113 protein-coding genes and 2 tRNA genes (1 of these 115 running past the window's edge) are annotated in these 115,343 nt (G+C 45.6%); 49 read left to right on the forward strand and 66 right to left on the reverse strand.

What is annotated here, in order from left to right:
* Positions 1-392: 392 nt before the first annotated feature.
* Positions 393-710 carry a ferredoxin family protein gene (locus tag NWE95_10425; GenBank protein MCW4004313.1) on the forward strand — a complete coding sequence of 106 codons (318 nt, stop codon included), beginning with the start codon at positions 393-395 and terminating at the stop codon, positions 708-710.
* A 71-nt stretch (positions 711-781) separates the two neighbouring features.
* On the opposite strand, the gene NWE95_10430 is transcribed toward NWE95_10425, so the two are convergent.
* On the reverse strand, positions 782-1,396 hold the full coding sequence (locus NWE95_10430) for a superoxide dismutase (protein ID MCW4004314.1): 615 nt from the start codon (positions 1,394-1,396) through the stop codon (positions 782-784).
* Positions 1,397-1,552: 156 nt separating this feature from the next.
* Between NWE95_10430 and NWE95_10435 the strand changes: the two genes are divergently transcribed.
* On the forward strand, positions 1,553-2,056 hold the full coding sequence (locus NWE95_10435) for a rubrerythrin family protein (GenBank protein ID MCW4004315.1): 504 nt from the start codon (positions 1,553-1,555) through the stop codon (positions 2,054-2,056).
* 53 nt (positions 2,057-2,109) lie between these two features.
* On the opposite strand, the gene NWE95_10440 is transcribed toward NWE95_10435, so the two are convergent.
* On the reverse strand, positions 2,110-3,309 hold the full coding sequence (locus NWE95_10440) for a flavodoxin domain-containing protein (GenBank protein ID MCW4004316.1): 1,200 nt from the start codon (positions 3,307-3,309) through the stop codon (positions 2,110-2,112).
* Between the two features lie 166 nt (positions 3,310-3,475).
* On the opposite strand from NWE95_10440, the gene NWE95_10445 reads away from it, so the two are divergent.
* Together NWE95_10445 and NWE95_10450 are read left to right on the forward strand one after the other, a co-directional pair.
* The gene (locus NWE95_10445; protein MCW4004317.1) at positions 3,476-4,123 is read left to right on the forward strand and encodes a thioredoxin family protein; all 648 of its coding nucleotides are present in this window, start codon (positions 3,476-3,478) and stop codon (positions 4,121-4,123) included.
* A gap of 12 nt (positions 4,124-4,135) precedes the next feature.
* On the forward strand, positions 4,136-4,957 hold the full coding sequence (locus NWE95_10450) for a DUF166 family protein (GenBank protein ID MCW4004318.1): 822 nt from the start codon (positions 4,136-4,138) through the stop codon (positions 4,955-4,957).
* Here NWE95_10450 and NWE95_10455 read toward each other — a convergent pair.
* The 6 genes from NWE95_10455 to NWE95_10480 all read right to left on the reverse strand — a co-directional run bounded on the left by NWE95_10455 (position 4,954) and on the right by NWE95_10480 (position 11,765).
* The gene (locus NWE95_10455) at positions 4,954-5,142 is read right to left on the reverse strand and encodes a YHS domain-containing protein (protein ID MCW4004319.1); all 189 of its coding nucleotides are present in this window, start codon (positions 5,140-5,142) and stop codon (positions 4,954-4,956) included. The two genes, NWE95_10450 and NWE95_10455, sit on opposite strands and share 4 nt — an antisense overlap.
* A 2-nt stretch (positions 5,143-5,144) precedes the next feature.
* Complete coding sequence (locus NWE95_10460) at positions 5,145-7,301, reverse strand: heavy metal translocating P-type ATPase (GenBank protein ID MCW4004320.1); 2,157 nt, start codon at positions 7,299-7,301, stop codon at positions 5,145-5,147.
* 133 nt (positions 7,302-7,434) lie between these two features.
* On the reverse strand, positions 7,435-7,710 hold the full coding sequence (locus NWE95_10465) for a peptidylprolyl isomerase (protein MCW4004321.1): 276 nt from the start codon (positions 7,708-7,710) through the stop codon (positions 7,435-7,437).
* Between the two features lie 447 nt (positions 7,711-8,157).
* Complete coding sequence (locus tag NWE95_10470; protein MCW4004322.1) at positions 8,158-8,340, reverse strand: 4Fe-4S binding protein; 183 nt, start codon at positions 8,338-8,340, stop codon at positions 8,158-8,160.
* A 68-nt stretch (positions 8,341-8,408) separates the two neighbouring features.
* The gene (locus NWE95_10475) at positions 8,409-10,214 is read right to left on the reverse strand and encodes a hypothetical protein (protein MCW4004323.1); all 1,806 of its coding nucleotides are present in this window, start codon (positions 10,212-10,214) and stop codon (positions 8,409-8,411) included.
* A gap of 99 nt (positions 10,215-10,313) precedes the next feature.
* Positions 10,314-11,765, reverse strand: a complete 1,452-nt coding sequence (locus NWE95_10480) for an asparagine synthetase B (GenBank protein ID MCW4004324.1) — start codon at positions 11,763-11,765, stop codon at positions 10,314-10,316.
* Between the two features lie 94 nt (positions 11,766-11,859).
* On the opposite strand from NWE95_10480, the gene purB reads away from it, so the two are divergent.
* The gene (gene purB, locus NWE95_10485; protein MCW4004325.1) at positions 11,860-13,194 is read left to right on the forward strand and encodes an adenylosuccinate lyase; all 1,335 of its coding nucleotides are present in this window, start codon (positions 11,860-11,862) and stop codon (positions 13,192-13,194) included.
* Here purB and NWE95_10490 read toward each other — a convergent pair.
* The 6 genes from NWE95_10490 to NWE95_10515 form a co-directional block, all read right to left on the reverse strand.
* Positions 13,191-15,422, reverse strand: a complete 2,232-nt coding sequence (locus NWE95_10490; protein ID MCW4004326.1) for a DEAD/DEAH box helicase — start codon at positions 15,420-15,422, stop codon at positions 13,191-13,193. The genes purB and NWE95_10490 overlap by 4 nt on opposite strands.
* Before the next feature lie 139 nt (positions 15,423-15,561).
* Entirely contained in the window at positions 15,562-16,494 is a 933-nt protein-coding gene (locus NWE95_10495; protein ID MCW4004327.1) for a methylenetetrahydrofolate dehydrogenase, read from the reverse strand.
* 463 nt (positions 16,495-16,957) lie between these two features.
* Positions 16,958-18,412: a B12-binding domain-containing radical SAM protein gene (locus tag NWE95_10500; protein ID MCW4004328.1), complete on the reverse strand. Its 1,455-nt coding sequence runs from the start codon at positions 18,410-18,412 to the stop codon at positions 16,958-16,960.
* 64 nt (positions 18,413-18,476) lie between these two features.
* Complete coding sequence (locus tag NWE95_10505) at positions 18,477-19,478, reverse strand: cobalamin biosynthesis protein (GenBank protein MCW4004329.1); 1,002 nt, start codon at positions 19,476-19,478, stop codon at positions 18,477-18,479.
* Positions 19,479-19,881: 403 nt separating this feature from the next.
* Positions 19,882-20,904 carry an adenosylcobinamide amidohydrolase gene (locus tag NWE95_10510; GenBank protein ID MCW4004330.1) on the reverse strand — a complete coding sequence of 341 codons (1,023 nt, stop codon included), beginning with the start codon at positions 20,902-20,904 and terminating at the stop codon, positions 19,882-19,884.
* A 23-nt stretch (positions 20,905-20,927) separates the two neighbouring features.
* A complete protein-coding gene (locus tag NWE95_10515; protein MCW4004331.1) occupies positions 20,928-21,146 on the reverse strand; it encodes a 4Fe-4S dicluster domain-containing protein in 219 nt (72 codons plus the stop codon).
* A 60-nt stretch (positions 21,147-21,206) separates the two neighbouring features.
* On the opposite strand from NWE95_10515, the gene NWE95_10520 reads away from it, so the two are divergent.
* Positions 21,207-22,091, forward strand: a complete 885-nt coding sequence (locus tag NWE95_10520) for a hypothetical protein (GenBank protein ID MCW4004332.1) — start codon at positions 21,207-21,209, stop codon at positions 22,089-22,091.
* Here the strand turns inward: NWE95_10520 and NWE95_10525 are convergent.
* Positions 22,078-22,830 carry a carbon-nitrogen hydrolase family protein gene (locus NWE95_10525; protein MCW4004333.1) on the reverse strand — a complete coding sequence of 251 codons (753 nt, stop codon included), beginning with the start codon at positions 22,828-22,830 and terminating at the stop codon, positions 22,078-22,080. The two genes, NWE95_10520 and NWE95_10525, sit on opposite strands and share 14 nt — an antisense overlap.
* A gap of 220 nt (positions 22,831-23,050) precedes the next feature.
* Here NWE95_10525 and NWE95_10530 point away from each other — a divergent pair, with 220 nt between their 5' ends.
* Entirely contained in the window at positions 23,051-24,034 is a 984-nt protein-coding gene (locus tag NWE95_10530) for an asparagine synthase C-terminal domain-containing protein (GenBank protein ID MCW4004334.1), read from the forward strand.
* A 33-nt stretch (positions 24,035-24,067) separates the two neighbouring features.
* Here the strand turns inward: NWE95_10530 and NWE95_10535 are convergent, their stop codons facing one another.
* Entirely contained in the window at positions 24,068-24,901 is an 834-nt protein-coding gene (locus NWE95_10535; GenBank protein ID MCW4004335.1) for a PKD domain-containing protein, read from the reverse strand.
* A 140-nt stretch (positions 24,902-25,041) separates the two neighbouring features.
* On the opposite strand from NWE95_10535, the gene NWE95_10540 reads away from it, so the two are divergent.
* The 4 genes from NWE95_10540 (at position 25,042) to NWE95_10555 (ending at position 28,522) form a co-directional block, all read left to right on the forward strand.
* The gene (locus NWE95_10540; GenBank protein ID MCW4004336.1) at positions 25,042-26,097 is read left to right on the forward strand and encodes a zinc metalloprotease HtpX; all 1,056 of its coding nucleotides are present in this window, start codon (positions 25,042-25,044) and stop codon (positions 26,095-26,097) included.
* A gap of 95 nt (positions 26,098-26,192) precedes the next feature.
* Complete coding sequence (locus NWE95_10545; GenBank protein ID MCW4004337.1) at positions 26,193-26,399, forward strand: hypothetical protein; 207 nt, start codon at positions 26,193-26,195, stop codon at positions 26,397-26,399.
* A gap of 88 nt (positions 26,400-26,487) precedes the next feature.
* Positions 26,488-27,306: a molybdopterin-binding protein gene (locus NWE95_10550; protein ID MCW4004338.1), complete on the forward strand. Its 819-nt coding sequence runs from the start codon at positions 26,488-26,490 to the stop codon at positions 27,304-27,306.
* Between the two features lie 52 nt (positions 27,307-27,358).
* The gene (locus tag NWE95_10555) at positions 27,359-28,522 is read left to right on the forward strand and encodes a hypothetical protein (protein MCW4004339.1); all 1,164 of its coding nucleotides are present in this window, start codon (positions 27,359-27,361) and stop codon (positions 28,520-28,522) included.
* 223 nt (positions 28,523-28,745) lie between these two features.
* Here NWE95_10555 and NWE95_10560 read toward each other — a convergent pair whose 3' ends face one another.
* From NWE95_10560 to hypA, 5 genes are all read right to left on the reverse strand, one after another.
* Positions 28,746-30,803, reverse strand: a complete 2,058-nt coding sequence (locus tag NWE95_10560) for a FixH family protein (GenBank protein ID MCW4004340.1) — start codon at positions 30,801-30,803, stop codon at positions 28,746-28,748.
* 200 nt (positions 30,804-31,003) lie between these two features.
* Complete coding sequence (locus tag NWE95_10565) at positions 31,004-31,906, reverse strand: hypothetical protein (protein ID MCW4004341.1); 903 nt, start codon at positions 31,904-31,906, stop codon at positions 31,004-31,006.
* Positions 31,907-32,221: 315 nt separating this feature from the next.
* Complete coding sequence (locus tag NWE95_10570; GenBank protein ID MCW4004342.1) at positions 32,222-32,956, reverse strand: HAD family hydrolase; 735 nt, start codon at positions 32,954-32,956, stop codon at positions 32,222-32,224.
* Between the two features lies 1 nt (position 32,957).
* The gene (locus NWE95_10575; GenBank protein ID MCW4004343.1) at positions 32,958-33,704 is read right to left on the reverse strand and encodes an Mrp/NBP35 family ATP-binding protein; all 747 of its coding nucleotides are present in this window, start codon (positions 33,702-33,704) and stop codon (positions 32,958-32,960) included.
* Positions 33,701-34,105, reverse strand: coding sequence for a hydrogenase nickel incorporation protein HypA (gene hypA, locus NWE95_10580; protein MCW4004344.1), 405 nt, complete (start codon positions 34,103-34,105; stop codon positions 33,701-33,703). Before hypA ends, NWE95_10575 begins: the two co-directional genes overlap by 4 nt.
* A gap of 159 nt (positions 34,106-34,264) precedes the next feature.
* On the opposite strand from hypA, the gene NWE95_10585 reads away from it, so the two are divergent.
* The 3 genes from NWE95_10585 to NWE95_10595 all read left to right on the forward strand — a co-directional run bounded on the left by NWE95_10585 (position 34,265) and on the right by NWE95_10595 (position 38,369).
* Positions 34,265-35,560 carry an endonuclease Q family protein gene (locus tag NWE95_10585; protein MCW4004345.1) on the forward strand — a complete coding sequence of 432 codons (1,296 nt, stop codon included), beginning with the start codon at positions 34,265-34,267 and terminating at the stop codon, positions 35,558-35,560.
* A gap of 75 nt (positions 35,561-35,635) precedes the next feature.
* Positions 35,636-37,021 carry a TldD/PmbA family protein gene (locus NWE95_10590; GenBank protein MCW4004346.1) on the forward strand — a complete coding sequence of 462 codons (1,386 nt, stop codon included), beginning with the start codon at positions 35,636-35,638 and terminating at the stop codon, positions 37,019-37,021.
* Complete coding sequence (locus tag NWE95_10595; GenBank protein ID MCW4004347.1) at positions 37,008-38,369, forward strand: TldD/PmbA family protein; 1,362 nt, start codon at positions 37,008-37,010, stop codon at positions 38,367-38,369. The genes NWE95_10590 and NWE95_10595 overlap by 14 nt, the downstream gene beginning before the upstream one ends.
* On the opposite strand, the gene NWE95_10600 is transcribed toward NWE95_10595, so the two are convergent.
* The 4 genes from NWE95_10600 to NWE95_10615 form a co-directional block, all read right to left on the reverse strand.
* Positions 38,370-39,575 carry a glycosyltransferase family 4 protein gene (locus NWE95_10600; GenBank protein ID MCW4004348.1) on the reverse strand — a complete coding sequence of 402 codons (1,206 nt, stop codon included), beginning with the start codon at positions 39,573-39,575 and terminating at the stop codon, positions 38,370-38,372.
* Positions 39,565-40,194 carry a glycosyltransferase gene (locus NWE95_10605; protein MCW4004349.1) on the reverse strand — a complete coding sequence of 210 codons (630 nt, stop codon included), beginning with the start codon at positions 40,192-40,194 and terminating at the stop codon, positions 39,565-39,567. The genes NWE95_10600 and NWE95_10605 overlap by 11 nt, the downstream gene beginning before the upstream one ends.
* A 7-nt stretch (positions 40,195-40,201) precedes the next feature.
* Positions 40,202-40,453 carry a hypothetical protein gene (locus tag NWE95_10610; protein ID MCW4004350.1) on the reverse strand — a complete coding sequence of 84 codons (252 nt, stop codon included), beginning with the start codon at positions 40,451-40,453 and terminating at the stop codon, positions 40,202-40,204.
* Between the two features lie 64 nt (positions 40,454-40,517).
* A complete protein-coding gene (locus NWE95_10615; protein MCW4004351.1) occupies positions 40,518-42,065 on the reverse strand; it encodes a DUF5752 family protein in 1,548 nt (515 codons plus the stop codon).
* 190 nt (positions 42,066-42,255) lie between these two features.
* Here NWE95_10615 and NWE95_10620 point away from each other — a divergent pair, with 190 nt between their 5' ends.
* On the forward strand, positions 42,256-43,548 hold the full coding sequence (locus NWE95_10620) for a winged helix-turn-helix domain-containing protein (GenBank protein ID MCW4004352.1): 1,293 nt from the start codon (positions 42,256-42,258) through the stop codon (positions 43,546-43,548).
* A 27-nt stretch (positions 43,549-43,575) separates the two neighbouring features.
* On the opposite strand, the gene NWE95_10625 is transcribed toward NWE95_10620, so the two are convergent.
* The 8 genes from NWE95_10625 to NWE95_10660 all read right to left on the reverse strand — a co-directional run bounded on the left by NWE95_10625 (position 43,576) and on the right by NWE95_10660 (position 49,491).
* Positions 43,576-44,304 (reverse strand): winged helix-turn-helix domain-containing protein, encoded by a 729-nt coding sequence (locus NWE95_10625; GenBank protein ID MCW4004353.1) that lies wholly within the window; start codon positions 44,302-44,304, stop codon positions 43,576-43,578.
* A 70-nt stretch (positions 44,305-44,374) separates the two neighbouring features.
* Positions 44,375-45,250 carry a TIM barrel protein gene (locus NWE95_10630; GenBank protein ID MCW4004354.1) on the reverse strand — a complete coding sequence of 292 codons (876 nt, stop codon included), beginning with the start codon at positions 45,248-45,250 and terminating at the stop codon, positions 44,375-44,377.
* 58 nt (positions 45,251-45,308) lie between these two features.
* Positions 45,309-46,097 (reverse strand): energy-coupling factor transporter transmembrane protein EcfT, encoded by a 789-nt coding sequence (locus NWE95_10635; GenBank protein MCW4004355.1) that lies wholly within the window; start codon positions 46,095-46,097, stop codon positions 45,309-45,311.
* Positions 46,094-46,921 carry an energy-coupling factor ABC transporter ATP-binding protein gene (locus NWE95_10640; GenBank protein MCW4004356.1) on the reverse strand — a complete coding sequence of 276 codons (828 nt, stop codon included), beginning with the start codon at positions 46,919-46,921 and terminating at the stop codon, positions 46,094-46,096. Before NWE95_10640 ends, NWE95_10635 begins: the two co-directional genes overlap by 4 nt.
* Positions 46,918-47,769, reverse strand: coding sequence for an ATP-binding cassette domain-containing protein (locus NWE95_10645; protein MCW4004357.1), 852 nt, complete (start codon positions 47,767-47,769; stop codon positions 46,918-46,920). The genes NWE95_10640 and NWE95_10645 overlap by 4 nt, the downstream gene beginning before the upstream one ends.
* Before the next feature lie 51 nt (positions 47,770-47,820).
* On the reverse strand, positions 47,821-48,816 hold the full coding sequence (locus NWE95_10650; protein MCW4004358.1) for a DHH family phosphoesterase: 996 nt from the start codon (positions 48,814-48,816) through the stop codon (positions 47,821-47,823).
* Positions 48,813-49,100 carry a DUF3194 domain-containing protein gene (locus tag NWE95_10655; GenBank protein MCW4004359.1) on the reverse strand — a complete coding sequence of 96 codons (288 nt, stop codon included), beginning with the start codon at positions 49,098-49,100 and terminating at the stop codon, positions 48,813-48,815. Before NWE95_10655 ends, NWE95_10650 begins: the two co-directional genes overlap by 4 nt.
* A 16-nt stretch (positions 49,101-49,116) precedes the next feature.
* Positions 49,117-49,491 (reverse strand): prefoldin subunit beta, encoded by a 375-nt coding sequence (locus NWE95_10660; protein MCW4004360.1) that lies wholly within the window; start codon positions 49,489-49,491, stop codon positions 49,117-49,119.
* Positions 49,492-50,516: 1,025 nt separating this feature from the next.
* Between NWE95_10660 and NWE95_10665 the strand changes: the two genes are divergently transcribed.
* The 3 genes from NWE95_10665 to NWE95_10675 are packed head-to-tail and all read left to right on the forward strand — an operon-like array spanning position 50,517 to position 51,175.
* The gene (locus tag NWE95_10665; protein ID MCW4004361.1) at positions 50,517-50,648 is read left to right on the forward strand and encodes a hypothetical protein; all 132 of its coding nucleotides are present in this window, start codon (positions 50,517-50,519) and stop codon (positions 50,646-50,648) included.
* Between the two features lie 44 nt (positions 50,649-50,692).
* The gene (locus NWE95_10670; protein MCW4004362.1) at positions 50,693-50,905 is read left to right on the forward strand and encodes a hypothetical protein; all 213 of its coding nucleotides are present in this window, start codon (positions 50,693-50,695) and stop codon (positions 50,903-50,905) included.
* A gap of 3 nt (positions 50,906-50,908) precedes the next feature.
* A complete protein-coding gene (locus NWE95_10675; protein ID MCW4004363.1) occupies positions 50,909-51,175 on the forward strand; it encodes a type II toxin-antitoxin system RelE/ParE family toxin in 267 nt (88 codons plus the stop codon).
* 56 nt (positions 51,176-51,231) lie between these two features.
* Here NWE95_10675 and NWE95_10680 read toward each other — a convergent pair whose 3' ends face one another.
* Both NWE95_10680 and NWE95_10685 read right to left on the reverse strand, forming a co-directional pair.
* A complete protein-coding gene (locus NWE95_10680) occupies positions 51,232-51,669 on the reverse strand; it encodes a PIN domain-containing protein (GenBank protein MCW4004364.1) in 438 nt (145 codons plus the stop codon).
* Positions 51,666-51,920 carry a hypothetical protein gene (locus NWE95_10685; protein ID MCW4004365.1) on the reverse strand — a complete coding sequence of 85 codons (255 nt, stop codon included), beginning with the start codon at positions 51,918-51,920 and terminating at the stop codon, positions 51,666-51,668. The genes NWE95_10680 and NWE95_10685 overlap by 4 nt, the downstream gene beginning before the upstream one ends.
* A gap of 140 nt (positions 51,921-52,060) precedes the next feature.
* Here NWE95_10685 and NWE95_10690 point away from each other — a divergent pair, with 140 nt between their 5' ends.
* Together NWE95_10690 and NWE95_10695 are read left to right on the forward strand one after the other, a co-directional pair.
* Entirely contained in the window at positions 52,061-53,299 is a 1,239-nt protein-coding gene (locus NWE95_10690; GenBank protein ID MCW4004366.1) for a molybdopterin molybdotransferase MoeA, read from the forward strand.
* Positions 53,299-54,549 carry a molybdopterin-binding protein gene (locus NWE95_10695; GenBank protein ID MCW4004367.1) on the forward strand — a complete coding sequence of 417 codons (1,251 nt, stop codon included), beginning with the start codon at positions 53,299-53,301 and terminating at the stop codon, positions 54,547-54,549. The genes NWE95_10690 and NWE95_10695 overlap by 1 nt, the downstream gene beginning before the upstream one ends.
* A gap of 2 nt (positions 54,550-54,551) precedes the next feature.
* Here the strand turns inward: NWE95_10695 and NWE95_10700 are convergent, their stop codons facing one another.
* Positions 54,552-54,899: a hypothetical protein gene (locus NWE95_10700; GenBank protein MCW4004368.1), complete on the reverse strand. Its 348-nt coding sequence runs from the start codon at positions 54,897-54,899 to the stop codon at positions 54,552-54,554.
* A gap of 121 nt (positions 54,900-55,020) precedes the next feature.
* On the opposite strand from NWE95_10700, the gene speB reads away from it, so the two are divergent.
* Complete coding sequence (speB, locus tag NWE95_10705) at positions 55,021-55,920, forward strand: agmatinase (GenBank protein MCW4004369.1); 900 nt, start codon at positions 55,021-55,023, stop codon at positions 55,918-55,920.
* A gap of 12 nt (positions 55,921-55,932) precedes the next feature.
* A complete protein-coding gene (locus tag NWE95_10710; GenBank protein MCW4004370.1) occupies positions 55,933-57,156 on the forward strand; it encodes an acyltransferase in 1,224 nt (407 codons plus the stop codon).
* A gap of 248 nt (positions 57,157-57,404) precedes the next feature.
* Here NWE95_10710 and NWE95_10715 read toward each other — a convergent pair whose 3' ends face one another.
* Positions 57,405-58,436, reverse strand: a complete 1,032-nt coding sequence (locus tag NWE95_10715; GenBank protein ID MCW4004371.1) for a glycosyltransferase family 2 protein — start codon at positions 58,434-58,436, stop codon at positions 57,405-57,407.
* Between the two features lie 126 nt (positions 58,437-58,562).
* Between NWE95_10715 and NWE95_10720 the strand changes: the two genes are divergently transcribed.
* Positions 58,563-59,990 carry a radical SAM protein gene (locus NWE95_10720; GenBank protein ID MCW4004372.1) on the forward strand — a complete coding sequence of 476 codons (1,428 nt, stop codon included), beginning with the start codon at positions 58,563-58,565 and terminating at the stop codon, positions 59,988-59,990.
* Positions 59,983-60,945, forward strand: a complete 963-nt coding sequence (locus NWE95_10725) for a DUF362 domain-containing protein (GenBank protein MCW4004373.1) — start codon at positions 59,983-59,985, stop codon at positions 60,943-60,945. Before NWE95_10720 ends, NWE95_10725 begins: the two co-directional genes overlap by 8 nt.
* Here NWE95_10725 and NWE95_10730 read toward each other — a convergent pair.
* Genes NWE95_10730 through NWE95_10740 form a run of 3 tightly spaced genes read right to left on the reverse strand, consistent with a single transcriptional unit; the run spans position 60,942 to position 63,815 of the window.
* Positions 60,942-62,138 carry a glycosyltransferase family 4 protein gene (locus NWE95_10730; protein ID MCW4004374.1) on the reverse strand — a complete coding sequence of 399 codons (1,197 nt, stop codon included), beginning with the start codon at positions 62,136-62,138 and terminating at the stop codon, positions 60,942-60,944. The two genes, NWE95_10725 and NWE95_10730, sit on opposite strands and share 4 nt — an antisense overlap.
* Positions 62,138-63,127: a glycosyltransferase gene (locus NWE95_10735; GenBank protein ID MCW4004375.1), complete on the reverse strand. Its 990-nt coding sequence runs from the start codon at positions 63,125-63,127 to the stop codon at positions 62,138-62,140. Before NWE95_10735 ends, NWE95_10730 begins: the two co-directional genes overlap by 1 nt.
* A 4-nt stretch (positions 63,128-63,131) precedes the next feature.
* Positions 63,132-63,815: a glycosyltransferase family 2 protein gene (locus NWE95_10740; GenBank protein ID MCW4004376.1), complete on the reverse strand. Its 684-nt coding sequence runs from the start codon at positions 63,813-63,815 to the stop codon at positions 63,132-63,134.
* Between the two features lie 99 nt (positions 63,816-63,914).
* Between NWE95_10740 and NWE95_10745 the strand changes: the two genes are divergently transcribed.
* Both NWE95_10745 and NWE95_10750 read left to right on the forward strand, forming a co-directional pair.
* Entirely contained in the window at positions 63,915-64,472 is a 558-nt protein-coding gene (locus NWE95_10745; protein MCW4004377.1) for a hypothetical protein, read from the forward strand.
* Positions 64,456-65,571, forward strand: a complete 1,116-nt coding sequence (locus tag NWE95_10750; protein ID MCW4004378.1) for a histidinol-phosphate aminotransferase family protein — start codon at positions 64,456-64,458, stop codon at positions 65,569-65,571. The genes NWE95_10745 and NWE95_10750 overlap by 17 nt, the downstream gene beginning before the upstream one ends.
* A 100-nt stretch (positions 65,572-65,671) precedes the next feature.
* Here NWE95_10750 and tmk read toward each other — a convergent pair whose 3' ends face one another.
* Complete coding sequence (gene tmk / locus NWE95_10755) at positions 65,672-66,289, reverse strand: dTMP kinase (GenBank protein ID MCW4004379.1); 618 nt, start codon at positions 66,287-66,289, stop codon at positions 65,672-65,674.
* A gap of 367 nt (positions 66,290-66,656) precedes the next feature.
* Between tmk and NWE95_10760 the strand changes: the two genes are divergently transcribed.
* From NWE95_10760 to NWE95_10780, 5 genes are all read left to right on the forward strand, one after another.
* Complete coding sequence (locus tag NWE95_10760) at positions 66,657-69,560, forward strand: PQQ-binding-like beta-propeller repeat protein (protein ID MCW4004380.1); 2,904 nt, start codon at positions 66,657-66,659, stop codon at positions 69,558-69,560.
* A 156-nt stretch (positions 69,561-69,716) separates the two neighbouring features.
* Positions 69,717-71,033, forward strand: a complete 1,317-nt coding sequence (locus tag NWE95_10765; protein ID MCW4004381.1) for an HD domain-containing protein — start codon at positions 69,717-69,719, stop codon at positions 71,031-71,033.
* Between the two features lie 69 nt (positions 71,034-71,102).
* Complete coding sequence (locus NWE95_10770; protein ID MCW4004382.1) at positions 71,103-71,633, forward strand: hypothetical protein; 531 nt, start codon at positions 71,103-71,105, stop codon at positions 71,631-71,633.
* 71 nt (positions 71,634-71,704) lie between these two features.
* Positions 71,705-71,779: transfer RNA gene (locus NWE95_10775), tRNA-Glu, on the forward strand.
* Between the two features lie 95 nt (positions 71,780-71,874).
* On the forward strand, positions 71,875-72,684 hold the full coding sequence (locus NWE95_10780) for an SDR family oxidoreductase (protein MCW4004383.1): 810 nt from the start codon (positions 71,875-71,877) through the stop codon (positions 72,682-72,684).
* A 29-nt stretch (positions 72,685-72,713) separates the two neighbouring features.
* Here NWE95_10780 and NWE95_10785 read toward each other — a convergent pair whose 3' ends face one another.
* Both NWE95_10785 and NWE95_10790 read right to left on the reverse strand, forming a co-directional pair.
* Positions 72,714-72,932 carry a C2H2-type zinc finger protein gene (locus tag NWE95_10785; protein MCW4004384.1) on the reverse strand — a complete coding sequence of 73 codons (219 nt, stop codon included), beginning with the start codon at positions 72,930-72,932 and terminating at the stop codon, positions 72,714-72,716.
* Positions 72,933-73,037: 105 nt separating this feature from the next.
* Positions 73,038-73,694 (reverse strand): DUF996 domain-containing protein, encoded by a 657-nt coding sequence (locus NWE95_10790; GenBank protein ID MCW4004385.1) that lies wholly within the window; start codon positions 73,692-73,694, stop codon positions 73,038-73,040.
* A gap of 188 nt (positions 73,695-73,882) precedes the next feature.
* Here NWE95_10790 and NWE95_10795 point away from each other — a divergent pair, with 188 nt between their 5' ends.
* Positions 73,883-75,415 carry a carboxypeptidase M32 gene (locus NWE95_10795; GenBank protein MCW4004386.1) on the forward strand — a complete coding sequence of 511 codons (1,533 nt, stop codon included), beginning with the start codon at positions 73,883-73,885 and terminating at the stop codon, positions 75,413-75,415.
* Here the strand turns inward: NWE95_10795 and NWE95_10800 are convergent.
* Positions 75,403-75,594: a hypothetical protein gene (locus NWE95_10800; GenBank protein MCW4004387.1), complete on the reverse strand. Its 192-nt coding sequence runs from the start codon at positions 75,592-75,594 to the stop codon at positions 75,403-75,405. The genes NWE95_10795 and NWE95_10800 overlap by 13 nt on opposite strands.
* A gap of 415 nt (positions 75,595-76,009) precedes the next feature.
* Here NWE95_10800 and NWE95_10805 point away from each other — a divergent pair, with 415 nt between their 5' ends.
* Positions 76,010-77,245 (forward strand): bifunctional 5,6,7,8-tetrahydromethanopterin hydro-lyase/3-hexulose-6-phosphate synthase, encoded by a 1,236-nt coding sequence (locus NWE95_10805; GenBank protein MCW4004388.1) that lies wholly within the window; start codon positions 76,010-76,012, stop codon positions 77,243-77,245.
* Positions 77,246-77,286: 41 nt separating this feature from the next.
* On the opposite strand, the gene NWE95_10810 is transcribed toward NWE95_10805, so the two are convergent.
* Positions 77,287-78,510 carry an MFS transporter gene (locus NWE95_10810; protein MCW4004389.1) on the reverse strand — a complete coding sequence of 408 codons (1,224 nt, stop codon included), beginning with the start codon at positions 78,508-78,510 and terminating at the stop codon, positions 77,287-77,289.
* Positions 78,511-78,651: 141 nt separating this feature from the next.
* On the opposite strand from NWE95_10810, the gene NWE95_10815 reads away from it, so the two are divergent.
* Both NWE95_10815 and NWE95_10820 read left to right on the forward strand, forming a co-directional pair.
* Positions 78,652-79,029: a 30S ribosomal protein S6e gene (locus tag NWE95_10815; GenBank protein ID MCW4004390.1), complete on the forward strand. Its 378-nt coding sequence runs from the start codon at positions 78,652-78,654 to the stop codon at positions 79,027-79,029.
* Between the two features lie 102 nt (positions 79,030-79,131).
* On the forward strand, positions 79,132-80,382 hold the full coding sequence (locus NWE95_10820; protein ID MCW4004391.1) for a translation initiation factor IF-2 subunit gamma: 1,251 nt from the start codon (positions 79,132-79,134) through the stop codon (positions 80,380-80,382).
* 2 nt (positions 80,383-80,384) lie between these two features.
* On the opposite strand, the gene NWE95_10825 is transcribed toward NWE95_10820, so the two are convergent.
* Complete coding sequence (locus NWE95_10825) at positions 80,385-80,816, reverse strand: NUDIX domain-containing protein (GenBank protein ID MCW4004392.1); 432 nt, start codon at positions 80,814-80,816, stop codon at positions 80,385-80,387.
* Between the two features lie 132 nt (positions 80,817-80,948).
* Here NWE95_10825 and NWE95_10830 point away from each other — a divergent pair, with 132 nt between their 5' ends.
* From NWE95_10830 to NWE95_10865, 8 genes are all read left to right on the forward strand, one after another.
* Positions 80,949-81,374, forward strand: coding sequence for a DNA-binding protein (locus NWE95_10830; protein MCW4004393.1), 426 nt, complete (start codon positions 80,949-80,951; stop codon positions 81,372-81,374).
* Complete coding sequence (locus NWE95_10835) at positions 81,375-81,965, forward strand: DNA-directed RNA polymerase (protein ID MCW4004394.1); 591 nt, start codon at positions 81,375-81,377, stop codon at positions 81,963-81,965.
* A gap of 19 nt (positions 81,966-81,984) precedes the next feature.
* Positions 81,985-82,170 carry a DNA-directed RNA polymerase, subunit E'' gene (locus tag NWE95_10840; GenBank protein MCW4004395.1) on the forward strand — a complete coding sequence of 62 codons (186 nt, stop codon included), beginning with the start codon at positions 81,985-81,987 and terminating at the stop codon, positions 82,168-82,170.
* 53 nt (positions 82,171-82,223) lie between these two features.
* Positions 82,224-82,751, forward strand: coding sequence for a DUF359 domain-containing protein (locus NWE95_10845; protein ID MCW4004396.1), 528 nt, complete (start codon positions 82,224-82,226; stop codon positions 82,749-82,751).
* Positions 82,752-82,794: 43 nt separating this feature from the next.
* Positions 82,795-83,103 carry a 30S ribosomal protein S24e gene (rps24e, locus tag NWE95_10850; GenBank protein MCW4004397.1) on the forward strand — a complete coding sequence of 103 codons (309 nt, stop codon included), beginning with the start codon at positions 82,795-82,797 and terminating at the stop codon, positions 83,101-83,103.
* The gene (locus NWE95_10855) at positions 83,103-83,360 is read left to right on the forward strand and encodes a 30S ribosomal protein S27ae (protein MCW4004398.1); all 258 of its coding nucleotides are present in this window, start codon (positions 83,103-83,105) and stop codon (positions 83,358-83,360) included. Before rps24e ends, NWE95_10855 begins: the two co-directional genes overlap by 1 nt.
* A 46-nt stretch (positions 83,361-83,406) precedes the next feature.
* A complete protein-coding gene (locus NWE95_10860; GenBank protein MCW4004399.1) occupies positions 83,407-83,835 on the forward strand; it encodes a hypothetical protein in 429 nt (142 codons plus the stop codon).
* Between the two features lie 126 nt (positions 83,836-83,961).
* The gene (locus NWE95_10865; GenBank protein MCW4004400.1) at positions 83,962-84,564 is read left to right on the forward strand and encodes a hypothetical protein; all 603 of its coding nucleotides are present in this window, start codon (positions 83,962-83,964) and stop codon (positions 84,562-84,564) included.
* 81 nt (positions 84,565-84,645) lie between these two features.
* Here the strand turns inward: NWE95_10865 and NWE95_10870 are convergent, their stop codons facing one another.
* The 5 genes from NWE95_10870 to ilvD form a co-directional block, all read right to left on the reverse strand.
* Positions 84,646-85,878: a phosphoglycerate kinase gene (locus NWE95_10870; protein MCW4004401.1), complete on the reverse strand. Its 1,233-nt coding sequence runs from the start codon at positions 85,876-85,878 to the stop codon at positions 84,646-84,648.
* A 77-nt stretch (positions 85,879-85,955) separates the two neighbouring features.
* Positions 85,956-86,975: a type I glyceraldehyde-3-phosphate dehydrogenase gene (gene gap, locus NWE95_10875; protein MCW4004402.1), complete on the reverse strand. Its 1,020-nt coding sequence runs from the start codon at positions 86,973-86,975 to the stop codon at positions 85,956-85,958.
* A gap of 92 nt (positions 86,976-87,067) precedes the next feature.
* Positions 87,068-87,550 carry a hypothetical protein gene (locus tag NWE95_10880; GenBank protein ID MCW4004403.1) on the reverse strand — a complete coding sequence of 161 codons (483 nt, stop codon included), beginning with the start codon at positions 87,548-87,550 and terminating at the stop codon, positions 87,068-87,070.
* A gap of 151 nt (positions 87,551-87,701) precedes the next feature.
* Positions 87,702-88,283, reverse strand: a complete 582-nt coding sequence (locus tag NWE95_10885) for a hypothetical protein (GenBank protein ID MCW4004404.1) — start codon at positions 88,281-88,283, stop codon at positions 87,702-87,704.
* A 150-nt stretch (positions 88,284-88,433) separates the two neighbouring features.
* On the reverse strand, positions 88,434-90,062 hold the full coding sequence (ilvD, locus tag NWE95_10890; GenBank protein MCW4004405.1) for a dihydroxy-acid dehydratase: 1,629 nt from the start codon (positions 90,060-90,062) through the stop codon (positions 88,434-88,436).
* 184 nt (positions 90,063-90,246) lie between these two features.
* Between ilvD and NWE95_10895 the strand changes: the two genes are divergently transcribed.
* Positions 90,247-90,324, forward strand: a tRNA-Val gene (locus NWE95_10895).
* A gap of 259 nt (positions 90,325-90,583) precedes the next feature.
* A complete protein-coding gene (gene proS, locus NWE95_10900; GenBank protein MCW4004406.1) occupies positions 90,584-92,026 on the forward strand; it encodes a proline--tRNA ligase in 1,443 nt (480 codons plus the stop codon).
* A gap of 3 nt (positions 92,027-92,029) precedes the next feature.
* On the opposite strand, the gene NWE95_10905 is transcribed toward proS, so the two are convergent.
* Positions 92,030-93,868, reverse strand: coding sequence for an aldehyde ferredoxin oxidoreductase family protein (locus NWE95_10905; GenBank protein ID MCW4004407.1), 1,839 nt, complete (start codon positions 93,866-93,868; stop codon positions 92,030-92,032).
* Positions 93,869-93,885: 17 nt separating this feature from the next.
* On the opposite strand from NWE95_10905, the gene NWE95_10910 reads away from it, so the two are divergent.
* A complete protein-coding gene (locus NWE95_10910; protein MCW4004408.1) occupies positions 93,886-95,271 on the forward strand; it encodes an aminotransferase class I/II-fold pyridoxal phosphate-dependent enzyme in 1,386 nt (461 codons plus the stop codon).
* Positions 95,272-95,277: 6 nt separating this feature from the next.
* Here NWE95_10910 and ilvE read toward each other — a convergent pair whose 3' ends face one another.
* From ilvE to NWE95_10960, 10 genes are all read right to left on the reverse strand, one after another.
* Positions 95,278-96,162, reverse strand: a complete 885-nt coding sequence (ilvE, locus tag NWE95_10915) for a branched-chain-amino-acid transaminase (GenBank protein ID MCW4004409.1) — start codon at positions 96,160-96,162, stop codon at positions 95,278-95,280.
* Positions 96,163-96,245: 83 nt separating this feature from the next.
* On the reverse strand, positions 96,246-98,147 hold the full coding sequence (locus tag NWE95_10920; protein MCW4004410.1) for a threonine--tRNA ligase: 1,902 nt from the start codon (positions 98,145-98,147) through the stop codon (positions 96,246-96,248).
* A gap of 12 nt (positions 98,148-98,159) precedes the next feature.
* Complete coding sequence (locus NWE95_10925; GenBank protein MCW4004411.1) at positions 98,160-98,360, reverse strand: hypothetical protein; 201 nt, start codon at positions 98,358-98,360, stop codon at positions 98,160-98,162.
* A 43-nt stretch (positions 98,361-98,403) separates the two neighbouring features.
* Positions 98,404-99,330, reverse strand: coding sequence for a carbohydrate kinase family protein (locus NWE95_10930; protein MCW4004412.1), 927 nt, complete (start codon positions 99,328-99,330; stop codon positions 98,404-98,406).
* A 109-nt stretch (positions 99,331-99,439) separates the two neighbouring features.
* Positions 99,440-100,219, reverse strand: a complete 780-nt coding sequence (locus NWE95_10935) for an alpha/beta hydrolase (protein MCW4004413.1) — start codon at positions 100,217-100,219, stop codon at positions 99,440-99,442.
* Between the two features lie 127 nt (positions 100,220-100,346).
* The gene (locus tag NWE95_10940) at positions 100,347-101,693 is read right to left on the reverse strand and encodes an FAD-dependent oxidoreductase (protein MCW4004414.1); all 1,347 of its coding nucleotides are present in this window, start codon (positions 101,691-101,693) and stop codon (positions 100,347-100,349) included.
* A 19-nt stretch (positions 101,694-101,712) separates the two neighbouring features.
* Positions 101,713-102,132: a glycine cleavage system protein GcvH gene (gene gcvH, locus NWE95_10945; GenBank protein MCW4004415.1), complete on the reverse strand. Its 420-nt coding sequence runs from the start codon at positions 102,130-102,132 to the stop codon at positions 101,713-101,715.
* A gap of 81 nt (positions 102,133-102,213) precedes the next feature.
* Entirely contained in the window at positions 102,214-103,299 is a 1,086-nt protein-coding gene (locus NWE95_10950) for an inositol-3-phosphate synthase (protein MCW4004416.1), read from the reverse strand.
* A gap of 271 nt (positions 103,300-103,570) precedes the next feature.
* Entirely contained in the window at positions 103,571-104,674 is a 1,104-nt protein-coding gene (locus NWE95_10955; protein ID MCW4004417.1) for a radical SAM protein, read from the reverse strand.
* Positions 104,675-104,811: 137 nt separating this feature from the next.
* A complete protein-coding gene (locus NWE95_10960) occupies positions 104,812-105,270 on the reverse strand; it encodes a hypothetical protein (protein ID MCW4004418.1) in 459 nt (152 codons plus the stop codon).
* A gap of 270 nt (positions 105,271-105,540) precedes the next feature.
* Here NWE95_10960 and NWE95_10965 point away from each other — a divergent pair, with 270 nt between their 5' ends.
* Together NWE95_10965 and NWE95_10970 are read left to right on the forward strand one after the other, a co-directional pair.
* A complete protein-coding gene (locus NWE95_10965) occupies positions 105,541-106,923 on the forward strand; it encodes an RnfABCDGE type electron transport complex subunit D (protein MCW4004419.1) in 1,383 nt (460 codons plus the stop codon).
* Between the two features lie 153 nt (positions 106,924-107,076).
* Positions 107,077-107,835: a hypothetical protein gene (locus NWE95_10970; protein MCW4004420.1), complete on the forward strand. Its 759-nt coding sequence runs from the start codon at positions 107,077-107,079 to the stop codon at positions 107,833-107,835.
* Between the two features lie 148 nt (positions 107,836-107,983).
* On the opposite strand, the gene NWE95_10975 is transcribed toward NWE95_10970, so the two are convergent.
* From NWE95_10975 to NWE95_10990, 4 genes are all read right to left on the reverse strand, one after another.
* Positions 107,984-109,270: a coproporphyrinogen III oxidase family protein gene (locus NWE95_10975; GenBank protein MCW4004421.1), complete on the reverse strand. Its 1,287-nt coding sequence runs from the start codon at positions 109,268-109,270 to the stop codon at positions 107,984-107,986.
* 354 nt (positions 109,271-109,624) lie between these two features.
* Positions 109,625-111,022 carry a cobalamin-dependent protein gene (locus NWE95_10980; protein MCW4004422.1) on the reverse strand — a complete coding sequence of 466 codons (1,398 nt, stop codon included), beginning with the start codon at positions 111,020-111,022 and terminating at the stop codon, positions 109,625-109,627.
* A gap of 151 nt (positions 111,023-111,173) precedes the next feature.
* Complete coding sequence (locus NWE95_10985; GenBank protein ID MCW4004423.1) at positions 111,174-113,411, reverse strand: PQQ-binding-like beta-propeller repeat protein; 2,238 nt, start codon at positions 113,409-113,411, stop codon at positions 111,174-111,176.
* 81 nt (positions 113,412-113,492) lie between these two features.
* Positions 113,493-114,545 carry a radical SAM protein gene (locus NWE95_10990; GenBank protein MCW4004424.1) on the reverse strand — a complete coding sequence of 351 codons (1,053 nt, stop codon included), beginning with the start codon at positions 114,543-114,545 and terminating at the stop codon, positions 113,493-113,495.
* Positions 114,546-115,060: 515 nt separating this feature from the next.
* On the opposite strand from NWE95_10990, the gene NWE95_10995 reads away from it, so the two are divergent.
* Positions 115,061-115,343: the 5' portion of a PQQ-binding-like beta-propeller repeat protein gene (locus NWE95_10995; GenBank protein MCW4004425.1), read on the forward strand. 2,054 nt of this gene lie beyond the right edge of the window; the window shows 283 of its 2,337 coding nt (coding positions 1-283); the start codon lies at positions 115,061-115,063; its stop codon lies beyond the right edge, outside the window.

Below are 115,343 nucleotides of genomic sequence, written 5' to 3' on the forward strand. Positions count from 1 at the left end.
CGTCAGTCCACAGCCAGAAGCCACTGCCGCGCCCACAGAAACGCCGCCATCAGTAGCTGACATGTACTTTGTGCCCGCAATGGCCGGAGTAATAATCGCAATCATAGTAGTTGGCGCAATCCTAGCACTACTACTGCTCAAAAAACGACCATAAAAAACACACAACAAAACAACCCTTCCCCTTTTTTAGTCAATTAATGAAGTAAAGTTGGGCTGAATAGGCTCTGGTTAACAATTCGCGATGGAATCATAGTCATCGTGATTTGCATTCAAATCTCCCTAAATTTGGTGCCAGAGCCTCAGCAAACCAAGTGAAAAATTCTATCCTGAAATATGAATTTCTTTAAGAAAGCATTAATATTGGCTCCGCTTAGGATTACTTGGTGAAGTTTTTGCCTATTGACCCTGATTTTCAAACCAAACGCCAAGTCGTTGGCGAACATAACGGTCACAAGGTCTGGGGACCAGTTGAACCCCCACAGAAGCTTGGAATTCACGGAACAACCAGCGCTGTTGACTGGGATGTCTGCGTAGGAGACGGCGTCTGCATTGATGTTTGCCCTGTTTCGCTCTATGATTGGGCTGATTCGCCGGGGCATCCGCTTTCTGAGCGGAAATCTGACCCTGTGCGTGAACAGGACTGTATACAGTGCTTAGCGTGTGAGACGCAGTGTCCAGAGCAGGCGATAAAAATAACTCCGCTCACGTAAGCAAGCGTTAATTTATTAAAAAAAGTAAAAGCTGATTGATTTTTTGATTAGCAAAGAAAGTGGTGGCTGGCTTACTTTACTAGGTTATAGTTTTTGTTTACTTTGTCCCAGTTGACGACGTTCCAGAAGGCGTCAATGAACTTGGCTCGTTCGTTCTTGTAGTCAACGTAGTAGGCGTGTTCCCAAACATCCAAAACCATCAGCACTTGAAAGCCTGGGTAGAGGTTTACGTTATGTTTTTCAATCTGCATAATCAGCGGTCTTGCGATGCATGGTTGAGCAACCAGCGCTGCCCAACCTGAACCTTCAACGGTTGCAGCGGCTTTTGAGAACTCTTGCTTAAACTGCTCAAAACCACCAAATTCATTGTTAATTGCATCGGCTATGGCTCCGCCTGGTTGACCACCACCGCCCTTGCCTGCTGGCGCCATGTTTTCCCAGAAAGTCGTGTGCAATAGGTGACCACCAATGTTGAATGATAGCTCTTTTAGAAGCGCTTTCACGTCTAAGTCGGCTTTTTCGCTGTGTGCTTTGTCGAGTTTTTCAAAAATCGCGTTAGCGCCGTTCACGTAGGCTTGGTGGTGCTTGTCATGGTGCAGTTTTAGCTGCTCCTCGGACATGTAGGGTGCTAGGGCATTGTAGTCGTAGGGTAGTTTTGGCAGAGTAAACTTTTTTACTTTCTCCATAAAATTCACCAAAATCTAACAATTCCATAGAAAAAAACAATTAATATACTTTACTTAAAAGCGCTAACACGCAAGCTTCAATCGCCTATAGAGCGCGATAGTTCAAACATCAGGCTTATAACCCTGCACGTTTAATTATTTTTACAGTGATTCTTTATGACTAAAACTGATGAAAACCTAAAGGTTGCTTTTGCAGGCGAATCCCAAGCTAACAGGATGTATTTGGCGTTCGCCAAGAAAGCGGAAGAGGAAGGCTTGCCTCAAATCGCTAAACTTTTCAGAGCCGCGGCTGAAGCGGAAACCGTCCATGCACTAAACCATCTGAGAGTGATGGGGCAAGTGAAAACGACGGCTGAAAACTTGAGCACTGCTGTTTCAGGCGAAACCTACGAGTTCAAGAAAATGTATCCTCAGATGATTGAAGACGCAAAAAGCGAAGGCAACAAGCAAGCCAAAGTAAGCTTTGACTGGGCAAACAAAGTTGAGCAGATTCATGCGAATCTGTATCAGAAAGCAATCGACACCTTAAAAACCCAAAAAGACATGCCTAAAGCTGATATTTCTGTGTGTCCAGTGTGCGGAAACACGTTTGAGGGGTCAGCCCCAGACATTTGCCCAATCTGCGGAACACCAAAAGAAAAATTCATCAAAATGGCCTAAACGTAATTTCATTTATTTTTATTTTTGTTGATTGTTGCCAACAAAGGGAAAAGTTAGGCTTTGATTTTTTGGGCGATTTGTTGCCCGAACTCAAAGCATTTCTTGAGCTCTTCACTGGTCGGAACCCACTTCAACTCTAGTCCAGGCTCGTTTACGTCGAAGCCTGTTTCTTTTGCCATCTTAATCATGCTTCGGACTGCGCCGCCTCCCCAGCCGTAGGAGCCAAAAAAGTACCATAGTTTGCCTTTGGGTTTGAGTCCACTGATGTATGTTAGGAATGTGCCTAGTGAAGGGAACATGCCATTGTTCAGCGTTGGTGAACCCACAAGAACCGCTTTGGCATCCACGATTTCAGTGACTACGTCAGTGTTGTCATTGGAGCGAAGTTTTAGCAGTTTAACTTCGACGCCTTCGCTTGCTATGCCGTCTCCGATTGCTCGCGCCATTTTGTCCGTGCTACCCCACATAGTGTCGAAAACTATGACTACCTTTTTCTTCACAGTTTTACCTGTGCACCAGTCCATGTAGGCGGTAACGATTTTCATCGGGTCCTTGCGCCAGATGATGCCGTGGCTGGGTGCGATAATGTCGATGGGCAGTTTCATGGCGACGACTTCCTGAATCTTCTTAACTATAAGAGGCGAAAAAGGCGTGAGAATGTTTGCGTAGTATGTGACGGCTTCTTCCATGAGCACATGCTGATCCACTTCGTCATCAAACCGCTCCGAGCTCGCAAAATGTTGCCCAAACGCGTCGTTAGGCATCAAAATCTTATCCTCCACCAGATAAGTGAACATGCTGTCAGGCCAATGCAACATCGGTGCCTCCAAGAATGAAAGCGTCTTCTTTCCAAGTTTTAGTTTGTCGCCTGTTTTTACGGCTTCAACTCTTTTGAATTCTGCGCCGTAGTGTTTGATGAGTTCTTCTCTGCCTCGTGCAGTGGCAAGGATTTTTGCGTTTTTCACCAGTTTAGCGATAGTTGGGAGGCTACTTGAGTGATCCATTTCCACGTGGTTGACTATTATGTAGTCAATTTTGTCTAGGCTGGTTAACTCTGAGATGTGTTCGATTAGTTCGTTGCAGAACGGCGCTTTTACAGTATCTATTAAGGCGGTTTTCTCGTCCTGTATCAAGTATGCGTTGTACGTAGTGCCTCGGCCTGTGGTGTAGCCGTGGAAATCTCGTATGTTCCAGTCAACTACTCCAACCCAGTGTACTCCATCCTTTAAGGCAACTTTAACCAATTCATTCATTCTCCAAAACATCTGACGAAGAATAGTTATTACAGAAGTTCCCGCGAAAGCTCTTATAACATTTTCGTTGCGCCAAGCCCAAACAAGCTGTAGGGTTATATGTTGGAAACACCAAAGTTAACTACAGAAGCCACTTTGCTGGCGACGTGTTTGTGAGGGCGAAAAAGTGAGTTTACTTCCTGATGATAAAAAAGAACTCTTAAAGAATGATTTCAAGGAGAAACTGGTTGACCCAGTAAAAATCGTTATGTTTACTCAAAAGGTTGAGTGCCGATTCTGCTCTGACACCAGAAAACTAGTTGAAGATATAGCCACTCTAAACGATAAGATAAAAACTGAAATTTACGATTTCGTGGCAGACAGCGCTAAAGCCAAAGAGTATGGAATCGACAAAATTCCCGCATTAGCGATAATTGGCAAGAAAGACTATGGTGTGCGAATCTACGGCTTGCCTTATGGTTACGAGCTTCAAACCTTGATTGAGGCAATCGTCAACGTTTCGAAGGGTACAACTGACTTGTCCGACAAAACCAAGCAGATACTTTCGGATGTGAAATCACCTGTTGATATCAAAGTGTTCGTTACCTTAACCTGTCCGCATTGTCCTGTCGCGGCTACTGTGGCGCATAAATTAGCCATCGAAAACGACATGATTAGGGCAGAAGTAATTGATGCCACAGAGTATCCTGATTTAGCAATGAAATACAATGTCATCGGCACACCAAAAATTGTTATTAACGAGAAGATAGAATTTGTCGGAGCCTTTAACGAGGACTTATTTGCAGAGCACGTTGTATTAGGAGCACTTCAGTGAGGGCAACTGCAAGTGAGCGATAAAACCAATTTAGAATTAGTTTTCGTTTACAGCAAAGACTTCATGGAACGTGTCATACGCAACCTAATCAACGACCCGTGCTTTTGCCAATCTTGCGGGCTTTACTGTGAATCATGCAAATATAACGTCTACAGCTTCGTCAAAAACGTTCGAGCCGCCATCCAACTGCCAAGCGCCTCTGACTTGCCAGCGTTCATCGATAACCCAGAAGAGTTTATGCCGAAAAAAATGCCGCCAGCCGACATCTGCCTAGCGTCAGGGCTTCACAAAGATTTGTTGCTGGAATTGCCAAACCAGATTGTGAAGGCTGGTATTAAGGCGTTGATTGTTCCAATTGAGGATTGGATTGAAGTGCCTTCAGGCGTGCGAAAACAAGTCGAAGACAAATGCAAAGAGTTGGGGATTGAATGTGCTTTTCCTAAGCCGTTTTGTACGCTTGAGCCTGAAGCGGATAAGCCCACGATTGCCCGTTTCATCGAGGAAACTAGGGTTGGGCGTCCAGTGCTGGAAATTACGCTTGCAATGGTGGATAAACGAGAGGTTATTGAGTGCGCAGTGGTTAGGCGGAGCGCGCCGTGTGGTTCAACATGGTACATCGCGCGGAAACTTGCGGGAGTATCAACCAAGAAGGAAGAACTCTATGACGCCATCGCAAAAGCGCACCACAGCTATCCCTGTACGGCAACCATGAACACTGACCCAGAAACCAAAGAGCCAATTTTACATATTGGCGGTTTTACAATTCGAGAAGAAGTGGATAAAGCGATAGAGAAAGAAAGAGAACGAATTAAAAAAGAAAAAAGTTCGGTTTAGTGTCCTCCACAACAACAGCAACCGTGTCCTGGTTTCCCAGAACCACCAGCGTATTTAGCTGGATTCTTATCAAAGGTTGCTTTGCATGAGGCGGCGCAGAAATAAAATTTCTTGCCCTCATAGTCAGAGGTATATTTTGCGTTTTTCTCATCAACCATCATACCGCAAACTGGGTCTTTAGCCATGCTTACTTCACCTCCTTTTCGCTGTCGGTTTTTTTGTCGTTAAACTTTTCGTACTTGAACTTGGCTAACCTCAAAGTTGCCGAGTTTCCAACTACTGTTAAGCTGCTGATAGCCATGGCGGCTGCCGCGTACATTGGGCCATTAACTCCTAGTAGTCCTGCTGCGGCGATTGGTATCATTACTGTGTTGTATGCGAATGCCCAAAACAGGTTGGTGTTGATTTTGCGCATTGTTTTCTTGCTAAGCTCCACGCCTAACGCTACATCCCGCAAATCGTCTTTTATGAGCACGATGCCGCCTGTTTCTTTGGCAATGTCTGTTCCGCTTCCTATGGCGATGCCGATGTCTGCTGTTGCCAGCGCGGGAGCATCATTGATTCCGTCTCCAACCATTGCCACAACTTTGCCTTCGCTTTGCAACTTTTTGATGGCTTCTTCTTTTTGCCACGGCAACACATTCGCTATGACGCTTTCGATGCCCAGTTGTGACGCTATGGCTTTTGCTGTTCGCTCATTGTCGCCTGTAAGCATTGCAACTTCCAGTTTCAGACTTTTCAAATGTTCGATAGCTTCCATCGCGTGCTCTTTTGGTGTATCCATCACTGCAACCATACCTGCTACTGTGCCATCAACTGCCAGTATCATTGCGGTTTTTCCTTGGCTCTCCAGATTTGCCATGTCCTCTTCGAGTTCTGCTACTGGTATGTTTTGTTCTTGCATGAGCTTTCGATTTCCAAGAAAAACCCTGCGGTTTGCAACGATACATCTGACTCCGCGGCCAGGCAAAGCCTCGAAGGCTTCTGCAGCAATAATCTGTACTTGGTTGCTTTGTGCATACTTTACTATTGCTTCTGCTAAGGGGTGCTCTGAGCCTTTTTCAGCTGAACCTGCAAATGTTAAGACATCTTTTTCTGTGAAGCCGTTGTAAGTTTTAACGTCAGTTACTGAGGGTTCTCCTTTTGTCAGCGTTCCTGTTTTATCAAAGACAACCGTGCTGAGTTTTCTTGCTTTCTCTACGTACTCTCCGCTTCTTAGCAAGATGCCGTATTCAGCGCCTTTTCCGACACCAGCTAAAACAGCGGTTGGAGTTGCAATCCCCATGGCGCAGGGGCAAGCTATGAGCAACACTGAGAGAAGCGCAAAGAATGCCGCTTGAACGCTGACAGTTAAGCTTAGAACAGTGAACGATATTGCGGCAACCGTGAATACGATGGGTACGAATCTTTCAACAACTTTATCGGCGAACTTTTGTATCGGCGCACTTGAGGCTTGAGCTTCTTCGACAAGACGAATTATCTGAGAGAGGGCTGTGTCCTCGCCGACTTTTGTTGCCTTAAACTTGAGGACGCCTGTTTTGTTCATGGTTGCTCCTATGACTTCACTGCCGACATTTTTCTCTACAGGGATGCTCTCGCCTGTGAGCAGTTTTTCATCAACTGAAGAATACCCCTCAATCACTACGCCGTCAGTGGGAATTTTTTCGCCTGGCTTCACAATTATAACATCGTCAATTTGCAACTCTTCCGCTGTGATTTGCATTTCTTGCCCGTCACGGATGACAGTTGCAGTTGTAGGCTGAAGTTCAAGCAGTTTCCTCACCGAGGCGGCTGACCGACGGCGTATCAGTTCCTCTATGTACTTTCCAAGCAGTACAAAGGCAAGAATTCCGATGGCTACTTCTAGATAGCCAAACTCTGCTATTTCCACTGACCCTGCAATTTGGGGAAAGAAAGTTGTAATTGCACCGTATGACCAACCAGCAAGAACTCCAACTGTGACTAGTACGTCCATGTTTATTTTGCGGTTTTTAAGCGAGAAGAACGCGCCTTTGTAGATGCTAAAGCCTGCAATCCACACAATAGGCGTAGAGACGAGGAATATGGCTAATCCATATACTGAGAGTCCGCCTGCTATTTGTAAATACATTACTGCGGCAACAATGCCAAACAGAGTAATGACACGTAGTCCAAGTGCTGCCATTACGCCTATTAACGTGAGGGAAACTCGGCGTTTCATAGCCTTTAGTTCGCGTTCTGGTTGCTCGTAAATTGCTGCGCATGATTCCGAGCAGAAATAGTAGTAGCGGTCGCCGATTTTGCGCTCGATGGCGGTTTCCTTGTCGATGACCATGCCGCATACAGGGTCTCGTACTTTAGTCACAAGTAGGTCTCCTTACAATTATTAATCTAGACCTTTGCGGCTTTAAACATTTAAATGTATCTGAATAAGACATATCTTTTTTCGATAAAAACAAGCAAAAATCAACTATCAAACAAGAAAATAAAAAAAGAGGTCACTCTAACCGTTTAATTATATGGTACCCGAACTGAGTTTTAACAGGATCAGAAACCTGCCCTTTTTCAAGCGAGAAAGCAGCTTTCTCAAACTCCTTAACCATCTTGCCCCTTGTGAAAGTTCCAAGGTCTCCGCCTTTCTTTCCTGAGGGGCAAAGAGAAACGGCTTGGGCTATGGCGCCGAATTTTTCGCCCTTGTCTAATCGGGCTTTTATGTTCTTGGCTTCTGTTTCTGTCTTGACTAAGATGTGGGCACAGCGTACTTTATCTAGCATACTAATCCATTCTTCTTTTAATGATATAACTCTTCTTGCACTACGCCTCAAAATTAGCTTTTATTATTCAATCTCTTCAAAAATCATGCTTGGACCAAAGGCATGTGCTTCTTTTTTTACATAAAAAAGTTAAAATGTTTTTCAGGCTTTTTCTTGCTACTTCGAACTTCGAAGTACTTCTCACAGATATTGTTATAACAACTGTAGCTAATAGGTTCGCTATGGAATCTGATAAAATGCTCAAGAATATTGAGGAAAAACATAGCTTAGATCGAGCGACAGTCGAGCAACTGGCTAGAATTATGGCGTCTTTATTTAATATAGAAGACTAGAAAGTAAAGTAATCCTTTATCTTTTTGATAGGGCATATTTCAAAAAATTGAATTTAATAATAAATAAGGGAAGAATCTCTCCGTTGAGAGATAGCGGTTTTAAAGAAACTTGAGTTTACTCTTCGATTACCTGAATTGCACCTTCAGGGCATTGTGCTTCACATGCTCTGCAAACCAAACATTCACTTACTTTGGTTGGTACAGATTTGCCGTCTTTAATCTCGTATACGCCTACAGGGCAAGTGTTGACACAAGTTTCGCATCCAGTGCATTTAGGATCGACAACAATTTTAACCATTTTTGTCTAACCTCTCTGCATTATTTTTATTGCAAAGGTGTTACGCAAAATAAAAGGTTTTAGGTGTTTTAGCGTATTTTTTCACGTAAACGGAGCATAATTCCGTTGATTCCTGATTCCGCTTTGTCTCGGCGCTTTTGGTATTCCTCAATGTTTTTCTTGTAGTATTCGAGTGAAATTTCACCTTTTCTTTGACGTAGCTCAAGGTTTTTGATGTTTTCTTCAGCTTCAGCCAAGTCTGCTTCGGCAGCGTCTAATTGTTTAGCTAAATCAGAGTAAGCACTGCTGGAGCCTCGTAGTATCGCTTTTGTTCTTTCAATGTTTCTGGTTAAGCCTTCTAAGCGGATTTCTATAGCTCTCTTTTGAACCTTGTACTGGCGTCTTGGAATCTTGCCCTTCTGAGCTCTTGTATGCAGTAATTTTAGCTCATCTTTTAATTCCTTTCTTGTTTCATAAGCGTCAATGAGATCGCTGAGGTTGTCCACAGTTACATGCTGACCAGGTTTAACTTCAACCGTTTCTTGTTGTGAAGGCGTTACACGTGTCGGTTTTGGTGTAGGCAATTCTTCGCTTCCAAGGGCGTATGGTTTTTCCTCTTTTGGTCTGCGTTTTCTATAGACTACTGCGCCTATGCACCCGATCATTGCCAACAGTAAAGCCCAAAATGTAGGCCTAAAGGAAGCCCATACTGGACTGTAACTGTAAGAAAACTCGACAAAGTTGTCTTTTGGTGCACTGTAATCCACAAAGCTCAGGCCATCTCTTTTGACTGTAAGTTTGTCTTGGAATGCTTCTCTTGTTAGAGTGGAGGATGAGTCAAGGGTTGCTAATTGGGGTGTTATGATTGTTGCGCCTTCGGGAGGGGTAAACTGTATGGTTGAATGGTCAACGTAATAGAAGAAGCTTGGGAATAGAGCGAATTTTCCTAAATTATAGTTTGAGCCTTCAAGCTTTGCGCTTGGTAAATTATACTGTACTGTTATTGTTGAAGATTGACCAACAGTTAAGAATGTTACCAATGTGGCGTTAGCCAGTAACATGTCGCCTTTTGCTGTGGTTCCAATTGCGGTTTGTAGCGTTCTACCCACGTCATCTTTTACATCAATGTTGGTGGCATCAAGAGGTAATCCGATTACGAAGGAGTTCATGTTTGTAGAGTTATTGATAAGACGATAACTATCTACACCAGTCACAAGCCCAGACGGGTCAATGGTTATTTGTCTGTCTAAATTAGTAATTGTAAGTAACTGTAGTGTTCCAACGGACACTTGAAAGCTTGCAGTACCCTGTGAATACGTGTATGCTGGTAAGTCATTTTTAACATAAACTGAGTCTTTGATTTCTCCGTCATCCTTTGTAATGGTTATCTTTGTCGGTGTGCTCGGAAAAGTAACGGTTACATTGCATGTGCCGACATTTTGCGTTAAGCTTGGATAAGCTGGGAAATCAAGTTTGCCAGCACCTGCATCTAGCTCGGTAATAAGGCGATTTGACAATACGAATGCTACAGTGAAAACACTTGGTGAATTGCCGTTAAAATTGATTTCTGCTCCGTAAAAGCCGCTTCGGTCGCCTAATTGGACACCCATATTCATCTGGTAGAGGTGGTTTTGGTCGTAGGCTAAGCCCTTGAGAACATAATTGCTGTAAATGCGCGGTAGCCCAATCATGAAACCGTCGGATATTTGCCCAGAAACGTAAATTGTGTCCAAGATAACTACGTGCCCCGAGTACATGATAATAACCTCGTGGTCTACCTTGTTAATGGTATAGCCGCTTGTTTGGGCAGAGACAGTGCCAAGTGGCATAACAACCGAAAGAACGACTATTAATGAGAGAGCCGCGGTCAAGAGGGTTACACTAATGCGCTTCACTGAATTCACCAAGCTCAAGTTTCTCTAATCTAACGTCAACTCATTTATTTACCTTTAGAATTGATAACGTCATATTTAGGGCTTAAGCTCAAACGTACATTACGCGTCTTCCTTGAGGTGTTGATATAACTCATTAATGTATTCGTTGACACTTTTCTGCTGTTTTTTCGCTAAACGTTTTATGGCATTGTTTATTCCCGTTGAATACTGCACCGCTTTCTTGGGCTTCTTCGCAACAGCGGCAGGCACCCCAACGTTTAGCGCCATTTTTCGCAACACAAGCTTCCGTAACGTCTCAGGGTTCTGTTCAATTTTGCATTCTATCGGCAGACTGAGGGCAAATTTTGCAAGGTCAAAAGATGCAAAAGGCAAACGCAACTCCACATCATGAAAACCAGTGATTTTTAAGTCGCGCTCCAAATTGCTCGTATGAATGTTAACCACGTCGTCGAAGATGGTTTTCAACGTTTTCTCGCTTCCATCTTGACAGTACAGGTTGACATAGCGTTGGTAGCCACCGAACAATTCATCCGCACCCTGCCCAGCCAACAACACCTTGAACCCTGCATCAGCAGCTTTTTCCGCTGCCCAATAAAACGGCACGCCGATGCTTGCTTTGATTGGGTCAGGTTCCTCAATTAGCTCCACAACTTTAGGCAAGGTTGCTTCCACATCGGAGTCCTTGAACAAGTGAATATGGAGAGGTAAATCCAAGGCTTCTGCTGCCTCAATTGCCTCTTCTGTTTCCTCTTGGTTTTCTAAACTAACATGAAGCAAGCTGACTTTGATGCCCAGTTTGTTTGCCAAAAAAGCCACAACACTGCTGTCTAAACCGCCTGAAAACGCAACCGCCACTTTTTTTAAGCCATGAACTCTTCGCCGAATCGATTCTTCAAGAAGAGCTTGGAGCGTTTTGGCGGCATCCCCGATTCCAACTTGTGCGGGCTCGGTATAGGTTAGTTTTTTTACTGGTTTGAACTGGAAGCCGTCTCGGTTTGTAAATGCTAGATTGCCGGGTGGGAAAGAGGTGGGGTTTTCGATGCCGAGTTTCCAGAGGGCTTTTTTGTTAGTGGCTACGGCGGCGACTTCTTTGTTTTCGCCAAAATAGAGCGGTTGAACTCCGATGGGGTCTCTTGCCGTTGCCATCCACCCGTCTTTGATTAGTAGGAATTGGTAGTCTCCGTCTGCCTGTTGAATCAGTGTTTGCAGGGTTGCTTCGCAGTGACGCGGTTCTTTGGCGGCTTGATGCGCAATTGCGGGTTTTGGGATGGGTTCATATATTTTGCCTTCAAAGAGAAGCGCGGCATCTTCTAACTGTAAGAATTCATAGCTACTAGCCGTCGCAGGTTGTGAGGCTGCATAACCGATAACGGTTGACGATTCCACGCTTTGTTTGCCAATAAGGTTGAGGTTCTTTTGGAAAAGACATTTCTTAGGTGAAATTAATCCGTAATGCGTTGACTGCCCAACATCGAACGCTCGTAAAACGTCAAGGACACGGTTAACCACGCTGTTACCTTGTTTGTCTAATGCTGCAACCGTTACTCTCATAACAACACCCAGTGCACGATGTACACTTGTGCTAATGCTTTGGTAAAACATTAATCTTTAATCCGCATAACTTTAGAGCTTGAGGAAAACTAACTTGCCCATCACACCCATAGACACTGGCCGCTACGGCACGCCAGAAATGCTCAAAATCTTCGAAGAAGAAGCTCGCATCCAAAAACTGCTCGATGTGGAAGCCGCTTTGGCTTTGGCTCATGCTGAAGTCGGCAACATCCCAAAGAAGGATGCTGAAAAAATCGCTTCCATGGCGTCCACAAAATACGTTAAAGTTGAACGCGTCAAAGCTATTGAGAAGGAGATTAAGCATGACCTTGCCTCGCTGGTTCGTGCCCTCTCAGAGGTCTGCGGATCAAGTGGTGCTTATGTGCATCTGGGGGCAACAAGCTATGACATAGTAGATACAGCTAACGCATTGCAACTAAAAGATGCCCTAGATGTTGTTGAAAAGAAGCTAACCAGTTTCAAGATAGTCTTGCAAAAACAAGCGCTCAAATACAAAGACACAGTTATGATTGGGCGAACCCACGGGCAACACGCCCTGCCCATTACGCTTGGTTTCAAGTTTGCGGTTTGGGGCTACGAAATCAACAGGCACCTTGAACGCATAAACGAATGCAAAAAACGAGTCTTAGCAGGAAAGGTCAGCGGCGCGGTGGGCACTCAAGCAAGTTTAGGCGAGCACGCCGAGCGGATTCAGGAGCTTGTTATGAAACAGCTCGGTCTTGGCACGGCTGAGATTTCCACGCAGATTGTTCAGCGCGACCGCTATGCCGAACTCGTTTGCATTTATGGTATGGTTGCTTCTTCGCTTGAGAATTTTGCAACGGAAATCCGAGAACTCCAACGCCCAGAAATCGGCGAAGTCTTCGAGTCTTTTGAGGTTAAAAAGCAGGTGGGCAGTTCCACGATGCCTCACAAGCAGAACCCTGAAACATGCGAACGCGTCTGCGGTTTAGCTCGTATCGTTCGAAGCCTCAGCATGCCAGCGCTTGAGGATATGGTTACGTGGCATGAACGTGACCTAACGCAGTCATCAGCGGAACGTTTTATTTTGCCAGAATCAAACATACTGCTAGACTACATTCTAACGCTCATGTGCGATATCGTGGCTAACTTACGAGTTGATAGCGAACGAATGCTACAGAACTTATCTTTAACGCGGGGTCGAGCAATGTCGGAAGCCGTCATGATGGCGCTGACAAAGAAGGGCGTGAACAGGCAAGACGCCCACGAGTTGCTTCGGAAACTGACAATTCAAAGCGCAGTTGAGAACAAGGATTTCAAGCAGGTTCTCCTAAAAGACAAGTTTGTAAGCGGTAAGCTTAGCGAAAAGGAAATTGACCAAGCCCTAAACCCCAAAAACTACTTGGGAACAGCAATCAAACAAGCAGAAAAATTCGCCAAGGCTTAGAAATCTGAAAGCGCCTTCTGCTTAAACTCCTGCACCCTATCCAGGCTTTCCCATGTGTCTTTTTTCACGAAGCCGCCGACTTGCTCTTTGATTTTCTTTGCCAGCCTTGGACCTATAAGAGGCAGGTTCGTCAAGTCCTCAATCGGTGCCTGTTTTATGTCTTCGATGGTTTGGAATCCTGCGTTATACATTATGCGTCCGCGAACCCGTCCGATGCCCTCCAGTTTGACGATGGGCAAGAGCTCTTTCTTTATGCCTTTGGAAACTCTCTCTACCAGCTCGCTTGACAGCGGCAAAATAGCTTTTTCTCCAAAAAGTCTCGCCAATTCCTCAGTCGCATGAAGTAGCCACTTGGCGTTTTCGATGGTGCGGTACAAGTCGCCGGGTTGCACGTTGAATCGTTCAATGAGTTTTTCTTCGCTGACTTCTTCAATCCAGTTCTTCATAACTATGGCGGTTTTGATTTCTCCAAGAAACTCTTCATATGCGAAATGGTCAGCGTATTCGTTTGGGGGTTCAGTGAAGAGTTCTTGTTTGTGCTCTTCTAGCTGCAGGGACAAGGTGTCGAATTCGCGAGAGTACGGTCGCATCACGGGGCCCATGTCGGTGGTGTGAGAAATCAGATGCAGTAAACTAAAATCTGTTAGGAGTGCTGGTTTGTTGTGGAGTGCGTCGCGGATGACTACGGCTGAGAGCGGGTCAATGTAGAGTTCACTAACACGCTTGCCAAACTTGGTTGCGTAAATGTCGCTTTTGCTGAAATCCAGCATCTGCTCTTCGTAGAGGTATTTTAGAATCTTGGCGATGATGCTCTTGATGGCTTTAATGTCATACTGGTATGCGTAGAAGGTTCTGCCAAAGAACTCAAAAATCCCCTCTTCAGTGTGAGCGAAATCTGAGGCTACTGTTGCCAAAACGTGCCCACGCATGATTTTTTCAACCGCCAGCCGTGACCAGATGCGTTCAGGTTTGGCAAGTATGTAGTTTTCCATTAAGAAATCAGCTTCATCGCTGGTTTTCGCAATTAGGACGGATTCGCCGAATTTGTCGTATTTTGGTCTGCCTGCCCTGCCTGCCATCTGCTTGTATTCCAACACGCTGATGGGGTAGTTTCCGTAGCCTGGCTCAAATCGCCTGTAGTCTTGGATGATGACTGTTCGCGCTGGCAAGTTAACGCCGAAAGCCAACGTTGGCGTAGCTGTTAAAACTTTGATTTTGCCTTCCTTAAACGAGTCTTCAACCAGCTTGCGGTGTGCTCCGCCTAAGCCCGCGTGATGAAATGCGGTTCCACACTTTACAAGTTGGGCAAGGGTTTCGCTGATTTGAGTGCGCTCTGCCGCGTTAAGGATTATTTCTGCTTCGTGCTCCAGCGAACGCTTCAGAGGCTTAGAGAGAACATCGCCCGTGTGCTGGGCGACAGCCTTTGCCGCGGAGACCGAGTTTTTTCTTGTTGAAGCAAAAACTAGTGCTTGTCCACCATTTTTGAGAGTGTTTAAGACCATGTTGATGTAGGGATAGCGTGTTTTCTTTTCGATTTTTCTTGCGTCGCCATCCTTGTACTGGACTTCCTCATTTAAAACGACACCTTCCTTGAGCGAAACAGGGCGCCACTCAGTAACAATATATTGGGCTTTAAGCCATGAAGCGATTTCATCCACGTTGCCTATAGTGGCGCTTAATGCCAGAATTTGGATGTCGGGGTTAACCTGCATCAGCCTTGCCAGCACGATTTCAAGGGTTGGTCCACGTTCTGCCTCGTTTAAGAGGTGAACTTCATCAGCTATAACCAGCGATATGCTGTCCATCCATTTGGCACGGTGCCTCAGAAGCGAGTCTGCCTTCTCATTGGTTGTGACAATGATGTCGTAGCGTTCAAGCCAAGTGTCTGCCGTGTCAAAATCTCCTGTACTGATGCCTACACTGACCTTTCTGCCGTCTGGCTTTCTGATGCTTGAGTACTTTCTGAAGTCATCAAACTTTTCGCTTGCCAAGGCTCGAAGAGGCGAAAGATAGATAACTTTACCGCCCTGTTCGAGCACATGTTTTAAACTGCAGAGTTCCGCAATCAAGGTCTTGCCCGACGCGGTTGGGCTGGCAAGCACAATATTTTTGCCATCTAGCACTCCTGCCCGTATGGTTTCTTCTTGAGGCGGAAACAACTCCACAATCCCCAAGCCGAGTAGTACTTCTTTAACTGAATCTGGGATGGGTAGCTCTGCGATTTTCAAAGTGTTCGCCAGTAATTTTGATTGTTACTTGTATGGGTTTGGGTGGGTTATTAGAGTTTTAGTAGCTTGATAGGCTTTTTCGCCTGTAACAAGTAAATCTGCAAGAAATAAAGAAAATAAAAAGTTGAAGATAAGTTGTTTACTTAGCTGCTGCTTTTGCTAGTTTCTTTAGGATTTGGTCTTTAGCGATTGTGTAAGCGATTGAATAGTCAAATAGTCCTTGTGCTTCAGCGGTGGCGCGTTTAATCATTTCTGTTTCCGTTTTGATTTTGAGTTTGCCGATGGCTAATGCGCCGATGCCGAAAACGCCTGCTTTGAGTTCTACCCCGTCATCGTTTGGACCTAAACCTTCGACGCCGAGGGGTTTGATGGCGTTTATGTCTGCGACGATTTTGCATTTGGGTGCTTGATTGAGGTCTGCTTTTGAGAGAAGTTGAATTCCTCCTGCGCCTGCGGCAAGGATGATTTCTGCGTCTTTGACCGCGGTTGCTGTTTGCTCAGGTTTTGAGACTTCAACAACTTTCACCCGTGTTGCACCGCATTCAGCATTGATTTTGTCAGCGACAGCTTGACCCTTTGCCATTGAGCGGCTGCTGATGGTTACGTTTGCTTTTTCTGCTGCGTAGATTCTTGCGGCTGTCTGCCCGACTGGTCCTGTGCCTGCTAGAACGGTGACGTTTTTGCCTTCTAAGCTACCTAAACCTTTCTCCATGGATGCTCCGAAAGTTTTTGCTACTGCGGCAGCAGCTGTTGAGTATCCTCCTCGTGGGTCAACGATTATGCTGTTGCCCCATGGAGCGGATTTCATGGCTTTCTGTGTTGCTTGAACGACTTTTTCGACTTCTTCAAAGTTGCTTCCGTTGATGAAGACTTTTGTGTGTGCTGCACCCATCGGTCCGCGTGGGAAGAGCAGGTCATAGACGATTTTTGGGGCGTCTTCGCCTGTGACGTTTTCATACTTGAATATCATTGAATCTGGGAATGCGTCTATGGCGACGAGCATGTCGAATGGACTGCAATATTTGTCTGTGTCTAAGAAAACGAAAACTGTTTTGTAGGTTGGTTGTGCCAATTTTTTACACCTTTACTTGTGTGTGATACAGTTTAACGATTTAAGAATTGTCCAGACCAAACACGCTAATCAAGTTCTATATGGGAAGCGGCAGGTTGCCAGAGCAAAAAGGCTTTTTCTTGATTGATTAGCTGCCGAGGGCATATTTGTATCCTAATAGTGGTTCTATGCAGAAACCTATAGGGGGTAGGTGTTATTGACGCTTTTTCAAGCCAAAGCGTGTTGGTTTTTTCACTGCGACCATACGCTACTACGACCATTAGTGCACATTTGCCCCTTAGGGATGGTCGCGGTAAAACTGCCGTGTCAGATAATACTTGATGGTCGCAGTAAACCCGCCCACAACCACCCAGCGTCCTAAACTCGCGTTATATAAGGGGATAGGGGTAGGTGCAGAGCAACAAAACTTCAATATTACGCCAATTTACAGCATAAACAGGGTTGCTATAAAAAAGCGCTATAGTTAACTCTGTTTTTTCATTTTGCTTCTTTTAAGAAGTATCTGCGCCGTTTTGCGCGGGTTTTTAATTGCCCTCATAACCTTGTAACGTGTGAACGTTGGATTAGCCAGATTGGCTCTTGCACACAACTCTTGCAGGTCTTTTGCTGAAAACTCTGGTGTCTCAACCAGCGGTTCAGTTGCCGCCAGCGCGAAATCGCAAAAGCCTTCTTTGAGGAAACCGCCATCTCTTGCTTGCTCATAGAATGTTGTGCCGTAGAGTGGCATGGCGATGCTGAAGATGAAGCTGTCAGCACCCAACCGCTTAAGCTTATACGCAAACTTTATGGTTTCTTCGATGTCCGCTTTGGTTTCGCCGATTAACCCCATGACAAAGAAAACACCCACTTTAATCCCCGCCTTCTTGCAGGCAACCACAGCGTGCTCAACGCTTTTTAGGTCTAACTCTTTTTTGATGACATCGTTAACTATACGTTGCACGCCTGATTCTGGAGCAACACGGATTTTTTTGCAGCCTGCCTTCTTCATTTTTCTAAGGAGCGCTTCATCTAGTGTGTCTGCTCTGATGCCGTTGGGTGTGAACCATTCAATGCGCAATTTTCGTTCGACAATTAAATCGCAAATCTCTGCCATGCGCTTCTTGTCTAGCGTCATGTTTTCGTCGTAAAAATCAATCTGCTTAATCCCGTAAGTCTTAACTAAAAATTCCAATTCATCAACCACGTTTTTTGGGCTTCTTGCACGCCATTGCCGACCCCAAACGATAGCATTAGAGCAAAACACGCAGTTGTATGGGCAGCCTCTGCTTGTTGTAACTATTGTCCATGGTTTGCTTATTTCGCCACGTAGCGGAATCTCTTTTACGGCTTCGTTGTAGATATTCATCGGAAGCAGGTGCCTTGCAGGAAAAGGCAGAGAATCCATATCGGTAATAATTGGACGCTTGCCCGTGAGAACAGTTTTACCGCTCTTCTTAAAACCTAAACCAGCAATTTTTTCGAATTCGTGTTTGCCTGAGTTTAGCATGTCAACGAGTTCGGAAACTGTGTTTTCAGGTTCGCCGATGACCACAAAATCAACATCAGGCTCTGAGAGGCAGGTTTCTGGGCGCGCTGAAGGATGCTGACCAATCAACACAACTGTAACTTGAGGTTTAACTTTTTTTATGGCAGTAACTACTTCAAAGGCAGTTTTTGACCAGCCAGAAAACGGAATCTCAACAACAACCACGTCAGGATTCCACTGCTTCACGCGTTGTGCAATGGTTTCTGCGCTTAATCCGACACGGTACTTTGTTTCGTCTAAGTCAGCAAGGTTCTTCCAGCCCTCGGTTGGAGCATCAATAATGCATGCCTTATGCTTTTTTTCCAGAACCGCAGCCACAGTTGCTAAAACTATGGGTGGAAAAACGTTCGGTCTTCCCCATGCTTTGGGCTGAATCCTTGGTGGATTAATCAAGCAGACACGCATATGGTGCACTCTAAGTCAGAAATACCCAAAAGCTTCGATTAATAGCTTTGCACTAAATGGGCAAAAACCAAAAACGCACAACCACAAGCACGACAACGCATAGCAGAACCCACAAAACAATCGTAACATCCCTAATACGCAAGGCATCCAAGATTTTCTCGCCTGTCAGTGGCTCCAATGGTTCGCCGAGAATGTACTGCCCAGGCTTTTCCAGTTGCACCCGGAGTGCACCTGCGACCGCGGCCATTGGCCAACCGTGATTTCGGCTGGGTGTTTTTCTGTGGTCGCGATAGGCGATTCTCCAAGCGTTCTTGGCATCCATGCGTAGGATTGCAGCGGCGCCAATCATGAGCAGTGCGGTGAGTCGTGTTGGGATGTAGTTTACGATTGTGTCTAGATTTGCGCTAAACCAGCCTATGTTGATGTGTTCTTTTGTTTTGAAGCCAACCATGCCGTCAAGTGTGTTTATGGCTCGGAAAGCGATAGCTCCTGTTACACCGAACAGTGCAAAAGACATCATTGGTGAGAGTTTAAAGTCGATTAGGTTTTCTGCCATGGATTCGATGACTGCGCTGCTGATCTGTGCTCCGTTTAGGTCTTTTGAGTCGCGCCTTGAGAAGTGGTGGTACTTTTTTGCTTCGTTCAAATTGTTTTGTTGGATGGCTTTGGCTGCGGCTTTTGCCCAGTCAGTCTCAAGCTTGATGCATATGGTCATTTTGAGCAGGATGATGCCGATGAAGCCGTAGATGATGATGTTGATGTAGAAGGGTACGAAGGTGTAGATTGCCCACAAACCGAAGAACACTGGAAGCGCAAAAACAGAAATCACCGTTAACCCCAAGAGAACACCCAGAAACTTTTCCGTGTTCGCGTTTTTGCTCTTAAAGAAGGGTTCAATTTTCTTTGTGAACTTGCCCATCAAAACGGTTGGGTGCACTTTGAAAACCCATTTGTCAGGGTAATTAGGCGATGGGTCACCGATAGCCAAATCTAACAGTATAGCAAAAACCAACATTTCCAAGGCAGTCAGGATGTTTAGTAGGTTTAGCTCCAAGGGTACCCAAGCATTCCGTTTTGAGATACATCCAACAAACAGTTAATATCAATTACGGTAAACACCACAACAGAAATAGTTGCAATTTTTTTATTATAACCTATGATGCTATGTTACCAAAGACTTGTTGCTCTGCCATAGACCCTATCCCCATATTTTTCAGTAGATCAAGATTTTTGTTTGGTTTTGTTTTTCTATTAAAAGAAGAAGAAACACTTGCCCTTGTTCTTCATCTTCTTTTGGGTTTGGCAGTGCAGTTTGTTGTTGTTTTTGCGTCTGTTACGGGCTACTGGCTGGTTGTCGCGGATTGCACTAAAGCAGAATAAGTATTTTTTTGATCTACTGTTAAAGGCGGAATTTTTCAACATGTTTTGGAGCGGAAAACTTTCAATGACACTTACCACTACACTTTGCTGTGGGCAGTCTTTACAACTTTGGCTAATATGGTCTTTATGAAAGGCGGCAGGTCAACTGCGCCGTAGTTTGGCAGTTTAGAGTAATCCATATCTGTTAAGCTTCTGCTTGCTGTTTCCCAGTCTGGCAAGTCGGTTGGGAGCAGGTTTTTCTTGTAGTCGTCATCCATTTTTGCAGCCGCCAACAGGGAAGCCAACGCGGAGGGGTTACTATTTAGAATTTTCGCCAATTCTTCGGCAGTTACAGCTAAGCCTTCAATCTTTGAAACTTCAGCCGCCAGCTTTTCCAGCGGCAAATGCCTCTCCTTTAGCCTGTCAAGTACCGTGCGGTTTGCCCATTCAGGCTCTTGCCGAAGCAACGCCTGTGTAACCGCATGTCTGACGCAGTAAGCGATAAGTTTTCCTAGCTTGGAGGCTGGACCTGAAAGCTTGATTTCTTTGCCAGTGCCCGTACAAGCAACCGTGACGCTGTCCGTTATTGACCCCGTGGCTGAGTCGCCAGTGTAGCGGCTTCGCACGTCAAAGTCTCTAAGCGCCGCCGATTTAGCTTCAGTTGCAGTAATTATCGCCGCCACCATGCAACTCTGCGTTGGGTTACCGTCAATTAGGACTATGACATTTATTGTTCCGAACATTTCTTGAACATTCATCTGTTCGCCAGAGGATTCTCCATGAGAGCACCCCGCAGTTGCGGCAACACTAACTGAGAAAGCGTCTGTTTTCTTGGTGACTAGGCTGTAGTTTTGTATGTTGGCGGCTGTAACCATGGCAAGATAATCCTTGGTTATGCCAAGTTTTTCCGCAGAAGAAGTAATGAGCACCATGGGGTCCATGTGAAGAGCTTGGTCACTGTAGCCGGGGGGTACGCCAACGTTTACGATGGCTTTTACGTGTGAGAAGCCGCCGTTAAAAATTGCTGAACTAACTGTTGCTAAACCCTTTTCTGATACGACTGCCAGCACGTTTTCTTTTATGATTAGTTTTGCGTCTTCCGCTAGATTGTACTGCTCCAAAGTGGTCAGGTCCCTTGTTGTGGCTATTTTTGGGGTTTACTTGGATTTATAGTGATAGCTTTAGCTGGGCACAAATTTAGGCAGACACCGCACCGCGTGCATTGTACCACATCGATAACTTGTGGTTTTTTGTTTTTGCCCTCTTCGAGCGCGCCTTGTGGACAAACCCCGATGCAGATTAAGCCTGCGCACGGAGTACATTTCGAGAGGTCGATTGTGATTGGTGAGGTCTGCTTGCCCATGGCGAATCAACAAGTAAATAAGCGCCAAGAATATATTTGTTGCGCGCACAGGGTATTGGCATGCAGATTGGGCTAGTGACGTATAAACCTGAGAGAGTTGAGGGGTTTGACCCGCATGTTTACTATTCGAAATGGGCGGATGGTCAAGTTTTTCCAGCGGCAAAAGGCATGCAAAATGACGTTACTGTTTTCTGTGATGCTAAAGCCATCCGCGAAGCCCCAAGCATAGTAGCGGTTTCAAGTAGTGGTCCAGCGTTGCGCAGGAACAGGCGCGCCAACTTGGCTTTTGATTTCGTGTGCCCCACGCATCCGCAGTACCGAGCTAACGTCTTTGATTACCTCGACAACCTAAGCAAAGAAGACATCTCTGGCGTAACGTTGAACCTCTACCATTTTCCAGACCAAGAATTCTGCACATGCCCAAGATGCCAAGAGCTTTTACGTAAAAGCGGTTTAAACTGGACCGATTGGAGAGCGCAAACCGTCACGGAATTCCTCAAAGAAGCCAAGACTTACACAAAAGGAACTTTTGCGGTTGAGATTTACCCTGACCCAGTGCTCGCGAAAGAGAGGTTCGGCTTGGATCTAAATGCGATATCAGAGCTTGTTGACTACTTCCATGTGCCGCTCTCGTCACGCGATTACCTAACCAACTATTGGGTAGACATGATTACAAGAGACTTTGTAGCTATCCTCAAAAAACCCGTTGTGGTAGAGTTGAGTGCTGAAATGCCCAGCGACGAAAAAATAGATGCACTCCTAAAAACGGTGGCTTACTTGTCCCGTCACAAACTGGACGCGGTGTTGCTTTTGGTGCATGACTCCGAGAATGCACGACAAGTTGCAAGGTTTGCTGTTCAAAACACTGACTTCCGCGATTGGCTCGAGACTTATGAGTTTAAAGAAATGATTCGTATAGTTAATTCTTGGGCTAAGCTTTACTGAGTTTTCTTCTATAATCCCTTAGTTTTTCCATATCGAGCTCACCAGTCAGTATCGAGTCTTCAGGAGAATCCGAGACCTCGCCGAGGATTCCCCATGGAGCAATGATGGCGCTTCTGCCGCCTCGCATGCTTGAGCAGACGTTTCCAACTTTAAGCACAAACAAACCGTAGTCTCGGGCAATCTGCTCGGTTAACGGGTGACCTTTAACCGTTGGGTGAGTGCCCATGGCTGCTACGGGTAAAGTAATGATTTCTGCTCCCAAATTGACGGTTCGTTTTACAAGGTCAGGGTCAAACGTGTCAGCACACACTAACATTCCAATCTTGCCGATTTCCGTATCAACCACAAGGGGCTCTTTGCCTTTGGAGACGCCCGCCTTGATTTCCGCGCTTATGGGATTGATTTTTTTGTATTTAGCAAGCACTTTGCCATTTCTCCACAGAGTGCTTGTGTTGTAGTATTTACCGTTGTCTTCTTCAAGCACTGAGCCTCCGAGAAGGTAGATGTCACCTATCGCTTTGGAGACTTCTTGCAGGAACTTGAGTGTTTTTGCGCATGTTTCTTTGCTGATTTTTTGGGCGTCAGTGAAGTCCCCCATGCAATTGGGCACAGAGAAGTATTCGGGGAGAGCGATTAAGGCTGATTTCTGTTTGGTGGCTTTGAAAATCACGTTTTCTGCAGCCTTTAGATTATCTTTCAGCGTGGTTCGTATTTCCATGTGTAAGAGGCTTACTTTCAAAGGATTTGAACCTCAGGTGTATCGTTATTGAGTTTTGTTTTTGAACATTTAAACATAGTTGCTTAACCCGTTACATATTATTGCACTCTTTTGGTAGCCGATTGTTCAGCATTAGCTATGGTTTTAGCACAGTTGTTTATTATTTACCTGCTTTTATATGCATACAGTTAACTTTATATGTCCCGCGGATGACAAACACTGTAATATCGAGGGATAAATATTGAGCCTTAATGAGTCTGAAGTTAGCAAACTTTTGCCAGAAGTTAGAACGTTAATCAACAAGTGTGTAAAACGAAACCTCGCTGATGGCTTTCTCTTTTCCGCTGGAACCGACACCCAAATCATCGTTTATGAAGCAGTAAAGTACAAACCTGACATTCCATGCCTCACATTGGCTTTCAAGCATGGAAAACCAAAAGACACCGAATACGTCAAGAGAATGGTTGAACTCTTACATCTGAAACACGAAACATACGAGTTCGGTCGCGAAGATGTTCTAAAGTTTTACCCGAAAGTTGTGGAAGCACTCAAAAAATTCGACCCTATGGAAATCCGAAACAGCCTCCCAGTATACATAGGCTTGACATTATTCAAACCGAGAGGAATAAAGAGCGTATTCACTGGCGACGCCTTAGACGAACTTTTTGGTTACCCATGGCAATTCCACCTCACTGAAGAACAGTTCGCAGTGAAACAGCAGGAGATGTGGGCTGAAATGGGTTTCTCATCAATCCCCATGGCCGCCTCTCTTGGGATGACCATAAAAGCACCCTACCTTGACCCAGAGTTCATGGATTGGGCAAAGAAACTCCCCATCAAATACAAAATCAACATGTACAATGGCATAAAGTACGGAAAGTGGATTCTGCGCAAAGCCTACGAAGACGTCATACCGAAAGACATTATCTGGAGACCCAAAGCACCACTTGAAGCAGGCACGGGAACTGAGACATTAAGAACGCACTTTGAGGATTATGTCACTGACAAAGAGTTTGCGGAGAAAAAGCAAGCCATCAAAGAACAAGACGACGTTGAAATCCAAGACAAAGAACAACTCCTTTACTACGAGCATTTCCGCAAGGTATTCGGGAAACCCAAAGACGTCTACCCAAAAACCGAAGGCGCCATACAATGCCCCAAATGCAAGAGCTATCTTAAAACAAAGATTCAGTTCTGCAAAATCTGCGGAGCTTACCCAATTTAATCCTTTTCCTCTTTTTGTTAATTAAAAAAAAGTTTAAGGTGCTGAAGGCACTGGTTTTGAGCTTTTTTTCAGCGTTAGAATGATTACTACGCCAACGACGGCTATTGCAGCAACAACTGCGCCAAGCATAACCACTATCCATGTTGAATTATCAGTTGCTGTTGAGGTGGGGGAAGCTGTTGGTTGAGCAGTGGGGGTTGTTGTCGGCGGGGCAGTGTAGGTAGGCGTAGGAGTGGCTGTAGCCACCGTGGTTAAGTCTGGAATTTTTGCGTTGAAACTATTTGTTGCAATGTTGCCTGCTAAGTCCTGCACTGATAAGGTTACCGTGTAGTTTCCCATTTCTTCATAGGTATGTATTACGATGACACCGGTTGTGGTGTTGCCGTCTCCAAAGTTCCATGTATAGTTCGCTATTCCATAGTTATCTGTGCAGTAGGATGCATCGAAATACACGGTTCGGTAGTCAGTGGAATACCATGCAGCGTATGAGTATACTTCAGGCGGAGTAGTATCGAGAATGATAGATGAATTGGCGGTTGAGGTTTGGTTGTCACTGTTTTTGAATTCAACGTAGACAGTATAGCTAACGTTGTCCTCTGCTAAAGTGTAGTTTTTTGAAGTGCTATAGGTCTCCCACTCTGACCATGAAGAGTTGTCGGTTGAGAAACGCATTTGCGTGGCGTTGGTTGATGAAAGAGTAAGCGTTATGGAAGTTGAATTAGTGTAGGTTGCTCCATTGTTTATTGTTACCGACGTTGTTGTTTGGGCAGTGACTTGCGCTGAGAAAACGCTCACTGAAAGGGTGGCAATTAGCATTAACGTAATAGTTAGAAAGACACTACACTTCTTTGTTTGGTTAAGCTTCATAGTGATCCAGCTCTCAAGGTGAACTCATTATTTTTCAATATAAGAGTTTACCAGAATTCAACCCGTAATCTGACCTTTTTGGGAAAAGACTTAATTCCTTAATGGTTATTTTTGAGAGTCACTAAGAAGGGGGCAAAAGCTTGGCTAATCTGTCGCAACTCAAGTTCGCAATGGCTACATCCATATTCCTATCTGCCTTCATATTCAGCGTTCTTGTGTTTGCTGTAGTCTTTTTCTTAGAATTGGACCTTTTCACAGGCTTACTCATTGCCATAGGCGGGTCAGCGCTATTCATACTGTTCCAGTACGCGATAGGGCCAGCCATCGTTGCAGCCACCACAAAGCTGCATTACCTCAAGCCAGGTGAGAATCCTTGGCTTGAATCAATGGTGAAAGAGTTGGCAGACAAAAGCGGAATCCCCATGCCCAAGTTAGCAACTGTGCCTAATAATACGCCTAACGCGTTTACGTTTGGCAGAACCACCAGAAGCGCCACATTGGCTGTGCATGATGGACTCTTGAGGTCGCTAAATAAGGGAGAAATTGAGGCTGTAATAGCCCATGAACTGGGGCACATAAAACACAAAGATTACGTTGTAATGACTATCCTTTCAGCGTTGCCCCTAATTGCGTACCTAATTGCCCAGTTCGCATTGCGAGCAGGCATGATTAGCTCAATGGGTAGCAGGCGCAGAAATCAAAAAGAAGGAAACGTTGGCGCCGCCCTAGTGATAATCGGCGTGATTTCTTTCGTAATTTACATCCTAACTTTTCTAGTAGTTATGAGACTTAGCCGACTGCGCGAACATTATGCAGATGCGTTTTCTGCTTATTTAACAGGCTCACCCCACGGCTTACAAAGTGCACTGGCAAAAATAACCTATGGCTTATCAATCTCACCTAAAGCTCCAGAAGGCGCCAGAGCCTTTTACATCGGAGACCCAGCAACAGCAAAACGGGAAATCCAGAAAGTGATGAGCAAAAAAGACGAGTATGACTTAGATAATGATGGCGTTTTAAACGAGCGCGAACTCAACCAAGCCATGGAAAGAGAAGCCAGCAGCACATGGGTTCAAATGAACAGCCTATTTGCCACGCATCCGCCTACGTTCAAGCGCATACAGCTCTTGCGGGAAATCGAAAAAGAAATGGCTACTGGAACCTACGCAAGCGACAAAATGTACGCTCACGTCTAAACGCGCTCTTTTTTAGGTTAAATTTCTTGGATTCTATGCGAAGACTAATATCTCTCCAAAAATGATTTACTATAAAAATCAAAGAGAGCATAGAAATGGTGAATTATTGTCCTGAATGCGGCGGAGAAATGCACTACATCGCAATGACTAAGCAGTATGTCTGCAAAAGCTGCGGGTTATCCTGCACGGGGCAGGAACTAAACGACATGCACGACAAGAACCGACCAGACTACGAAACCGAGGACGAAATCAGGCAGAACCGCAAAAAAGAATACCTCAAGTGGTATCTGAGCAAAAAATGAGACCACCGACCTAATAGGTCACATACGATTTGTTAGAAAACACTATAAACAAATTTTGCTCATTTAATCTAAACTTGCTGTGACTGCTATGGCTATTGACATGGAAGTTATCTGTGTTGGAAACGAGTTGCTCATCGGGAAAATCCCCAACACAAACGCGCATTGGCTAGCAAAACAAGCCACCCAGCTAGGCGTGAATGTAAAGCGAGTAACCGTAGTGCAAGACCTCATTGACGAAATAGCCAACTCTATTTGTGAAGCCATAGCACGCAAGCCGCGCTTCATAATCACTACAGGCGGTTTAGGACCAACCTTTGACGACAAAACACTCCAAGGCATCGCAAGAGCACTTAACCGCAAATTAGAAGTAAACCCAGCAGCCCTCGAAATGGTCAAACAAAGGATTATAGAATACGCGAAAAAACGGCAGATGCCAACAGAAACCGAGCTGACGCCGCCCAGAGTGAAGATGGCAACTTTTCCTGAAAAAACAGAACCAATAATCAATCCAATTGGAACTGCACCCGTAGCCAAAGCGAACGTAGACGACACAGTTCTGTTTGCTCTTCCAGGCGTGCCATCTGAAATGGAAGCAATTTTTACACAAACGATTAAACCATTACTTAAGGAAGCCGTCGGTTGCAACATGTTTTGTGAACAGAGCATTTTTGTAGAGGATATAATGGAGTCCCGTTTAGCCCCCTTAATCGATCAAGTAATGAGCGAAAATGAAGGAGTTTACATAAAATCTCACCCCATGTTAACCGAAATCAAACCCCGCATTGAGGCGCATCTAACAACCATTGCGTCACCAGAAGAAGAACCCGCTCGAAAAATCTTTAAGGCTGCAACTGAGCTTTGCCGTTTAATCGAACAGAACAATGGAAAAGCCCAATTTCAGCAGTGAACTGGATTTGGGAATAAGGATTTTAAGCATTAAATCTATCAGTGAGTAAAAAATGCTAAAGAAGATGAGAATTTCCAACCTTAAGGTAATAACAGCAATTACAATCGTCATCGTAGCTTTTTCCTTGTTGCCGCTGGGCAAAACGCAAGATGAAACGCCAACATACACATCTTCATTTCTGTTGCTGAATCGACCAGACGGCAACGTAACTTACGAGCTTAATGTGACAATCTCCCAGACGCTTTACCAGTACTACAGGAGTAAGAGCCATGTCTTGTTCTCACTTGAGCAGTTTGGCAAGTTCGTGACGCCTTACACACTAAAACCCATAGCTGATAGTCTATGGCAGATTTATGATAACCAAGAAGACTTCACCAACGGCGTCCTTATGCTCGTCCATCAAATCAAGTACGAAGAAACACTCCCAGGTAAGTATCCAGTTGAAACACTAGTCGAAGGTAAAGGCGACTGTGACCTGTTCGCACTTATCGCGGCTTCAATACTTAAGGCAGGAGGAATCAACACTGTGCTACTCTATTATGAAGATGAGTTGCATATGCAGATTGGAGTGGAACTTGCCAGTGCACCCAATGATGCAAGAAATAGTGTCTATTTTGTCAACCACCAAAATGTCAAGTATTACATTGGTGAATGTACTGGTACAAACTGGCGCAATGGCTGGCGAATCGGTGAATGCCCAACCCCATACCAGAACGCTTCAGCCAAAGTCATAACATTAAACAACGTAGAACAAACCTCTATCGGGCAAGTTGCCGCAAACCTCAAAGAACTAGACCCAAGCAACGTAACACTGCAGGTCTCATCATCACTTATGATATCAATCAACAAGTTAACAATCAGCGGCCAAATCCTCCCCGAAGTCGCAAACGAAAATGTTACGATACAAGCAAAAATTAACCATTCAAACTGGATAACCATCGGTACTGTGCAAACACAACAGAATGGTCAGTTTCAGTACGACTGGGTTCCCCCAACAGTCGGCGACATCGCAATTCAAGCTAGCTGGGCAGGTAACAAACAGTACAATGGCGCAACCAGCGCTCAAGTTAGCATCTTTATCGTGCCCTGGTACATGGTTGCAGTTGTAGCATCTTCAGCGTTAGCTATAATTGTAGTCTTTGTTGCGTTTGTCAAACTTAGATCTAAAAAAGAAGTGGCGCCAAGTACTTTACAGGGTGATACAGGCATCTTATAGGGACTATCGTATTGGCGCAAAACAGTTCAATAATATGCTGAAATTTAGCCCTTTAAATAGGGGGATAGGGTCTATCGACAGAGCAACAAATTTTTGCAACACGGCATCAAACTCGATGGGCTCTACTTTGTTTTGCCCTCAAATATTGCCTTAAAAAGGTAGATTATAATCGGCGCGTTGATGGTGCCTCTTGGTAAGCATCGCACAATCAGTAAAAAATAAACTAAGACTTGAAGTATTTCGAATAATCCTTAAGACTATTGTCAGATTTTCTGCGTTTAATCAAAACTATACTAACGACTACAATAACGACAACTATTACAACCGCCACTATAATTAGCAACATTGTGTTGTCGCCTTGAGCGTTACCAAAGAGTACCAACGTTAACGGTGATGAGGTGCCTTTGAAATTAATTGTCTGATTCATTGCCTCGTAACCCTCTTTGGTTATCAGAAAAGTGTAAGATCCAATTGTCGCGTTTCTGAACGTAACACAACCTGTTTCATTCGTAATTCCCGAGAGCGCTTTCATCCCTTGAGGCTGAGCAGTAGAAGTGACCATTGCATCACTCAAGAAGTTGCCATTGCTGTCTTGGACGCGCAACTGCAAAGTGCCTGTACTGTTACTAGTTGTTGAATTAGTAGCTAACGTTGGACCCACAGCTATCTGCACCGTAGCCTGAGAACCAATAAAACCTGATTTTGACGCAGTCGCAGTTATGGTACAGGTGGTTATTTTAGAAAAGCTGGGCGCCGTAAACGTTGTTTTATAAACGCCTGGTTCATCCTCTTGCGTCGTAGTGAATTTTCCACCGTTATTTGATGTAAATTTGACGGTTGCTCCTGTAACAGGGTTGCCTTCAGCGGTTATGTAGGCGGTTATTTCTGTTTTGTTTCCGTTGAGAACACTTTCTGGCGCTGTTAGCGTAACATCTAAAGTTGAAAAGTCAAGAGTATAAGTTGTTATTGTAGCTTGCCCGGTTGTATAGCTGGAAGCTTGAGCAGTAACCGAGCTGGAACCAGGAGCATTTGTGACCGTAAATGTTCCTGTTGCATGAGTTTTACCAAACGGTATTGTTAGTGTCGAGCTGACCTCCCCGACTTCTGGCTTTGAAGAAAATAAACTAACAGTCACACCTCCCACAGGGTCCTTTGCTGGGTGACCTTGCGAATCTTGAAGTTGAACCTGAATAATTTCGTATGCTCGATTATCTGATGGTAAGGCTGATGGGACACAGTAGACGGCTAATTTTGATGGAGTAAAACCGATTGTACTTATTGCTTGTTGCGCTGCGGCAAGGTTGGTTGCCGCTGCAGTAATTGTAGTGGTGCCCGCTTTGTAGGTTGTAGTTAACGTCGCCAACGCATAAGTTTTTGATTGCTGAATTGTTATTTGTGCTTCTGTGGTACCTATTGTCTGGTCAGAGGACGATAAGGTTACTATAACGTCAGAAGGAGCAACTGCCACGTTGCCTTTAGAATCCTGTATTTGAATTGCGATATGATGGTATGAATTTTTATCCGCTAATACTTTTGGTGAGCCTGTGAAAATTTTGAGTTGCAGAGGTTCCATAATGGGTTTTGTTGTTATTGTTGTCTGTTTTGATACATAACCTGAAGATACAGGAGTAATAACCGTTTGTCCCACTGAAGTAGCGTTGAAGGTTGCTATCGTGTAAGTTTGCCCTTCAGGAATTGTAACCAATGGGGTAACATCACCCACCGTTGCGTTTGAACTGGAGAGTGTGACTTGTATGCCGCCCTTAGGGGCTTTGGCGGGAGAACCGCTGGAATCTTGCAATTGAACTAACAAAGATTCATGGGAGAGGCCATCTGCTGGTAAGGTTGATGGGAAGCCGTACACTGCTATTTGTGTGGGGTTTGGTCCAACGGTTGTAACTGATGCCTGTACGGTTGCGTAGCCTGTTGCTGTGGCAGCTATGGTTGTTGTTCCAGGCGTGAATGTGGAATGGAAATTTGCTGCCCCATATGTAGATCCCCGTGGAATTGTTATTGAGGGGTCAACTGTTCCTATGTTTGTGGCAGAGGATGAGAGGCTAATGGTTGTGTCTTGTACGGCTCTCGCAGGTTTTCCACTAGAGTCCTGTAATTGTACAAAAATGCAGTTGTACGTGCTATCGTCAGCAGGGACGCTTGTTGGGCCAACATAAATTTTTAGTTTACTTGGTTGAGCTATGGCTTCTGAAGAAACTTGCTCAAAGAACATAGCTGAACATATGATTATTGAAATGGCTATGCCTGCTAACAGTTTATTGTTCATTGTTATCCGTCGATTTTTAATTCTGTATCTTACGGTTTAGAGAGATTAGCAAGTAATAAGACTTACGATTAAGATAACTGTGTAGGTCAAACGTTCAACAGGTAAACAATTCGCTATTGTTAATGGTGAGGGCTAAGAAAAAATCTAAAGGCTTGCCGCTTTCAAGGGTTTTTCTTAAATGAATTAAGAGAGAGTGGGATTTATTTGTAGAGTTTTTCCCATCGGTTGAAGAGTTCGAGGACTTCGTCGCCGTTGTGGTCTTTGAGGAATTCTCGTGTTTCTTTGTCGGCAACGGCGTTCTTTTGGAACTCTCGGATGTAATCAGCTTTCTCAGCTAGGAAGATTATGCCGTCTACACCTTGCCTTGCAACCCTTGTGGCAACGGTCATAACTTGTTTTGTGGGTGCCACTGTGTCCCATGTTTCGTTTGGTCCACGGACATAAAAGTTCACGAAGAAGGGCTTCTTTAGTTGGCTTTTGAAGCCGCGTGCGATGGTTTCCCAGTACCATGGTGTTGGGTAGGCTTTGCTGAACATGGGCACTACAAAGTAGTCAGCGTATTGTGCTAAAGCGTCAAAGTCGTATCCGAAGCGCAGTTTGCCCAGTAGGGGATCAGGCAAAAGGTTGACGAAAAGTGGTTTGCCGCTGACGATTTCTTTAACTTCGGCAAGGAAGTCTGTTACTGTTTTTGCTCTCCATTCAACCCAGCTTAAGCCGCTTTTGGCTTGTTCTTTTATGCATCTGGGGCATGTGCAGAAGTGCTGGTCAGCGAAGTGTTGGCTACTGATGCTGATGCCGGGGGTGACTTTGGCGCTTTCAGCGATGATTTTTAGGTTGTATTCTCTGGCTTCTGGGTTAGTCATGCAGACGACATCCCAGCGCAGATTATAGCGCTTGTTTGTGCGCAGTGCTGGGCCCCATGAGCTGACAGATACCCAGTCTGGGCGTTTTGCTGCCATGAAGTTGTCGCCGAAGCATGCGATGTTTGTGTACATTTCTGGGTTGGGTTTTCCAACGATTCCTGATTCTGATTTTAAACGGTAGAAGTTGTAATCGACGCCTTCAACAGGCTCTGGTTGATAAAGAAATACGCCGAATTTCAAGGTTTCAATTCACCATAGTTTGTGTCTTTTTGTATGGAATTGGCTTAGCAAGTTATAAGTCTTTGCAGTTGATGGGCTATGTTTCTGATTTTTGGATTATGAGGATGTTTGCTTTGTAGTATAATCATAAGCTTGCTGACCTGTGCGCTTGTGGAAATGGGATTTAGGTCTTTTTTAGACTAATTTAGGCTCTTTTTGAGGTTTTATTGCTTTGCCAGTAGACCCTATCCCCTATAAAAGAGGAAGTTTCATCTTTGTTAGCAACTGCTCTATTTCGGCTGGCTATGCCATAGAAAAGTGGGCTGTCTTGGATGCTTAAGTGGATAGTATTTGGTCTAATTTTTCTGTAATCAGTTTTAGGTTTTTGGCGGTGTAGTTTGGTTGTTGTTTGCTTTCTGCGAGGTTTTTTAGGGTATTGAATTGTGAGGCTACAAAAATTGTTTTTAGTCCTGCGTCTTTGGCGCCTTTGATGTCTTCGATTGGGCTGTCGCCGATGAATGCTGCTTCGTGTGCTTGCACTTGGAGCTTGTTTAGGGCATCTTGGAAAATGTGTGGGCTTGGTTTTCTCCATCCATGCTCCTCTGAAACTACGACCGCGTGGAAGTAATCGTTTAGGTGTAGGTGTCTAAGGCTCTTGTATATGACTGGCGCATAGGTGAAGTTTGAGATTAAGCCTACTTTGTATTGCTGGTGAGCTTGTTTGATTAGTTTGTTTGCGCCTGCACGAATTTCAAGTGTGTCGATAAAGTCTTGGAAGAAAACATTCAAAGCGGCTTGCACTCGGTAATCATCTGCCGACACCTGAAAGCCTATATTGCATAGTGCTTCTGCCACCCAGACAGCATTAGTTACTTCCCTGAACTGTTCATAGCGCACTTTGCGGTACTTCTCATGAGCAACAGTATAAGCCTTCAAAAAAGCGTCCTTGGCAACGTCAAAGCCTTCTGCCACCAGTGCTGAATGCAAATTATCGCGTGAAGCATCCATGCTGTAGTTTCTGCAGTTAACCAATGTGCCTATGTAATCGAAAATTACAGCTTTACAAACCATGCTACGTTTTCTCTCTTTCAATTAAGATATTGGTTTGGACTATTTGAAACATTTTTTTGCCGATAGCTGTGCCAAGCAACTTTTGCTCATTGCCTATTGATGCTTCAACTTGCGGGTCGAAAACAATTTCGCCAAGATACTTTAACCCCAGCTTTTCGGTTTGTATTTTGACGGCTCCTGCTTGGTCCATCTTCATGTTCTCTACGATGCCGAGAACATGCATCTTGAGCTCAAGTAATAATGCGACTTGTTTCTTAACAGTTTCAAAAGCTAACAGCGAAGGTGTGGTTACAATTAAAAATTCTATTCTTTTAACCAGCCTTACTAAGTCAAGTACGGCATCGCCGATTCCAGGAGGCATATCGATTACCAAAAAGTCAAGCTTGCCCCACTGGGTTATGGTTAACAGTTCAATGAGCGCATTAGATGTGTCTACTCCACGCAAAGGTGCTGGCTTATCGCCCACAAAATAGATTATTGACATAAATTTTAAACCACGAACAATTGGAGGAATGAGACCATTTTCCTCTTTGGGCTGCACGCTCTCAGCGCCGAGGATAATGTGAGTTGACGGGCTGGTGAAGTCTAAATCAAACAAGCCAACACTGCAACCTTGCTTAGCGAGCGTTAATGCCAACGTGGTTGCAACCATGCTTTTGCCGACGCCGCCCTTGCCGCTTGAAACAGCAACAATTCTGCCGATTTTTGACAAACGCTCGTCAATTACGCTTGTCCGCGGATCAATCACTCTGCTTTAACTCCTTTTATGTCCTCAAGCCATAAGCCTCGCCCGCTGACGATTTCAAAGTCAGGGCTGCCACATTTAGGGCACTTAATGTAAGTATGCGCAACTTCAGGAACGAAGTGGATGGCTTCGGCGATGGCCTTGTCGAATTTTTTGAGGCTAACCTGCCATTGTGTTCCGCAAACTCTGCACTTGAGCGTTGACTTAGCTTTTAGAATTCGAAATTTTGCGTTTTTAAAAACACCACCTTTCATCTGTGAGAGTACAAACCGCAAAATCGGAGGCTCAACTTGCTGAAGCTCACCAACTCTTATGGTGACAACTGTAACTTCTTTTAATTTTTCTTTGTCTGCAACCTGTCTCGCAGATGCAAGGATTGCTTCAGCTAACGCCCATTCATGCATGAACTAACCATGCTTAACGGAGCAATAAAAGAATATTGCACCAAATCTAACAATCTACCACTCAAAGCCTCAATAGCAACAGTGCCCTTGCCTTGTGTGATTTCCAGCGGTTTAGCATTAACTTAAAATGCTTATGAGCGCACGTAAAGATGAGAAGGCATGAATTTGAGAGTTATCGCTGACCTGCATATTCACGGCAAATACAGCCGAGCGACAAGCCAACAAATGAGCATACCTGAAATTGCAAGGTACGCAAAAACCAAAGGTTTAAACCTCGTCGGCACAGGCGATTTCACTCACCCACAGTGGCTAAAGGAAATCAAACAAGACCTCACGCCAGAGCAGGATTCAGGCTTACTAAAACTCGTAAACGCAGACTCACCAGTCCGCTTTATGCTCCAAACCGAAGTCTGCACAATCTTTGATTACAAGGGTGAATCAAAAAAAGTCCACCATGTCATACTTACCCCAAGCTTTGAAATTGTAGACCAAATAAACGAGCGGCTCGCGCGTTTTGGCGATTTAGCCTCTGACGGCAGACCAATCCTTGATGCAACCGCGCCCCAACTCGTCGAAGAGGTCATGACAACTTCAGCCGACAACATGGTTTTCCCTGCGCATGCTTGGACACCGTGGTTTAGCCTCTTCGGCGCATTCAGCGGCTTTGACGCCATCGAGGACTGTTACCAAGACATGACCAAACACATCCACGCCCTAGAAACAGGACTCTCCTCTGACCCGCCTATGAACTGGCGCCTCAGCAAACTCGACAAATACACACTGCTATCCAACAGTGACTGCCACAGTTTCTGGCCATGGCGAATCGGCAGAGAAGCCAACGCCTTTGAGCTGGAAAAATTCACTTACAAAGAAGTCACAGGTGCCATAATCCAAAATAACCCTGAGCATTTCAAGTTTACAATCGAAACTGACCCCGCATACGGCAAGTACCACTGGACAGGACACCGCAACTGCAAAATCAGTCTCCCACCTCAAGAAGCCATCAAATTCGGCAACATCTGCCCAGTCTGCCGCAGAAAACTCACCAAAGGAGTAGAACAACGAGTAGAAGAACTATCTGATAGACCAGCCAACTACAAACGCGAAGGCATACCCGGTTTTTTCCATCTGCTTCCACTTTCCGAGATAATCGCGGCAGTGCTCGGCACCGATTCGCCTTCAACGCAAGCCGTTTGGAAAATTTACAGTTCACTTGTGCAGAAATTTGGCGACGAATATACCGTACTACTAGACGCGCCTCAAGAAGTCTTGGCACAGGTGGTTGATGCGCCAATTGCCCAAGCCATCGTCAAAGTCAGAGAGGGCACCGCGAAAGTTACTCCTGGATACGATGGCGTGTATGGACAGCTTGTTTTGGGTGTTGATGCACCAGCGGTGAAGCTTAAGCCCCCTCAGATTAGAGTGCAGCAGAGGAGCATGAGTGATTTCTGGTAAGTTCTGAGTATTTTTCAAACAAATTGTTTAATTGTTCCAAACAGTTCTAGCTTCTGAAAAAGGGACAGGTTACTCTTGAAAGACCTTCTGATAAAACTCAGCAACATAGCAACCCAAAAATTCGGAGCCCAATACGCTGAAGCCCGAGCCCAAAAACTCTACAAAACCATGCTCACTCTCAAAGAGGAGCGTGTTGAAGCCGCCAAACAGGGCACTGAAAACGGCGTAGCCATCCGCGTGCTAGTGAACGGTGCGTGGGGGTTTGCTTCAGTCGGCTCTTTGGATACTGCTATCTTGGAAAACGCTGTTTCTGACGCTTGCAGAATGGCAAAAATGGCGAGCGCACGGCTGAAAACGCCCATCAAGCTTGCCTCAGCAAAAGTTGTAGAAGACAATGTTTTGTCTAAGCCCAAGAAGAACCCAGCGGAAATCAGTGTTGAAGAGAAGATTAAGACTGCTTTAGCGGTTACTAAGACGAGTTTGGGCTTTAACAGTCAAGTGAAGAGTTGCGCGATGGATTATTTGGATTTAACTGGGACAAGCCACTTTGTTAACAGCGAAGGAACAAGCATCGAGCAAGACAAGCTATATGTTTGGGCGAGAATAACTGCCTCAGCGCAGAGTAATGGAGTCTTCACTTATAGCCGCGAAGAAATCGGTTCCACCGCAGGATACGAAATCTTTGACGAACAACCACCTGAAGCGTTGGGCGAGAAGGTTGCTAAACGCGCGATTGAACAGTTAAACGCCAAGCCTCCAAAGGGCGGAAAGTTCCCTGTGGTTTTGGGTCCAAACGTGGTGGGTGTGTTTGTGCATGAAGCGTTTGGGCATTTAGCTGAAGCTGACTTGGCTCTTTCAGGAGGCGTTTTGGCGAGTAATTTTGGGAAAAAGATTGGTTCAAAATACGTCACGTTTTATGATGATGGGACCATCGAGGGTTCGTTTGGAGCTTTCAAGTACGACGACGAAGGCGTTCAAAGCCACAAGACATTGCTGATAAAAGACGGCGTGGTTGTTGGTTTGATGCATAATCGCGAAACCGCACAGAAATTCAATACTGAGCCAACTGGAAACGCGAGGGCAGAAGATTTTCGTGTTGAACCCATAATTCGGATGCGTTGCACTTACATGGCGCCCAGAGACCAATCCTTTGAGGAACTAATTGAGAGCGTTAAGTCAGGTTATTACTTCAAGAGTTTTAGAGGCGGACAAGCTAATTTGGACGGCACTTTCCAAGTTGGCATACAAGAAGGCTACGAAATAATTAACGGCGAAATAGGCGCACCCGTACGCAATGCATCCATTAGTGGCAACACTTTAGAGACTCTACATAAGGTGGATGCTGTGGGTAAAGATTTCAAGCTGGACCCTGGCAGATGCGGCAAGGGTCAGACGGCGTTTATTTGTGATGGTGGACCACACATTAGAGTTAACGGGGTGGTTGTCGGTGGCTGTGCTTGAAAAAAACGTAATGCTGAGTTTAGCTGAGAAGGCTGTTGCGTCAGCCCTAAAGCAGGGTGCTCAAGAAGCGGAAGTTTATGTTTACGAGGGGCAAGCAACCAGCGTCGGCATTGAACTGGGGCAAATCAGCAAGACCAACAGGATAATTGACCGCGGCTTAGGCATCAGAGTAATCGCTAACAAGGCAATGGGGTTTGCCTACACAAACGTCAACGACCAGAAAGCCATCGAAAGTACAGTTTTGAGGGCACTGAGCGCTGCAAAGGCAAGTAAACCTGACCCAGACTGGCGCGGGCTCCCACAAAAGAAGCCTTACGCTTCCACCGAAGGAACTTTTGACCAAAAAATCGTTGACCTAAAGGGAGAGGAACTGGTAGATGTTGCCCAAACCATGCTTGATGCCGCTGTCGCAGTTGATAAGCGGGTTTTTCCAATCGAGGGCGGCGTAGGTAGCGGTTACATTTCTAATGCAGTCGCCAACTCAAACGGTGTGGCAGGCTTCGATAAAGGAACCATTGTAGAATGCAGTGTAGCAACATTGGCTAAGAAAGGCAGTGCCGTCACGCCCGTGTGCTTTGAGTTTAACACTTCAAGAAACTACAAAATTGACCCAGCATGGGTCGGCAAGGAAGCCGCGAAGCTGGCGGTGTCAGCATTAAAAACCAAATCAGTTGAAACAAAATCCGCCAAGGTGATTTTTACACAGTTCGCGCTGCAAGACCTTTTAGCAAATACGCTTATCAACGCGATAAAAGCTGATAGCGTGCAGAGAAACCAATCAGCCTTTAAAGATAAAATTGGGGAAGCAGTCGCTTCAGAAAACCTAACCATCTACGATGACGGTTTGCTACCTGGCGGTATCCGCACCAGTGTTTTTGACGGCGAAGGTGTGCCACGCCAAAGAACGCCAATTATTGAGAAGGGCATTCTGAAGAATTTCTTATACGATAATTATTCCGCTAACAAGGATGGCAAGGAAAGCACAGGTAACGCTTCAAGAGCTGCCTACTTGTCGACTCCAAGCATAGACGCTACAAATTTCCACATCATGCCAAGAAACAAAACAGCCGAAGAAATGATAAGCGAAGTGGACGATGGGTTGATAGTTTATTACCTGCAGGGAGCACACAGCAGCAACCCAGTGAGCGGCGACTTCTCTGTGGTTGCAACCCCCGCTTGGAAAATACAAAACGGCAAAATCACTCACTCTTCACGTGGAGTCATGCTTGCGGGCAATATATTTGAAGTGCTCAAAAACGTTAGCGTGGTTGGCAGTAATGAGCGGCAGATGGGGCAGTTGATTTCGCCTTGGATACAAGTTGAGAACGTGCGGATAATCGGGAAATAGTTAAGCCCAAAAGCTCTTGGAGTACTCGCCAAGCACGCCCTCGTATATCCGAATGGTTTGTTGCGCAATCTTGCCCCAATCGTATTTTTCTAAAACCCGTTTGTAAGCGTTATCACGGATGTATTTTGCATAGCCATCATCAAGCAGAACCTTAGTTATACCCCAAGCCAACGAATCTGGATTGTTAGGGTAAACCTTAACCCCAGTCACGTCATGCTCGATAATTTCTGATAAGCCGCCAGTGTCAGATGCAACCACTGGACTCTCAGCTGCCATGGCTTCGAGCGCAACAATTCCGAACGGCTCAAAAAGCGAGGGCACAACTGACACGTCAGCGCACTTCTGCAACCTAAGCAGTGTTGGCTCATCTAAGAAACCCTGAAACAGCACTTTATGCTCTAAACCCATACTGCGGACAATGTTTAGCAGTTGTTCTTTCATGTAGCCGCTACCGACAATTATGAATTTAGCGTTAACTTTGCTCAGTATTTTTGGCACAGCATTAATCAGCACGTGGATGCCTTTCTCGTAAACCAAGCGCCCCACGTACAAAACGATTTTCTCTTCTGGCAGGGCAAACTTGTTCCGAAACTCCTTCATTTCTCCATCAAGCCCATCGTAGTTTTTGGGGTTGACACCGTTTGGGACCATAGTCAACTTGTCGCTGGGTAAGCCGAACACGTACTTAACATGTGAAACCATGTAGTCGCTACAGCATATAACCTTCCAAGCCTCATACGTGAGCCACGCCTCAGTTTCATGAATCATCTTCTCTGCAGTAGTATTCAACCCATTCCTTCTACCCATCTCGGTTGAATGCATCGTCACCAGCAAGGGCTTTCGAAAAACATGTTTGAGTCCTATGCCTGCGTTTGCAACCAGCCAATCGTGGGCATGGAAGACATCGATTTTATCAGAAATCTTGCGGGTTAGAATTGCTGTTTCTTTTTGCATGTTCATGTTCATTAAGTAAACCCATGTTGCGAAATCTGGCGATGGGTTCTTGTATGAGTCTATACGGTAGACTTCTACGCCGTCAATTACTTCGTGTGCTGGTGCGTCTGGAAAGTCGCAGGTTATAACGTAAACTTTGACTCCTTGTTTGGCTAAGTGTTTAGATAAGAAATAAATGTGCGGTGATATTCCCCCGATTACTCTTGGAGGGTATTCCCAACTCAGCATCATGACGCTTAACTTATCTTTCAAGCTTTTTTTCCTCCGTCACGCTGTTGTAGAGTTTGAGTATTTCCTTTATCCAAGAATCTGTTTCTGAGGGAATGAAGGTGATTTTTTCTTTGGGAACCTTGTAAATCCGCATAACTTCGTCTTTCATCCATTCAGATTTCACGGCTACTTTGTTGGTTTCATAAAAGCCGAGCCACTCGATGCTTTTGATTGCCATGTTGTAAGGTGAGTTTGAGGTGGGTGAACGATGGTCCTCTAGGCTTTCAACTGAGTAGATGAAGGGTATGCCCAGACCGTTTTTTAGGGTAACTGCTGCAGGGATGAAGTGCCAGTCAAAAACGTCTATGAAGTCAATTCGTTTGTTGGCTTGGTAGTAAATGTTTGCGGCGGCTCTTTCGATTTCTTGGTTTAAGGTTAGAACCCAAGTTAAGACTCCGATGTGGGTTTGAACAGGATTCTTTACTCTTGTTGTCGTAACTCCTGTCGGTTCTTGCACTGTACCGCTTACGGAGTCATCATAGGTTACAACGTCAACGTTTACTTTGCTTTTGGCTAGTTGTGCCGACAGGGCGCTGACATATCCTGCCAGTTGGCCTACAACTCTAGGCGGGTACTCCCAAGAAAAAATAATAACGTGCATGGTTCCACTATGTGAAGAGCGAGCAGACCTTAATTATTCCTCGACCATTGAGATAGTATCTTTTTTTTCCTTCATTATCGACAAAGCTTTCAGCGAAACCCTCAGACCTGTACTTGTCTAGTATGCCTTCAATCTCATTAGGGTCTTTCTCCAAAAGCCTAGCCACTTCATCGCCGCGCCTTGCCAAATCAGCGGCTGTAGCGCACAGGTTATGGAGCGTCTGTAAAACTTTATCTGGAAACGGCAGCTCTTCTCTCATCTTCAAATAGCACCTTTCTGAAAAATAGTACGTCAACTTATCTTATAAAGACATGTGCGAAGTTTTAGAAAAGCATGGTTGCATCCTGTGTTTGCTTACTCGATATTTTATATCGTTTTTTAGCAACGGCAATCAGTGTTTTTCTTAGTTTTTCACCCTTGAGCCCTAAAGTTTTGGTTTCCTTAATCTTAGCAGAAAGGTCTTGATCTCTGAGCGAGTTTTTTGCCCACTTTTCAAAATCTCCATTGGCGACATGAAATTCTATGGATTTCGCGTTAACTTCTTTGAGTGAGGTTATGAAACCTTTAAGGCTCCAAGCCATAACACCCGTGTAACATTCCTTTCCAACGCCTGTATAGAACAAGAAAGGCTCGTTAGCGGTTAAGATTGAAATTCTCAACCTTGCCTCAAAATCGTTGAGCAGTGTCTGTGCCGCTACAAAAGCATCCATCGGCGACTCATAAGGGCTAAAGTAAGAGTGAACTTCTCCAGGTCCACCGCCTGCTGTGAACATGTAGTATAGGTGGTCGCTTGTTTGGAAGTCACGCCATAACCTAAGGAACTCGTTGTCTCCTGCCTCTTTGATGAGCGGCTCTAACCTGCGCAACGTGGTGTAATATGCCCATTGCATGACGTTGCCAAGCCATCCTGACTGGTCTCTTTGAATGTCAGCCCAAGAAACAGTGCTCGCACCTTCAGGGACATCAATTTCTCCTGCTGAAGCATGTTTAGCCACAACTTGAGAAGGCGTTACCATCTGTAAATGGTCATACTTTAAAATTTCATCAGGCAGATGCTGTAGGAAACTGTGGATGCCTGTTTCTGGCCAATGGTGTTCACCGAAGGTTTCGTAATCTGGGAAAATGTTGATGCATTCACCTTTTGTGGTTGCTAGCCACCTTGCGTATTTGTCAGCGGTCAGGGGCCACTCAGGCCACCACCGTGCTGAAAACCTAAAGCCAATATCATCGGTAAGCTTATAATTGCGGAGTAGAACGCGGATTTTTTTTGCGCCTTTTGGGGTGTAGATAAAGTTTGGTGATTTGTCGCCGAGAATTTTTTCTACGCCTTCGGTGTAGATGCCTTTGTAGCCCATGCTCTCAACTATTTTAGCGATTGCGTTGTTGTAGAGGAGTTCAGTGTTCTCAAAAACTTGTGGTGTGTACCCCAGCAAATCCTTGACGGCTTGCTTGTGCATGTGTACTTGCTCGATGAATTCTTCTTTTTCAGGGTAGAGACTAGCGATTGAGTGATAGTAGGTTTGATTTAAAAATTCAGCGTCCCCCGAAGCAGCAAGTTGCTTGAATGTTTCAAGCAGGTCTTTATTGAACATTTCACATTGCTCCAAAAAGACACCTGAAACGCTGAAGGAAAACTTGACTTTCTTTTGGGCGTGTTTGTGTCGGTCTATGAGGTCAAGGATTATCTGGTTTGAGGGAAAATAGCATTTTTTGGCTGCGCGATTGAAAATCTCCTTGTCATTCTCATTATCGAAATAGTAATCAAACAATTCATTCTTAGTTAAGCGCTTGAAAACTTTACCTTCCCAAAACAGTTTTCGCCTCAGCCTATGTGGCTGGTGAACCTCGAAGACAAACACAACATCCGTCATAACACTTCGACCTTAACACACAATATCTGAAGGTGCCTTATTTCTAATTTGCCTTAATCAAAGCACGCAAGGATTATTTTCTCACAGATACCAACGCAACTTTTGCTGTTAAGTCAGCTTTATTGCCAAAACTGAGTACAAATTGGTTGACAAAGCAAAGTTTTAATCGTTTCCATGTAACCATCTATAGTTGGCGGTTGAAAAAGTGGGAGACGCCAAAGAAGAGATTTACTCAACTATGTTTAGTTCGCTCAAGCATCCGGCACGCCGCAAAATTCTCCGAATCCTCGCCGACAAACCGTTGACTTTCTCCGAGATGCTTGATATACTGGGTGTCTCCAGCTCTAATTTGACGTATCATCTGGAAAACTTGGGTGAACTGGTTGCAAAAGATGACAACGGCGTTTACAAGCTCTCCACTTTTGGGCAAGCAGCCGTTGGCACGATGAAAATTGTTGAAGAAGCACCTGAAGTTCCGCCCAGAAGACGTACAGGGTTATCATTAAAGTGGAAGACAACGCTGGCAATTCTTCTTATTGGCATGATTGTGTTCGCAAGCGCGACTGCCATACAGTTTGGCGCCTTAAACCAAGCCACCAGCGAACGTGACAGCTTGCAGTCAAAGTATAATCAACTGCTAGCTTGGAGCACCAGCACAAACGATGTAATTCGTTTTCTACAAGATGTTGTTCAAATTGATACTTCCAAGTATGAAGCAACTCTTTTGAGCCGAACAGTCCAGCAGCGAGAGGACTTAGGCGGAACAGTAGAGGAGATTATGAGGTATGCGCTCACCAGCAGTACAAGCAAGATGGATTTGGTGTTAAGGTTCCGAAACAATCAGCTATCACGTTACCAAATCATCATGTTCGAGGGCTCACCAATTTATGCCAAAGCACAACCGCACAGCGTTCTAGATGCCGCAAAGAACTTACTGGGAAGGCTCATCGAATTCGAAGACACCGCGTACCTTGAAGACATGAGCGAGATACTATCACTGGTTAAGAACGAGCAGAATATCGAAATAAAAGAAGGCAACATCAAGCTCACCGCAACTTTCTCAGGAAGCAACGCAAGGATACTTTTGATGTACACAGAAAACAACGTTGACTACTCCCCTAAAAGTCTAAACTTGGTTTTTGAAAACCGCAATTTGATTGAGTTAACTGACGGCTGGTTCCTGTTCAAAGTCGGAAGCACAACCGTGAACATCTCAAGCGATAGAGCACTTGAACTGGCAACAAACGCCCTGAAAGGCTACAGCTGGACTGACGACGGCCAAACAGTATCAAACTTCAACGTACTCTCTGAGCAGACCTCAGTCGTATTTCACCCTAACACTAAAAACGCACTCGAACTCTATCCCCAGTGGACAGTTACCTTCTATCTAGACAAGGTTTACCCAGGCAACGTGAACAGCATAAAAGTCCAGTTGTGGGCAGACACAGGAGACATAGCACAGATAAAAACACAGAACAGCTGACTTTATTGTTCAACTTTTAACTGCTTGTCACGCTTCAAACGGATTATAGTAGCTAATTTTTGAGTATCGGCTTCTTTTGTATATCAAATACCCTACTAAACCGCCAATAAGTGGACCGACAGTAACACTGCCGATAATCCACGCTGGAAAAGTTAGCAAAGGGTTCCTAATCCCCACTTGCCCCAGCGCTACAATAAGTAATCCGCCTGCAAAGAACCAGACAGCTAAGCCTCCCATGGCTCCAGCAAAAATGATTGAGATTTTTGCCCCCAGCATTTGACGGTTAGCTGACCACATTGACCTTTTAACGCGTGCCCTCTCAGCTGCAACCAAAAAAACAAAACCTAAAACTGCCATCACAGTGTAGAGCACAAATCTGTCAAACGTAACAAGCCCAAGAAGATATAACGCAAAATTCAAACCCACCATTGCAGACGAAAACAGACTAACAACAATGAAGTAGCCTCGTGAAAACGGCGCCTCAATTTGCGACTGGCTTTTTCTTTCTCCAAACTCTTGCAACAAGTGAACAGCAAGTTTTCCCTTATCAGTTAAAACATAGAGGCCGTCTTCTTTCTTGATTATCAACTCGTTTAGGATCTTTAGATGATAATTCAGTTTTCCAGTACTGCTGATTTCAAGCCTGTTCATCAGTTCTGTGTAACTTAGGCTTTCTTTCTCATTTAGGAGCGTGATGATCTTTCTTCTTTTTTCGTCCTTCAGTACTTTATGTAGCGATTCAAGTCCCGATGACATGAGATAATGTGGGTGAGTTAGAAATTTAGGCTTTTTTGACTAAAAAATTTGTCACCTTTCGCGGCGTAGCTTAACTCGTTTTCTGTTTGGCTACTAAAACCTCATTTAGGGTTTCCTTCATTTTTCTCGCATCAATATCTAAAATGGGCGATTCACAAATCATGGTTGGATGCAACCCAAAATCTGCAATAACTTCGGCAAGCATGCGGAAGTCTGGTCCGTAACGTTTCTCATCTAAAGTGTGATGGCGTTTTTCTCCTTGACTAGTGAACTCAATGGCTGAGAAGTGACAGTGCATACCCCTGAGCGCTTCTGTTCCAAGCTGTTGTTCGACTTTCTCTGCTATTGCACGCATGTCCGCAGGGCTTTTGAATGCACCTTGATGCCGCGCGTGGAGGTGCCCCCAGTCGATTACAAGTTGTGTACCTTCCACTTCTTGGTTTATTGCGATGATCTCATCTATGCTGCCCACTTGAAACTTTCGCCCCATCGTCTCAGGACCAAGCTTGACTCTCAAACCAAGACTCCGCATTTCAGCACTGACCTCCTTTAGGGCATTAACACAAGTTTTGAAAGCGAACTCTTTTTCAAAACGCCCATAAAAGCCAGTGTGAAAAACCATAACGTACGCGCCCATCCAATCAGCAGCTGTGGCACCAGCAATTAAGCGCCGTTTACTTGCCTCCACAACATCCTTTTTTCCTGACAAGTTCACAAAATATGACCCATGCAAGCTGAGCCTAACATCGTTTTTACGTGCCTCTTCCCCCAGCTTTTCTGCGTCGTGCTGTTTAATTTGCGGTTTTGGACCCCACCGGACAGCTTGGTACTCAAAAGCGTCCAGCCCTTCCGCGCGCAGCAGTTTCGGCACGTCTGCCATTGTCGCGCCCATAAGCCTAAACATCGGAGGAACCCCTGCTGGACCAAAACGAGTATGCTCAGCCATGTAATCCCTCCTCATTACTGTGATGTTCTCTTTTAAAAAGATACACTAGTCCACATAGCTATGGCCAAAAGAAACCGGATATGCTTGGAATAGGCACAAAGAAGCGCACATAAACAGCCACAGCAATAATCCCAATCGTGATTGCTAACAATACGAAATCTCCGCGGTGCAACTGCAACAAGTACAGGTTGGTGCGTTTCTTCGCTGCGCCCCACGCGCGGGATTCCATGGCTTCTGCCAACTCAAGGCTTCGACGGATAGCACTAACAATCAGGGGTATTAAGACTGGTATATAGTTCCTTATTCTCTTGAGTAAGTTACCTTTTTCCAGTTCAAGACCTCGGGCTTTCTGTGCATCCATTATTGTTTGGGCTTCTTCTGCCAGAACGGGAACAAACCGCACTGCGGTTGTGAAGGCGAAAGCAAATTCGTAGGGCACACGCGACTCTTCCAGTGCTAAGCCTAAATGGTCTGGAGAGGTTGTTAGAAAGAAAACTGAGAAGGACTCAACAAGCACAACAAACCGTAAAGTCAGTGCAGACGCGTTTTCTATGTCAAAGGGAGTTAATTTGTATCCTGAAATGAAAAATGTGCTTGCAACGTTAATGATAAAGATGAATGCCGCAAGGAAAGTTGCTCCACGCAATGAGCGTAACCATTGCCTTTGAACCCGCGCTAAAAGGACAAAGGGTAATTGCATGAAGAAGAGCAACAGCAGAGGGATAACTTGGTAGAAGAGAATTGCAGCAATGAAAATTGCTATGACATAGATGAATTTCACACGTGGGTCCAAGTTGTGAATTGGGGAGTAGACTTTTCTGAACTTTAAGCCTTCAAAAACACTCATTGACGTTGCACCCCTCCCTTGGCTTTCAGAATTGTCTCTTTAGCCTCGTATATGTCGATGATGTCCTTGGGGAAACCCAGCGGTGACAGCTTTGTAAAGATTTGCGCTATCTGGGGCAGAACAACCGAAGACATTTCCAACAAGGCAGGGTCGGTGAGAATGTCTTTGCCAGCTCCGTCTGCGACGATTTTGCCTTCCTTCATGAGCACCACGCGGGGGTTGCATTCAGCTACAAACTCCACGTCATGAGTGACGATGACAACCGTTTTCTTTTGCGTTTGCATCTGCAGGATAAACTGGCGCAGTTTCTCTTTCTGCTCATGGTCTTGCCCAATCGTGGGTTCATCCAAAATCAGCATTTGCGGGTCCCAAGCCAGAACAGACGCCAATGCCACACGTTTCCGCTCGCCACCGCTAAGCAGAAAGGGTGAAGTCTTTCGGTACTGTTCTAGCGATAGAAGCTTTAGAGCCCAAGTAACCCGTTTCTCTATGACCTCTGGGTCCATGCCAAAATTTTTTAGAGCAAAGGCAATCTCCTCCTCCACTGTTTCGCTGAATAGTTGATTGTCTGGATTCTGGAAAACAAAGCCAACGTTTCTGGATAAGGCTGCAACGCTTGACTTAGTAGTTTCAACGCCGTCTACGCGAACGCTTCCAGATGTAGGCTTTAGTAAGCCGTTGAAGTGTTTGACAAGGGTTGATTTTCCAGCGCCGTTCTGCCCCATTATAGCAGCAAAGTCGCCGTCATTAATAGTCAGTGAGACTCCTTTGAGGGCTTCAACCTTACTAGGATAAGAAAAATGAACATCCTCAACCACTATCATTTAGGCGATAACGCCTCCAGCAATTGGTCAGCCAATTCTTCAGAAGACAGTGGCGTTGTGTTGCCTAGATTTAATCCATCCTTCTTTAGCATCTGGTAGAGCAAGGTTGCTTTGGGGATTCCAACGCCTATTAGGCGGGTTTCGTCTGTGCTCAGAATGTCGCGTGGGTTACCTTCAAGGCGCACTTTTCCTTCATCCATAACTAGGAGGTGATTAGTGTATTTTGCTGTTAAATCCAAGCGGTGCTCTACAAGGATAACAGTTATTCCCTGTTCCCTGTTGAGATTATAGATTACCTCAAAGATTTTCTCCGCACTGAGCGGGTCAAGAAACGAAGTCGGTTCATCTAAAACTATGATTTCAGGTTGCATGGCTAAAACCGCGGCAATCGCCACTCGTTGCTGCTGACCGCCTGAGATTTCGTGGGGTGAGCGTTCGCGGATGTCGTAGATGCCTGTTTGGTTTAGTGCCCAATCGACTCTTCTGCGCATCTCATCTCTTGGAACGCCGTTGTTTTCTAAGCCGAAAGCGACATCTTTCTCGATGGATAACGCGAAAAGCTGATTTTCAGGGTTCTGGAATACTAAGCCAACATGCCTTGCCATTTCATAAGTATGATGTTCAAGTGGATTGATTCCTGCAACAGAAATTTCACCCTTTAGTTCTCCCTGATAGAAGTGTGGAATTAAGCTGTTGAAGCATCGGCACAAACTTGTCTTTCCACAGCCGCTTGGGCCTGTAATTAGGACAAACTCGCCCTTCTCCACCGTGATAGAAACATCTTTGATGGATGGTTTAGTTGCGCCCGGGTAAGTGTAGGTGAGGTTTTTGGTTTGGATTATTGCCATGGTTTTTGTGCCTGTTCACCTTAACGTGAGAGTTTGCTCATTTAAGCGTAGCTACGCATTTTTGGTTATTTTCTGCTTTAAAAGAGAAAGACATTGTTTGAGTGCATCGTCGATTTTTCCTTTCCCGCTGACGCCTGCCGCCATAGCGTGCCCGCCGCCTATGCCCTGCAAATATTCGCCAAGCGGTGTGGCGATGTCGGTTCCCAGATGTACTCCTGTTTGTTCATGAAATTGGCGGATGGAACGTAGGCTCACTTCGATTTTGCCGTTTTTTTTGCCTGCGACAGCTGCCATGTGTGCGCCTAAGTCAACGAGGGCTTTTGCTGATGGGGCTTGGTAAGCGCTAACGTGTGAGAGGGCGATTATCCAGCCGTTGATTCTTATGATTTTGGCTCGTTTGCAGGCTTTGAGTTTGGCTAAGCGTTCTGAGGGGTCTATGGGCAGGGCGAACTGTGCTAGTGTTTGTTGTGCGTCTATGCCTTGTGCTACTAGTTTGGCTATGATTTCGAATGTTGGTGAGTTGGCTAAGGCGAAGTGTCTTGTGTCGAAGGCTATGCCTATGAATAGTGCTTTTGCTTCGTTGAGGGTTGGTGTGGTTTGTGCTTGGCTGAAGAGGTGGTAGATTAGTTCGCAGTTGGCTGCTGCTGTTTCGTTTATTATGCAGAGTTTGCAGATTTGTGTGGTTTCGGCGCTTGGGGCGTGGTGGTCGATGATTATTTTTGGTGAGGGTGAGTTTTTTATGGTGTCGGCGACTTCGTCTAGTTGTTCGATGGTGTTCATGTCTAGGAGTATTATGGTGTCGGCGGATTCGATGTTTGGTTTGAGGTTTACGGTTATGGGCATTTGTTCTAGGAGTTGTTTAGATGGTTTGTTGATTCCTTGTGGGCATCCGATTTCGGTGATGACGTGGGGTAAAAATCGTTTTAGTAGTCCCTGTAAGCCGTATGCTGAGCAGATGGCGTCGGCGTCTGCGCTTCGGTGGCATAGTAAGAGTATAAAGTTGGCTTTTTGTTCTTTTAGGAGTGTGATTAGTTCTGTGAAGCTCATTTTAGTTTTCTCAAAAAGTTTTCAATTGCCTTGTGGGCTTCGTTTGTGGCTTGTTTGACTAAGGTTTGTGGGTTTATGTTTTTTGTTTGTGGTGATAGTTCAAGGTTGATTTCGACTGTTATGTTGATTGGTTTTGTTCCGTTTGCTTCTACGCTGATGTCTAGGCGTTCGATGTTTTTGTTTGGGACTTTGGAGAGGATGTGTTTTCTGGCTGCGTTTTCTGCTGTTTGGCATAAAGTTTCGATTTGCTCGGTGGTTAGTTCTGGGATGTCCAGTTCTACCATCAAGCGTTCGCCTTTTTTAGGAGGAGGGTTGACCTGCGACTGGGCTTAGGTCTTCTTGTAGTTTGGTTTGGGCTTCTTTGACTTGGCTGCGTACGCGTTCTTCTTGTCTTGCTAAAACGGTGCTTCTTGTTTCTAGGAGTTCTTTGCGGTCGATTAGGTCTTGGTTTACTTTTGGTTTTTCTGCTTTTACTAGTAGTGAGCCGACTGCTTTGTAGATGGTTGCGTTGTCGGCTGTTTTTTGTAACTCCGCTAGTGTTTGTTCTACTTCGGTTTTTTCCATTTCGACTTGTTGTTTTTGTGCGATGATTGTTTGTAGGGTTTGTTGGAGTTGTTGGAGTCTTAGGAGTCTTTCTTGGACGTTAGGTGGTAATTTTGAAAGTTCGTCGCTCAAATCTTTATCCTTCCGTATCCAGCATTACGGGGAGCTCTTAATTAAGTATTTCCGACTCTTTTTTTCTGTGGTTGTTGTTTGTGTGGTGGTTTGTTGCTTTGCGGTTGACCCTATCCCCCTATTTAAAGGGGTTTTTTTCTTGGTGTGAGTGTGGATGCAAAAGACCGCCGAAGAAATCGCAAGAACAGCAATTGGTTAGGACAATGTGTTTTGGGCGCTAGCATGGCCCATAGGGTTTTTTCTTTCGCCCGTCAGCTAAACCAAGCCTGAACGCGTCCTATAAACAATTTTGCGACTTAAAATAACGATTAAAAATGGCTGATTATTGAAAGGAGCTTTCAACCGCTACGATAACAGTGTTGGGTTTGGCGTTTACTACGTACATGACGGTTGCGACCAAAAATTTACCACGTACATTCCAACAGCCCTCCCTTGTACGTAGTAAACAAAGCCTGGAGCCCTTGCAATGTACGTAGTAAACAGGCTTTGCTCTGCCGCGAGCCCCCCTCCCCCTATAAAAAGCAATTTGGACGGTTTTACTACGACCATCAAAGAGCCAACTGGGGCTGCCTTGGAGAATTTCACCACGACCATCCACGCGGGGCAATATGCCGTAATGGTCGTAGTAGCGTACGGTCGCAGTAAAAAGTCAACATGCTAATGGCTTAAAAAACCGCCAATAGCACCTACCCCTCTATAGGTTTGTACATAGAACCTCTAATAGGCTCCAAATATGCTTGCTCCATAACGGTGCAGGGCGCAGATTTCACCTACCCCTCTATAGTTTCTGCATAGAATTCCTAATAGCATCCAAATAGGATACTAATAGACGCCAAATAGGTTGGTGAGCTACGCAAAATTGCGTACAACCTTCGCCCTTATACGGTTTAGAGGCAAAGTTTTATCTTTCAACACTTCGTATGGCTTTGACATGGATCGCAAGTTAGCATTAGAGCAAGTATCCGCTTTAGTGAATAAATACCAAGAAAATCAAAAATGGAAGGATTGCAAAGTATAATGAAGAAATGACAAAGAAGGACTTTATCCTTCCACTGTTTGAGGCTCTTGGCTGGAATACTTCAGATTCAGCTGAAGTCTCAGCAGAAGAGGGCGTCTCTGGCAAATTGTGCTGTACAAGATTTTTTGAGGGGCTTTGAATAATTGTTAAATATACGTGAAAAGAATAGTGGAAGTGACTACTATGACCTCTGAAGCTGAGCTTAAAGAAATTCGGAGTCTACTTTTAGAATTAAACAGGAAAGTGCAAGGGCTAAATGAATTAGTCGAAGAAAGACTAATCGGTTATGAAAAACCCACTAAAGACGACATTGCAGCTATAGAGGAATACGAAGCGGCAAAGCGAAACAAAAAGTTGTCCCTTGAACCTTTGAGTGAATTAACCAAAGGGAACTAAACTTTGCCCAGATACAACGTTTTCATTGAAAGCAAAGCTAAAAAACAATTCAAAAAGATACCAAAAGACCAGCAAACACGCATCCTCACAGCGCTCAATACCCTAGAGACTGAGGGATTGTCAAACAAATTAGACATCAAGAAACTGCAGGGCTACAGGTACCACTACCGAATCAGAATTGGGAAACTTGTCAGAATACGTTTTGAGCTTTCTGCAGACCGAACAATAATCGTTTACTCAATCTCTACACGCGAAAAAGCATACAAGTAGCTAACTGTGAGTTAAACAGAAAGAATTCTCTAAGCCGGCTGAACCGCAACAGAAGGTTACGTTTTATTTAGTGGGTCTTTTATTGTTAGGGTTGTGTTTTTGTAGGTTATTTTTTGGTGTTTTAGGAGTGTTTTGTCGTGGGTGTAGAGGGTTGGGGTTTTGTTTGATAAGCAGTTGGCGATTATGAGGGCGTCTCTTCCGCCGAGGTTATACTGGATGGATAAATCAAGGGCTATTGTGCTGGTCTTTCTTGTTTGATTATAGAACTCAATGTAAGGGTTTCTTAGTAGCAGTTTTATTGCGTGTGCCGCCTCTTCCCGATGCCATTTTTCAGCAAAAACCAAAACGTGATAGGCTTCGTGGATAACGGTTGGGTTTATTGCTGCCTTATTGTCTGGGGATAGGTTGAGCAGTAAATCATTTAGCAGTTTGTTCTCGGGATAATCCTCATCCAAGGCATAGCAGATGATGTTGGTGTCTAAGCCAACAATCATTCTTCGCCCTTCCAAATGGACTTCATCTGCTCAGGTGTCCAATGCTCTGGTTTTCCTGTTCGCTTATGCTTGGATTTTATGACTTTACGCAGTTCTTCAACGGGGTCTTCTTTTTTGCCAGGCAACAGCAAAAAGCCTTCAGGGGTTCTTTTTATGGTTGCAATGTCACCTATTTCTTCTCGGATTTCTGCTGGTATGCAGATTCTGCCTTTGGAATCTACTTTTACATTGACCTGCTCAACTAACTCCACATTTATCCCACACCTATAGTGGGAAACGGATAGATTTAAAACTTCCCAAACCCCAGCCAACACCCCGAAAGAAGAACCGGGCAGGTTTGGTTCGATATGTTTTTTACGTTAAATCGTCATGCTATCTGTGTGAGCCCCGTTTGGTCAAACTCAAAGGATTCCAAAAATTAACACTAACAGACAAAGCCCTGCAAAACTGGCTGGGTGCACTGCAACTTGGCAAACCCAAAACCACCCTTGTGCCGTTGCAAGAAGCACTTGGACGCGTTTTAGCCCAAGACCTAATTGCCCAAGAAGATTTGCCCAGATTTGACAAGTCTGCAATGGATGGGTACGCGGTGAAGTCTGCTGATTTGGTTGGTGCCACACAGTTCAAGCCTGCAGTGCTCAAGCTTACAGACGCAGAAGAAGTCGGGGCTGGACAGGCTAAGCAGATTTGGACAGGCAACCCGATTCCGAAAGGCGCAGACGCCGTAGTCATGCTGGAAAAAACCACCCAAAAAAACGGCGAACTCAAAGTTACCACACAACTTGCGCCACAAGACAACGTTTCCAAACACGGCGAAGACATCAAAAAAGGCGAAACCGCCATCAAAGCAGGCACACGACTAAACCCATACCACATTGGCTTAGCCGCAGCTTTAGGCTACACCCAACTCCCAGTAGCTGAGAAACCAAAAATCGCCATACTCGCAACAGGAAACGAAATCGCCGAAACAGGAACCAAACGTGCACCAAACCAAATTTACGACTCAAACAAACCCATGCTCGTTGCCATGTGCCAAGAACTCGGCGCACAAACAACCGACCTAGGCATCGCCAAAGACAACACTGACGAAATCGCCCAAAAAATCCAACAAGCACTAAAAACCAGCGACGCCATCATCACAACAGGCGGAACCAGCGTCGGCGGATTAGACCTAGTGCCAGACGCAGTCAACAAACTGGGCAAACCAGGCGTAATCGCACACGGCATGGCGCTTCGACCAGCAATGCCCACGGCACTGGCTGTTTTGGAAGGAAAACCAGTGTTGATATTGTCAGGCAACCCAGTGGCTTCTGTTATCGGGTTTGAAGTGTTCGGCAGACCGCTAATTTGCAGGATGCTGGGGATGCCTAAAGAAGAACCACGACCAATCGTTAAGGCAAAAATGGCAAGAAGAGTTGCAAGCGCCTTGGGAAGAAAAACTTACGTGCGCGTCCATGTTGCGCTGAAGGATGGCGAGTTGGTCGCTGAGCCTGTGAGTGCGAAGGGTTCAGGAGCCATATCCACCATGACAACAAGCAACGGCTACCTCATCGTCCCAGAGAACCGTGAAGGCGTAAGCGCAGGCGAAACCGTAATCATCCACATGTTCGGCAACTTGGAGGCTGCATAATGTTTAGAAAACTCATGACATACGAAGAAGCAAAACAAACCATCGAAAAACACTTCGCACCCGCATTTTTAGGCGAAGAAGAAACCGTCCTCATCGAAGCATACAACCGCGTCCTAAACGAAGACATAGTTTCTACCCTTGATATTCCGCCGTTTAACCGCTCAACAGTTGACGGCTACGCAGTAAGAGCCCAAGACACCTACGGAGCAGACGAAAACGAACCCGCAACACTCAAAGTCACTGGAGTAGTGAACATCGGCGAGGAACCCACCGTTAAAGTCGGCAAAGGCGAAACAGTGGAAATCGTCACGGGCGCAGTGATTCCCCAAGGCGCAGACGCAGTAGTCATGGTAGAAGACACCGAACGCGAAGACGACCAACTAAACGTTTACGGCGCCGTCACGGCAAACGAGAACGTCATGAAAAAAGGCTCAGACATAAAAAAAGGACAAACCGTGCTGCGCAAAGGGCAAGTTCTAGGCGCCAGCGAAATAGGCATCCTAGCCGCTTTAGGCAAAACAAAAGTCAAAGTCCTAAAAATCCCAATGGTTGCAGTTCTGTCCACAGGCGGAGAAGTCACCGAGCCAGGCAAAGAATTGCCAGCGGGAAAAATCTACGACATCAACGCCTACAGCATAAGCGCAGCCGTAATTGAAAGCGGCGGAAAACCCGTCTACTTCGGCGTAATCCCAGACGACAAAGAGGCACTGACAAAGGCACTGCAGACGGCTTTGGCCTCCGCAGACATGGTCATAACCTCAGGCGGCGTCTCCGTTGGCCCACGCGACTACACACCACAAATTGTTGATTCACTGGGCAAGCCTGGACTTGTCGTCTACGGAATCGCAGTGAAACCCGGCAAACCCACGACGGTTGCGTTTGCAGGCGAAAAACCCGTGTTTGCCTTGCCAGGGCATCCAGCGTCAGCATTGCTGATTTTTATTCTGTTCGCTAGACCTTTGATTCAGCGTTTAGCAGGCAGACCAGTGAGCAACATGAAAACTGTTCGGGCGTTCGCGGGCTCCAGAATGTTTAGCGCAAAGGGCAGACGAACCTTTGTTATGGTGCGGTTAGAGTTTGATAGAGACTGCCGTTTGATTGCTTCACCTGTGGAGTCAGGTGCTTCCGGCGCAATTACCACGCTAGCTGGCGCTGACGGGTTTGTTGAAATCGGCGAGAACGAGCAGTTTGTGGATGCGGACCAAGAGGTTGAGGTTGTCCTCTTTCGCGGTTCCGCCGCAAAACCGTAAGGTCAGACTCTTCTCTTGAGCAGGAGGTATATCGTAAATAGCCATGTGAGCGCGACATAGGCAATCATGCTTAACGCTACAAGTGCGTTGCTGAAACCTACAGAGTAGAGCGTGAAGAGGGCAAACGCTGAGGCTGTGAAGAATAGAATGGCGATTAAACATGGTGCCCAACCCCTCTTGGTGAACATGCTGTAGGCGGCGATTAGGCTGATGATGCCTATTGCGCCTATGTGTGGTGGGAAACCTGTCAGGGGTAGAGAAGCCAGCAGGAGAATTCCTGTGATAGCATAGAAGGCTATTGAGGCTAACTCTATGCGGTTGAATCTTTGCAGTTTGGTTGCTATGGACACTTTTGCTTCGCCTTTACTTTATGCTTTGAGGGTTCAATTAATAAATATACTGCCTTTGGCTTTAGCGAAAGAGTTTAGAGCAACCCAACTGAATACCTCATAAGAGGATTGAAAATCTGCAATGAGCAACCTTGAATTGTTCACTTCGCAAACGAACGTTTTTAGTGGTTTCCAAGCGCCTTTTGAAAAAGCAAAGTATGTCATATTCGGTGTGCCGTTTGATGCCACTAGCACTTACCGTGTCGGCGCAAGGTTTGGTCCAAACGCTATTCGTCAAGCATCCTTAAACATTGAAACCTACAGTTTCCGTAGCGGCATAGATGTTGAGGATTTAGCGTTGTACGATGCGGGTGATTTGCATGTTTCTACTGATGCCCAGAAAACTGTTGACATGACTAAGCTTGTGGTTGAGGACATTTTGGCTGCTGGCAAGATGCCTGTGGCGTTGGCTGGGGAACACACGGTTACGCTTGGGATTGCTAAAGGTTTAGGCGCCAAAGCCTCCAAAACAGCGATTGTGAGTTTTGATGCACATTTGGATTTACGCTCTGAGTTCATGGGTTTAACTTTATCTCATACCACGTTCATGCAGTTGATTAGTAAAACTGTGAAACCTGCAAAAATAGTTGAAGTTGGAACTCGCTCAGTGTGCAAAGAAGAGTTATCTTACGCTAAGAAGACGGGCGTGGACTTTTTCACTTCCCAACAAATCATCAAGCAAGGCACTGAGCCAATTATTGAAGAAGTGAAAAGGATACTAGAGCCGTACGAAAACGTTTACTTGACAGTAGATATGGACGTGCTTGACCCCGCCTTTGCGCCAGCAGTGCAGAACCCGGAACCTGAAGGAATCAGCCCCACAGCGCTCTTAGATATTGCCTGCGCATTATGCGATAAACGAGTAATCGGCTTTGATGTTCTTGAGATTGTGCCAGTCTATGACCAAGGGGTTTCAGCGGTGGTTGCAGCAAAAGTAGTTTTTGAGATGCTGTGCCAGCTGGAAAAATCGCGCAAAAAATAAATTTGTGCTCATATGGCGAAAGCATTGAATTTCAACAGCAAGCCCCTGTCGCAAGAATCATCCGTATTTCTCAATATTGTTCGCGTGACTGCCTGTGAGCTTGTTGTTTTATGCCATTTCCTAACACGGTATCAACCAGTTCCTTGGGATGCACTGTTTCGCTTGGGAAGCACGATGGGCGGAGTGGCTGTGCTTTTGTTTTTTGTTCTCTCAGGCTTGTTGGTTTCCTATTCCTTGTTTAACAAGTTAGGCAATAGTGAGTATCGGTTTAGGCATTTTTTTGTTGACAGGTTTAGCAGAATTTATTCTGGTTTGGTGCCTGCTCTGCTGTTTGCAGCTGTCTTGGCTGTGATGATGTACGTCACGAATTACGGTTACTTTATGGAGTTGTGCACTATGCAGTCGATGCCTTCACCATTAAACTTTGCCATGACACTTGGAATGTTGGAGCAAAGATTTCCATCGGATTTTTTCAACTCGCTCCTCTCTCCCATTGGTTTTTCACCAGCTATCCCTGATGTTACAGCTTTTGGTTTCAACGGCATCCTCTGGACTCTGGTTGTTGAATGGTGGATTTATATGATATTTGGCTGGGTTGTTATCGGTTCGCTTGCGTTGGCTGGAAAGCGAAAAAGAGGCAATGGTTACAAGGCTACTTTTTTGGTTGTTGCGGCTTTGTTGAGCTTGCCTCTCGTGGGAATGTTTGAGCAGAGCAGCAGTTTGATAATCGTCTGGTTTGTGGGAGTTGTCATGATGCTTGCAATCAGTAGTAAAACAGTACGGACAAAACTATCGAATCCTCTCGTCATCAGAGCGTTAGGAGTGCTTTTTGGTTTGTCTCTGATAAGCGCTTTTTTGGCGGCATATGTAGCGTTTGCTTGGACAAACCAGTTCTATGACCTTTCATTGGGAGTAGCACTATCAATGAGCGTGTTTCTTGGTGTTCTCCTCTTTAACGCTGGCGGCTTTAAGAAAACCCTAAATCTGTTGGCAAGTAGCCGCATTGCCAAGTGGTCAGCAACAGGAGCAAGTTTCTCCTACACGCTTTTCCTAACACACTATCCGATAATCATTTTTCTCGCAGGGTTACACCTGCCTTTTAACCGATTCTTAATGTTAATCCCCATACTGCTCATTACAAACGTTACTGCCTTCTGTTTGGCACGTTTCACAGAGCAAAAGCACAAGGCAGTTGCAAGAACAATCAAAAGATGGCTAAATATATCCGAGTGCTAAAACTGAATCCAGATAATCATAGTGCAGGCAGGATAGTTGGCAATCCTTGTCCTCTTAGAGACATATTTGACACTCTCACGCATCCAATTAACCATCAAGACCGCTTGGAGAAAGCCATAAACGAACATCTTTAGGCACGACACATTCTGGAATGCGGTGATAACCCTGAACAAGTTTGCGGACAGCTTGAAGTTTGCAGCATGGATTTTTTCAGAGGTTTTGGTTTATCCAAACAAACATCTATGCTGTTAAAGCTTGTTTTTCAAGTAAAGTTTCAAGCAGTAGTATAGTAGTGCATAGGTCGTTGGGACTCCCACGATGATGCTCCTCGCTGCCGCATTAAACCCTTGCATAAAGCCCCTTTTTCTAAATTGAATGACTGCGTAGAATAGAAAGTACGCTGGGAAAATCAAGCTTACCCAAAGGTTTAGGATGAAAACACCGATAACTGTTAAAAATATTGCTGGCATATAACCAACATAGAAAATATATCGCTTGTTTGTTAGCAAAAACTTTCCAACAGATGAGTAGTCGCCACTGATTTCCTGGGCTTGGACGAGCGCTTTTTTTCTGATGCCTCGCAACGCTTTTTTGAGGGGCATGTCGAAGGCATAGATGTCGCTTTGTGGTCTGTTTGTGTTAACGTCGAAGCCGATAATGTTTCGGGTTTCAAGAATTTTGAAGCCCAGCTTGTTTGCTTTTGCGGAAAAGTCTCTGTCCTCATAGAAAGTGTAGTCAGGGTCAAACGCCACGTATGACAGCACTTTCTTTGAGATTAAAGTGTTGCCTAATACGCCCGCTTGCGGCATCTTAGATTTGTCTTGATGTAGATTATTTTTCCATTCTTGCCATTTGGTATTGACTTCCTCCGCTGAGGAGACTGTGACTTCTTTAACAAATGAATAGACGATGTCGACGTTCTCTTTTTTTAGAATCTCTAATGTGCGGGTTACTGCGGTTGGTTCCATGATGACATCGCTATCCCAGAAGAGTAAATAGTCGCCTTTCATGTTCTGGATGCATAGATTTCTTGCTTCAGGTATGTTCGTGTCTTTTACGATTACTTGGTAGCCGTTAAAGTCAGATTCGGATAGTAATTCTCTGGCTATTTCTGCCGTTTGGTCTTTGCTCTTTCCATCAACCACGACCACAAATAACCTGTCATGTGGATAGGTTTGGCTTTGCAGCGCCTGTAGCATCCGCTTAATTATCCATTCTCTGTTTAGAACAATAATACCGACTGTTATCAGAGGCAGATCTTGCTGGTTGGGTGGAAGCATGCTTCTGGCTATATCTTTTTAGAATTATAAAAGCATTAAGTTGCCAAATCTGGGCCAGTCGTGGAGAAATCTTTAACATGTCCAAACGTTCAATAAAGTATTAAGACCGCTTGGAGAAAAACCTGCATGAGTATCATTAGCCACGACACTTTCTGGAACGCCGTAGTCACAATGCCCATGACTAAGAAAATGCTCCAGCTGTCCCTCAAAAAATGCGGTGCATGCGGCAGAACTGTTCTGGAAGCGGCACTAGACGACTACGCAGGCAAAACTGACCGAAAATGCGACAAGTGTAGCGGACTCTATTCTCAGATTATTGGTTTCTGGGTTGAATTTTTGCGCAGAGGTCTCGGCTTTAAGCGAGCTAAAGTTGAGAAACTCTTAACTGACCGCTATGCGCGAAGGGCTGTTTTGAATCTGGTTCGTTCATTTGCTTATTTTGGCATAAAAAAACCCATGTCGCTTTGCGCGCCGTTTTTGGTGGTTTGGGATTTCACTCACAAATGCAACCTTCAATGCAAACACTGCTACTCCAACAGCGGTGCAGTTCAAGAAGAAGAATTAACGACGCAACAAGCGTTGGCAGTTGTTGACCAATTAGCTGACGCAGGTGTTACCGCATTAGCATTTTCAGGCGGCGAACCCCTCACAAGAAAAGACTTTTTCCAAATTGCAAGGCACGCCGCTGACCGCGGACTCTACGTGTCGGTTGCAACAAATGGCACCCTGTTAACCAAGGAAAACGTGCGAAATCTCAAGCAAGCCAAAGTTAACTATCTAGACATCAGCATCGACGGAGCCTCAGCAAAAACTCACGACGAGTTCCGAGGAGTAGAAGGTGCATTCGATAAAGCAGTAGCAGGACTAAAAAACTGTGTAGAAGCCGATTTATGCGTCTGCATAGCCACAACCGTCGGCAAGAATAACATGGAAGAGTTGCCTGCCATCATCGATTTAGCAGAACAAATGCAGGCGGAACGCTTCACCTACTTCAACTTTATCCCGACTGGGCGCGGCAAAGCACACTACGACCAAGACCTCTCCGCTGAAGAACGCGAAAAAATCATGCGCTACTTGCTCAACCGCATGTCAGCAGGTTGCAAAACCACCATCCTAACCACGGCGCCCCAACTTGCTCGTGTGGCACAGCAATGTCAAGGTCCAAGCGGAACAGGCGAAGTAGTGATGTCTATGGCGCACATGCAAACCGTCAAAGTCACCAAAAAGGCTGTGCCGCTGGCAGATTTCATCGGGGGATGCGGAGCAGGCAGACTCTACTGTTCCCTTTCACCACAAGGCGACGTGCACCCGTGCGTGTTTCTGCCCGTGAAAGTGGGCAACCTAAAAACCGAGAAGTTCCAAGATGTATGGCTGAACGCTCCGCTCTTTAACGCTTTCCGAAACAGAGCAAACCTCAAAGGCTCATGCGGAAGATGCGATTACAAGTTCATCTGTGGCGGTTGCCGAGCGCGTTCAGCAGCATACCATAACGGCGACATGCTTAACGGTGACCCAGGCTGCATAATGGGAGTGAAAGGTGCCAAAAGTGCCTGACGCCAAGCAGAAAACCGTTAAAATTTTTCGAGCAAAAGAGGACATAAGCGATATTCTAAAAGAAGCCGTTGCTAACGCAGGTTTGCAGGGCAAACGCAAGATTTTCATCAAACCCAACTTGAGCCACCCAGAATACTTGCCTGGGGTCGTGACCTGCCCAGAATTGATGCGGGACTTGGTGGGTTTGCTTCGAGACGGCAACAGCAAAGTCATAGTGGGCGAATCCAACGGATTCAACTACCCATGCTGGACAGCCTTTGACAAAACAGGCGTGCAAACCGCAGTCAACGAAGCAGGCGGAGAAGTCATCAACCTCTCCGAAGACAAAGTCGTCGAAGTAAAATTCCAAACCAACACACCCCTCAAACGGCTGTTTCTGCCCAAAACCGTCCTTGACGCGGACGCGGTTGTTGATTTGCCGCTTATGAAAACTCATGAGTTCACAGCCTACAGCGGAGCCATCAAAAACCTCTTCGGCTGCGTCCCAAGCAACAAGCGCATCTATTTGCACCCGTACTTGCCAGAGGTTTTCTATCGCCTCTACACCGTGTTTAAACCGCAGTTAACCATCATGGACGCCAGAATCGGCATTGAGGGCAACGGTCCAACCAAAGGCAAACCCGTCAAAATGAACCTGATGCTCACCAGCAATGACGCATTAGCCATCGACATTGTATCTGCCAAAGTTATGATGCTAAATTGGAAGGACACTTATCTTGGGTACATCGCCAAAAAAACAGGCTTGCAAGAGCAAGACATCCAAATCAACGGTTTGCAAGTAGCACAAGTAGCGCATAAATTTGAGCCACCCAGAATCGACTTACCCGTGAAAGCACAAATGATGATTTACCAGCATGAATACCTAACCAAACTGCTCTTCTGCTCACTGGACGTGGTTAAGCTTTTCCAGAAGGTGACCGTGGCTTACCGTGGCGAAAGCGCGCAAATCGGTTAACTTAACACTTCATTATAGACTGCTATCGCGTCTTTGACGACTATTCGCCAGTCAAACCGCTCCAAGATTGTTTTCCGCGCCTGCACGCCCATCTCTGCTGCCTCTGCTGGGTGCTCAAGCAAATACAAAAGTGCGTTTGAGAATTGTTTGGAGTTGAATGGTTCAACTAAGAGCCCGTTTTTGCCGCTCTGGATTGTTTCTGGTATGCCTCCCACAGTGGTTGTGACTACAGGCAAGCCAGTTGACAGCGCCTCCAACACCGCGAAGGGATGATGCTCATAGAAAGTAGAGAAGGCGAAAACGTCTGCGGCTTGGTAGAGCTTGGGCAATTTCTTGTCAGGGTAGTAGCCAGTGAAGATGATGTTGTTTTTTACGCCGAGTTTTTCCGCGTGGGTGACGAGTCTGCGCATCTCGTCGCTTTGCCCCTTGCCTGAAATGATGAACTTGACTTTTGGGAAGCGTTTGATTACGGCAGGCATGCTTTCGATTAGGGTGAACAAGCCTTTGCGTGCATAGAGCCTGCCCACTGACACGATTGCTATATCGTCTGGGTTAAAGCCTAATTCCGCTTTGATTTTGCGCTTATCTTGGGCTGGCTTGAACTTGTTAGTGTCTACGCCGTTGTGGATGACGCGTATCTTGCTTTGAGGTATCTTGTAGTAGTTTGTGAGTTCCCACTTTGTAAAGTGGCTAACTGCAATGATTTTTCTTGCCCTAGACAACATGCCTTCTTCGAAAAACCTCAAAAACCCGTTGAAACTCACCATGAACTTCTCGTTCGCATTCAAACGCAGGTAAGGTTCGCCGCGGATGGCTTGTGCTTCACCCTTCCACGTTGAATGAACCGTGCAAACAAGGGTTTTTCCAAAGTTTGATGGCACTGCAAAGCTAGGAGTCAGCGGCAGTTGGGGATGCATTATGTCCACGTTTGCGGTGTCGCGGACGCTTTGGAGTTTTCGGTAACTGCTACCGGCAAGCATGAAAGATTTTACTATGGGCATTTTTGGAATCTTCAAAAAAGAAACATCTATCTGCGGGTTGACTTTGACGTCTTGGGTTTTGTTTGAACCCGTGACAACGTAGATGCGGTAGCCATTTTTGAGGAGCTCATTAGATAAGTAGTACACGTAGGAGCCTGTTCCGCCTGTAAGAGGCCAATACTCAGGTGAGATAAAGCAGACTTTAGGCGGCATCACTTATTCCTCCCAGCTAGGTACCGAGCCGATGTTATGACTGCGCCGACAAACCACGCTGCAGACCGCACAAAATAAAGCACAACAAGCCGCATAGCCGACCAGTCATGAAACTTGAGAGAGATTTTGACCGCTGAGTAAACGAAGTAAACAAGCATCGCCAGCAGAACCAGTCCTGAGCCAACCCAGAGTGACCTAAACAGTGGAACAATTCCCAACAGAAACAGCGCCAAAGCCGCCAAAAGCAGTACAGGCTGAATATTCATGCCCACATCCGTGATTTCATCGCCCCGTGCTAAGCGCCCGTGTTTGAAGTAGAGTTTTAGCGTGTTCTTGCCGTACTGCAGTTGCTGCCGATAGTACGCCTTAAGCGTTGGACGATTAAAATGATAGCAAACCACGCTGGGCTCGTAAGCGATTTTGTAGCCTTTGGCGCTTAGGCGAAAACCCAAGTCCGTGTCATACTGGCTCGGCAAGTTTTCGTCCCATCCGCCTGCCTCCTCAATAACCGAGCGTTTCAAAAGCAGGTTCATGGTGGCTATGCGTCCAGTGTACTTGCCGATGCGCTGGTAGCGGGTTTTGATGTCGTAGCCGATGGCTCTTGCCCACGGATTGCTAGTGTTCCATGTCTCGATGGTACCGCTAACCCCTGCCACCTGCTCTTCGCCAAGATGGGGCACGAGTTTTCGGAGCCACTGCGGCTCGACTTTTGCGTCAGAATCAACGAAACCCAGAATAGGATGCTGGGCAATTTTGAGGGCGTAGTTGTATGCGGCGGGGCAGTTTAGGCGAATCGAGATTACTTTGACTGGATATTGCTCTGCGATTTTGACGGTGTTGTCTTTGCTTTCGCCGTCCATAACAATGATTTCAAAGTTTTCTTGAGGGTATTCCTGCGATAGGAGGGATTTTAGGCACTCCGCTATGGTTTCTTGGTTGTTGTAGCTGGCGACGATGATTGAAACCTTGGGCAGTGCTTGCTCAGCCATTTTGCTACCCCCTAAAACGTGCAAGCATAATTGAGTAGAGAATTTTTGAGCCATCCCACATTGGGTCAACGCCCGAGTGCCCGTACGTGCGCTGCTCAAAACTAATCGGCACCTCTGATACGCGGAAACCAGCTCTGACGGTTTTGACAAGCATTTCTGATTCTATTTCGTATTCTCGCGCGTACAGTTTTTGTTTTTCTATGACTTCCCGTTTCATAGCTCGGTAGCCCGACTGGGAATCAGTGATGGCTACGCCCGTGAACGCTTCGATTAGGCGGTTGAAGATTTTGACACCGAAAGCGTTGATTCTGCGCGTCGCCACATGTTTGTGATTGAGGTAGCGGGAGCCGATAGTTAAATCCGCCTCGCCATGTAGAATAGGCGCTAAAATTTCAGGCAATTCTTCGGGGAGGTGGGAGCCGTCTGAGTCGATGGTGACTACAATGTCGCCTTTGGCTTTGGCGAATCCAGCACGGAGCGCATAACCTTTGCCTAAATGCTGAGTTAAAGTAAAAACTCTTGCGCCGCGTTTTTTGGCTGCTTCGAGCGAGTTGTCGTATGAGCAGTCATCGATAACAATTATTTCAAAGTTCAAGCCTGTCTGCTGCGCGGCGACTTTTACGCGGTCAATTATGTTGCCTATGGTTAATTCCTCGTTGTAAACAGGAATTATTATGGAAAGCAGCATTTGCTGGTGGCTCATTTGTTTATGAAGCTTCATGGAAGACCTTATAAAGTTTGGCTACTCCAACTTTGTAACCAATTGAACGGCAGAAAGAGGTTAGAAATGCAAAGCACCCTTAACAATCAAGCCTATGCTGACAGAAAATTGTGGTTTTCCATGTGGTTTCTTGGGGCAATTGTTACTTTTGGCGCTGCTTTTTTTCCGATGTTTTATCGCTTAGTTGAGGGCAGAAACAAACACTTCCAGAAAGAGGCGGAAATAGAAAAGCAAATAGCGGATTATTTGAAAAGTCAAGGGAAAGAGCCGCCAAAAAAAAGCAATACCCCTGTGAAAGTGATGAATGCGAAGGCGTGGGCTGCAAGCATCATCTTTGTCGTGCCCGTTTTTGTCATAGTTTACTTATTGTCCAAGGATTTGGTAGAGCATGAACAGAATCAGGACGCCTTCCTTGCGGCTGCTTTTCCCGAGCGCATGTTTATGCCGCAGACCATACCGATAACAAAATATGCCTTGGTCACGTTAGTTACGCTGGGCGTGGGAGTCATCTATTGGCTATACAAGGTTGTCAACTTGTATAACGCTCACTTTAAAGCACACTCAATAGTAGAGAAAGAAATCAGCAGGTTAATGGAGGAACAAAAAGTTGTCGAGCACATGTAAAAAACGCCGTTTCGTCAGCCATGGCGGAGACATCTGGGGTTTCAGCCGAAAATACAACATACCCCTAGAAGAAGTGCTCGAGTTTAGTGGACCCATAAACTTTCTAGGCCCTTCCCCCAAAGCGTTGCAAGCTGCAAAAGACAACGCTAAATTAATCCGTTATTATCCTGACCCAAACCCCGTGGAGTTTAAAGAGCAAATTGCCAAGTACGTTGGGCACAGTGTTGAAGAAAAAAACATTCTCTTAGGTAACGGGTCAATTGAGCTAATCTACACAATAACAGAGATTCTGCCGCGAGGCTTTAAGGCGCTGATTCCTGTGCCTTCGTTTTCTGAGTACGAGAAAGCGGCGCTTCGCGTCGGCGGCGAGCCAGTGTTCATTCAACTGCCAGAGAATTTTTCGTTGGAAATTGACAAAATCAAAGAAGCTGTGACTGATGAGACGCGGATACTGTGCATATGCAACCCGCATAGCCCCTCTGGAACACTCTATGGCAAAGATGAACTATTAGACCTTGTTGAGTTCTGTCAAAAGAAAGACGTCATCTTCAGCATAGACGAGAACTACATTGAATTCGCCGAGAAAGGCGAAGCGACAACGCTTGCAGGCATGGTTAAGAAGTATGAGAACCTTTTCGTCATTCGTTCAGTCACCAAGTTTTATGGCATGCCGGGAATCCGCTTCGGCTACGGCATCGGCGCACAGAACCTCATTGACAAGTTGGAAAACATGCGGTTGCCATGGAGTATTAACGCTTTAGCTGGCGCGGTAACTCTGGCAGCCTTCAACGACACGGAGTTCATAGAGAACACCAAGCAAACCATCGCCAAAAATCGAGAAGCCCTCGCCCAAGCCCTCAGCGAAGTCGTGGGTTTACGTGTGTATCCGTCCGTGACTAACTTTTTGCTTGTAAAAATCCTGAACCGAAAAATCACATCTACCATGCTAAAGGAACTGCTGGCTAAAGAGTACATCCTCATCCGTGACTGCTGCACCTTCATGGGCATGGACGACAGTTACTTCAGAGTCACCGTTCGCTCAGCAAAAGACAACCAGAAACTGGTAGAAACAATCAAGCACATACTAAGCAAAAACTAAATTGCACAACATATTTGTATCCTAATAGTGGTTCTATGCAGAAACCTATAGGGGGTATGTGTTATTGGCGCTTTTTCAGGTCAATAAATGTAGTATGTGGTCAAAATGCAGAGTTCGCGTTCTTGACAGTTTTTAACAAATCTAAAACCGTGTTAAACAAAGAATCCGCCACGACTTCCCGTGGTTTGTCACCATCGATTCTTATCAACTCGCCTTTCTCGACGAATTTAAGGTAAATCTCACGCACCTTACGCTGGGTCTCCAACGTCTCCATCACAGACTTCTTGCGCTTTAGGCGTTCAAGCACCCGTTCAGGGGGCACGTCGATAAAAAGTGCAAAGTCAGGTTGCAGAGCACGAGCGTTAATGGTTTTAATCCAATCTAAGCTTAAGCCAGCACTGCCTTGGTAAGCTAAGGTCGAGTAGAGGTAACGGTCACAAACCACAATCTTGCCCTCCTCGAGGGCAGGTAATATCTCGTTTTGCACATGCTCTACGCGGTCTGCCGAAAACAGGAGTGCCTCAGCCTCAACTGGCAACCGTTTCTCGCCATACAAACAGCATTCTCGGATGAAAGTGCCTGTTTTGCCGCGGCTGGGCTCTGCGGTCAGAATTGCCTTGTGAGTTTTTAACAGTCTCTGTGTGAGTAGTATGGCTTGGGTGGTTTTTCCGCTTCCGTCTAACCCCTCGATAACGATGAAGACGCCTTTATTATTCATCTTTTTCAACTCGGCTGCTTAGCGTTACACATTATAAGGGAGATACATAAATAAAGTGTGTGAAAAAGTCTTTTTGAACTGAAAATCCCGTTCTAAATTAAGCCACAGTTAATCGCTGACTTACAGCAACGAGAATTTGAACATGGAGTTGTAAAAGACGACAAGAAATAAAACAAATTGTAAAAATTCAAGCGAATTTTTAAAAAAATATTGTTAAAAAAGTGCATTTCGCTACTTCTTGTAGTTTTTTTTCTATTTTTGAAACGAAAAATTTTACTTAAGCCATATTAAGCTGAACGTTCATTGTACTTTTAGCAAGGGATTGCTTTCCAAATCCCTTCTGAATAAAACATCGAGGAGAATAAAAATGCGAAGTTCTAAAAACAAAATTTTGGCTATTGCAATCATGATATTATTAACAGCGTCAATAATGCTATTATCAACTGCTAACGCGCATTCACCAGCATGGCAAATTCCAACGCACGCCTTCATCGTTGTAGCACCAAACCCAATAGGTGTCGGTCAGGAGGCGCATGTTTACATGTGGCTTGCCGAAGTTTTCGGAGCCGCTGGAGGAACTACTGCTACCACTGGCACGAATGGTTCCACAGCAAGCGCAGCACTACTATCAAACAACTACAGATTCCACAACTACCAGCTTACAATCACCGACCCTAACGGAACAAAGACAACACAAACTTTTGATATAATATGGGACACAACATCATCACAATTCACTAAATTCATTCCTGACAAGGTTGGCACCTACACTTTCAACTTTACGTTCCCAGGACAAGCCTACGCGCAATATGCAGGTCAATACTATGAAAAATCAATACTAGTTAATGACACCTACCTGCCCAGCTCAGCATCAACAACACTAACAGTACAGGAAGAACCGCTTCCAGCTCCCATAACTAGCTATCCGCTTCCTAAAGAGTACTGGACTCGCCCAATCTACGGTGAAAACACTGACTGGTGGAAAATCTCCTCAAACTGGCTAGGCTACACAGCACCAGTTCCAGGAGGTTACGACCCAGGCACCACATTTGCTCGACTATTCCACAAAGATGCTATAGGACCCTTGACTTCACATGTGATGTGGACAAGGGCTCTCCAGTTTGGAGGTGTTGTCGGAGGAAACCAGTTCTATGCAGGCGGTTCATACCCTGAAGGAGACGCTTTAGGGGTTCAATATTTCGAAGGCACATCATACCAGCCACGATTCCCGAACCCACTAATCATCAACGGATACCTAATCTATACGGAACCCGTCGCTTTCTCAGGTCCAACTAGTGGCCCAACGACATGCATTGACATGCGATCAGGGAAAGTTCTTTGGTCCAGAACTGATGTCCCACCGCTATCATTCGGCTACATATACAACCTTTGGGACCCTGACCAACACGGAGTCTTCCCACCATATCTATTCACCGCCAACTTTGCCAGATGTTTCGATGCATATACAGGCAACCAACTGTTCAACGTAACAGGTGTTCCTACAGGTACTGCAGTACTAGGCCCCAATGGTGAACACTTAAGATATGTCATTTCTAACGCTGGGACAGCGACCAATCCACAATGGTACTTGGCTCAGTGGAACTCATCAAGACTATGGCAATACGATATTAACCCATACACGGGCGGTGGAAGCCTGTCGCCATCAATCATAAATGCAAGTAACGGAGTACTCGTCTCTACAGTTCCCATCCCTCTCGCAGGCACCACTGGAACCATTCGAACCACAACAGGTGGAACTACGGTCACAGTACCCTATGGTTCTACTTTGACCGTTAATGCAAACATTCCCATCAACTCAACCACTGTCGGGGGCGTAGCTGGTATAGGAATCGCTACTTATGACTGGAATATTTCCTTGCCTTGGCTCAACACGATGCCTGTGCAACCCGTCTACAGCACCACAACAGGACAAACTACACCCGCACCAGCAGGAACAAACCCGGTTACAATAGTTGCAGCTAAATACGGCGACATGTTACTTTGCAGAAACGGTTCCCTACCCACTGGTTTCGGAGCTACCCGATCAGGTTATCCGCAACTTCCTTACACGTTTTTCGTAGTCAACCTCAATGCATCTAAAGGCGCAATTGGATCAATAAGATGGATGAAAACATATGACCCGCCAGCAGGCAACATCACTCTTGTACAAGGACCAACCGACTTTGAAACAGGCGTTTTCATATTCAACCTGCAAGAAACCATGCAATGGGAAGGATACAGCTTAACCAACGGCCAAAAACTATGGGGCCCAACCGCACCCCAAACCACATGGGACTACTATGGTTACCCAGGAACAACAACATTACCAGGCACAGTTGCTTACGGTAAACTGTACTGCAGCTCTTTCGGAGGAATCTGCTACTGCTATGATGATACGACAGGAAAAATATTGTGGACCTATGGTAACGGCGGCGAAGGAAACAGCACATTTGCTGGCTTGACTGTCTTTTACGGTAACTGGCCAACCATGATTCAATCGATTGCTAATGACGTAATATATCTTGCCACAGATGAGCATACAATGCCCAATCCATTCTACAAAGGATGCGTCTACACAGCCATCAACGCAAGCACAGGCGAAGAAATATGGAAACTCTCAGGATATTGCAGCGAATGGTCAACTCCTGGAAGTGCATGGGCTACAGCAGATGGCTACATAGCCTGCATGAACGGTCTAGACAATAATGTCTACAGCATAGGCAGAGGACCAAGCGCTACCACAGTTACAGCACCAAATATCGGCGTATCCTTTGGAACATCAATAGTACTTAAAGGCACAGTCATTGATACTTCACCTGGCACGAAACAAGACACGCAAGCCGCGCGCTTCCCCAACGGAGTTCCATGCGCTTCCGATAAGAGCATGACGGATTGGATGGGTTATGTCTATCAGCAAAAGCCTCTTCCAACCAACTTCACAGGGGTTGACGTGGTGATTGACGTGTTGGACTCTAACGGCAACTATCGCAATATTGGCACAGCAACCACCGATTCAAGTGGTACATATAGATTTACATGGACACCTGATATCCCAGGCGACTACATTGTCATTGCTTCATTCCAAGGCACAAATGGTTACTGGCCATCATATGCGGAAGAAGGTTTCACTGTGATGGAACAAGGGGCCACAGCATCACCTTACCCTGTAGTTAATTTGCCACCAACTGAAATGTACTTCGCCATAAGCACAATCGCAATAATCATCGCGATAGCCATAGCCACTTTACTGCTACTGAGAAAAAAGCCATAGAGTGAAACAGAATTTGACCCACATAATTCAATTCCCCCTTTTTTAGTCAAACTTAAAAAATGAGTTTTGCAATTCTCCGTGATGGCATTCGACTTGCCTAAAGTATAAATGTGTAATACGTGATAAAACGGTCTTGTCTAAACAACGTTAAAAAAGTTGAATACATTAGCTTACAACTGTGAGGGCTTGCTTGTGCCTAAAGCTTACTGGGGAGAAATAAAAGACCCTGTCCACGGCTACGTGTACATTACGGAAGCAGAAAAAAACATCATTGACTCTTATCCAGTGCAACGACTAAGACGGCTACGCCAGCTTGCAGGGTCAGAATACGTTTATCCAGGTGCCAACCACACGCGTTTTGAACACTGCGTTGGCGTCATGTACCTCGCAGGTAAAGTGCTGGAGAACCCAAACATCTCCAAAATAGTAAGTGACGAGGAAGTGGATGTTTGCAGAATTTCAGCCCTGCTCCACGATGTTGGTCATGGTCCTTTCTCGCATGTTTTTGAGCACTTACTAATTAGTGAATTGGAGAAGACGCATGAGGACATTACATCGTGGATTGTTGAGAAGAGCGAAGTCGGCGACAAACTCTCCAAGATGGGTTATAAGCCAGCGGAAGTCGCCAAACTCGCGGTTGGGAACCTTCACAAAAAAGACAGAGCCTTCTTAGACCAAATCATCAGCAGCGCCGTTGACGTTGACAAGCAAGACTTCATCGTCCGAGACACCTACCACACGGGCGCTGAATACGGCTTTATTGACGTGTTTAGACTAATCCATGCGCTTGACGTGTTAGGCGAAAACTTGGCAGTGGAACTCGGTGCGCTCTCAGCTTTAGAAGCCTTTATGATTGCGCGAATCGAATCGTTCAAAAGCATCTATTTCCACCGCGTCGGCAGGGCAGCGCAACTTATGCTGGCAACCGCCATGGAAAAAGCCAACAGCGAATTAGGCTTAACAGCGTTCAAGTCTCCTGAAGACTACTTAGCACTTGACGATTACACTGTTTGGTCCGCGCTTAAAAAATGTAAAGCCTCAAAGGGCATAATTGAAAACTTAGAGCGCCGTCGCATGCTCAAATGCGCTTATGAAAGAACGTTCTACCAGAAAGACACGATGATATCAAACATTTTCGGGCGCGAATCTTACAGGCGACAGATGCAAGTGGAAATCGCCAAAGACGCTGGGATACAACCTGAAGATGTAATCATTGATGTGCCAACCGTGCCCTCCGTGCCTTACCACCACGCTGTTCTTATGGAGTCGATGGAGATTCCAGTCTTCACCCGAACCCCAACGGGAGCAAAAACGCCCCAGCGCCTCAGCGAAATCTCAAAAATCTTCGAAACCCTCAAAGGCTTCATGAACATTCTCAGAGTTTACACTGACGAGGCTAACCGCACCAAAGTTGAAAAAGCAACAGCAAAAATCTTAGGCAAGATTCCGTCAGCTGCAAAAATCTCATTTTGAGGAATGTTGTTTCTTAAATACTAGTCCTTGCTTAAAAGAGATATTTGAGAAGTTGGGAAGGGAGTGGCTGTGTCAAAACCAAACCAGAATAACACTGAAGAAAAGAAAGTTATAAGCGTCAGAATTAAAGGAAAAAACGAACCAAAAGCCGAGCCATCAATTCTGTTTCCACCACAAGAAATCAAAAGATACGTCACCGAGTTTGTGGCTTCATGGATAAGAGGGGACATAATTATCCGTTTTCCAACCGCTGCTGAACTAGCCAAGAAAACCCCGTTGAGCATAGCGTTCCCAACTGACCCATCCGTTGACGCAGAACTAAAAATAAAAGAACACTACGTTGACCAATTATCCATAATAGCTGGAATAAAACCCTCCTCCGCCAGTGAGCAAGAAAAAGCAATCTCTGAAGTCTTCAAAATGCTCCTCATGTTCCGCTCCGCCAACCGCATAGAAGGAAAAATCATCTCAAACGACATAGAAAAACGAGTCCTAGAACTCGAAAAAACCGTCAAAACCCAGAGCAAACTCATCGACCAAATAACCGCTTTCTTGTTTAAGCCAAAACAACCCAAACCCCGCAAACGTGCAAAAACCTAAAAGCATGATTTCTGAAGGGTAAGGTTTATTCGAAGGAAATTGTATTCTGCATGTGCTTTCGGACAATAGCCGCTCCGGTAGTATAGTCCGGCCAAGTATACCGGCCTTTCGAGTCGGTGACCCGGGTCCAAATCCCGGCCGGAGCACTAAAACTAAATCTTTTGAAAAATTCAGGGCATGACAAGCTTTTTTTATTCAAACAAGGGTTAATAGGAGAGGTGAGTAAGCGGAGGTTTATGTTATGTTAAGTCAATCCAAAGAGTTGAAGCCACTGGCTAAATTGATTTCGCTGTCAGGGAAATCTGCTTTGATTACTGGTGCCGCTTCAGGCATCGGTAAGGCGATAGCATACAGGTTTGCGGAAGCAGGGGCAGATTTGGAGCTTGTTGATATTAACGAGGAAAAGCTCAAGGGTTCCTGTGAGGAGCTTTCAAAGTTTAATGTGAAAGTGAACGCTCACAAGGTTGATCTTTCTAATAAGGCAGAGATAGAGCAGTTGTGGACTAAACTGGAAGGAAAAGAACCAGACGTACTCGTTAATAACGCTGGTAGCTATCCCATGAAAGATTTTCTTGAGTTAGATGAAGAGTTTCTCCAGAAAGTAATGGACATCAACCTGAACTCGGCGTTATGGATGTGCCAAGGCATGATTAAAGCGCGAAAAAAGAAGGGAGGCAATATTATTAATATTGCTTCAGTTGAGGCAGTGTTGCCATTAAAAGAGGACCTTGTGCCTTACGGTTTGAGCAAAGTCGGCGTCATAATGCTTACGCGGTCTTTAGCTGCAGAGTACGGCAGGCATGGTTTTAGGATAAACGCGTTGGTGCCGGGAGGGGTCTTCACTCCTGGAACTAAGAGTTTAGTTAAAGAAGCTCTCAAATTTAATGTTGGCATTATCCAAACGGGTTTAGAGTATCGGCAAAGGTTGCCAATGGGAAGACTGGGGGAACCAGACGAAATCGCACGGATGGCGCTTGTGCTTGCATGCGACTTGTCAAGTTACGTACATGGGGCGCTGGTTGCCGTTGACGGCGGATTCCTTTCCGCCTAAACAAACCAAGACGCACACTAAATCACCAGTCAAACATGGGGTTTAGTGTGTGTTTTTTCAGGTGTTCCATGCATGCTCTCATAATGCCTATCGAATTGCGAGTGGGTTTTGAATGTTTTGCCGCATATTGGGCAAACGATTTTGCCTGCTTCTACCCCTCGCAGGGGCTCTTGAGAGGAGGACGGCGGCATTTTAGGCAGAATCGAGCGTGCTTTTGCTTTGTTGCTGTGAAACGGTTTTGGCTCCATAAAAATGGCACTTCAGAATAAAGCGTGTTTGCGCTTCTCTTAAACATATGTGATTGTGCCTTGGTTGTAACAAAAAAATGAGAAAAAGGAAAAATGAATGGTGGTTTAGGCTGGTAGCTGTTTTCCACAGTTAGGGCAGAAGGCTATGTTTGGTTGTGCGGGGGCACCGCAGTTAGGGCAGTAACGCTGCGCTTGTGTACCTTCTGTTGGCGGTGGAGGCGGTGGCGGTGCATAAGTGTAGGATTGTTGCCCAGAGGTTTTCATCGAGAAGAAGCCTATGGCGACGAATATCCAAGCGATGAATATCAAGATTCCACCGATGAAGATTATGGTTAATATGGCACCCCACCATAGTAGCGTACCTGCAGTTTCAAAGGAATGTTCGCCTGTTTTCTGTGCCAGCGTATTCAGCGTCATTCTTAGCCGTTTAGCAGCCATGATGTAGAATATGAAAGCAACCACTAGACCTGCAAAGAATCCGAGTAATCCCAAGCCTATTAAGAATATCGACACAATGCCAACTGCTAATATGCCGAAGGAGACTGCGAATGCGATGGCTGCAATTATATAATAGATGAAGCCTGTGAGTGCGTTGCTATACATTGCCGGGTCTTGGTAGTTGTTGGAGAATCCTTTGATCGCCATGAGCAATAGGATGACGCCAATTATGCTTAAGACACTCCCTGCCCAAGGAACTATCCCCAGTATCAGTAGTATTGAACCTATCATAGCCATTGTCTTGTTTGACTCTAAAGTGCTCATTTTAGAATATCCTCAACAAAAGTGCAGTTGCTTCGTAAATAAAAGCTTTTGCAAGCAAATTATCGGTTGACTGACTAAGGGCTGCCCCCTTTAAATAAAGGGAGGGGTCTATTGCAAAGCATCAGAGCAGTGCCTTTAACCTAACAGTAAATAAACACGCTCAACATTGAACCCTAAAGGGAACCGCAGTGACAAGCAACATTCAATCAGCTTACAGAGAACTCTTATCAAAAGCTAAAGACCTATTCGTGCTCTCGACAGTTCAAAGCATTATTCACTGGGACATGGAAACCTACATGCCGCCAAACGCTGTGGAGCAGCGAAGTCAACAACTCGCATTACTCAGCCGCATAGGGCACAAGCTTGCCACCGACCCACAGATAGAAAAACTCGTAAACACAATCCAAACAAGCCCAGACTATCAAGCACTTGGGCAAGTGGAAAAACGAAACATTTACCTCATCCGAAAAAGCTACCGAGAACAAACTGCTCTGCCAGAAAAACTCGTTTCAGACCTTGCCATGCAAGAAGCAGTAACAGTTAACACTTGGAAGAAGGCTAAAGCACAAAAAGACTTTGGCTTATTCAAGGCTGATTTGGAAAAACTTTTAGGCTTAAGTAAGCAAGCGGCAGGAATCCTCATGAAAGTTAAAGAAACCAAGACACCCTATGAAGCGTTGATTGATAATTTTGAGCCAAAAATGTCAGCCCAAACCATCACAGAAACCTTTACCAAACTTTTGGATGGCTTAAAGCCCCTCATAGCAAAGATTGAAAACTGCCAAAACAAACCATCCGCTAATGTTCTCAACCAGCGTGTGCCAGTAGAGAACCAACGAATAATTGCGCAACTCATCACTCAAACGCTCGGCTATGATACAGCTTCACCGCAAGCCTGTGGAAGAGTGGATGAAACAGAACATCCCTTCACCACAGGATGCTACAATGATGTCCGCATAACCACCCATTACTACCCCCACAACTACGCCAGCTCAATCTTCTCCGTACTCCACGAAACAGGCCACGCAATCTATGAACGAAACCTCAAACCAGAATGGAAATACCAACCAGTCGGCGCTACATGCTCCTTTGGTATACACGAATCACAATCAAGATTTTACGAGAACATAATTGGGCGCTCCGACGAGTTCTGGACAAGTTTCCTGCCCCAAGTAAAACTGGTAGCACCAAGCCTCTCAAACCTTGAACTAGACACTTTCATACGCGCCATAAACAGGGTTGAAAGGTCAAAGATTCGTATCGAAGCCGACGAAGTAACCTACAGCCTCCACATCATTATCCGTTTCGAGATTGAAAGAGACCTCTTCGCCGACAAAATCACAATCAACGAGCTCCCAGAGGTCTGGAACCAGAAATATGCTGAATACCTTGGCGTAAAAGTGGAGAACGACTCGGAAGGCGTAATGCAAGACACACATTGGGCAAGCGGACTGTACGGCTATTTTCCGAGCTATGCGCTGGGCAACATATACAGCGGTCAAATAGTAGCCTCCATAACAAGCGCAACGCCCGATTGGCGCCGCGAGCTCGCAAAAGGAAACCTAAAACCCGTAAACGATTGGCTAAAAGAGAACATCCACAGCAAAGGAAACCTCTACGACCCAGAAGAACTAATCAAAATAGCGACAGACTGCAAGTTGAACTCAGAACAGTACCTGCAATACCTAAACGAGAAATACGGCGAACTTTACGGATTTTGAACAGGCGGCTTCTTAATTAATTCCTTGTAGAGGTACAGTATAAGATAGACTGCGATTGAACCTATGAAAAGGTAAACACCAGCATAACCAATGATTGCGTTATACGTGTTGGCACCAACCAAAAACAGCACAAACCCTATGATGAATACGCCAAGCAGCGTCCACTCAATCCAAGACATATAGTTCCCTCGCCGAATTAGGCATTCAATACAACGTTAACATATAAAGATTTACCGATGATACCCGACATTTAACTCCGCGCCTCAAAAGAAAAAACAGAAAAGAGCAACTTAGCGCTAAAGTTCCATTCCACCATTACGATATTTTCTATTGCATCCGACATTCTTATATACAAGTTACGCTAAAAAAACGACTGGAGAAAAACAAATGTCGGGAACAGAAGTAAAAAAGCCAGAAACAAAAGAAGAATTTATAAAAATACTCCTTGAAGCAGCAAAAAAAGAGGTTGGTTCTAAAGGAAAGCCGACAAAACCGACAATTATCGGAACTGCAAAGGAAATGAACATTCATAGAGATACACTTTATACATGGTTAAAGGACTTTAATGTCGATTTCAAAGAGATTGTTGACCGTATGCCGACAGTCGTTGCAGATGAAACTAGGGAAGAAACGGGAAGCGTATACTTGATTGGCGAATCACTGGTTGGTGAAGGAAACGAAGTTGCACACGTTGACCTCATGATAGGCGACAAAAACGGTCCAGTTGGATTAGCATTCGCTAACGGCATGACAAACCTATCTGCAGGACACACACCACTGCTGGCAGTTATTCGACCAAACCTGCCGCCAAAGCCACACACGCTCATAGTTCCAAAAGTCACCGTGAAGAATATGGAGGATACTGGAAAGATTTTCGGTCCAGCCCAAGCGGCAGTTGCAAAAGCCATCGCTGACTCAGCAGAAGAAGGCATCATCCCACAAGACAAGCTCGACGAGTGGGTAATCATATGCAGTGTGTTCATTCACCCACAAGCATCTGATTACCGCAAAATCTATCAGTACAATTATGGCGCAACAAAAATGGCGCTGCAACGCGCGTTAAAGAAGTATCCATCACTAGACAAGATAATCTATGACAAAGACCGCGCAAAGCACCCAATCATGGGCTTCAAAGTTCCACGCCTATGGAGACCACCATACCTGCAAATTGCGCTGGATGCACCCTCACTTGAAAGCGCAAAGAAAGTTCTTGAACAACTGCCGGGCAGCGACAGAATCATCATTGAAGTAGGAACGCCACTCATAAAACGTTACGGCACAAGAGTAATCAGTGACCTACGGCAAGTAGCCAAAGACAAATTCATCATAGCAGACCTCAAAACCTTAGACGTAGGCAAAGTCGAGGCAGACATCGCCTACGAAGACACTGCAGACGCTGTTGTCGCAGCTGGATTAGCCCCACCTGAAACCCTTGACGCATTCGTGCATGAAGCCAAACGATTGGGAATATACGCCATCATAGACATGCTCAACGTTGAAGACGTACTTGGAAAACTTAAAGCGCTCAAAAACTTCCCAGACGTAATCATCCTGCACCGCGGTATTGACCAAGAAAGCGGCAGAACCTGCGGACTAGAACGCATAAAGATGATTCGGGACATGTTCTGTGACAAAAAGTTCCTAATCGCAGTCGCAGGCGGCATTGTACCAGAAACAGCCAAAGAAGCCCTAGAGCTTGGCGCAGACATACTGGTCGTAGGACGCTACGTAACACAGTCCAAAGACATTGAGCGCGCAGTAAGAGACTACCTTGAACTAACACCGAGCATGCGCGAAGACATCGACCTGTTTAGAGTCCACACAGAATAAACCAACTGAGCGGAAAACCGCTCCAACCTTTTCCTTTTTTCTTATGTTGAACGTTTTAGTGTTAGGAAAGCAAAAAGGAACGTTAACGCCGCAATCAGAAACGTAGGCAAATAATTCAGGTTATCAGCCAAAAATGGACCAAGAAATGAACCGACTCCTGCGCCTAAGCCGACGAGTCCGTCGAATAAGCCGCTTTTGCCCTCGGGTATGAGTTCCATTGAGAGAGAAAGCATCATGATATAGTACATGCCGTACGCGAAGCCCATGCAAACCAAGACAACACCCGTTACCAGTGTCGGTGAGAAGGCAAATTGGATGGCGCCAACCAAGAGGAAGATTAAGAGACTGCGGAAAAGTACAAATCGCGGCATCTGGCGTCTGATTTCCATGTTTCTGGCTTGGCGGCTAATCAAGAAGTATCCTGTGGTTGCTCCAATCGAGCTGAGCATGTAGGCAACGTAGACCATGCTTGGGGATAATTGTAAGCCTTGGTTTAGGAAAATAGGCAGAGGCGTGAAGAATATGCTTGTAGCAAGAGAAAACAGCACGATGGCGAAAGCAAACCCCAAAAAGTTATCCTTCTTGAACGAACCGTCCCACCGTAACCCATCCATAAGCTTGGTTGAGGCTTGCACACCCCGCCAAGTGTAATCGATTTTTCGTTCTATGCCGACTAGTCGGCGTTCAAAAATAATCAAGGGGTCAGCAACCAGCGCTACCGATAGTATGAAAGCTACCAAGCTTAAGGCGCTGCACAGGTACAGTGTGTAATTTGCCAAGACGCCAAAGCTCAGCGTGGACGCGAAAGCGAATAACCCGATGACTAACCCGACGACAAAGCCGATTTCAGTGAAGCCTTCGTAGATGCCGTAGGATTTTTCCCATTCATCACGGCTATAGTGCTCGGCTATGAGAACGTTTTTTGGTGCCTCATGCGCTACGTGGAGCACTTGCATGACCACGTAGAGGACGACGAAGAGGATGATGTTTTGTGCAAACGGCAAAGTCATAAGAAAGAGTATGACTGCTGAGGAAAGAAACGATAGTAAGATGAAGGCTTTGTAGTGACGTGTGGTGTCGCAGAGGTATCCCCAAAGGAAAGAGGCGGGGATGGAGCAGAAAATGGCTGCTGAAGTCATAATGCCCAGCGCGACTAGTGGTCCGCCAAGAACGCTTGTGTCGTTGAAGGCGACCAGGTATAGGGGTATGAAGACGCTTAACAGTCCGAATGCTATTTCGTGAAAGAAGAAACCTAGCCGCCACATAGCCAAATGACGACTTAAAGGTAAAATTAAAACCTTTAGCTATGATGCCTAAACTTTGCTTAAGTGTTGCTTAATGCCGAATTCTTCATAAATCCTTAAATGTTAGTTGCTCAACTTCTTACTGCGCTGGAGAATACACTAATGGCAAAGTTTAAGATAATAGTTTCCGACCCGCAAGATGGAAAATCCAAAGTCGTCGAAATAGAAGATGCACGTGCAGCACCGCTCATCGGAAGAAAAATCGGTGAAACAGTAGACGGCTCAATAGTAGACCTACCAGCCCACAAAGTGCAAATTATGGGCGGCTCAGACAGAGACGGCGTCCCCATGAGAGGCAATGTACACGGCGGAGTAAGACGCCAAGTCGTCTTAAGCGGCGGAACAGGTTTTAACCCCAACAGAAAGGGCGAGAGGAAACGCAAAACAGTTCGCGGAAGCGTCATAACTGACGAAATCGTTCAAATCAACATGAAAATTGTTGAAAGGCCAGCAAAAGCCCCAGAAGCAAAGGCACAGTAGCCAGCGAAAGCGTGTACTTTAGTATAGTGCATGCTTAAACCTTATAAACTCCCATAATTAATTCATCCTTTACTTATCACATTTATTGGAAAGAAGAATAACATGAGTAGCGCCAAGAAAGCCTTGCCTAAGCAGCCTGAAGTCAACATCGGCACCATAGGTCACGTGGACCACGGAAAAACCACCCTTGTCCAAGCATTAACAGGCACTTGGGCTTCCAGACACAGTGAAGAACTCAAACGAGGCATCACCATAAAACTCGGATACGCAGACATGCCCATCTACAAATGCCCAAAATGCGAGCCGCCAAAAAACTACACCATTAAACCCCACTGCGAAGCCTGCAACTCCAAAGCAGAATTCGTCCGAGCCATAAGCTTTGTCGATGCGCCTGGTCACGAAGCTTTGATGGCAACAATGCTCTCAGGCGCAGCAATCATGGACGGCGCAATTCTTGTTATCGCGGCTGATGAACCATGTCCACAGCCCCAGACGCGAGAGCACTTGGCTGCTGCTGAAGTCAGCGGCATAAAAAACATGATTATTGTTCAAAACAAGATTGACATCGTGGACCAGAAACGGGCGCTGGAGAGCTACAAGGAGATTAAGAAGTTTGTTAAAGGCACAGTAGCTGAGAACGCGCCGATTATCCCGATTTCAGCGCAACGGCAAATAAACATTGATGTACTCCTCGACGCGATTCAAACCATAATTCCCACGCCTGAACGAGACCCCACACAACCGCCATTGATGTACATCGTACGTTCTTTTGACGTTAACAAGCCTGGAACAACAATAGAGGATTTAGAAGGCGGCATCATAGGCGGAACCATAGCGCAGGGCAAGTTCGCGGTTGGCGAAGAAATTGAAATCCGCCCAGGAATTATGGCGGAGCGAGAGGGCAAAACCGTTTATGACCCACTAATCAGCGAGATAGTAAGCCTGCATGCGGGTGAAAAAAGCGTCAAGGAAGCCACCTGCGGAGGGCTTGTGGGCGTTGGTACTTTGCTTGACCCATCGTATTCGAAGGCTGATGGATTAACAGGAAGCATCGCTGGAAAAACAGGCATGCTCCCTCCGACACTGACTGAACTTACGTTGGAAACGCATGTTTTGGAGCGAGTAGTGGGAACAAAGGAGCTTTTGAAAGTCGAGAAAATCAACCCTGACGAAACCTTGTTGCTTCATGTTGGTGCTGCTGTGAACGTTGGCAAAGTAGTCCATATCAAACAGAACGTCATAAAAGTAAAGTTGACTCGCCCAATTTGTGCACTGCCAAACTCGAGGGTTGCGATAAGCCGCAAAATCACTGCCCGCTGGAGACTAATCGGCTACGGACTAATCGTAAAGTAGCCTTAATCTTTTACCATACCCTGTTTTTTGAGGAAATCATGCGCTTTCTGAAGCACATCTCGGGCGTTTTTAAAGGTTAATTTCGCCATAGCCTGCTTGTAATCCAGCCAAATGTAGCCTACATGCTCAAAAGATATCTCAACTTTGTCAGTGTGTGACTCCATAAGGAAGAAAACGACTTCTTTATTCACGGTTAATCCCTGTCGTCTATAAAAATAAGAAATAGTTTCCTTAAACCCCTCGACAAATTCCGCGTCAGTTATGCTTGTTTCTTCTCGTAGTTCGCGAATAACCGTTTGTTTTTCAGCTTCGTTTGGTTCAACATTGCCTTTCACGAAGTCCCAATGACCCGCCGCATAGTTAAGTAGAAGATATTTGGTGGTGTCGCCTTGTCTCAAAAAAATAATTGCACCAGAGGATTTTTCGCGTAGCATTTTATTTTTTTCACCGTTAATTGCTCCAATTCATGAACTCTTGATATTTAAAGTAATGCCAAAATCCAGCAACCTTGCGGCAAAACCTTAAAATCCCCCAAAACAACGTTAAGCATTCAGGAGCCAAGACAAGTGACGGCTTCAGCAAAAAGAGCAGGAATTCTAAAGGTTATTTTGGACTCTAACGCGTTTTTTGTCCCGTTAGAATTCAAGATCGACATTTTTGAGGGGCTCAAACGGTTACTTAACAGGAATGTTGAGTTTGTTTTGCTCTCGCCTATTAAACAAGAGCTTGAGTTGCTTGCAGGCGGTGATTCACCGAAGATTCGCAAGGAAGCACTTTTTGCGTTGCGGCTTGCGGAGAAATGCAAGTATGTTGTGGTTGAAGACAGCGAAAAAGCAACTACTGACGATGTTATTGTTAGAGTTGCTAAAAGCTGGGATTCTCCAGTGTTTACGAACGATAGAGCCTTAAGGAAGAGGCTAAGAGATATAAGTGTGCCAGTGATTTATGTGAGGCAAAAATCGCGTCTAGACATTGACGGGTTGATATCGTAGATGTTCAAACTAATTACTCTTCAAGATACTATTCGCATTCCGCCCGAAACGTTCGGCAACCCACTTGAGAAAGTTGGGCGAGACCAAGTGAAACATAAGTATGAGGGCGTTGTGGATGAAGAATTAGGTTACGTTATAGCCGTTACAGGTATAGAAGTAAGTCCCATCGGCAAAATAATCCCCGGCGACGGCGCCACCTACCACAAAGTAACGTTTTCTCTCTTGACATTCTACCCTATAATTCAAGAAGTCGTAGAAGGCGATGTGGTTGAAATTGCAGATTTCGGCGCTTTTGTCCGAATCGGGCCAATTGATGCGCTACTTCATGTTTCCCAGCTTATGGATGATTACATTTCCTATGACGAAAAGCAAGGCGTTCTGCTGGGGAAAGAAAGCAAGAGGAAACTTACTTCAGGCGACCAAGTTCGTGTCAGAATAACCGCTGTTTCTCTGGGCAGAGCGGGTAGTTCAGGAAAAATCGGCGTCACCGCTAGACAGCCATTTCTCGGCAAGCTAGAATGGTTAAAGCTTGACCAAGAAAAGGAAGCAGTCGAGAAGAAACCTGCTGAGGCGAAAGAAAAAGCAGCCTAAAGGAGAGGGGTAAAAAACAATGAGTGAAAAAGCATGCAGTAACTGTCATTTCATAACAAAAGAGAACATCTGTCCTAAGTGCAAATCAACAAGCTTTAGCGAAGACTACAGCGGCTTAGTAGTCATGTTTGACCCTGAGCACTCAGCTATCGCAAAAGCAATGAACATAAAAGAGAAAGGCCGTTACGCACTGAAAGTTCGTTAATTGCACGGTTAACTTCTTAACGTACCGTGCTCTTCTTTTATTGGTTGAACAAGATGACTGTAGAATATCGGGTTACTCCTGAACTTCGCACGAAATTCAAAGAACCATTTGGCGTTCTAATTAAAGGTGAACCCGCCGAAACAATAAGCGCAGTAAAAGAGCTGATTGAGAGGGAAAAGCCCTCAAGATTGATTTCAGTTGGCGATGTAGTCTCACACAATTTACATGAAAGCAACGTTCACCCGCAACTTACCATCATTGATAACAAGTATCTTAGAAAACAAACAGCCCAGCAAGAAGCGCCTGTGGAAAAAACCGTTTATGTAAGTAATCCGCAAGGAACAATAACGCAGGAAGCAATCGATGCCATCAAGAAAGCCTTAGACAAAAACGAGCACACACACATAGTTGTTGATGGAGAGGAAGATTTGCTGGTTCTTATTGCGGTTTTGCATGCTCCAGAAAACGCATTTGTGCTTTACGGTCAGCCTTATTCGGGCATTGTGCTTGTTAAAGGGACTTTAGAGAAGAAAGCTCAAGTGAGCGAGTTTCTAAATGTTATGAAAGCTTCGAAAAGCTAAATAAGAAGAATACTGTATGAAGTTACGCCTCAAGTGAACATTAATGCAAGTCAAAATAGATTCAACCAAGGACAACCCACTTCTAAAACGGAGAGAAGTAGGCTTCACTATCATTCAGGGTGCAAAAGAGAAAACTCCCGAAAGGCTAGAAGTAAAGAAAGCTCTAGCTGTTGAACTTAAAATTGGCGAGGATGTCATTTTCGTCAAAAAGATGAACACTAAAACAGGAACTAACATCACAAAGGGGATTGCTAATGTATATCAAACCGTTGAGCAAGCAAAGGCAATAGAACCGATATACATTCAAAAACGCAATACTCCACCTGAAAAACCTAAAGAGGAGAATGCATAATGTCCAAAAAACCAGCAGAACCAGTAGCGGTAGCGGCTCCAGCAACACCAGCACCAGTTGCAAAAGCTGAAAAAGGAAAGCATCCGAAGAAACATAAAGACGAAAAAGGAGTCCACGCAATGTACAAAGCAGAAGGCGACAAAGTCACCAGAACACGCCCAACATGTGAGCGTTGCGGGCCTGGATACTTTATGGCAGACCACCATAACAGGTACACTTGTGGTCACTGCGGCTTTACACGCTACAAGCAAAAATAAACACTTTTAAATCTCCCTTAGTACGATTACGTTCTGATGATTCGTAATGCTTAGAGTAAACGTGATAATTAACAGCATTTCTGCCGAACGTTTTTGGGATATTCGAAAGCCTGTTCCGCCTATTCAGATAAACACTAACATCAATGTTGTAGGTATGGAAAAGAAGCCTGATGAATCCTTGGAAGTTCCTTTTGTTTTATCAATCGCTTATAACCCCTCCATTGCCCAGATAAGCTTGAAGGGCAACGCTCTTGTAAACGGTGAAAAAGCAGAGGTTGATAAAGTTCTTAGCGATTATGAGCAAAAGAAGCCGCCAGCACAAATAATTATCCAATCAATATCTAACGTTGTCTTCATCGAGTCAGTGCTTATATCGAGAACGCTGAATATTCCGCCGCCAATTCCGTTACCGCAAATTCCTGAAGCAGGAAAACCGCCAAGCCAAAAACCAGCAGGACGAGACTACAGCGCTTAGAGAAGCTATTTAATAGGATAGCAAAAAAATATAGCGATGTTGAAGTATAGTAATTAATCGATGCTGATGAGGAAAAGAGTAAAAGTAGCCTGTATATTGCTTCTACTTTTAGCAAGTTTGTTTAGCTTGAATCTGGTAACTGCAAACCCGGTCCCTTATCCAACTGAACCCAGCCAAGAATTCCCTGTTCTCGATATAAAGTCACCAAAAAGTGGGGAAGTCTATACAGTTACCGATGTAGATCTAAATTTTACTGTTACTAAGCCAGAATCGTGGGATCGCTATTGGATGGGATTACCTGTTATAGGTTCTTATTCTGTTGGCGTATATTTGGATGGAGAGCGGATTCAATGGTTTGTTGATCCACAGCGTTCGGGGTTTCCATCTGATACTTTCTCAATAAATTTAAATGGACTAACGAGAGGCAGTCACAGAGCAGAAATAGTGATTGACGCGTTCGCGTTTTATGACGACCCTAACGCTACAAGGGGGGATTATCTCCAGAATTTTAACAATATCTCAAAAACAATATTCTTTATGGTAAACGCAGACCCACCCACGCCATCGCCTTCTATGGAACCAACAACAGAAGCAGAGCTTTTTTCAACAACGATAGTTATTGCTACTTCAGTGCCAGTAGCTGTTATTGCCATAGGGTTACTATTCTACTCTAAATGGCGCTTAAAGAAATCCCTTAAACCTCCTATTTATGGCATAAACAATTCTTAACCTAAGACAGTCAGCGCTAAAACCAAAGTTCAGCCCTTTATAGGGAGGGGGCACAGCAACGCAACAAAAGAAAAGAGTGGGTTAGATTTTTTTGGTTTTGGTTGCGGTTTCCAGAGCAACTACGCCTGGAAGCTTTTTACCCATCAAAAACTCAATCAGTGCTCCGCCAGCAGTGCTAATGTATCCAATTTTTTTGGATAAGCCGTATTCTTGAATTGCTGCGATGGTGTTTCCGCCGCCTGCAAGACTGAACCCTTTGGAGTTGGCGATGGCTTCGAACACTTTTTTAGTGCCGTAGTTGAATTCCTTGTTTTCGTAAACGCCCATTGGTCCGCTGACAACAATGGATTTTGCACTGGCAATCAACTTCGCATACTGGTCAACAGTTTTTGCGCCGATGTCAAATATTGAATACTCAGTGGGCAACTTGCTGACAGGGATTTCTTTGCGTTTGCCGTTCATGTCAAGGGCGACATCCACTGGAACAACAACCTTGTCACCGTACTGCTCCATCAATGCTTTGATGCCTGGAATCAAACCTGTTAGCTCTTTTTTCGCCAAGAAGTCCAAGTTTTTCTTGCCTAAATCTACGCCTTTTGCCGCTAAGAACAACTGCGATGTAACGCCGCCAACGACCACGTAATCTGCGATGCCATTCCCAAGAACATATTTGCTAATTTCTAGCGAATCGTCAGCTTTAGCTCCACCCATAACGTAAACAGATGGCTTCTCAGGCTTCTCCAACGCTTTGCTGAGTGATTTTAGTTCGCGTTCCATGATGCGTCCAGCGGCAGACGGCAAAACCGCGGTGAAACCAACCATTGAAACGTGTCCACGGTGTGCTGCGGCGAAAGCATCGTTAACGAACAAGTCAGCTAGAGGCGCAAGATTCTGCACCAGCTCCGTCTTTGAATGGTCTTCAGGTGTTCCGCTCTTAGTTTCCTTATCCCAACTGCGCACGTTTTCCAAAACAAGGATTTCCCCGCCTTTTAGGGCTTTGATGGCGGCTTTGGCTTTATCACCGAAAACATCATCAACGTACTTCACTGGGCACTTGAGAATCTTCTGCAATATTGCAGCGTGCTCTTTTAGCGGCGTGTAGTCAGGGTCCCCTTTTCTGCCCTGATGCGCCAAGACCACGGTTTTTGCGCCTTTTTCCGCAAGTTCTTTCAGCGTTGATTCAGCATGGGCTCGAATGCGCACGTCACTTGTTACTTTTTTTGTTGCTGGATCAATTTCGGAGTTAAAGTCCACTCGTACTAGAACCACTTTATTTTTTACGTCAAAATCGTCTAAAGTCTTATACTTCGCCATTTTCTCTCATCCTTCAATTAATTTTATAGCATAAAAAGAAAAAGATAGGAAGAATTTAAGCTTACTTGCACGTTTGCTTAAAGCTTCGCTTTCTTGCCAATCATTTCGATGAATTCAACCATGCGGTTGCTAAAGCCCCACTCGTTATCGTACCATGCGAAGACTTTAACGAAGTTGCTCTTCTCACCTAAAACCATGGTCAACTGTGCATCGAAAACGGCTGAATATGTGCTGTGTAATACGTCGCTTGAAACGATTGGGTCCTCAGTATATTGCAGGATGCCTTTGAGTTCGCCTTCAGCGGCTTTCTTCATGGCAGCGTTGATTTCATCTTTAGTGACTTCCTTGCCTAAAACTGCGGTTAAGTCAACGATTGAAACGTCAGCTGTGGGAACACGCAGGGAGTAACCGTTCATTTTACCTGTGCAGCTTGGCAGAACCAGCCCGATGGCTTTTGCTGCGCCTGTGCTGGTTGGGATGATGTTTAGGGCTGCTGCACGTGCTCTGCGGGCGTCTTTGTGGACGAGGTCTTGGATGCGTTGGTCGTTGGTGTAGCTGTGGCAGGTTGTCATTAAGGCTTTTTCTAGACCGAAGTTGTCGGCGAGGACTTTGCTGACTGGAGCTAGGCAGTTGGTTGTGCAACTGGCATTTGAGAGAATGTTGTGTTTCTCAGGGTCATAGTTTTTGTCGTTGACGCCTAAAACAAAGGTTGCATCAGGATTTTCTGCTGGTGCGCTGATGAGTACTTTTTTGGCTCCTGCTTGGAAGTGTTTGCTTGCTCCTTCACGGTTAGTGAAGAGACCTGTAGATTCTACAGCTAGATAGACTCCTAGCTCTTTCCATGGAAGTGTCGCTGGGTCTTTTGTGCTGAGAACTTTAAGAGTTTTTCCATTGACAATTAGGTCGTTGCCTTGGACTTCGACGGTTCCTGGGAAGCGCCCGTGGACTGAATCGTATTTCAGTAGGTGCGCGTTTGTTTTTGCGTCGGCGAGGTCGTTGATGGCCACAAAGTCGATGTTTGCGTTGCGTTCGAGGGCTGCGCGGTAGAGAAGTCTTCCGATTCTTCCGAATCCGTTAATTCCAACTTTTATCGCCATTAAATATCACCATTTTTGGTGTGTCTGTACAAGGGATACTGACTTAATAGTTTTTCCGACAAAAATAGCGAGCATATAAGTATATTTAAGCGTTAATTTGCTTGAGTATTTTTGCGCTGGTCTTGCTTTCTAACCCTATACAGCAACACAACAAGGGAAACAATCATCACCACGACTATAACAGCGATAATACCTACGACAAAGGCTAATGGGAAACCCACAAAGTTTGCTTCTCTTTCTGCTGTTGCAGTTTCACCCATAGAATTAAACGCCACAACCTTAATCATACGCAAACCAAGCTCGTAGTTGTTGGTATCAAACTGCCAACTAAACGGTGCAGACGTATCATTTAATTGCAGAGCATCATCGAGGTAAAATTCAAGGTAAACAACATCCTCGGAAACATTCGTGTTGATAGTCCAAAGACCGTTGATGTCGTTGCCCATGCCGTAACCGTTGTCCTTGTAGAAACTCAAACTCAACGAAGGAGTAGCATGCGCAACAGAAAAACAAGACAGCATCAATGCAAAGGAAATCAGGAAGAGACAAACTGACTTTTTGCTCTTAGGAGCCAATGCTAACACCTGCCTCAACCTACTAGCTTCTGCTATATAAAAACAAATTCCAAATCTGCTTTTTGGGCATCGCATATTTGCCGCCTAAGCCTTCGCCAACCTAGCGCCTATATAATAGGGGGCTATAGAAAAAAAACACGCGTGAACCAGTTCATTGTTCTTTCGATTGAAGCCAATTAGCAAGATAAACTTGGTTCGTGTTGCCGACTTTTTCTAGGGAAACCACGCCTCTTTCTGCTAAGCGCGCGATGATTCGGTGAGTTTTAAGCCGACTCAAACCCGTTTCACTTCGAATATACTTTTGCAAATACTTCCCATCATGAGCATTCAAGACATCGACAACTTTCCGCTCATCAACAGTCAGGGTTTTAGAAACAGACTCAAACGCAGACACACCCGAACCCAACTTATCAGAAACCACCGCAGGCGAAACAACACCAACCTTGATTTGAGGATACAAAAGATAATACCCCAAACCAACCAGCCCAATCACTGTCACAGCAATCAGCACCGCAAAGGTAACACCAAAATAAGGCAACATCGAATCAGTCGAATTCGCCACATTACCGTTCTGCCCCATCATTCCACTGCTACCCCACATGCGATGCATCCAGTCACTAGAACCTTGCGTTACCGAATTAGAGGCAAAAACCACAAAACCAACCGCAGTTAACGTCACCAACGCCGCAAGGGAAACAATCACTATGACAAGAAACACACTAACTCTTTTCATGTTATATCTAAAAAAGACTTATCCAAACACAGATTTAAGGATTCTTCCACAAAACAAACTTTTCCTCAATAAAATAACGCAACCAAAAAAACAAAAAGTAAATTGGTGGCGAGATGACCGCCAAAAAAAGGCAATCAATCATGTTACCGCTTATTCCACTTGCGTTGGCACATACCTTGAAAGATAACCTTTCGCAATCTTTGGGTTTCTAGGCTTCCAAGCCGCCAACCGCTTTTTCAGTTCCTGCTCAGACAACTCAACTCTCAAAACGCGATTGGGAATATCAATAGTTATCAAGTCGCCATTTTTGAGGGCGGCAATTGGACCACCAACAAACGCTTCAGGAGCAACATGTCCAATGCAAGGTCCACGAGTCGCACCCGAAAACCTGCCATCCGTAATCAAAGCCACACTCTCGCTAAGACCCATACCAGCAATCGTCGCAGTCGGAATAAGCATCTCAGGCATACCAGGTCCACCTCTTGGACCCTCATAACGAATAACCACAACGTCACCAGCTTTCACATCACGCCGCTTCATGGCTTCCTCAGCTTCATGCTCAGAATCATACACTTTAGCGGGACCCTGATGCTTCATCATTTTAGGCGAAACAGCTGCCATCTTGACAACTGCGCCTTGCGGTGCCAAGTTGCCTCGTAAAATGGCTATGCCGCCTTCCTTGTGCACGGGATTGTCTAGCGGACGAATAACTTCGGTGTTAATGACTTTGGCGTCCTTGACGTTTTCGCCGACTGTTTTACCTGTTACTGTTAGTGCGTCATAGTGTATGAACGGTTTTAGTTCTTTGATGAGCGCTGGCAGTCCTCCTGCAGTGTGTAGGTCTTCCATGTCGTAGACGCCGCTTGGAATCATGCTGCAGAGGTGTGGGACTTTTTTGCCGATGTCGTCGTAGTTTGTTAGGCTCAGTTTTGCGCCTGCTTCTGCAGCGATGGCTGAAAGGTGCAGGACGGTGTTTGTGGAGCCTCCTAGTGCCATGTCAACTGCGGCAGCGTTGTCAAAGGCGTTTTGAGTCATAATCTGCGAAGGTTTAATGTCTTTTTGGACGAGTTCTACGATTTTTTCTCCTGACTCTTTGGCGATTCTTTGTTTTTGGGCTCCGTTTGCTAGTGCGGTTGCACAATAAGGCAGTGACATGCCGAGTGCTTCGGTAACGCATGCCATGGTGTTAGCGGTGAACATGCCGTTGCAGCTGCCGCATCCTGGGCAAGCCACATCTTCAAGAATCGCTGATTCTTCGGCGGTCATTTTTCCTGCGAATACTTTTCCGACAGCCTCAAAAACGTTGTTAACCCCGACTTTTCTGCCTTCCAGAATGCCTGATGCCATTGGTCCTCCCGTGACGAATACGGCTGGAATGTCGAGGCGTGCGGCTGCCATGAGCATGCCGGGAACGATTTTGTCGCAACTTGAGAGAAGGACGATGCCGTCGAGGCGGTGTGCTTGTGCCATGATTTCGACGCTGTCGGCGATTAGTTCGCGACTTGGCAAAGAATAGCGCATGCCTTGGTGCCCCATAGCGATGCCGTCACATACAGCTATAGTGTTGAATTCGAAGGGTGTTGCGCCTGCCGCTGTGATGCCTGCTTTTACGGCTTCGCCCAATGCGCGGAGGTGTGTGTGTCCGGGGACGATGTTTGTGTAGCTGTTTGCTATGCCGATGAATGGTTTAGAAATATCTTGGTCTGTTAGTCCTAGGCTTTTTAGGAGGGCTCTGTGTGGTGCCCGTTCGGTTCCAAGTTTAATTTCGTTGCTTCTCATTTTGTTTGTGCCTTCTGTGTGTTAGTTTGCTTGTTGATTGTATTAGTTGGGGTTGCTGTTAAGTTTTGTGCGGCAAATATGTACGTGCGTACCTGCAAATGGCAAATGGGTTATCAGAAACAAAATTCTAATATTAACCAATGCAAATTCACTAATCAACCCCAAAAAACTGGGTGTATGCAGAGGGCCGGTCGTCTAGCTTGGTTAGGACATTGGCTTTACGAGCCAAAGGTCGCCGGTTCAAGTCCGGCTCGGCCCACCATTGTTTCGGTTTTTTTCTAGTAGTAGAAGAAAGTGGCTCCCTTACTCATCATCTACCAGTGGACTTGTCTAGGCGTTGCTTTTTTGTGTCTGCGTCTGGTTTGGGTTGCTGTTTGGTTGTGGAGGTGCACAAGCAGTATTGGGCAAATATGGTTGTTAATATGGCTGTTGTGTCCCTGTTTTATTGCTGTTTTGTCCTTTGTGCCCGTTATGGTTTTATACACTGTCAGCATACAAAACAAAAGAAGAGAGAAAAAACTATGTCCGATACTGGTGTAACCGTCAAGAAAAACCAAGACTTCAACGAATGGTACGTTGAAGTAGTTTTGAAAGCTGGACTTGCTGATTACGCGCCCGTTAAAGGTTGCATGATTATCCGCGAGGACGCTTATGCGGTTTGGGAGAAAATTCAAGAAATCCTCAACTGCAAAATTAGAGCCACAGGACACCGCAACGTGTATTTTCCGTTGTTCATCCCTGAAGCGTTCCTCAAAAAAGAAGCCGAACACTTCGAAGGCTTCACTCCCGAGGTCGCTTGGATAACGCAGGGCGGAGACACGCCGCTTGAGGAGAAGCTTGCGATTAGGCCGACAAGCGAGACTATAATGTATGATACGTTTAGCAAGTGGATACGCAGTTGGCGCGATTTGCCCATCAAAATTAACCAGTGGTGCAACATTGTGCGGTGGGAAACCAAAGCCACCAAGCTGTTCTTGCGCACACGAGAGTTTCTCTGGCAGGAAGGGCACACCGCACACGCCAGCAGTGAAGAAGCTGAAGCTGAGGTCATGTACGCGCTAAACGAGTACAAAGACTTAATGGAAAATTACCTTGCCATCCCCGTCCTAATTGGCGTGAAGAGTGATAGCGAAAAGTTTGCAGGAGCACTCTACACAACCGCGCTGGAAGCCATCATGCCTGACGGGAAGGCGTTGCAGATGGGAACCAGCCACAACTTGGGGCAGCATTTCGCTAAAGTGTTTGACATAAAATACATCGGTGAAGACAAACAAGACCACTACGTTTGGCAAACCAGTTGGGGCATCACAACAAGACTCATCGGTGCCATGATAATGGTACACGGTGACGACAAAGGCTTGATTATGCCTCCCAAAGTTGCGCCAGTGCATGTTGTCATCGTTCCTATACCGTTTAAGGGAGCAGAGCCCGAAGCAATCGCCGCCAAAGCCAAAGAAATCGCAGACACCCTCAAAGCCAAATGCTTAAGCGTAATCCTTGACGACCGACAAGAATACACGCCGGGCTGGAAGTTTAACCAGTGGGAACTCAAAGGCGTCCCCATCCGCATAGAAATTGGTCCAAGAGACCTCAAACAAGGACAAGTCGTAATGGTCAGACGCGATACTGGTCAAAAGACCCCTGTAAAAGAAGCTGACATCCCAGCTACGGTGGACAAGCTTCTGCAGGAAATACAAGACAATATGCTAGCTAAAGCCAAAGCAATCTTACAAGACAAAACTACCCTTGTGCAAAGTTACGATGAATTTAAGAAAGTGATTGAGGAGAAAGGCGGCTTCCTAAAGGCAGCATGGTGCGGCAACCCTGAATGCGAAGCAAAAATCAAGGATGAAACAGGCGCAACCATCAGGGTCATACCGTTCCAGAAGGAAGAGCCAAAGACAAACTGCATTATCTGCGGACAAAAAGCCAAGGATACAGCATATTTCGCAAGGTCATACTAAAAGCTACTCTTCCAGTTTCACATGGATGGCTAGTTGCTGAGCCTCAGCTTGCAAACCCAATTTTTGCAAAGTTGATTTTTTCGGAATTCCGCTGTCGTCCCAGCTCCGCTTAGCATAATAAGCGCTAAGCATGCTGTGGTATTTTTCTAAATTGAGCACTGAGCCTTCCAATCGACCTGCAACGAGGGGCTCTTTAAACCACCGCATAGGCGGAACATCCAAATCCCGATTCCACTTCTGTCCGTACTCTCTGATCCAGAAAGCGCGAATCAAGTTGAGTATGCGGTCGCTGATTTCGTTTATGCGTTGCAAAGAAAAGTCTACTCCTGTTGCTGCCTTTAGGTATTTATGGTACCACTCCAGCGCCAACCCCAGCGAGTTGTAGGGGAAACGGCAAACTCCAACCGCTTCGAAAAATCCACCGCGAATAAGTTGAGTCTGAACTAGAAAATCAGCTTTTGCTGAGTCGTAGTTTTCTCTGCCTGCTTTAATTTCCCAAGTAATCAGCCAAGCATCTTTGTGGTGAGCACCAATACTACTTGTGCCATAAGCCAAAGCCATCCCAGGCGCAGCGTGGCAGTCGTAAGCGCTGATTTCTAAGCCTTTAACGTGCATTGCCCAATCACTTGACTCCCCACCAATAGCGGTCGCGGCGGAGCGAACGCCCTCAGCCAAAACAGCGCCGACACCACGCCTGTAAGCAATATCAAAAATCAATGTTTTGATTGCGTCAAAATCGCCCCAGCTGATTTTGTCGGCTATTAGTCCTTTTTCGCTGGCTTCCATGGCAAAACCAAGCACGTTGCCAAGAGAAATACTATCAAACCCAAACTCATCCGCCAAGCGGTTCAAGGTGGAAACCTGCGATAGATTGCCAAGACCGATATTTGAGCCCAGCATTACCACGTTCTCATAATCAAGCTCTGCGTCTTTGCCTTCGCTGTCTTTGACGACGTTGCCGCAGGTCATGTTGCATTGGGGGCAACCACGGTTGGCTACTTTCATTTTTTCCATAGTAAACCCGCCAATGCCCTCAGCCTCATCAAAAATGCCCCGCCTAAAATTAAATGTGGGAAGCACACTGTTTTCCTGCGACCATTCAACCGTTGACATGGTGCCTTGTCGTTTCCAGAAGCCATAGAGCGGTTTCGCTAAGACTTCCTTGTAACCGTCCGCTGCAAGCTTACGCATTTCCTCAGGCATTGCAAGAGGAATCGGCTTTGTGCCCTCAATCACAATGGCTTTAAGATTCTTAGAACCCATAACAGCGCCCATGCCTGGACGCCCGCCAGCACGTCCCTCTTGGGAGACAACCGTGGCGAATTTCACAAGGTTTTCACCTGCTTGCCCAATGGATAATATGCCAGATGTACGTGGGAAACGTTCTCTTAAGCGTTCTTCAGTTTCAAAGGAGCTTTTGCCCCAGAGATCTTTGGCATCCAAAAACTCAACAGCGTCATTTTTTATGTGAAGGATAACTGGTTTTGGTGCTTTGCCCTTGATTATGAGGGCATCGTAGCCAGCTTTGCGCATGTAAACCGCCGCTAACGTTCCAAGATTGCCGTCGCCGTAACCGCCTGTTAGCGGGCTTTTAGAAGCTACAACCAGTTTGCCACTGTTAGGCAAACCAATAGCAGTGAGGGGTCCAGCGGCGAAAATCAGCAGGTTTTCGGGCGATAGAGGGTCGGTTCCTTCTTTGAGCCTGTCCCATAGGATTTTAGCTGCAAAGCCTCTGCCGCCCAGAAAATTTAACGCTAAACTTTCATCGTATTGCTCAGCTTCGGCTCTGCCTGTTGCAAGGTCTATGTTTAAAAATGTACCAGTCCAGCCTAACAGTTTCATCTTTTAAAACCGATTGTATGAAAAAGGAAAACGGCAATAAAAACGTGCTGAGAAAGGCATTTGTGCGCTCAAGAAAAAGTATAATAGCCCTTGCTGCACCGTTTACTGTTAGGAAGATTTATTTTTTGGACTATACAAGTGTTGTGGCTATAGGTAACACTACTTTGGCGCACGTAAAGGTAACCAGCCGAGCAAGCAACATCGAATATGCCATACGGGACGTCATAGCGCACACTGAGCATTTAGTTAAGAACGGCAAAAAAATCTACTACTTAAACATCGGTGACCCCGCAGCGTTTGATTTTCAAACACCACAGTACGTTAAAGACGCGCTCTGCAAAGCAATCGAAGAAGACAACAATTACTATTCACCCAGCGAGGGCAGGCTTGAACTCAGAGAGGCAATCGTCAGAAAAGAGAAGAGAGTAAACAACGTAGACATCACCGCAGACAACGTGATAATCACCGAAGGCATCTCAGAGGGCATCCAAATGATTCTGGCAGCGCTCGTCGAGAGAGGCGATGAGATTCTCTTTCCAGGCCCAACCTATCCGCCGTATATTTCGTACACTCGGTTCTTTGACGGCACCCCCGTCGCCTACGAAACCATCGAAGAAGAAGGCTGGCAACCTAACATCGACGATTTGCGAAGCAAAATCTCACCTAAAACGCGCGCTATAGTAATCACTAACCCAAACAATCCTACTGGCAGCGTTTACAGCGCCAAGATGATAAAGGAAATGCTTGACATAGCAGGCGAACATAACCTGCCCGTGCTTTCCGACGAGATTTACGACCAGTTAACTTACGAGAAAGAATTCGTCAGCACCGCGTATCTCTCCAAAGACGTGCCAGTGGTGGGACTAAATGGGTTCTCAAAAGTTTACCAGATGACTGGCTGGCGTCTCGGCTACATGTACTTTAAAGGCGAAGGCAAACAACTCGATGACCTGCGGTTAGGCGTTGAGAAGCAATGCAGAATCCGCCTGTGTGCAAACACGCCTGTGCAGATAGCTGGAGCAGCAGCACTCAACGGTCCACAGGATTTTGTGAAGGGCATTGTTGACCGCCTAAGAGAGCGTCGGGATTTCGCTTGGAAGCGGCTAAACGAAATCGAAGGCATCACTACGACCAAACCTGAAGGCGCATTCTACATATTCCCGAAGATTCATGCAATCGGCAAAAGATGGAAATCTGACATGGAGTTTGTGGTGGAATTGCTCAAAGAAACAGGCGTTCTCATCGTTAACGGTTCAGGCTTCGACCCAGTCTACGGCAAAGACCACGTTCGAGTGGTGTTTCTGCCGCCGATAAAAGAACTAGACGAAGCGTTCAACGCATTAGAGCGGTTCATGAAAAAGAAAGAAAAGAAAGTCGTCCACGGACAAGTGGGCTACGGCTAAAAAATTTTAGACTTTTACGCCGTTTGCTGGGTCTTCGATTACTTTCTGAAACTCAGCCATCAACTTCTTTGTGATTGGTCCAGGTTTGCCTGTGCCGATTTGGCGTTTGTTGACTTCTCGTATGGGAACAACTTCCATGGCTGTTCCAGTAAAGAAGGCTTCGTCAGCAGTGAAAATCATAAACGGCGTTAGATTGGTCACTGTCAGCTTTATGCCAAGTTTAGCGGCGAGTTCTCTGATGATGTCAGCGGTGATTCCTGCAAGCGCTCCTGTCGAAGTCGGCGGCGTCAGTAGTTCACCGCTTTTGACGATGAAGATGTTTTCTCCAACGCCTTCAGCGATGCAACCGTTATGTTCTAGGCAGATGGCTTCGTCAACGCCGCATGCGTTGGCTTCGATTTTTGCCATGACGCTGTTTAGGTAGTTGAGCGATTTTATCTCATGCGACGTTGCGTCAACTGGGTTTCTGCGTACCCATGAAAACATGGCGGTGACACCAGTTTCTTTAGCGTTTCCAGACCTGATGGAAATTTGGTCAGTTATGATTATTACTGAGGGCTCGGGGCACTTGCGCGGGTCTAACCCTAAATCGCCGACACCGCGAGTTACGACCAAGCGTATGTAACTGTCTTTTAAGTTGTTTTTTCTGAGGGTTTCAACGACGGCTTTTATCATTTCCTCTTTTGTCATCGGCATCTGCATTGTTAAAGCGTGGGCTGAACGGTACAGGCGGTCAATGTGCTCTTTTAGCTTGAACACAACACCGTTGTACTCGCGGATGCCTTCGAAGACGCCGTCGCCGTAGAGGAAGCCGTGGTCATAGACGGAGATTTTAGCCTTTGATTTCGGATAGTATTCTCCGTCAATGTAGACTTGCAATTCACTGCTCATTTGTAAATCACTTCACGTAGTGCGTTTTCATATTGTTCGATTATCTCATATAGTTTACGTCAACGAACCCTATATTTCATTTATCAGCCGTGGAATTGTGGACGTTTAGACAGGTACATCGGCAACGGCAGAGGCTTGAAAGGTTTACCAGCAATTTTCCCTGAAACTTTGGTGATTAGTTGGTCAACGGTCATGTTTTCCTGTTTACCCTTGAGTTCACGGTCACGAACCGACAGCATGCTCGACTCAATCTCCCGCTCGCCCACAACAATGATGTAGGGCACCCACTCCTGCTCAGCTTCACGGATTTTCTTCTGCAAAGTCGCCGCAGAATCATCAATGTCAACTCGGATGCAGTGCGAACTGATTTGCTGGGCAAGAGCCTCAACTTTGTCGAGGAACTTGTCAGAAAGCGGAATAAGCCTAACCTGCGTCGGCGAGAGCCACAGCGGAAGCATCGGCGCTTTGCCCGCCATCTGTTCACGGTAAGCCTTCTCAAGCAACGCGTAAATGTCCCGTTCAATGGCACCGCTCGGACTGCAATGCAATATCAGCGGGTACTGTTTTTCGCCTTTTTCGTCCACGTAGGTTATTTCGTAGCGTTTAGCGTTTTCCACATCGATTTGGTCAGTGCTGAGCGCTGCGGCTTTGTCTTGGTTGTCAACAAAGTTTAGGTCCCATTTGAGCGCGAAATAGAAGAACCGCTCGTTCCAAACCTCAGCCAAAATAGGCTTCCCGAAAGCTTGTGCAAGTTCGGTTATGAAGTCTTTGTGTTCAGCGTAGAAGTCTTTGGTGAAGCGCATGGCAATCTCGTAATCGCTCTTTTCTAAGCCGATGTTGCTTAACACGTCTATGCAGAGGTTAAAGCGCACCATGAACTCTTTTTTGGCTTGTTCAAGGTCAGTGCAAAGCGCATGGCAATCAGGCATCGTAAACGCGCGTAACCGTTTTAAGCCCACGACTTCACCGCTCTTTTCTCGCCTGAAACTGTAACGTGTTAACTCGTAGAGTTTGATGGGCATCTGTTTGTAGCTGAACTGAGCATCGTGAGCCATCAAAAATTGCCCAAAGCACGCTGCAAAACGCAAGAAAAGTTCCTTGTCTTCGGACTTAAGCACGTATTGGCGTGCAGGAAAACGGTTGAGGTAACTGGACAGGCTTGGATGGTTAAAATCGTACATGAGGGGCGTTTCAACTTCCATGCCGCCGTACTCTGCAACACGAGCGCTAACGTATTGCTCAAGAAGCGACTTAATCATGCGCCCTTTAGGGTACCAGCGAATGTTGCCTGGGTCACTGCCCGGCTCGTAATCGGCGATTTCAAGCCGCTTCATCAAAGGCACATGAGGCGGCATCACCGTCACGGCGCGGGTCTTCTTGATTTCATACTGGGAGAACTTTTGTAAGTTCGTGTGACCCTTAAACTTGAATTCCTCAATCGGTACCAGTGAGCCATCGGTTTGCAAGATATGCCAGTAAGACTTCATCGTGTCTTCGGCTTTGAGCGCCGCAGAAACTGGTTCTTCCTCTTTTTTGGCGCCTTCACTTGGGGTTTTTGCTTCTGCCTCGACGGGGGCTGGCGCGTAGCTTCTGGCTTGTTCAGCTAGGGGATGCCCCTTGATTGAGATTGTGAATTGTTTGTTCCAACCGAATGGCGCGCGGAAAGTTTCGATGCCTTTCTCTTTTGCGTAGGCTTCCATGTCCTTGATTGTTTTTAGTGCTTCTGAGGGCTTTGAGAGGTTGCTGCTTAGGTGAGCGAACGGGTAAATGAGTATGCGGTTAACCTTAAGTTTACCCAGAAACGCCCTAACGTCATCGATGGCTTTTTTCGCCATGGCGGTGTTGTCGCCTTCTTCTATGGCGGTGAATAATACGACGATTTCTTCTAGGCGGTTTTCTTTTTTCTCAGCTTCCTCTGCGGAAGCGATTTCTTTTTCGATTGGTGTGAAAACTATAAAGTTACTGTGTAATTGTAGTATTCGCATGGTAACTCACTCTTAGTGACCATAACGCCACTTATCTAATGTTTTGTCTTTTTTTGTTTTCTTTTTATATTCTTTGTAGTGTTCCCTACAAAGGTACGCACGCTTGTCGCTACCGACATTTAATCCGGCGGCTTTTACTTTTTCAGCCGATATTGAACGTATGGCTTCCTTGCCGCACACGCTGCAATTTACACCTTTATCGATGCGTCCCAAACAATCCACGCTCCAAAGGTCAGTTTACTACGTACATATAATTCTATTGCTTAAGTTCCTTTTCATACAAAGACTGTGCTCTTTGATAAATTTCTTCTTTTTTACCAAAGAAAGTAGGTCCAATTCCCTCAAGAACCTGCGAAGCGGCTGCACACCCTACTGCCGCGCACCATAGGGATTCTTTTTGTTTTAGGTATTCGCTGAGGAATGCTCCTATGAAAACGTCTCCTGCGCCTGTAGGGTCAACGATTACGTTTGATGAGCAAGCTGGAATGTCATAAAATGCGCCATCAACCGAGAGCAATGCGCCCCTTACGCCTCTTGTTACGATGACGGTTTCTACGCCAAAGTCGTGAACTGCCTTTATGGCTGGTTTGAGTTCAGATGTTCCAGTTAAAGCGTAGATTTCGTCTGCTGTTGACTTGTAAATGTTCACAAGGCTAAGAATATGGTTGTCAATTTTTGCCGTGTTAGTTACGGCGCCGTTTTCATCAAAACTCCGCACTATACCTTGAGGGTCAAGAGAGATAACATCAGCACATTTCTTTAAGTGTTCAACAGCCTCGCTTGAGATTTCGTTTGCTATGGGTGCAATGTGAATAGCCTTAGCGGCGGCGCCTGAAGGCAAATCGTCCACGGTGAGCGGTGAGCCCTTGCATTTTAGCGTCAAGATGCGACTTGACAAGTCTTTGTTATAACAAAGTTCAAAACGTGTAGTTTTTTCACCTACAACTTTATGAACATTTGAAACGTTAACGCCTTCTTTCTTGAGCCACCAAAGGTACGCTTCAGGAAAGTCTTCCCCTACTCTGGAATAAACTTTTACAGTTGAGCCTAAGCGTCTTGCGATAAGAGAAGTGTAGGTGACTGCCCCGCCTACCACAACAAAGGGCGCTGTTCTGGTCGGCAACAGAATTGTGTCAATTGAGAAGTGACCAACCACTGCCAAATCAGAAATGATAGCACCCATGTTAACTCACTCTTAGGAAGATTAAAGCACCTAGTATATAGGATTAGCCCAAGCAACAATTAAAATAACAATTAAGCGATGGCTAAAAAGCATGCTTTTCTAGTTAAAATTAACCGCTTAAGAAAACAAGAACGTCTTCGTTAAACTTTTTACTTGACACCATGTGACCTTTGCCTTCGTAGATGATTAGCTTAGAGTTCGGTATTCCAGCCGCGGTTTCACGGAGTAGCTCAACAGGACAAAAATAATCGCGGTCACCAGCAACCACAAGAGTAGACGCAACAATTTGGGAAAGCTTATTTTTGCAGTCATGCGCAATTTCAGCCTTGCCTTCAACCAACAGGTCAGCAGGACATTTGGGCTTTTGGAGCGTGCTTGAGCCAAAAAGGCTTGTAAAAAACTTTAGAAACCTTACCTTTAGTCTCCCACCAACCATCATAGGGGCTAAACTGCGAAATGCCTCTCTTGTCCTGCCTTGACTAGCCAACTCGGCAAAATGCATGTCCAATTCGGCACCTTCTTTGCTGAAGCGGTAAGCTGACATAGCTATTACTAAACGACGGACAAGCTCTGGATGGTCAGCTGCTAACTGCAAAGCAATCAACCCTCCGTATGATTCGCCGATAACGTCAACTGGTCCACCGTTAAACTCGTCTCTGATGACTACTGCAAAATCCTCAGCCATGTCCGCAGTAGAGTAACCTTCAGGCAAATCACTCTTGCGAGACATCATGTAAATGGTATATTTCTTGCTTAGGAAACTGAACTGCTTTGACATTAAGCCTGAGAGGTAGTTGCCTGGTCCACCGCTAAAAACCAAAAGAAGCTTCTCGCCTTTGCCGAAGCGAATGTAGGGAACCCCATTCTTGAAAACCCCTCTCTCAACCAAGGTTAAACCCAAAGAAAGCATCGGCAATTAAGCAAATAAGCTTTAACGAGCGGTCTGATTTTGAATATAAAAAAATTTTGTCTTTATATAGGGGGATAGGAGTAGCTGCAGAGCAACAAAAGACAGCTTACCGCAGCTTCATTAAAACCATTTCAGCCGCAAGCACCATTGGCTCCCATGTTTCGCAGAGCGGTGGCGCATAGGCAGTGTCCGCTTTTGCAAGTTCACGTACTGTCATACCTTTTTGGATGGCGAAACTGAGGCAGTTTATGCGTTGAGTAACTTCTTCTCCGCCTATAACTTGCCCCCCCACGATGCGCTGGGATTCTTTCTCGACGACAAGCTTGACTTTTATTGGTTTGGCGCCTGGGAAATAGTCCGCTTTGGTCTTGCTGGTTATTGCTCCTGTGACAACTTCGATGCGGTTGCGTGCGGCAGCAGTTTCAGTTAAACCCGTGTTACCTGCCTCAATCTCAAAGAGACGCGTAACTGCCGAAGCTAGGACGCCGCCAAACTGCGAGTAGTCTCCTGCAGCGTTGACACCTGCAACCTTGCCTTGCCGAACAGCGATTGTGCCGAGTTGTGCACACATGGGTTTGTGAGTTATGATGTTTGGTGCTTCAGCGCAATCGCCAACAGCATAAACGTCTTTGACATCAGTTTCCATTCTGCCATTAGTCTTGATAGCGCGTGATTCACCAAGCGTTATGCCTGCCTCAACAGCAAGTTTCGTGTTAGCCCGCACACCAAAAGCACTGATAAACATGTCAGCTTCAATTTTTTCGCCGCCAGCCATCACAGCCGTAACTTTTTCGTCGCCTAAGAATTCTTCCACGCTTTTACTCGTAAGAATCTTCATGCCCTTCTCTTGAAGGTGCTCTTGAACAAGCTTTGCCATGTCAGCGTCAAGCAACTGGGGCAAAATCTGCGGCAACATTTCAACAATAGTAACTGTTAAGCCGTGCTCAATTAAGCCTACGCCAACTTCTAAGCCAATTAAGCCAGCGCCCATGATGACAGCTGATTTGGCGCCTGCTTTAACGGCTTCATCGATTTTTTCGCCATCTTCAATGCTTCTGAGACTTAAGATGCCTTGTTTTTCTCTGCCTTTAATCGGCGGCATGAATGCGTCTGCACCAGTTGCAATTACGAGGCTATCGTATGGCAAGGTTTCAGCGGCGCCTTCTTTGGTCTGGACGGTGACGGTTTTTTCTTTGGTGTTGATTGCCGTGGCTTTGGTTTCAGTGCGCAAGTTAAGCTTGAGCATCTGGAAATATGCGGGTGGATAAACAATTAAATCCCTAAATGACGCAATGTGCCCGCCGATAACGAACGGTAAACCACAACGTGAGTAACCAGCAGTTTTCTCTTGGGTTACAAGGGTAATTTCTGCGGTGCGGTCTTTCTTGCGTGCGGCTGAGGCTGCTTCAACACCTGCAGCGTTAGCTCCGATGACGATTATGCGTCTAGCCATGCATTTGTCGCCTTCAACTTTAGCATTGCCCAGCAGCTTGAGCTTTGTGCCATTCAACTGCTTTGATGAAGTCCATTAGGTTGGCGAGTTCTGCTTGCAGGTTTGAGGGTTTAACGACCAGTAACCAGCCTTTTTCGTAGGGGTCTTCGTTTAGTGTTTCTGGTTTAGATTGAACTTCATCGTTGACTTCTTCGATGGTTCCGCTGACTGGCGCAACAAGGTCTGAAACAGCTTTTACGGATTCTAGGGTTCCATACGGCTCGTTTTGTTTAACTTCGCTTCCTGCGCTTGGAAGTTCAGCGTAAACAATCTCACGCAGTGACTTTTGTGCGTAGTCAGTTATACCGATACGGACTTTGTCTCCTTCGATTTTTACCCATTCAAAATCTTTCGAGAAATAGAGGCCTTCTGGCACTTCGTATGCTTCAACTTTTACCATGCGTTTGAACCTTCTAAGTATTGTTGAGTTACCAAAAAGTAGGTAACCCTATAAAAAGCTTTAACGGAACTAAAGTTTAATTTATCGTTCGCGTTTGCCTGCTATCCACTCTTCTGTCCATTGGCGAGCTTGGTTGTCGGGGATTTGAATTGGCGGGTGCTTAAACGCGTAAGCAGGCATACTAAGCAAGGCGCCTGCGATTTTGCGGTCCAAAGCGATTTTTGCTGCGCGGATGAGATCAATTACGACTCCTGCGCTGTTTGGTGAATCTTCGACTTCTAGTTTAACGCTGATGTTGATGGGGCGGTCGCCGAATTTTCTGCCTTTAAGCGAGATATAACAGATTTTCTTGTTGTCTAGAAAGCCGACGAAGTCTGAGGGACCAATGCGTGTGGGAAGCTCGTATGGGACAAGGCTGGTGACTGCTTCGGTTTTGCTGATGCGTTTGGATTTTAAGCGGTTCTCCACGGTCATATTTTGAAAGTCGGTGTCGCCGCCGAGGTTAAGCTGGTAAGTTTCGTCAACGATTACGCCTCTGTCTAGGCATAAACGTACAAGCGTACGGTGCAGGATGGTTGCGCCGACTTGGCTTTTGATGTCGTCGCCAAGGACGGGTAAGCCTGCGTTTTCGAATCTTTTTGGCCACTCGCCCGATTTGTCGCTGCCGATAAATTCGGGCATACAGTTCACGAAAGCGCATCCTGCATCAATTGCGCATTGAGCGTAAAATCGGACTGCGTCGTGGCTACCAACTGGGAGGTAGTTGACGAGAACGTGAGTTCTTGTTTCCTTTAGAATGTTGACAATGCTTTCTTTGGTGGTTTTGCTGTCGTCGTAAACGTTGAATGTTTGCCGCATGTGGGGTGCTACGCCGTCGAGAATGATTCCAGGCGATACTTTGACACCTAAGTTGGGGACATCTGCGAATTTTTCGCAACAGTTGGGTTTTATCCAGATGGCTTCTGAGAGGTCTTTTCCGATTTTGTCTTTGTTAACTTCAAAAGCCGCGACAAATTTTATATCGCTTATGTGATAGCCGCCAAAGTTGACGTGCATGAGCCCTGGGACTGTGGTGTCTGGTTTTGCGTTTTTGTAGTATTGTGTTCCTTGTATTAGGGCTGATGCGCTGTTGCCAACGCCAACTATTGCTACTCGAATTTCAGGCATGATGGTAATCATCCGATTCGTTGATTTAGTTTAGGCTTACGTTAGGGTGCGCTATAACTTTTTCCTAGAGAATTGCTAATGTTTCTGTTAAAGTTGATGGCGTTGAGATGGACATCTGCAGAGCTTCTCTTATTGGAGTGATTACGAGTCGACATGAAACCATCCAGGGAAAGGTTTCTTGCTCTGCAACTACCTTGTCCCCCCATAAAGAATAAAATACATGTTTTAACTTGATTTTTGCGATTAAACGAGAAATAAAGGCAAAAGTGGATTATTGTTTTTTCTTTAATTCTTCTCGTATTCGCTCAAGGTACTTGGGGTCTTCCCTGAGCACCTTGGGAATGTAGTTGCATGCTGGGTCTGATTCAAACAGGTCGCCCGTGTAGAATTCAGCGCGTGTTCTGCATCCGCCGCAGATTTCTCGGTACTCACAGACGCCACATCTGCCCTTGAGGTTACTTTTGTCGCGAAGTTTAAGGTGGAACTCGCTTTTCTGCAGGTCATCCCAAGCTTGACGCAGGGAAGTGTTCTTAACGTTGCCGACGCGGTAGCCTTCGTGGAAGCCGCAGCTTCGGTAGTCACCGTTCTCTGTGATGCCGATGTAGTTGCCGCCGATGGTGCATCTGCCGAGGTAGCCTTCGTTGAACCAGTCCCAGAAGTCCACAGAGTTTTTCTGTTTAACGATACGTGCATAGAAGGGTGAGTAAACGTTGACTTTGACTTTGCCGTAGAGTTTACGCTGTATTTCATAGATTTCGTTGAATGCATCCTCATACTGCTGAGGGGTTGGCGCGAGGTCTTCCATATTTTCGCCTGCTCTGCCGACGGGAACAAGGTTGTGGTAGACGACTGAGCGGGCTTTGTATTCTTCCGCCAGCGCTGCTGTGTGCGCCATCTGGTGGATGTTGTATTTTGTCATGGTTGTGACTAAGCAGTCCAGCAAGCCGACGCTACTGAGTTTCTTCATGGCATGAAGAGCTTTATCATAGCCGCCTTTGCGCCTTATGCGGTCGTTTGTGTCGCGTTCGCCGTCGATGCTGATGGCTGTTTTAACGTTGTATTTTGTCAGTTTATTGAAGCGTTCTTCATCCCACGCGTAGCCGCTGGTGATTAAACTGACGTTAAGGTTATGCTGTTTCTCCGCATACTCGATAATTTCCCAAATATCAGGGCGAACCAAAGGTTCTCCACCGCTGATTCCAAACCATTGCGAGCCGAACTTTGCCATTTCGTCAACCATATGTTTGGCTTCTGCCGTGCTCAACTCTTGGTCAGCTGCATAATCTTTTACGTAACTACAATATGTACAGGTGCCGACGCAGTTCCGCGTGCACCGCCAAACCACCATAAATAATGGTGTAGTTGTAGGGTTCATTCAAATCAACAGTGAATTAGATTTGCCTAGTCGATATAAAACTTACTGAAAAGAAACGGTTTTTTAGCTTTTTAGGAAAAGGCGCAGATGCTTCCATATCTAGCGTTTCTACGCTTGGAAGATTGCTTATTAATGTGTTAATTTTGTTGCTCTATTTTTCGGTATTTTCGCCTGTTTTGGATAAGCCCTTCAATGGTGAAAACAATCAGCGCTAAGCCTGTTATGAGCATTAACAGGACAAAGAAGACTTTGAACTCGTAATTTTCAACTGGATAATGAAGAAAGAAAACTATGGCTTCTATGATGAAGACTCCTAGAAAAACCAGAGAATAACGCCATATCTGGGGAATTAAACGGCTTCCTATCCAGACGTAACCTGCAATAGACGCTTTAGTTTTAATGGTGTATTCACCATATGCGTTCTTCTGCAGATAGCCTATGTCTTCAAGTTTTTGGAGGTGTCTGTATGCAACGCTGGGGCTACTAAGGTTCACGCCTTTCATGACATCTCTGGGTCCAACGGGTTTGCCTTTTCTTACAACATACAAGTAAACATCTTCGGTTAATCCCTCAAGTTCTATGTCAGCATTAGTCACGTTTAAGCCTCGCAAGCAAGAGACAATTTGCGATTTACACGTATTAGCTTTACTTAAAAGCAGTTTTGCCACTGGTAACAATTTGTTTACAGCAGACTAATTACAAGGTGCAAAAGAGGACAAGTTTGCCCCTGAGAAAGAAAAATGCTTGTTAATTTTTAATTTTCATAAACTTTTTGCTTCCATATTAAACACATGATGTCTCAAGGAAAGTCTTATAAAACCTATTAACGCTAAAAGGAATTAGAAATCAAGGAGATTGTATAGAGAATGTCTTCAAAACCAAAAGATTATTCGTGGATGACTAAAGATAAACTAATGACCTACACCTTCTTTGCCCTCCTCGCAATAGCAATTGTAACCATAGTCATGTGGTGGGGCGTATCCTCCTCAGACATGATGACTGGTGCAACGGTAGGTATGGACTTTGGATTAACAGTATTAATCAACTGCCTTATTGCAATAGGCATTGCAGTAGGCATAGATGTATTGCTAAACAAAGTCACCGTCGATAGTCCCCTCAACATTATGTCTGCTGCAGTTTTTGGCTTGATTGTTGCAATGTCTTATTCTGTTGGAGAACCAGTGATGCGCGCAAGCGAAGTGCTTCCATTGGTTGGTCCTCAATCATTCATCTACGTTGCGCTCATAACTGTCGTCGGTATGGTACTGTTCAAAAAACTCCAAGGCTTAAAAAGAAAATACGTCAACCCAGCCGCAGCCGCAAAACTTCTGGTTCTTGCTTTCGTTGGAATCTTTACAGTGCTTATCCCAGCTGACCACCTCCTCTCAGGTGGATTACAAGTGCCTTCATTAGCAGGTCCAGTCGGCTATGATGTAATAGGCGGAAACGGTGCTGCCGGATTTGGCTTTTACGTGTACAGTTGCTTTGCTAACCCAATGTTACAACTTCCAAGTGCTGTTTCACAATCTGACGTGTTCAACTTGCTGTTCCTACAAAAGTTCCACGGCTGGCCAGGTGGCGCTTCAAGCATCGCTGTAATAGTCGTTGGCATCGTACTGTTCGCTCTTCTACGTCGGTACATAAAATGGAGAATTACCGCAGCATACTTTGCCTCAGTAGCAGTGACAGCCGTCATATTGAACTTCGTGTTCCCAGGCGGCGACTTACTGTTAAGGCTCGGCTTTAGCCTATTCGTAGGAAGCTCAATATTCCTAGCGTTCTTCATGGCAACCGACCCCGCATCAACACCGTTAACATATTTAGGTCAGATAATATTCGGCGTAGGCTTAGGAGTGCTGACAGTTCTGTTGCAAACTGTGGGTTTCTTTGGCGGTTCAATCTTAGCACTAGTCATAATGAACCTCACGTCACCTGTCTTAGACCGCGTAGGCAAACTAAAGCCAGCAACTGAAAAGAAAGAGCCAAAACTACCCAAAGCCAAAGCATTTGCAGCTGAGAAAGTCAAAGTTTACGACTGCATAAGATGCGGTGCCTGCATGAGAGTTTGTTGCCACAATCTTAGCCCAATACTGATCAAACAAGCATTTGACAAACAAAACTTCGATGCCATGATTAAACTCAACGCTGACTACTGCGATGGCTGTGGACACTGCAGTTTCGTATGCCCCTCAAGAATCGATTTGAAAGGTAGTGTACTTAGAGCAAAAGCAATGCTACGACAGCAATAAAGAACTTCAATTCCCTAACCTTTTCTTTTATTATTGGTCTACCCGCATGCTTAAAACCCAATCGAAGACTTTTGCCGCCTAAACATCCATACCGAGCTTCACAGCATTAAGCTTATAAACTCGCCACAACGTAAATAAGTCAAGGGATAAAAATTGGAAGAAAATAAATTCAAGCTAAAAAACCTATTTGATGCCATTGTTATACCGATAATTCTGGTAATACTCATCTTCGTCTTCGCAGTTTACATCAACGTAGGCGGACAACACCACATCCTTGGTGCTACCAACGTAATCGCTGTTATCTTGGTTAACGGTTTTGCTCAAATGATTGTTCTCGGTGTCCCACTGGTTCTAGGTTTGCTGTGGAATAAATGGGCAGGCGGAGCGGCAGGCTTCATCATGGGTGGCATATACTACTTAGCAAACGCGGGTCAATATAATGGACTATATGCAATGGGCGGAATGGTTCAGGTAACAATTCCACTGACCAACGACACAATAGCTGGAATTGCAAACGGTACTATCACCTCTGTTACTGGCAGCGGTTATTCAGCGGTGCCTTACAACTTTTTCGGCGACATAAGCATGCTCTTCTACCTCGTCAACGCTGTCATAATCGGCTACATTGCAGGTTCGCTCAGTGGCGGATCCACAAACTTCAAACGAATGCTAGGCGCAGGCTTAACCGCATCTCTGATAACCGCAGTCATTCAAGCATTTATGAACTACAACGTCTCGCTTGGCGATCCAACTGACCCGTATTCTGCAAGAGGTATGGCAGTAGCCCAATGGGCAAACGATCCTCTGATGGCAATCGTGACAGGTTTCGTTCCAAGCATTGCCTTGGGCATAATAGTACCTGTTCTCGCTAAAGTCATGACTTGGTATGGCATTCAGCCACAGAAACACTAAGAAAAATTCCCCCTTCCTTTTCTTTTCTGTTCACGCTTATGACGTTCCGCAGAAATTTTTTTTGAAAGTCTTTTAGCTCGGAAACAAATAGAAAAGCGAGGTAATACACGCTTAGGCAAAAACAAAAATGAAGAAAAAATGAAGAAAATTAGGCGTGTTTAGGCGCAAATTCCCATGCGATATTGCCTTTCCAAACTTCACCCTGCTTAGTCAACCTAATCTCGTTTTCATCAATCTCGATTAAGCCTTGGTCTTTTAGTTTTTGCAGTTGCGCTGGAAAGACCTTTTCGGGGATTGTGTTGAATTTTTCCATGAATTCTTTTTTGCTCACGGGCAACCGCAGGTACAGGCGCGTCATGGTTCTTCTCATCATATCCTCTTGTGTTGATTCTGACAGCCTGCAAATGGGCAGTTTACCAGACGCCACCGTCGCCATGTAGTCGTGTATGTTTTCGAGGTTTGAGTAAGAGAACCTTTGAAGGTAACCCATGAAGCATCCAGCCCCTGTGGTTAGTATGCCTCCCCATGGCCAACCGTTTAGGCAGTTCTCACGCATGTGCCACTCCACGCGGCTGTAGCGGTCGTGACCAACCGCTTTGTATCCTGCTTCAGTTAGCATCTTGTAAGCGGTAAGGTACATTTGCTTTTCATACTCCGCATCTCCTGGCGGCGGAGAAACACCTGTCTTTATCATCTTCTCTAAAAGCGTGCCTGGGTCAACGTGTAGTGAATAAGCATCTATTTCAACATCTAACTCAATGGCTTTCTTTAGCGTAGCAATCCAGCTTTCCATTGTCTGCCCAGGCAAGTTATACATCAAATCAACACAGACGCATAAGCCAAGCTTTCGTGCATGTCGAATGGCTTTTTCCACGTCTGCCGCGCTGTCTGGCAGACAAAGCATTTTGCGTAGTTTGTCATCAAAAGTTTGAGCGCCCATGTCCATCTGGTAAACGCCGTACTCGGCAAGTTTGTCAATTTTTTTGAGGGCAAGGGTCTTTGAGGAACCCGTGACTTTGATGAAGTACTCATCATTAGTGTTAAAGTTCGCTTTACAAAAATCGATGAGGTCAATCATCTGTTCAGCCGTCAAAACGCTTGGGGTTCCGCCGCCCAAGACGATTTCGTCAAATACGCTTGTTTTGACGTATTTTGTTTTAGCGTACATAGCCAACTCTTTTTTGAGCAAGTCAAGATAAGGCTCAATTTTGACTTTGCTGGTTGCAGTTGTTGGGAAATAACAGAAAGCGCATCTTGAGTCGCAAACAGAAATCCAAGGTTGCAACTCCATCAACCTGCCAGAAGTATTCTCAGTGTTTAGAAATTCCATGAATGCTTGATATGTTTCAGGTTTGATGTCTGGGTAATCCCTGTAGGTGTATGGGGGCCAGTTTTCTCGTGAACCGTAAACTTCTGGCTCAGAGGCTTTTGTCATTTTAGTGATTCGGTCCTTTTTGATTTGTAGGTTTACAACGGTTCGTAGGCATAATAAAGTTTACGTTAAAAAGCCGTAACTTGAAAATTCAGCATCAGCAACCTCTTCTCTATTGTTTAAACAGTAAATAGGCAGGGCACAGTGTATAATTGCCAGCTTTTTGATTGAGCTAATGCTTAGCTGTCATGTTGTCAGTGGATACTTTCCACTTAGAATTATAAACAAAGTTCCGAATAAATGGTCTTATGCTAAGGCAGCTGGGCTGAAAGGGCTCTGGAAAGGCTATGATGAAAATAAAGCCCATGCATCATGTTTTTACATTCTCCTGTAAAGTGTTCCAGAGCCTCAGCAAACCTACATGCGTGCCATGATTCGCCAGAGGTTATAGTTTATTGCAGTTCTAACCATTATTTTGCTGTACAAGTTGCCCTTAAAGTAGCCTTTTACCGCTTGCCGCACGATGTAGCGTGGGGAGTAGAATTGGTTGTAGAATTTCTTTCGCATTTCCGCTATGTCTTTAGCGGGCAGGTTGGGGTCTTCAAAGATAGGGTTCATCGTGTTGTAGAGTTTCCAGTCCTCTGCCATTTTCCACCCGTTCTTCTCAACGAGTTCACGAAGGGCAGTGCCGGGGTAGGGTGTGGCGTGGCAAAGCCAAACATCGTCGGGTTCGGCTCTGCGGACAAAATCAAGCGTCTCCTGCAGGGTTTCTCTTGTCTCGCCTGGATAGCCTAAGATGACTGATACTGTAACGAACATGCCTGCTTCTTTTGCCCATTTAATCGCGTTATCGCATTGTTCGTTGGTGACGCCTCTTTTTAGGATGGCGCGCATTTGGGGGCAACCTGACTCTATGCCGAACATGATTTCGTCACAGTGTGCTTTGCCCATTTTGGTTAGGAGTTCTTTGGTGACTACGTCTGCGCGGGTTCCGCATCCCCATCGCAGGTTAATTTTGCGTTCAATCATGCCGTCGCAGATTTGTGTGGCCCTATGTTTATCGAAAGTTAATGTGTCGTCTTGGAAAGCTACGCCTTCAGCGCCGTATTCGTCTCTGAGCCATTCCAGCTCGTCAAGAACGTTCTTTGGGCTTCGGGCTCTAAACTGTGCCCCAAACATTTGCGAGGCAACGCAGAAAGTGCATTGGAAGGGGCATCCCCTGCTGGTTATAACCGACAACAATTTTTGTCCTGCAATCCAGTATTTTTCGATAGGAACAAACTTGTAAGCGGGACGAGGCAACGCGTCGAGGTTTTGGATGAAGGGTCGAGGGGCTGTTCGGATGATTTCGTTGCCTTTCCTAAACATTATGCCTTTAACATCAGCGAGTTTCTGCAAACTCGGTTGCTTGGCAAGTTCTAAGAGGGTTTCTTCTCCTTCACCATGCACTATGAGGTCAACTGATTTCTCAGTAGCAAGGATTTCTTTGCCTGAAAAAGTTGCGTGTGGTCCGCCCATAATGATTTTTGCGTCTGGACACGCCTCTTTAGCTAAACGTGCAGCTTTGAAAGCTGACTCAATCGTAGGTGTCATGGAGCTGATGCCGACGATGTCTGGCTGAAAGGCTGCTATTTCAGCTTGGAGTTTTTCATGACTAAATTGCAGGACGGGGGCGTCAATGATTTTTACTTCAAAACCGTTTTGGTCCAAAACTGCCGCCATGTAAGCTAAGCCCAACGGCGGAAAAAGTGGGTGGTGACCGATTCCTTGTAGAAGCGGTGGAGTAACGAGGACTATTTTTTTGTTTGGGTTCATTTCACCATACACGCGTGCAGAGGGGTTAATCGGGGTGGTTGGTCATCCGATTAGGTATAGCTTAGCCAATGTTTTTGGGACTTTTGAACTTTACGTTACCTGAAAGTTTTTCGTAAATTATGAGGGTTGACCTAAAATTGGCTCTTTAAACTCAAGCGATTTGTTTGGGCTTGGTTCTAAAGAACACTAAACCAGCCGCCACAAGAACCGTCAAAACCCCAAGGAAAGCAAATGTGACATAAACTAGTGGAGAGGTTTCAGACGCTTGTTGTTCAACAGGTAAGGAGTCGAAGGCGTATATCATGTGGTCGTAGGAGCCAACGTAAACTCCCTCCGCAGATATTCCAGGTGAAGAGACAACTTGTCCGCCTGTAGCATAACTCCATTTGAAACCGCCATTCCCTGCATCAAGAGCATAGAGTTTGCCGTCATATGAGCCAAATAGTACCGTTCCATCCGCTACTGCTGGCGATGACGCAACTTCTCCACCCGTCATGTAATCCCACACAAGTTTGCCGTCGGAAGCACCAAGGCAATACAACTTTTTGTCGTCTGAACCAACGTAGACTTTGCCGTCTGCAATGGCGGGAGACGAAGAAACAGCGCCGCCAGTCGTGTAATTCCAAATCTGTTGCCCCTTTGAAGCATCTATCGCGTATATGTTATGGTCGTAGGAACCCACGTACAATACGCCGTTTGATATGGCAGGCGAAGACACAACGTATCCACCTGTGGCAAATTTCCATAGAAAGTCACCGTTTAGAGCATCAAGCGCATATACGTTGCCATCGTTTGAACCAATATAGAGTACGTTATTGACGATAGCTGGTGAGGACACCATTATCTGGTCGCCTGTCGTGTAATTCCAAACCAAGCTACCATCCGAAGCATTCAGGGCGTAGATGCTGTAGTCCTCTGAGCCTATATACACTACGCCTTCGTAGACCGCGGGTGAAGAAACAATTGCGAATCCAGTGAGGTAGCTCCAAATGTAAGCGCCTGTTTTTGCATCTAAAGCGTAGACTTTGCCGTTGTAAGAGCCCACGTAAAGCACTCCGTCCGCAATTGCTGGGGCAGAAAACATGACCATGTCTCCAGTGTCATAGCTCCAGACCACCGTGTTGTGTAGTTCCCAATCGTAGCCAACCATGCCTGTGGAAGCATTCAAACAGTACACTTTACCATCATGGGAACCGACATAAACTAAACCATCCGCGACCGTTGGCGAGGAATCAACTGGGCCTCCCGTTGCAAATCTCCAAACAAGTTTGCCGTCTTGCGCGTTTAAGGCGTATAGTTTTCCATCCCACGAACCCACATATACTCTGCCTTGAGCTACCGTGGGCCAAGAAATCACCATGTCATCTGTTATAAAACTCCATATGAATTCTCCATCAGTAGCGTTTAGAGCATACACTTTGCCGTCATCAGACCCTACATAAACCACGTTGCCCTGAACGGTTGGTGAAGAGGCAACGCCTCCGCCTGTTTTGTAACTCCAAACCTTTGTGCCATCTGACGTCTTGAGAGCGTAAACGTGGTTATCCAGAGACCCAATGTAGACTATACCGTTTGAAACATAAGGTGAAGAGTAGATGTCGCCTCTTGTTGTGAAAGACCATTTTAGTGTGCCGTCGAAAGCGTTTATGGCATAAATGTTGTTATCCATCGAACCAACGTAAACTACGCCGTTAGCAACGTATGGTACAGAAACGATTATGTCGCCTGTCTCATAGCTCCAAACAAGTTCGCCATCAGTAGCGTTTAGAGCGTAGAGCTTTTTATCCAATGAGCCAACGTACACTATGCCCCCGCTTACAGTGGTGGAAGACAGCATTATCGGCGCTCCAGTGGCATAACTCCATAAGCGTTCTCCAGTTGTAAGTTTCAAAGCGTAAACGTTGTTGTCCTCTGAACCAAAATAGACTACGCCGTCAACAATGAAGGGGTCAGAATCAACATAATACCCAGTAGTGAAACTCCAAAGTTTCTTGCCATTGCTGGCGTTTAATGCATAAAGGTTGTGGTCCTCTGAACCAACACAAACAACGCCGTTTGCAACTGCGGGGCGAGAAATCACTATCCCGCCTGTAGTGTAGTTCCAAATAACTTTGCCTGTAGCAACGTCGAAAGCGTAAACCTTGTGGTCATACGAACCCACGTACACTACGCCATCAACAACGGTGGGCGAACCTACTTGGCCGCCTGTGTTGAATTTCCACAACGTCTGATTCGTTTGGGGTACACGTGCATTTGAGTAGCCGTCATGAGCAAGGTTACGGCGGAACATAGGCCACGAGTTCTCGTTTAGTTGGTTCTCTGCAAAGGCAACGCTTGGAACTAAAAAGAGCGCCACTAAGAGGAGGCAGATGATTTTTTTCCCATTCATTTCTACTCTTAATTATTCTTCGCTGGTATTGCTTATAAGATATTTTGTAAAATAAAGGGAGCGAAGAAAAAAGTGTTTACGCTATTTTTTACGCAGAGCCTCTGGAATGTAGGCGCAAGCGGGGTCAGATTCCGCTATGTCGCCCGTGTAGGCGTAAGCTCGGTTTCTGCATCCGCCGCAGATTTCGCGGTACTCGCAAACTCCGCATTTGCCCTTTAGCACGTTTCGGGCTTGGAATTTGTTGTAGTAGGGTGATTGTTTGACTTCTTCCCAGGCGGTAGTTAAGCTTTTGTTTCTTATGTTGCCCAGCATTAACGGTTCAGAAGGCTGCAGGTCTGTGTAGAAGCAGGGGATTAAGTCACCGTTTTCTGTTACGCTCAAATATCCGCCGAAGGCGAAGTAGGTGCATTTACCATGGAACTCCTTCTCGTACCACTCGTTAAACTGTGCCTCAGGGATTCTTTGTTTTACAACTCGGGCAAAATGTGGGCAATGAACGTGCACTTCAAATTTGCCTCTGTACTTTTCTGTGATGTCCCAAATGTGATTCAAAACCCACTCGTACTGTTCAGGTGTGGGGGTCAGTTCCATGGTGGATTTTGCTCTGCCACTGGGCACCAAGTGATTGTACCAGACGAAGTTAGCATGGTATTTGTCAGCTAATTCGGCAACGTGGTCAAGGTACTTGTAGTTTACGGTCGTTATTGCACAGGCTAAGCCGTTTAGGATTTTGCCCTTGGAAAGTTTTTCGATGGCTGCCAACGCTTTCTTGTACGAGCCTATTCCGCGCAGTTGGTCGTTGATTTCTTCTGGCCCGTCAATGCTGACAGATGTCCAAACTTGGTTTTTCACCAAATTATCGTATATGTCGCCGTCAACAAAGCATCCGTTGGTTAATAGGCACACGTTTAAGCCTTTGCTCTTAGCGTAAGTCACAATCTCAAAGATGTCTTTGCGCATGAGCGGTTCGCCACCTTTTATTCCGAACCATCTTACGCCGAACTTGTGCACTTCATCAACCAAATGGAACGCTTCTTGCGTAGTCATTTCTCTTGGAGCATGTTGACCTGTAGCATCAACATTGCAGTATCTGCATCGAGCGTTGCAGGCTCCTGTTGCTCTCCAAGAAGTCATAAGTAAAGGACCTTTATGCGTCAAGGTAAAACCAACCCCAAATTCTCTTCAATGATTGATTGTTTAACGTTTCTTTTCAACCTAAAAAAGATTATGCGCTGACTTCTTATTTTCATTTACGATGTTTTTTAGCAATTATAGCTTGCTGGAATATTTGCTGAAAGCGCATTTCTGCTGGATTCAGTAAAGCTTATACTCAAATAAACTTATGAATATGATTGGGCAAGGAATCGAAGTATCTCTTGACAAGAATCCATATGTTGCCCATGAATATGCGGGGGTAAACTACAATAAGAAAATTCCCAATCATAGCAATTCTATCTTTCTTGTTGCTTTCATCAGTTTACGCTCCAATTTCACTCTACCAAACGAACTCTGTTAGTGCACAAGTTAACGCTTCAAACAGCGCGGTTTTGAACCAGTATGATTGGCCCCAGTTCCAAGGCGATTCCTCTTACGCTCGGTTTTCAGCAGGCCCCGCCCCCAACAAATTCTCAATCTTGTGGGAAACTAACATGACTGAAATTCAACCCTACATCTCAGCGTTCAACGGAAAAATCTACGCCTGCAACCACACGCACGCTTTAGCGCTTGACCAAACAGGAAAAATCGTGTGGGGAACAGCTTTTCCTGAACGTACAACGTGGCCTGTCGCCTACAAAATCGATGATTCACACATGGTAGTGGAGAACTATTGTTTTAACCCCGAAACAGGCGCTCTGCTGTGGACCAGCACTGATTTTAATGCTTTCACAGGCATCTTCAACAGCAACGTCTACAGCCCCGAAGAAAAAATGT

The organism is Candidatus Bathyarchaeota archaeon, from assembly GCA_026014725.1.
GTDB lineage: Archaea > Thermoproteota > Bathyarchaeia > Bathyarchaeales > Bathycorpusculaceae > Bathycorpusculum.

Bases quoted from the DNA above. Each gene is read 5' to 3' on its own strand.
- NWE95_10430 (MCW4004314.1), bottom strand. From the start codon at position 1,396: ATGGAGAAAGTAAAAAAGTTTACTCTGCCAAAACTACCCTACGACTAC.
- NWE95_10435 (MCW4004315.1), top strand. From the start codon at position 1,553: ATGACTAAAACTGATGAAAACCTAAAGGTTGCTTTTGCAGGCGAATCC.
- NWE95_10440 (MCW4004316.1), bottom strand. From the start codon at position 3,309: ATGAATGAATTGGTTAAAGTTGCCTTAAAGGATGGAGTACACTGGGTT.
- NWE95_10455 (MCW4004319.1), bottom strand. From the start codon at position 5,142: ATGGCTAAAGACCCAGTTTGCGGTATGATGGTTGATGAGAAAAACGCA.
- NWE95_10465 (MCW4004321.1), bottom strand. From the start codon at position 7,710: ATGCTAGATAAAGTACGCTGTGCCCACATCTTAGTCAAGACAGAAACA.
- NWE95_10470 (MCW4004322.1), bottom strand. From the start codon at position 8,340: ATGGTTAAAATTGTTGTCGATCCTAAATGCACTGGATGCGAAACTTGT.
- NWE95_10480 (MCW4004324.1), bottom strand. From the start codon at position 11,765: ATGAGAGTAACGGTTGCAGCATTAGACAAACAAGGTAACAGCGTGGTT.
- NWE95_10515 (MCW4004331.1), bottom strand. From the start codon at position 21,146: ATGGGCAAGCAGACCTCACCAATCACAATCGACCTCTCGAAATGTACT.
- NWE95_10520 (MCW4004332.1), top strand. From the start codon at position 21,207: ATGCAGATTGGGCTAGTGACGTATAAACCTGAGAGAGTTGAGGGGTTT.
- NWE95_10535 (MCW4004335.1), bottom strand. From the start codon at position 24,901: ATGAAGCTTAACCAAACAAAGAAGTGTAGTGTCTTTCTAACTATTACG.
- NWE95_10545 (MCW4004337.1), top strand. From the start codon at position 26,193: ATGGTGAATTATTGTCCTGAATGCGGCGGAGAAATGCACTACATCGCA.
- NWE95_10550 (MCW4004338.1), top strand. From the start codon at position 26,488: ATGGCTATTGACATGGAAGTTATCTGTGTTGGAAACGAGTTGCTCATC.
- NWE95_10555 (MCW4004339.1), top strand. From the start codon at position 27,359: ATGCTAAAGAAGATGAGAATTTCCAACCTTAAGGTAATAACAGCAATT.
- NWE95_10560 (MCW4004340.1), bottom strand. From the start codon at position 30,803: ATGAACAATAAACTGTTAGCAGGCATAGCCATTTCAATAATCATATGT.
- NWE95_10570 (MCW4004342.1), bottom strand. From the start codon at position 32,956: ATGGTTTGTAAAGCTGTAATTTTCGATTACATAGGCACATTGGTTAAC.
- hypA (MCW4004344.1), bottom strand. From the start codon at position 34,105: ATGCATGAATGGGCGTTAGCTGAAGCAATCCTTGCATCTGCGAGACAG.
- NWE95_10585 (MCW4004345.1), top strand. From the start codon at position 34,265: ATGAATTTGAGAGTTATCGCTGACCTGCATATTCACGGCAAATACAGC.
- NWE95_10605 (MCW4004349.1), bottom strand. From the start codon at position 40,194: ATGCACGTTATTATTTTTTCTTGGGAGTACCCGCCTAGAGTTGTAGGC.
- NWE95_10610 (MCW4004350.1), bottom strand. From the start codon at position 40,453: ATGAGAGAAGAGCTGCCGTTTCCAGATAAAGTTTTACAGACGCTCCAT.
- NWE95_10615 (MCW4004351.1), bottom strand. From the start codon at position 42,065: ATGACGGATGTTGTGTTTGTCTTCGAGGTTCACCAGCCACATAGGCTG.
- NWE95_10625 (MCW4004353.1), bottom strand. From the start codon at position 44,304: ATGTCATCGGGACTTGAATCGCTACATAAAGTACTGAAGGACGAAAAA.
- NWE95_10630 (MCW4004354.1), bottom strand. From the start codon at position 45,250: ATGGCTGAGCATACTCGTTTTGGTCCAGCAGGGGTTCCTCCGATGTTT.
- NWE95_10635 (MCW4004355.1), bottom strand. From the start codon at position 46,097: ATGAGTGTTTTTGAAGGCTTAAAGTTCAGAAAAGTCTACTCCCCAATT.
- NWE95_10640 (MCW4004356.1), bottom strand. From the start codon at position 46,921: ATGATAGTGGTTGAGGATGTTCATTTTTCTTATCCTAGTAAGGTTGAA.
- NWE95_10645 (MCW4004357.1), bottom strand. From the start codon at position 47,769: ATGGCAATAATCCAAACCAAAAACCTCACCTACACTTACCCGGGCGCA.
- NWE95_10650 (MCW4004358.1), bottom strand. From the start codon at position 48,816: ATGAGCTTCACAGAACTAATCACACTCCTAAAAGAACAAAAAGCCAAC.
- NWE95_10655 (MCW4004359.1), bottom strand. From the start codon at position 49,100: ATGGTAGAACTGGACATCCCAGAACTAACCACCGAGCAAATCGAAACT.
- NWE95_10665 (MCW4004361.1), top strand. From the start codon at position 50,517: ATGACAAAGAAGGACTTTATCCTTCCACTGTTTGAGGCTCTTGGCTGG.
- NWE95_10670 (MCW4004362.1), top strand. From the start codon at position 50,693: ATGACCTCTGAAGCTGAGCTTAAAGAAATTCGGAGTCTACTTTTAGAA.
- NWE95_10680 (MCW4004364.1), bottom strand. From the start codon at position 51,669: ATGATTGTTGGCTTAGACACCAACATCATCTGCTATGCCTTGGATGAG.
- NWE95_10695 (MCW4004367.1), top strand. From the start codon at position 53,299: ATGTTTAGAAAACTCATGACATACGAAGAAGCAAAACAAACCATCGAA.
- speB (MCW4004369.1), top strand. From the start codon at position 55,021: ATGAGCAACCTTGAATTGTTCACTTCGCAAACGAACGTTTTTAGTGGT.
- NWE95_10710 (MCW4004370.1), top strand. From the start codon at position 55,933: ATGGCGAAAGCATTGAATTTCAACAGCAAGCCCCTGTCGCAAGAATCA.
- NWE95_10715 (MCW4004371.1), bottom strand. From the start codon at position 58,436: ATGCTTCCACCCAACCAGCAAGATCTGCCTCTGATAACAGTCGGTATT.
- NWE95_10720 (MCW4004372.1), top strand. From the start codon at position 58,563: ATGAGTATCATTAGCCACGACACTTTCTGGAACGCCGTAGTCACAATG.
- NWE95_10730 (MCW4004374.1), bottom strand. From the start codon at position 62,138: ATGCCGCCTAAAGTCTGCTTTATCTCACCTGAGTATTGGCCTCTTACA.
- NWE95_10735 (MCW4004375.1), bottom strand. From the start codon at position 63,127: ATGGCTGAGCAAGCACTGCCCAAGGTTTCAATCATCGTCGCCAGCTAC.
- NWE95_10740 (MCW4004376.1), bottom strand. From the start codon at position 63,815: ATGCTGCTTTCCATAATAATTCCTGTTTACAACGAGGAATTAACCATA.
- NWE95_10745 (MCW4004377.1), top strand. From the start codon at position 63,915: ATGCAAAGCACCCTTAACAATCAAGCCTATGCTGACAGAAAATTGTGG.
- tmk (MCW4004379.1), bottom strand. From the start codon at position 66,289: ATGAATAATAAAGGCGTCTTCATCGTTATCGAGGGGTTAGACGGAAGC.
- NWE95_10760 (MCW4004380.1), top strand. From the start codon at position 66,657: ATGCGAAGTTCTAAAAACAAAATTTTGGCTATTGCAATCATGATATTA.
- NWE95_10780 (MCW4004383.1), top strand. From the start codon at position 71,875: ATGTTAAGTCAATCCAAAGAGTTGAAGCCACTGGCTAAATTGATTTCG.
- NWE95_10785 (MCW4004384.1), bottom strand. From the start codon at position 72,932: ATGGAGCCAAAACCGTTTCACAGCAACAAAGCAAAAGCACGCTCGATT.
- NWE95_10790 (MCW4004385.1), bottom strand. From the start codon at position 73,694: ATGAGCACTTTAGAGTCAAACAAGACAATGGCTATGATAGGTTCAATA.
- NWE95_10800 (MCW4004387.1), bottom strand. From the start codon at position 75,594: ATGTCTTGGATTGAGTGGACGCTGCTTGGCGTATTCATCATAGGGTTT.
- NWE95_10805 (MCW4004388.1), top strand. From the start codon at position 76,010: ATGCCGACAGTCGTTGCAGATGAAACTAGGGAAGAAACGGGAAGCGTA.
- NWE95_10810 (MCW4004389.1), bottom strand. From the start codon at position 78,510: ATGTGGCGGCTAGGTTTCTTCTTTCACGAAATAGCATTCGGACTGTTA.
- NWE95_10815 (MCW4004390.1), top strand. From the start codon at position 78,652: ATGGCAAAGTTTAAGATAATAGTTTCCGACCCGCAAGATGGAAAATCC.
- NWE95_10820 (MCW4004391.1), top strand. From the start codon at position 79,132: ATGAGTAGCGCCAAGAAAGCCTTGCCTAAGCAGCCTGAAGTCAACATC.
- NWE95_10825 (MCW4004392.1), bottom strand. From the start codon at position 80,816: ATGCTACGCGAAAAATCCTCTGGTGCAATTATTTTTTTGAGACAAGGC.
- NWE95_10835 (MCW4004394.1), top strand. From the start codon at position 81,375: ATGTTCAAACTAATTACTCTTCAAGATACTATTCGCATTCCGCCCGAA.
- NWE95_10840 (MCW4004395.1), top strand. From the start codon at position 81,985: ATGAGTGAAAAAGCATGCAGTAACTGTCATTTCATAACAAAAGAGAAC.
- NWE95_10845 (MCW4004396.1), top strand. From the start codon at position 82,224: ATGACTGTAGAATATCGGGTTACTCCTGAACTTCGCACGAAATTCAAA.
- rps24e (MCW4004397.1), top strand. From the start codon at position 82,795: ATGCAAGTCAAAATAGATTCAACCAAGGACAACCCACTTCTAAAACGG.
- NWE95_10855 (MCW4004398.1), top strand. From the start codon at position 83,103: ATGTCCAAAAAACCAGCAGAACCAGTAGCGGTAGCGGCTCCAGCAACA.
- NWE95_10860 (MCW4004399.1), top strand. From the start codon at position 83,407: ATGCTTAGAGTAAACGTGATAATTAACAGCATTTCTGCCGAACGTTTT.
- NWE95_10870 (MCW4004401.1), bottom strand. From the start codon at position 85,878: ATGGCGAAGTATAAGACTTTAGACGATTTTGACGTAAAAAATAAAGTG.
- gap (MCW4004402.1), bottom strand. From the start codon at position 86,975: ATGGCGATAAAAGTTGGAATTAACGGATTCGGAAGAATCGGAAGACTT.
- NWE95_10885 (MCW4004404.1), bottom strand. From the start codon at position 88,283: ATGAAAAGAGTTAGTGTGTTTCTTGTCATAGTGATTGTTTCCCTTGCG.
- ilvD (MCW4004405.1), bottom strand. From the start codon at position 90,062: ATGAGAAGCAACGAAATTAAACTTGGAACCGAACGGGCACCACACAGA.
- proS (MCW4004406.1), top strand. From the start codon at position 90,584: ATGTCCGATACTGGTGTAACCGTCAAGAAAAACCAAGACTTCAACGAA.
- NWE95_10905 (MCW4004407.1), bottom strand. From the start codon at position 93,868: ATGAAACTGTTAGGCTGGACTGGTACATTTTTAAACATAGACCTTGCA.
- NWE95_10910 (MCW4004408.1), top strand. From the start codon at position 93,886: ATGAAAAAGGAAAACGGCAATAAAAACGTGCTGAGAAAGGCATTTGTG.
- ilvE (MCW4004409.1), bottom strand. From the start codon at position 96,162: ATGAGCAGTGAATTGCAAGTCTACATTGACGGAGAATACTATCCGAAA.
- NWE95_10920 (MCW4004410.1), bottom strand. From the start codon at position 98,147: ATGCGAATACTACAATTACACAGTAACTTTATAGTTTTCACACCAATC.
- NWE95_10930 (MCW4004412.1), bottom strand. From the start codon at position 99,330: ATGGGTGCTATCATTTCTGATTTGGCAGTGGTTGGTCACTTCTCAATT.
- NWE95_10940 (MCW4004414.1), bottom strand. From the start codon at position 101,693: ATGGCTAGACGCATAATCGTCATCGGAGCTAACGCTGCAGGTGTTGAA.
- gcvH (MCW4004415.1), bottom strand. From the start codon at position 102,132: ATGGTAAAAGTTGAAGCATACGAAGTGCCAGAAGGCCTCTATTTCTCG.
- NWE95_10950 (MCW4004416.1), bottom strand. From the start codon at position 103,299: ATGCCTGAAATTCGAGTAGCAATAGTTGGCGTTGGCAACAGCGCATCA.
- NWE95_10955 (MCW4004417.1), bottom strand. From the start codon at position 104,674: ATGAACCCTACAACTACACCATTATTTATGGTGGTTTGGCGGTGCACG.
- NWE95_10965 (MCW4004419.1), top strand. From the start codon at position 105,541: ATGTCTTCAAAACCAAAAGATTATTCGTGGATGACTAAAGATAAACTA.
- NWE95_10975 (MCW4004421.1), bottom strand. From the start codon at position 109,270: ATGACAAAAGCCTCTGAGCCAGAAGTTTACGGTTCACGAGAAAACTGG.
- NWE95_10980 (MCW4004422.1), bottom strand. From the start codon at position 111,022: ATGAACCCAAACAAAAAAATAGTCCTCGTTACTCCACCGCTTCTACAA.
- NWE95_10985 (MCW4004423.1), bottom strand. From the start codon at position 113,411: ATGAATGGGAAAAAAATCATCTGCCTCCTCTTAGTGGCGCTCTTTTTA.
- NWE95_10990 (MCW4004424.1), bottom strand. From the start codon at position 114,545: ATGACTTCTTGGAGAGCAACAGGAGCCTGCAACGCTCGATGCAGATAC.